This window comes from Umezawaea endophytica, assembly GCF_025061645.1.
In the GTDB taxonomy this organism is placed as follows: domain Bacteria; phylum Actinomycetota; class Actinomycetes; order Mycobacteriales; family Pseudonocardiaceae; genus Umezawaea; species Umezawaea endophytica.
The window spans coordinates 115,344-228,582 of record NZ_JANYMP010000002.1 but is presented as its reverse complement, the minus strand read 5'-3'; the positions used below and the strand labels follow the sequence as shown (position 1 = coordinate 228,582).

The 113,239-nt window shown below is 70.9% G+C and carries 113 protein-coding genes and 3 tRNA genes (2 of these 116 only partly in view); 64 read left to right on the top strand and 52 right to left on the bottom strand.

Annotated elements, in window-relative coordinates; genetic code table 11:
- Positions 1-418, top strand: the 3' end of a protein-coding gene (locus NZH93_RS04620; protein ID WP_259621642.1) for a helix-turn-helix transcriptional regulator. 845 nt of this gene lie to the left of the window's left edge; 418 of the gene's 1,263 nt are visible here — the last part of the coding sequence; the start codon falls outside the window, past its left edge; its stop codon occupies positions 416-418.
- Between the two features lie 235 nt (positions 419-653).
- On the opposite strand, the gene NZH93_RS04615 is transcribed toward NZH93_RS04620, so the two are convergent.
- Positions 654-1,865 carry a helix-turn-helix domain-containing protein gene (locus tag NZH93_RS04615; protein WP_259621641.1) on the bottom strand — a complete coding sequence of 404 codons (1,212 nt, stop codon included), beginning with the start codon at positions 1,863-1,865 and terminating at the stop codon, positions 654-656.
- Positions 1,866-1,937: 72 nt separating this feature from the next.
- Between NZH93_RS04615 and NZH93_RS04610 the strand changes: the two genes are divergently transcribed.
- The 4 genes from NZH93_RS04610 to NZH93_RS04595 all read left to right on the top strand — a co-directional run bounded on the left by NZH93_RS04610 (position 1,938) and on the right by NZH93_RS04595 (position 5,576).
- Positions 1,938-2,087 carry a hypothetical protein gene (locus tag NZH93_RS04610; RefSeq protein ID WP_259621640.1) on the top strand — a complete coding sequence of 50 codons (150 nt, stop codon included), beginning with the start codon at positions 1,938-1,940 and terminating at the stop codon, positions 2,085-2,087.
- Between the two features lie 56 nt (positions 2,088-2,143).
- The gene (locus NZH93_RS04605) at positions 2,144-2,641 is read left to right on the top strand and encodes a PH domain-containing protein (protein ID WP_259621639.1); all 498 of its coding nucleotides are present in this window, start codon (positions 2,144-2,146) and stop codon (positions 2,639-2,641) included.
- The gene (locus NZH93_RS04600) at positions 2,638-4,167 is read left to right on the top strand and encodes a PH domain-containing protein (protein ID WP_308214162.1); all 1,530 of its coding nucleotides are present in this window, start codon (positions 2,638-2,640) and stop codon (positions 4,165-4,167) included. Before NZH93_RS04605 ends, NZH93_RS04600 begins: the two co-directional genes overlap by 4 nt.
- Before the next feature lie 95 nt (positions 4,168-4,262).
- The gene (locus NZH93_RS04595; protein ID WP_259621638.1) at positions 4,263-5,576 is read left to right on the top strand and encodes an MFS transporter; all 1,314 of its coding nucleotides are present in this window, start codon (positions 4,263-4,265) and stop codon (positions 5,574-5,576) included.
- On the opposite strand, the gene NZH93_RS04590 is transcribed toward NZH93_RS04595, so the two are convergent.
- Complete coding sequence (locus NZH93_RS04590) at positions 5,508-7,031, bottom strand: helicase HerA-like domain-containing protein (protein WP_259621637.1); 1,524 nt, start codon at positions 7,029-7,031, stop codon at positions 5,508-5,510. The two genes, NZH93_RS04595 and NZH93_RS04590, sit on opposite strands and share 69 nt — an antisense overlap.
- A gap of 83 nt (positions 7,032-7,114) precedes the next feature.
- Here NZH93_RS04590 and orn point away from each other — a divergent pair, with 83 nt between their 5' ends.
- The 3 genes from orn (at position 7,115) to NZH93_RS04575 (ending at position 9,562) form a co-directional block, all read left to right on the top strand.
- Complete coding sequence (gene orn / locus NZH93_RS04585) at positions 7,115-7,726, top strand: oligoribonuclease (protein WP_259621636.1); 612 nt, start codon at positions 7,115-7,117, stop codon at positions 7,724-7,726.
- Positions 7,727-7,790: 64 nt separating this feature from the next.
- A tRNA-His gene (locus NZH93_RS04580) sits at positions 7,791-7,866 on the top strand.
- Between the two features lie 58 nt (positions 7,867-7,924).
- Positions 7,925-9,562, top strand: coding sequence for an ABC-F family ATP-binding cassette domain-containing protein (locus tag NZH93_RS04575; RefSeq protein WP_259621635.1), 1,638 nt, complete (start codon positions 7,925-7,927; stop codon positions 9,560-9,562).
- A gap of 238 nt (positions 9,563-9,800) precedes the next feature.
- Here the strand turns inward: NZH93_RS04575 and NZH93_RS04570 are convergent, their stop codons facing one another.
- Positions 9,801-10,985 carry a L,D-transpeptidase gene (locus NZH93_RS04570; protein ID WP_259621634.1) on the bottom strand — a complete coding sequence of 395 codons (1,185 nt, stop codon included), beginning with the start codon at positions 10,983-10,985 and terminating at the stop codon, positions 9,801-9,803.
- 275 nt (positions 10,986-11,260) lie between these two features.
- On the opposite strand from NZH93_RS04570, the gene NZH93_RS04565 reads away from it, so the two are divergent.
- Positions 11,261-11,334 (top strand) — tRNA-Lys (locus NZH93_RS04565).
- 409 nt (positions 11,335-11,743) lie between these two features.
- Complete coding sequence (locus NZH93_RS04560) at positions 11,744-12,835, top strand: hypothetical protein (RefSeq protein ID WP_259621633.1); 1,092 nt, start codon at positions 11,744-11,746, stop codon at positions 12,833-12,835.
- Here the strand turns inward: NZH93_RS04560 and NZH93_RS04555 are convergent.
- The 4 genes from NZH93_RS04555 to NZH93_RS04540 form a co-directional block, all read right to left on the bottom strand.
- Positions 12,783-13,280 carry a hypothetical protein gene (locus NZH93_RS04555; protein ID WP_259621632.1) on the bottom strand — a complete coding sequence of 166 codons (498 nt, stop codon included), beginning with the start codon at positions 13,278-13,280 and terminating at the stop codon, positions 12,783-12,785. The two genes, NZH93_RS04560 and NZH93_RS04555, sit on opposite strands and share 53 nt — an antisense overlap.
- Positions 13,277-14,143, bottom strand: coding sequence for a hypothetical protein (locus tag NZH93_RS04550; RefSeq protein ID WP_259621631.1), 867 nt, complete (start codon positions 14,141-14,143; stop codon positions 13,277-13,279). Before NZH93_RS04550 ends, NZH93_RS04555 begins: the two co-directional genes overlap by 4 nt.
- A 33-nt stretch (positions 14,144-14,176) precedes the next feature.
- Positions 14,177-16,321 carry a DEAD/DEAH box helicase gene (locus NZH93_RS04545; protein ID WP_259621630.1) on the bottom strand — a complete coding sequence of 715 codons (2,145 nt, stop codon included), beginning with the start codon at positions 16,319-16,321 and terminating at the stop codon, positions 14,177-14,179.
- A gap of 80 nt (positions 16,322-16,401) precedes the next feature.
- Positions 16,402-17,082 (bottom strand): hypothetical protein, encoded by a 681-nt coding sequence (locus tag NZH93_RS04540; RefSeq protein WP_259621629.1) that lies wholly within the window; start codon positions 17,080-17,082, stop codon positions 16,402-16,404.
- Positions 17,083-17,154: 72 nt separating this feature from the next.
- On the opposite strand from NZH93_RS04540, the gene NZH93_RS04535 reads away from it, so the two are divergent.
- Both NZH93_RS04535 and NZH93_RS04530 read left to right on the top strand, forming a co-directional pair.
- A complete protein-coding gene (locus NZH93_RS04535; protein ID WP_259621628.1) occupies positions 17,155-18,324 on the top strand; it encodes a DUF2786 domain-containing protein in 1,170 nt (389 codons plus the stop codon).
- Between the two features lie 4 nt (positions 18,325-18,328).
- Complete coding sequence (locus NZH93_RS04530; protein WP_259621627.1) at positions 18,329-20,206, top strand: ABC transporter ATP-binding protein; 1,878 nt, start codon at positions 18,329-18,331, stop codon at positions 20,204-20,206.
- Here NZH93_RS04530 and NZH93_RS04525 read toward each other — a convergent pair.
- Complete coding sequence (locus tag NZH93_RS04525) at positions 20,194-20,886, bottom strand: hypothetical protein (protein WP_259621626.1); 693 nt, start codon at positions 20,884-20,886, stop codon at positions 20,194-20,196. The two genes, NZH93_RS04530 and NZH93_RS04525, sit on opposite strands and share 13 nt — an antisense overlap.
- Positions 20,887-20,988: 102 nt before the next feature.
- Between NZH93_RS04525 and NZH93_RS04520 the strand changes: the two genes are divergently transcribed.
- The 8 genes from NZH93_RS04520 to NZH93_RS04485 all read left to right on the top strand — a co-directional run bounded on the left by NZH93_RS04520 (position 20,989) and on the right by NZH93_RS04485 (position 28,355).
- Complete coding sequence (locus tag NZH93_RS04520) at positions 20,989-21,654, top strand: Crp/Fnr family transcriptional regulator (protein WP_259621625.1); 666 nt, start codon at positions 20,989-20,991, stop codon at positions 21,652-21,654.
- 51 nt (positions 21,655-21,705) lie between these two features.
- On the top strand, positions 21,706-22,494 hold the full coding sequence (locus tag NZH93_RS04515; RefSeq protein WP_259621624.1) for a hypothetical protein: 789 nt from the start codon (positions 21,706-21,708) through the stop codon (positions 22,492-22,494).
- Positions 22,494-24,416, top strand: a complete 1,923-nt coding sequence (locus tag NZH93_RS04510) for a hypothetical protein (RefSeq protein ID WP_259621623.1) — start codon at positions 22,494-22,496, stop codon at positions 24,414-24,416. Before NZH93_RS04515 ends, NZH93_RS04510 begins: the two co-directional genes overlap by 1 nt.
- Positions 24,413-25,411, top strand: a complete 999-nt coding sequence (locus NZH93_RS04505; RefSeq protein ID WP_259621622.1) for a hypothetical protein — start codon at positions 24,413-24,415, stop codon at positions 25,409-25,411. Before NZH93_RS04510 ends, NZH93_RS04505 begins: the two co-directional genes overlap by 4 nt.
- Positions 25,412-25,447: 36 nt before the next feature.
- Entirely contained in the window at positions 25,448-26,182 is a 735-nt protein-coding gene (locus NZH93_RS04500; RefSeq protein ID WP_259621621.1) for a hypothetical protein, read from the top strand.
- Positions 26,183-26,189: 7 nt separating this feature from the next.
- The gene (locus NZH93_RS04495; protein WP_259621620.1) at positions 26,190-26,603 is read left to right on the top strand and encodes a very short patch repair endonuclease; all 414 of its coding nucleotides are present in this window, start codon (positions 26,190-26,192) and stop codon (positions 26,601-26,603) included.
- Positions 26,604-26,687: 84 nt separating this feature from the next.
- The gene (locus NZH93_RS04490) at positions 26,688-27,830 is read left to right on the top strand and encodes a DNA cytosine methyltransferase (protein WP_259621619.1); all 1,143 of its coding nucleotides are present in this window, start codon (positions 26,688-26,690) and stop codon (positions 27,828-27,830) included.
- 51 nt (positions 27,831-27,881) lie between these two features.
- Positions 27,882-28,355: a hypothetical protein gene (locus NZH93_RS04485; RefSeq protein ID WP_259621618.1), complete on the top strand. Its 474-nt coding sequence runs from the start codon at positions 27,882-27,884 to the stop codon at positions 28,353-28,355.
- 152 nt (positions 28,356-28,507) lie between these two features.
- Here the strand turns inward: NZH93_RS04485 and NZH93_RS04480 are convergent, their stop codons facing one another.
- The gene (locus NZH93_RS04480; RefSeq protein WP_259621617.1) at positions 28,508-31,597 is read right to left on the bottom strand and encodes a discoidin domain-containing protein; all 3,090 of its coding nucleotides are present in this window, start codon (positions 31,595-31,597) and stop codon (positions 28,508-28,510) included.
- Between the two features lie 990 nt (positions 31,598-32,587).
- Here NZH93_RS04480 and NZH93_RS04475 point away from each other — a divergent pair.
- Both NZH93_RS04475 and NZH93_RS04470 read left to right on the top strand, forming a co-directional pair.
- The gene (locus NZH93_RS04475; protein WP_259621616.1) at positions 32,588-35,431 is read left to right on the top strand and encodes a DEAD/DEAH box helicase; all 2,844 of its coding nucleotides are present in this window, start codon (positions 32,588-32,590) and stop codon (positions 35,429-35,431) included.
- On the top strand, positions 35,424-36,266 hold the full coding sequence (locus NZH93_RS04470) for an SWIM zinc finger family protein (RefSeq protein WP_259621615.1): 843 nt from the start codon (positions 35,424-35,426) through the stop codon (positions 36,264-36,266). Before NZH93_RS04475 ends, NZH93_RS04470 begins: the two co-directional genes overlap by 8 nt.
- A 699-nt stretch (positions 36,267-36,965) precedes the next feature.
- Here NZH93_RS04470 and NZH93_RS04465 read toward each other — a convergent pair.
- Positions 36,966-37,250: a MoaD/ThiS family protein gene (locus tag NZH93_RS04465; protein WP_259621614.1), complete on the bottom strand. Its 285-nt coding sequence runs from the start codon at positions 37,248-37,250 to the stop codon at positions 36,966-36,968.
- Positions 37,247-38,356, bottom strand: a complete 1,110-nt coding sequence (locus NZH93_RS04460) for a WD40/YVTN/BNR-like repeat-containing protein (RefSeq protein WP_259621613.1) — start codon at positions 38,354-38,356, stop codon at positions 37,247-37,249. The genes NZH93_RS04465 and NZH93_RS04460 overlap by 4 nt, the downstream gene beginning before the upstream one ends.
- Before the next feature lie 134 nt (positions 38,357-38,490).
- Here NZH93_RS04460 and NZH93_RS04455 point away from each other — a divergent pair, with 134 nt between their 5' ends.
- Positions 38,491-40,209 (top strand): acyl-CoA dehydrogenase family protein, encoded by a 1,719-nt coding sequence (locus NZH93_RS04455; RefSeq protein WP_259621612.1) that lies wholly within the window; start codon positions 38,491-38,493, stop codon positions 40,207-40,209.
- Here NZH93_RS04455 and NZH93_RS04450 read toward each other — a convergent pair.
- The 7 genes from NZH93_RS04450 to NZH93_RS04420 all read right to left on the bottom strand — a co-directional run bounded on the left by NZH93_RS04450 (position 40,206) and on the right by NZH93_RS04420 (position 45,145).
- On the bottom strand, positions 40,206-41,120 hold the full coding sequence (locus tag NZH93_RS04450) for an asparaginase (RefSeq protein ID WP_259621611.1): 915 nt from the start codon (positions 41,118-41,120) through the stop codon (positions 40,206-40,208). The two genes, NZH93_RS04455 and NZH93_RS04450, sit on opposite strands and share 4 nt — an antisense overlap.
- Positions 41,101-41,880 (bottom strand): amino acid ABC transporter permease, encoded by a 780-nt coding sequence (locus NZH93_RS04445; protein ID WP_259621610.1) that lies wholly within the window; start codon positions 41,878-41,880, stop codon positions 41,101-41,103. The genes NZH93_RS04450 and NZH93_RS04445 overlap by 20 nt, the downstream gene beginning before the upstream one ends.
- Positions 41,880-42,506 carry an amino acid ABC transporter permease gene (locus tag NZH93_RS04440; RefSeq protein ID WP_259621609.1) on the bottom strand — a complete coding sequence of 209 codons (627 nt, stop codon included), beginning with the start codon at positions 42,504-42,506 and terminating at the stop codon, positions 41,880-41,882. Before NZH93_RS04440 ends, NZH93_RS04445 begins: the two co-directional genes overlap by 1 nt.
- On the bottom strand, positions 42,503-43,402 hold the full coding sequence (locus tag NZH93_RS04435) for a glutamate ABC transporter substrate-binding protein (protein WP_259621608.1): 900 nt from the start codon (positions 43,400-43,402) through the stop codon (positions 42,503-42,505). The genes NZH93_RS04440 and NZH93_RS04435 overlap by 4 nt, the downstream gene beginning before the upstream one ends.
- 43 nt (positions 43,403-43,445) lie before the next feature.
- Positions 43,446-43,982 carry a class F sortase gene (locus NZH93_RS04430; protein ID WP_259621607.1) on the bottom strand — a complete coding sequence of 179 codons (537 nt, stop codon included), beginning with the start codon at positions 43,980-43,982 and terminating at the stop codon, positions 43,446-43,448.
- Positions 43,979-44,782 (bottom strand): DUF4397 domain-containing protein, encoded by an 804-nt coding sequence (locus NZH93_RS04425; RefSeq protein WP_259621606.1) that lies wholly within the window; start codon positions 44,780-44,782, stop codon positions 43,979-43,981. The genes NZH93_RS04430 and NZH93_RS04425 overlap by 4 nt, the downstream gene beginning before the upstream one ends.
- A gap of 153 nt (positions 44,783-44,935) precedes the next feature.
- Positions 44,936-45,145, bottom strand: coding sequence for a cold-shock protein (locus NZH93_RS04420; RefSeq protein ID WP_106192998.1), 210 nt, complete (start codon positions 45,143-45,145; stop codon positions 44,936-44,938).
- 287 nt (positions 45,146-45,432) lie between these two features.
- On the opposite strand from NZH93_RS04420, the gene NZH93_RS04415 reads away from it, so the two are divergent.
- Positions 45,433-45,774, top strand: coding sequence for a hypothetical protein (locus tag NZH93_RS04415; RefSeq protein WP_259621605.1), 342 nt, complete (start codon positions 45,433-45,435; stop codon positions 45,772-45,774).
- An 87-nt stretch (positions 45,775-45,861) separates the two neighbouring features.
- On the top strand, positions 45,862-46,632 hold the full coding sequence (locus NZH93_RS04410; RefSeq protein ID WP_259621604.1) for a hypothetical protein: 771 nt from the start codon (positions 45,862-45,864) through the stop codon (positions 46,630-46,632).
- Between the two features lie 42 nt (positions 46,633-46,674).
- On the opposite strand, the gene NZH93_RS04405 is transcribed toward NZH93_RS04410, so the two are convergent.
- Complete coding sequence (locus tag NZH93_RS04405; protein ID WP_276022779.1) at positions 46,675-47,778, bottom strand: sugar ABC transporter substrate-binding protein; 1,104 nt, start codon at positions 47,776-47,778, stop codon at positions 46,675-46,677.
- Between the two features lie 348 nt (positions 47,779-48,126).
- Between NZH93_RS04405 and NZH93_RS04400 the strand changes: the two genes are divergently transcribed.
- Together NZH93_RS04400 and NZH93_RS04395 are read left to right on the top strand one after the other, a co-directional pair.
- Entirely contained in the window at positions 48,127-49,878 is a 1,752-nt protein-coding gene (locus tag NZH93_RS04400; protein ID WP_259621602.1) for a S8 family serine peptidase, read from the top strand.
- 56 nt (positions 49,879-49,934) lie between these two features.
- Positions 49,935-50,534, top strand: a complete 600-nt coding sequence (locus NZH93_RS04395) for a hypothetical protein (protein ID WP_259621601.1) — start codon at positions 49,935-49,937, stop codon at positions 50,532-50,534.
- 46 nt (positions 50,535-50,580) lie between these two features.
- On the opposite strand, the gene NZH93_RS04390 is transcribed toward NZH93_RS04395, so the two are convergent.
- Complete coding sequence (locus tag NZH93_RS04390; protein ID WP_259622157.1) at positions 50,581-53,547, bottom strand: glycine--tRNA ligase; 2,967 nt, start codon at positions 53,545-53,547, stop codon at positions 50,581-50,583.
- Positions 53,548-53,767: 220 nt separating this feature from the next.
- Here NZH93_RS04390 and NZH93_RS04385 point away from each other — a divergent pair, with 220 nt between their 5' ends.
- From NZH93_RS04385 to NZH93_RS04365, 5 genes are all read left to right on the top strand, one after another.
- Positions 53,768-53,962, top strand: coding sequence for a hypothetical protein (locus tag NZH93_RS04385; RefSeq protein ID WP_259621600.1), 195 nt, complete (start codon positions 53,768-53,770; stop codon positions 53,960-53,962).
- Positions 53,944-55,569 (top strand): LCP family protein, encoded by a 1,626-nt coding sequence (locus NZH93_RS04380; protein WP_259621599.1) that lies wholly within the window; start codon positions 53,944-53,946, stop codon positions 55,567-55,569. Before NZH93_RS04385 ends, NZH93_RS04380 begins: the two co-directional genes overlap by 19 nt.
- 480 nt (positions 55,570-56,049) lie before the next feature.
- A complete protein-coding gene (locus NZH93_RS04375; RefSeq protein ID WP_259621598.1) occupies positions 56,050-56,532 on the top strand; it encodes a helix-turn-helix domain-containing protein in 483 nt (160 codons plus the stop codon).
- Between the two features lie 146 nt (positions 56,533-56,678).
- Positions 56,679-57,863, top strand: a complete 1,185-nt coding sequence (locus NZH93_RS04370) for a MurT ligase domain-containing protein (protein ID WP_259621597.1) — start codon at positions 56,679-56,681, stop codon at positions 57,861-57,863.
- Positions 57,856-58,578 carry a type 1 glutamine amidotransferase gene (locus NZH93_RS04365; RefSeq protein WP_259621596.1) on the top strand — a complete coding sequence of 241 codons (723 nt, stop codon included), beginning with the start codon at positions 57,856-57,858 and terminating at the stop codon, positions 58,576-58,578. Before NZH93_RS04370 ends, NZH93_RS04365 begins: the two co-directional genes overlap by 8 nt.
- Before the next feature lie 51 nt (positions 58,579-58,629).
- Here the strand turns inward: NZH93_RS04365 and NZH93_RS04360 are convergent, their stop codons facing one another.
- Positions 58,630-60,111 carry a flavin-containing monooxygenase gene (locus tag NZH93_RS04360; protein WP_259621595.1) on the bottom strand — a complete coding sequence of 494 codons (1,482 nt, stop codon included), beginning with the start codon at positions 60,109-60,111 and terminating at the stop codon, positions 58,630-58,632.
- A 115-nt stretch (positions 60,112-60,226) separates the two neighbouring features.
- On the opposite strand from NZH93_RS04360, the gene NZH93_RS04355 reads away from it, so the two are divergent.
- Complete coding sequence (locus NZH93_RS04355) at positions 60,227-60,805, top strand: TetR/AcrR family transcriptional regulator (RefSeq protein WP_259622156.1); 579 nt, start codon at positions 60,227-60,229, stop codon at positions 60,803-60,805.
- Here the strand turns inward: NZH93_RS04355 and NZH93_RS04350 are convergent.
- On the bottom strand, positions 60,795-61,829 hold the full coding sequence (locus NZH93_RS04350; RefSeq protein ID WP_259621594.1) for a zinc-binding dehydrogenase: 1,035 nt from the start codon (positions 61,827-61,829) through the stop codon (positions 60,795-60,797). The genes NZH93_RS04355 and NZH93_RS04350 overlap by 11 nt on opposite strands.
- Before the next feature lie 186 nt (positions 61,830-62,015).
- Here NZH93_RS04350 and NZH93_RS04345 point away from each other — a divergent pair, with 186 nt between their 5' ends.
- The 4 genes from NZH93_RS04345 (at position 62,016) to NZH93_RS04330 (ending at position 64,902) form a co-directional block, all read left to right on the top strand.
- On the top strand, positions 62,016-62,636 hold the full coding sequence (locus NZH93_RS04345) for a TetR/AcrR family transcriptional regulator (protein WP_259621593.1): 621 nt from the start codon (positions 62,016-62,018) through the stop codon (positions 62,634-62,636).
- Between the two features lie 64 nt (positions 62,637-62,700).
- Positions 62,701-63,429: a Crp/Fnr family transcriptional regulator gene (locus tag NZH93_RS04340; RefSeq protein ID WP_259621592.1), complete on the top strand. Its 729-nt coding sequence runs from the start codon at positions 62,701-62,703 to the stop codon at positions 63,427-63,429.
- Positions 63,430-63,559: 130 nt separating this feature from the next.
- The gene (locus NZH93_RS04335; protein WP_308214161.1) at positions 63,560-64,198 is read left to right on the top strand and encodes a Crp/Fnr family transcriptional regulator; all 639 of its coding nucleotides are present in this window, start codon (positions 63,560-63,562) and stop codon (positions 64,196-64,198) included.
- Between the two features lie 122 nt (positions 64,199-64,320).
- Positions 64,321-64,902: a hypothetical protein gene (locus tag NZH93_RS04330; RefSeq protein WP_259621591.1), complete on the top strand. Its 582-nt coding sequence runs from the start codon at positions 64,321-64,323 to the stop codon at positions 64,900-64,902.
- Positions 64,903-64,947: 45 nt separating this feature from the next.
- On the opposite strand, the gene NZH93_RS04325 is transcribed toward NZH93_RS04330, so the two are convergent.
- Entirely contained in the window at positions 64,948-65,169 is a 222-nt protein-coding gene (locus tag NZH93_RS04325) for a DUF3618 domain-containing protein (RefSeq protein WP_259621590.1), read from the bottom strand.
- Positions 65,170-65,251: 82 nt separating this feature from the next.
- Here NZH93_RS04325 and NZH93_RS04320 point away from each other — a divergent pair.
- The 3 genes from NZH93_RS04320 to NZH93_RS50515 all read left to right on the top strand — a co-directional run bounded on the left by NZH93_RS04320 (position 65,252) and on the right by NZH93_RS50515 (position 66,803).
- Positions 65,252-65,325: transfer RNA gene (locus tag NZH93_RS04320), tRNA-Leu, on the top strand.
- Between the two features lie 81 nt (positions 65,326-65,406).
- The gene (locus NZH93_RS04315) at positions 65,407-65,709 is read left to right on the top strand and encodes a hypothetical protein (RefSeq protein ID WP_259621589.1); all 303 of its coding nucleotides are present in this window, start codon (positions 65,407-65,409) and stop codon (positions 65,707-65,709) included.
- A gap of 113 nt (positions 65,710-65,822) precedes the next feature.
- Positions 65,823-66,803, top strand: a complete 981-nt coding sequence (locus NZH93_RS50515; RefSeq protein WP_259621588.1) for an endonuclease/exonuclease/phosphatase family protein — start codon at positions 65,823-65,825, stop codon at positions 66,801-66,803.
- Here the strand turns inward: NZH93_RS50515 and NZH93_RS04305 are convergent.
- Positions 66,800-67,555 (bottom strand): ABC transporter permease, encoded by a 756-nt coding sequence (locus NZH93_RS04305; RefSeq protein WP_259621587.1) that lies wholly within the window; start codon positions 67,553-67,555, stop codon positions 66,800-66,802. The genes NZH93_RS50515 and NZH93_RS04305 overlap by 4 nt on opposite strands.
- The gene (locus NZH93_RS04300) at positions 67,552-68,508 is read right to left on the bottom strand and encodes an ATP-binding cassette domain-containing protein (protein ID WP_259621586.1); all 957 of its coding nucleotides are present in this window, start codon (positions 68,506-68,508) and stop codon (positions 67,552-67,554) included. Before NZH93_RS04300 ends, NZH93_RS04305 begins: the two co-directional genes overlap by 4 nt.
- A 130-nt stretch (positions 68,509-68,638) precedes the next feature.
- Here NZH93_RS04300 and NZH93_RS04295 point away from each other — a divergent pair, with 130 nt between their 5' ends.
- From NZH93_RS04295 to NZH93_RS04285, 3 genes are all read left to right on the top strand, one after another.
- Entirely contained in the window at positions 68,639-69,067 is a 429-nt protein-coding gene (locus NZH93_RS04295; RefSeq protein WP_259621585.1) for a MarR family winged helix-turn-helix transcriptional regulator, read from the top strand.
- Between the two features lie 61 nt (positions 69,068-69,128).
- On the top strand, positions 69,129-69,962 hold the full coding sequence (locus NZH93_RS04290; protein WP_259621584.1) for an aldo/keto reductase: 834 nt from the start codon (positions 69,129-69,131) through the stop codon (positions 69,960-69,962).
- A 10-nt stretch (positions 69,963-69,972) separates the two neighbouring features.
- Complete coding sequence (locus tag NZH93_RS04285; protein WP_259621583.1) at positions 69,973-70,536, top strand: TetR/AcrR family transcriptional regulator; 564 nt, start codon at positions 69,973-69,975, stop codon at positions 70,534-70,536.
- Between the two features lie 2 nt (positions 70,537-70,538).
- On the opposite strand, the gene NZH93_RS04280 is transcribed toward NZH93_RS04285, so the two are convergent.
- A complete protein-coding gene (locus NZH93_RS04280; RefSeq protein ID WP_259621582.1) occupies positions 70,539-70,904 on the bottom strand; it encodes a winged helix-turn-helix transcriptional regulator in 366 nt (121 codons plus the stop codon).
- A gap of 47 nt (positions 70,905-70,951) precedes the next feature.
- Here NZH93_RS04280 and NZH93_RS04275 point away from each other — a divergent pair, with 47 nt between their 5' ends.
- A complete protein-coding gene (locus NZH93_RS04275; RefSeq protein WP_259621581.1) occupies positions 70,952-71,710 on the top strand; it encodes an SDR family NAD(P)-dependent oxidoreductase in 759 nt (252 codons plus the stop codon).
- Here NZH93_RS04275 and NZH93_RS04270 read toward each other — a convergent pair.
- Positions 71,679-72,239, bottom strand: coding sequence for a TetR/AcrR family transcriptional regulator (locus NZH93_RS04270; RefSeq protein WP_259621580.1), 561 nt, complete (start codon positions 72,237-72,239; stop codon positions 71,679-71,681). The genes NZH93_RS04275 and NZH93_RS04270 overlap by 32 nt on opposite strands.
- A gap of 23 nt (positions 72,240-72,262) precedes the next feature.
- Here NZH93_RS04270 and NZH93_RS04265 point away from each other — a divergent pair, with 23 nt between their 5' ends.
- Entirely contained in the window at positions 72,263-72,709 is a 447-nt protein-coding gene (locus tag NZH93_RS04265) for an SRPBCC family protein (protein ID WP_259621579.1), read from the top strand.
- A 71-nt stretch (positions 72,710-72,780) separates the two neighbouring features.
- Positions 72,781-73,416, top strand: a complete 636-nt coding sequence (locus tag NZH93_RS04260) for a DedA family protein (protein ID WP_259621578.1) — start codon at positions 72,781-72,783, stop codon at positions 73,414-73,416.
- On the opposite strand, the gene NZH93_RS04255 is transcribed toward NZH93_RS04260, so the two are convergent.
- The 3 genes from NZH93_RS04255 to NZH93_RS04245 all read right to left on the bottom strand — a co-directional run bounded on the left by NZH93_RS04255 (position 73,401) and on the right by NZH93_RS04245 (position 76,213).
- The gene (locus NZH93_RS04255) at positions 73,401-74,039 is read right to left on the bottom strand and encodes a response regulator (protein WP_259621577.1); all 639 of its coding nucleotides are present in this window, start codon (positions 74,037-74,039) and stop codon (positions 73,401-73,403) included. The genes NZH93_RS04260 and NZH93_RS04255 overlap by 16 nt on opposite strands.
- Positions 74,030-75,100 carry a sensor histidine kinase gene (locus tag NZH93_RS04250; protein ID WP_259621576.1) on the bottom strand — a complete coding sequence of 357 codons (1,071 nt, stop codon included), beginning with the start codon at positions 75,098-75,100 and terminating at the stop codon, positions 74,030-74,032. Before NZH93_RS04250 ends, NZH93_RS04255 begins: the two co-directional genes overlap by 10 nt.
- Positions 75,101-75,163: 63 nt before the next feature.
- Positions 75,164-76,213 (bottom strand): FAD-dependent oxidoreductase, encoded by a 1,050-nt coding sequence (locus NZH93_RS04245; RefSeq protein ID WP_259621575.1) that lies wholly within the window; start codon positions 76,211-76,213, stop codon positions 75,164-75,166.
- A gap of 67 nt (positions 76,214-76,280) precedes the next feature.
- On the opposite strand from NZH93_RS04245, the gene NZH93_RS04240 reads away from it, so the two are divergent.
- The 4 genes from NZH93_RS04240 (at position 76,281) to bcp (ending at position 79,591) form a co-directional block, all read left to right on the top strand.
- Positions 76,281-77,150 (top strand): hypothetical protein, encoded by an 870-nt coding sequence (locus tag NZH93_RS04240; RefSeq protein ID WP_259621574.1) that lies wholly within the window; start codon positions 76,281-76,283, stop codon positions 77,148-77,150.
- A gap of 60 nt (positions 77,151-77,210) precedes the next feature.
- Complete coding sequence (locus NZH93_RS04235) at positions 77,211-78,218, top strand: LLM class flavin-dependent oxidoreductase (RefSeq protein WP_259621573.1); 1,008 nt, start codon at positions 77,211-77,213, stop codon at positions 78,216-78,218.
- 335 nt (positions 78,219-78,553) lie between these two features.
- On the top strand, positions 78,554-79,102 hold the full coding sequence (locus tag NZH93_RS04230) for a hypothetical protein (protein ID WP_259621572.1): 549 nt from the start codon (positions 78,554-78,556) through the stop codon (positions 79,100-79,102).
- Between the two features lie 15 nt (positions 79,103-79,117).
- Positions 79,118-79,591: a thioredoxin-dependent thiol peroxidase gene (gene bcp, locus NZH93_RS04225; RefSeq protein WP_259621571.1), complete on the top strand. Its 474-nt coding sequence runs from the start codon at positions 79,118-79,120 to the stop codon at positions 79,589-79,591.
- A 49-nt stretch (positions 79,592-79,640) separates the two neighbouring features.
- On the opposite strand, the gene rdgB is transcribed toward bcp, so the two are convergent.
- Both rdgB and rph read right to left on the bottom strand, forming a co-directional pair.
- On the bottom strand, positions 79,641-80,243 hold the full coding sequence (gene rdgB / locus NZH93_RS04220) for an RdgB/HAM1 family non-canonical purine NTP pyrophosphatase (RefSeq protein WP_259621570.1): 603 nt from the start codon (positions 80,241-80,243) through the stop codon (positions 79,641-79,643).
- On the bottom strand, positions 80,240-81,010 hold the full coding sequence (rph, locus tag NZH93_RS04215) for a ribonuclease PH (protein WP_259621569.1): 771 nt from the start codon (positions 81,008-81,010) through the stop codon (positions 80,240-80,242). Before rph ends, rdgB begins: the two co-directional genes overlap by 4 nt.
- A gap of 62 nt (positions 81,011-81,072) precedes the next feature.
- Between rph and NZH93_RS04210 the strand changes: the two genes are divergently transcribed.
- From NZH93_RS04210 to NZH93_RS04200, 3 genes are read left to right on the top strand one after another with little or no spacing between them, the layout of a single operon-like run.
- Positions 81,073-81,591: a DUF2231 domain-containing protein gene (locus NZH93_RS04210; RefSeq protein WP_259621568.1), complete on the top strand. Its 519-nt coding sequence runs from the start codon at positions 81,073-81,075 to the stop codon at positions 81,589-81,591.
- A 46-nt stretch (positions 81,592-81,637) separates the two neighbouring features.
- The gene (locus NZH93_RS04205; RefSeq protein ID WP_259621567.1) at positions 81,638-82,651 is read left to right on the top strand and encodes a type IV toxin-antitoxin system AbiEi family antitoxin; all 1,014 of its coding nucleotides are present in this window, start codon (positions 81,638-81,640) and stop codon (positions 82,649-82,651) included.
- Entirely contained in the window at positions 82,617-83,441 is an 825-nt protein-coding gene (locus NZH93_RS04200; RefSeq protein WP_259621566.1) for a nucleotidyl transferase AbiEii/AbiGii toxin family protein, read from the top strand. The genes NZH93_RS04205 and NZH93_RS04200 overlap by 35 nt, the downstream gene beginning before the upstream one ends.
- 7 nt (positions 83,442-83,448) lie before the next feature.
- On the opposite strand, the gene NZH93_RS04195 is transcribed toward NZH93_RS04200, so the two are convergent.
- The 5 genes from NZH93_RS04195 to NZH93_RS04175 are packed head-to-tail and all read right to left on the bottom strand — an operon-like array spanning position 83,449 to position 86,607.
- Complete coding sequence (locus tag NZH93_RS04195) at positions 83,449-83,856, bottom strand: OsmC family protein (protein ID WP_259621565.1); 408 nt, start codon at positions 83,854-83,856, stop codon at positions 83,449-83,451.
- Between the two features lie 57 nt (positions 83,857-83,913).
- Positions 83,914-84,417 (bottom strand): hemerythrin domain-containing protein, encoded by a 504-nt coding sequence (locus NZH93_RS04190; protein WP_259621564.1) that lies wholly within the window; start codon positions 84,415-84,417, stop codon positions 83,914-83,916.
- A gap of 46 nt (positions 84,418-84,463) precedes the next feature.
- The gene (locus NZH93_RS04185) at positions 84,464-85,162 is read right to left on the bottom strand and encodes an MBL fold metallo-hydrolase (RefSeq protein ID WP_259621563.1); all 699 of its coding nucleotides are present in this window, start codon (positions 85,160-85,162) and stop codon (positions 84,464-84,466) included.
- A gap of 18 nt (positions 85,163-85,180) precedes the next feature.
- Positions 85,181-85,975 (bottom strand): glutamate racemase, encoded by a 795-nt coding sequence (gene murI / locus NZH93_RS04180; RefSeq protein WP_259621562.1) that lies wholly within the window; start codon positions 85,973-85,975, stop codon positions 85,181-85,183.
- Positions 85,972-86,607, bottom strand: a complete 636-nt coding sequence (locus NZH93_RS04175; RefSeq protein WP_259621561.1) for a rhomboid family intramembrane serine protease — start codon at positions 86,605-86,607, stop codon at positions 85,972-85,974. Before NZH93_RS04175 ends, murI begins: the two co-directional genes overlap by 4 nt.
- Before the next feature lie 55 nt (positions 86,608-86,662).
- Here NZH93_RS04175 and NZH93_RS04170 point away from each other — a divergent pair, with 55 nt between their 5' ends.
- The 3 genes from NZH93_RS04170 (at position 86,663) to NZH93_RS04160 (ending at position 89,415) form a co-directional block, all read left to right on the top strand.
- Positions 86,663-87,523, top strand: a complete 861-nt coding sequence (locus tag NZH93_RS04170; RefSeq protein WP_259621560.1) for an SMP-30/gluconolactonase/LRE family protein — start codon at positions 86,663-86,665, stop codon at positions 87,521-87,523.
- 102 nt (positions 87,524-87,625) lie between these two features.
- Positions 87,626-88,222, top strand: a complete 597-nt coding sequence (locus NZH93_RS04165) for a PadR family transcriptional regulator (RefSeq protein ID WP_259621559.1) — start codon at positions 87,626-87,628, stop codon at positions 88,220-88,222.
- Entirely contained in the window at positions 88,219-89,415 is a 1,197-nt protein-coding gene (locus NZH93_RS04160) for an FAD-dependent oxidoreductase (RefSeq protein WP_259621558.1), read from the top strand. The genes NZH93_RS04165 and NZH93_RS04160 overlap by 4 nt, the downstream gene beginning before the upstream one ends.
- Positions 89,416-89,418: 3 nt before the next feature.
- On the opposite strand, the gene NZH93_RS04155 is transcribed toward NZH93_RS04160, so the two are convergent.
- From NZH93_RS04155 to clpS, 7 genes are read right to left on the bottom strand one after another with little or no spacing between them, the layout of a single operon-like run.
- A complete protein-coding gene (locus NZH93_RS04155) occupies positions 89,419-90,183 on the bottom strand; it encodes an MBL fold metallo-hydrolase (RefSeq protein ID WP_259621557.1) in 765 nt (254 codons plus the stop codon).
- Between the two features lie 21 nt (positions 90,184-90,204).
- Positions 90,205-91,155 (bottom strand): PLP-dependent cysteine synthase family protein, encoded by a 951-nt coding sequence (locus tag NZH93_RS04150; RefSeq protein WP_259621556.1) that lies wholly within the window; start codon positions 91,153-91,155, stop codon positions 90,205-90,207.
- 5 nt (positions 91,156-91,160) lie between these two features.
- On the bottom strand, positions 91,161-91,433 hold the full coding sequence (locus NZH93_RS04145) for a MoaD/ThiS family protein (protein WP_259621555.1): 273 nt from the start codon (positions 91,431-91,433) through the stop codon (positions 91,161-91,163).
- 48 nt (positions 91,434-91,481) lie between these two features.
- A complete protein-coding gene (locus tag NZH93_RS04140; protein ID WP_259621554.1) occupies positions 91,482-91,937 on the bottom strand; it encodes a M67 family metallopeptidase in 456 nt (151 codons plus the stop codon).
- Positions 91,938-91,988: 51 nt separating this feature from the next.
- Entirely contained in the window at positions 91,989-92,603 is a 615-nt protein-coding gene (locus tag NZH93_RS04135) for a P1 family peptidase (RefSeq protein ID WP_259621553.1), read from the bottom strand.
- Entirely contained in the window at positions 92,600-93,157 is a 558-nt protein-coding gene (locus NZH93_RS04130; protein ID WP_259621552.1) for a DUF2017 domain-containing protein, read from the bottom strand. Before NZH93_RS04130 ends, NZH93_RS04135 begins: the two co-directional genes overlap by 4 nt.
- Complete coding sequence (gene clpS / locus NZH93_RS04125) at positions 93,154-93,453, bottom strand: ATP-dependent Clp protease adapter ClpS (protein ID WP_259621551.1); 300 nt, start codon at positions 93,451-93,453, stop codon at positions 93,154-93,156. The genes NZH93_RS04130 and clpS overlap by 4 nt, the downstream gene beginning before the upstream one ends.
- A 117-nt stretch (positions 93,454-93,570) precedes the next feature.
- Here clpS and NZH93_RS04120 point away from each other — a divergent pair, with 117 nt between their 5' ends.
- Both NZH93_RS04120 and NZH93_RS04115 read left to right on the top strand, forming a co-directional pair.
- Entirely contained in the window at positions 93,571-94,845 is a 1,275-nt protein-coding gene (locus NZH93_RS04120; RefSeq protein ID WP_259621550.1) for a nicotinate phosphoribosyltransferase, read from the top strand.
- Positions 94,846-94,857: 12 nt separating this feature from the next.
- Positions 94,858-95,427: an isochorismatase family protein gene (locus NZH93_RS04115; RefSeq protein WP_259621549.1), complete on the top strand. Its 570-nt coding sequence runs from the start codon at positions 94,858-94,860 to the stop codon at positions 95,425-95,427.
- A 1-nt stretch (position 95,428) separates the two neighbouring features.
- Here NZH93_RS04115 and NZH93_RS04110 read toward each other — a convergent pair whose 3' ends face one another.
- Together NZH93_RS04110 and wecB are read right to left on the bottom strand one after the other, a co-directional pair.
- Positions 95,429-96,088 carry a hypothetical protein gene (locus NZH93_RS04110; RefSeq protein WP_259621548.1) on the bottom strand — a complete coding sequence of 220 codons (660 nt, stop codon included), beginning with the start codon at positions 96,086-96,088 and terminating at the stop codon, positions 95,429-95,431.
- A gap of 259 nt (positions 96,089-96,347) precedes the next feature.
- Positions 96,348-97,520, bottom strand: coding sequence for a non-hydrolyzing UDP-N-acetylglucosamine 2-epimerase (gene wecB / locus NZH93_RS04105; RefSeq protein ID WP_259621547.1), 1,173 nt, complete (start codon positions 97,518-97,520; stop codon positions 96,348-96,350).
- 408 nt (positions 97,521-97,928) lie between these two features.
- Here wecB and NZH93_RS04100 point away from each other — a divergent pair, with 408 nt between their 5' ends.
- The gene (locus tag NZH93_RS04100; protein ID WP_259621546.1) at positions 97,929-101,048 is read left to right on the top strand and encodes an NACHT domain-containing protein; all 3,120 of its coding nucleotides are present in this window, start codon (positions 97,929-97,931) and stop codon (positions 101,046-101,048) included.
- Here the strand turns inward: NZH93_RS04100 and NZH93_RS04095 are convergent.
- Positions 101,045-102,910 carry an elongation factor G gene (locus NZH93_RS04095; RefSeq protein ID WP_259621545.1) on the bottom strand — a complete coding sequence of 622 codons (1,866 nt, stop codon included), beginning with the start codon at positions 102,908-102,910 and terminating at the stop codon, positions 101,045-101,047. The two genes, NZH93_RS04100 and NZH93_RS04095, sit on opposite strands and share 4 nt — an antisense overlap.
- Before the next feature lie 270 nt (positions 102,911-103,180).
- Here NZH93_RS04095 and NZH93_RS04090 point away from each other — a divergent pair, with 270 nt between their 5' ends.
- Both NZH93_RS04090 and NZH93_RS04085 read left to right on the top strand, forming a co-directional pair.
- Positions 103,181-103,756, top strand: a complete 576-nt coding sequence (locus tag NZH93_RS04090; protein WP_259621544.1) for a biotin transporter BioY — start codon at positions 103,181-103,183, stop codon at positions 103,754-103,756.
- A 94-nt stretch (positions 103,757-103,850) separates the two neighbouring features.
- A complete protein-coding gene (locus tag NZH93_RS04085; protein ID WP_372506538.1) occupies positions 103,851-105,881 on the top strand; it encodes an ATP-dependent DNA helicase in 2,031 nt (676 codons plus the stop codon).
- On the opposite strand, the gene NZH93_RS04080 is transcribed toward NZH93_RS04085, so the two are convergent.
- From NZH93_RS04080 to ctaD, 4 genes are all read right to left on the bottom strand, one after another.
- A complete protein-coding gene (locus NZH93_RS04080) occupies positions 105,878-107,284 on the bottom strand; it encodes a phospholipase D-like domain-containing protein (RefSeq protein ID WP_259621543.1) in 1,407 nt (468 codons plus the stop codon). The genes NZH93_RS04085 and NZH93_RS04080 overlap by 4 nt on opposite strands.
- Before the next feature lie 30 nt (positions 107,285-107,314).
- Positions 107,315-108,019, bottom strand: a complete 705-nt coding sequence (locus NZH93_RS04075) for a peptidyl-tRNA hydrolase (protein ID WP_372506536.1) — start codon at positions 108,017-108,019, stop codon at positions 107,315-107,317.
- Entirely contained in the window at positions 108,016-109,236 is a 1,221-nt protein-coding gene (gene serB, locus NZH93_RS04070; protein WP_259621542.1) for a phosphoserine phosphatase SerB, read from the bottom strand. Before serB ends, NZH93_RS04075 begins: the two co-directional genes overlap by 4 nt.
- Positions 109,237-109,317: 81 nt before the next feature.
- Positions 109,318-111,105 (bottom strand): aa3-type cytochrome oxidase subunit I, encoded by a 1,788-nt coding sequence (gene ctaD / locus NZH93_RS04065; protein WP_259621541.1) that lies wholly within the window; start codon positions 111,103-111,105, stop codon positions 109,318-109,320.
- Positions 111,106-111,297: 192 nt separating this feature from the next.
- On the opposite strand from ctaD, the gene NZH93_RS04060 reads away from it, so the two are divergent.
- Both NZH93_RS04060 and NZH93_RS04055 read left to right on the top strand, forming a co-directional pair.
- Positions 111,298-111,633, top strand: a complete 336-nt coding sequence (locus NZH93_RS04060) for a hypothetical protein (RefSeq protein ID WP_259621540.1) — start codon at positions 111,298-111,300, stop codon at positions 111,631-111,633.
- Between the two features lie 47 nt (positions 111,634-111,680).
- A complete protein-coding gene (locus NZH93_RS04055; protein ID WP_259621539.1) occupies positions 111,681-112,196 on the top strand; it encodes a DUF305 domain-containing protein in 516 nt (171 codons plus the stop codon).
- Between the two features lie 56 nt (positions 112,197-112,252).
- Here NZH93_RS04055 and NZH93_RS04050 read toward each other — a convergent pair whose 3' ends face one another.
- Complete coding sequence (locus tag NZH93_RS04050) at positions 112,253-112,972, bottom strand: alpha/beta fold hydrolase (RefSeq protein ID WP_259621538.1); 720 nt, start codon at positions 112,970-112,972, stop codon at positions 112,253-112,255.
- 128 nt (positions 112,973-113,100) lie between these two features.
- On the opposite strand from NZH93_RS04050, the gene NZH93_RS04045 reads away from it, so the two are divergent.
- Positions 113,101-113,239: the start of a MarR family winged helix-turn-helix transcriptional regulator gene (locus NZH93_RS04045; protein ID WP_259621537.1), read on the top strand. The gene runs 311 nt beyond the window's last position; only the first 139 of its 450 coding nucleotides appear in the window; it begins with the start codon at positions 113,101-113,103; the stop codon falls past the right edge of the window.

Genomic DNA, 113,239 nt, shown 5'->3' with positions numbered 1-113,239 from the left:
GCGGCACGCCCGCGCGCAACTGGAGCAGCACCGGCTGCGGGAGCAGCAGGACGGCCGGGAGCTGCTGCGGCTGCGGGACCACGACCTGACGGCCGGGCTGGCCGGGCTCAGCTTCGCGCCGAACGGCCCGAAACCGTTGCGCCCCACCACCGCGACGGCCGAGCGGACCAACAGCCGGATCGCGCGGGCGTTGCGCGCGGGGCTGACCCGGCGCGGCATCGAGGTGCTGCAACTGGTCGTGGCGGGGGCGAACACCAACACCATCGCGGGGCGGCTCGACCTGTCGCCGAAGACCATCCAGAACCACCTCCAGCGGATCTACCGCACGCTCGGCGTGCACGGCCGGGCGGGCGCCGTGGTGTGGTGGATAGACCTCGACCCGGACGCCGTCGACCCGCAGCCGGAGCCGGTGGGTTGACCGGCGGATGACAACGCCGGGTCATCGCGGCGGCCCCGTCGCCCGGACAGCGGCTTGTACCCGACGACCCGATTAACGGTGTTGGGTCATTTGCCTATCGAAGTGCGGCATAACTGGGTGATGAAAAGCATGACTCCCATGTGTCATGCTCCGGTCGGACGTGCGCGGGGCGCGTCCGGAAGAGCTGAGCGGCGGTGCGGCGATGCTGGAGCGCGGAACTGTGCGCGGAGCGGCGTCAGTGCTGCCGCAGCGCCACCCGTGCGACGTCCCGCCAGAGCACCGGGTCGACCGCCTCGGGCGCGACGTCGTCCAGCAGCCCGACCAGCAGTGCCCGAGCGTCCCGGCAGGCGTCGTCGGACTCGTCCGCGACCCGCACCAGCAGCAGCGCGCAGCGCAGCCGGTCCTCCTGGCCGAGGCCGCCGATGTCCAGCGCCTGCCTGGCGAACCGCTCGCAGCCGTCCAGTTCCCCGTGGCGCAGCAGGACCTCGGCCCGCAGCGCCTTCGCCTGCGCGGTCACCTCGCACGACCTGCCGAACGGCGTGGCCTCGACCTCGTCCAGCCCCGCCGCGATCCGGTCCAGGTCCGGGTCCTCCGCGCGCAGGCCGATGGCGGCCCACGCCAGCCGGACGCGGCAGCGGAAGTCGTGGTCCCCGGTGAACGTCCCGGCCAGCTCGTGGGCGCGGTCCATGCACCGGGCCGCGGCGGCGCGGTCGCCGAGCCGGTCGAACACCCGCGCGCGCACCCACCAGGACGAGATGAGCAGCCGGTCGCAGCCCAGGTCGCGGACCTCGTCACCGAGCCGGTCCGCCACGGCCTCCGCCTCGGAGGTCCGTCCCGCCGCGACCAGTTCCGAGCACAGCGCGATCAGCGCGCGAACCCGCACCCTGGCGACCTGGTCGCCACCGCCCCGTCCGGTGAGGTCGAGCGCGAGCCGCGCGGCGCGCACGGCGTCGTTCGGCCTGCCCAGCACGCGGAACGCGGCGGCGCGCTGGATCTCCACCAGCGCGTCCACGGCCGGGCCCGGCGACCAGCCCGTCCGGAGCAGGTCCGCGACGCGCAGCAGCGCCGCCCCGTCGTCCAGCCTCGACTGCACCATGACGCGGGTCCACTGCACGCACCAGCCGAACACCTCGCCGCCGGTGCGCGGGCCGAGCAGGGCCAACAGGTCGACGGCCCGGTCGACGTCGCCGTCGTGGTAGGCGATCAGGGCTTCGCACCAGGCGAGTGCCAGGTCCTGCGCGACCTCGGTCCGGTCGCCGACCAGTTCGCTCGGGTCGACCTCCAGCAGGGCGGCCAACTTCCGCACCACCTGGGACGACGGTGTGCGGTGGCCGGATTCCAGCCGGGACACGTAGCTCATCGACACACCGGGGCAGGCGAGGTCCTTCTGCGCCAAGCCGCGCCGCTGCCTCGTGGCGCGCAGCCGCGCCCCGAATCCCGTACCCACGTGCGTTCGCGGGCCCGCGCTCGCGCCTTCGCGTTCTTCCAAAAGCCGCTGCCAATCGAACGGAGCTCGATGATGGTTGTGAACTCTATCCGCCGGATCTTGGTCGCGGTGGTGCTCTGCCTGGGTATCACCGGTGGTTTCGGCGTCGGCCTCGCCCAGGCCGACGTGCACGTCACGACCGAACCCGGTGAGGTGTTCACCCCGCCGTACCAGGCGAACTGACGCACGACCTCAAGGCCGGGCCAGTGCGGGGTCCGGTCTTGAGGCAGAGTGGTGTCGTGACCACTGAGCAGGTGAGGCTGCGTGCGCCGCGGCACCAGGTAAGCCGGAAGTCGATCACGCTTTGGACCCTGCACGCCGTGATCGGCTGGACGGTCGTGCTGGTGCCGCAGCTCGTCGTGCTGCTGTTCGTGGACTCGCCGCCGCCGTGGCAGCTCACGGCCGCGGTCGTGACCGGCGTGCTGGCGGTCGCGCACACCGTCGTCATGCCCCGCTGGCGGTTCCGGGTGCACCGCTGGGAGGCCACGCCGGTCGCGGTGTACACGCTGACCGGCTGGCTGAGCCAGGAGTGGCGCATCGCACCGGTCTCGCGGATCCAGACCGTGGACACGAAACGCGGTCCGCTGCAACAACTCCTGGGGTTGTCGACGGTGACCGTGACGACCGCGTCGGCCGCCGGTCCGGTGCAGATCGAGGGGCTCGACCACGAGTCCGCGGTGCGGTTGGCCGACGAGCTGACCACCACCACGGACGCGACCCCCGGAGACGCCACGTGACCGCGCCGGAGTTCCCGAGCGCGCCCGAACTCGTGGAGGCCTCGCCCGCGCTGGAGTGGCACCGGCTCGACCTGCGGATGCTGGTGGTGCGGCCGCTCAACGAGCTGCTCGGCCTGGTCCCCGTGCTGGTCGGCCTGATCGTGCTCGGCGGCGGCGACAAGTGGCGGATCGGGATGAGCGTGGGCGTCATCGTCCTCGTGGTCCTGTTCGGCCTGCTGAGCTGGTTCACCACCCGCTACCGGATCACCGACGAGCAGGTGGAGCTGCACACGGGTCTGCTGGTGCGCAAGCGGTTGGCCGTGCCGAGGGAGCGCATCCGGACCGTCGACCTGACGGCGAAGCTGGGCCACCGGCTGTTCGGGCTGTCCGCGATCCGGGTCGGCACCGGCCAGCACGAGAAGGCGGGCGAGAACGGCGGCGTGACGCTCGACGCCGTGTCGTCGCAGGAAGCCGAGCGGCTGCGCCAACTCCTGCTCGACCGGGCGCGGGTCGTCGTCGTGTCGACGGACGCCGACGCGCCCCCGCACGAGGCGAGCAAACCGCTGGCGAAGCTGGACCCGAAGTGGCTGCGCTTCGCCCCGCTGACGCTGTCGGGCCTGGTCGCCGTCGGTGGCACGTTCGGCGTGCTGATGAACTACGCACAGGAGCTGGACCTGCGGCGGTCGGCGTTCTCGGGCCTGCACGACGTGGTCGAGTGGGTCACGAACGCGCCGCTCGCGCTGACCATCGCGGTGCTGCTCGGCGTGGTGCTGGTGCTGGCCGTGATCGCGTCGCTGCTGGTGTACGTCGTGCAGTTCTGGGGTTACCGGCTCACGCGCGAGGCCGACGGCACGCTGCGGGTGCGGCGCGGGCTGCTGACCACGCGCTCGGTGTCCGTGGACGAGGACCGGCTGCGCGGCGTCGAGGTGCAGGAGCCGTTGCTGCTGCGGCTGGGCCGCGGCGCGCGGACCACCGCCGTGGCGACGGGGCTCGGCACCAAGGGCGAGAGCAGCCTGCTGCTGCCCCCGGCCCCGGTCGCCGAGGCGCACCGGGTCGCGCACGAGGTGCTGCGCGAGTCGGAGTCCCCGACCGGTTCGACGTTGCGGCGGCACCCGCTGGTGGCGCTGCGGCGGCGGGTCGTGCGCGCCGTGCTGCCGGTGCTGCTGCTCGCCGGGGTGCTCGCGTACTTCGCGCCCGCGTGGGCCTGGCAGGCCGCGCTGGCGCTGCTGCCGTTCGCGGTGCTGATGGGCTGGGACCGGTACCGGGCGCTCGGCCACGCGCTGACCGACCGCTACCTCGTCACGCGCAGCGGGTCGGCGCTGCGGGAAACCGTTGCGCTGCAACGCGGCGGCATCATCGGCTGGCGGGTGTCGCGGTCGTTCTTCCAGCGCAGGGCCGGGTTGGCGACGGTGTCGGCGACGACGGCGGCGGGTGACGGCGTCTACCACGTGATCGACGTCGACGAGGAGACCGGGCTGCTGCTGGCCGACGCGGCCGTGCCGGACCTGCTGCGGCCGTTCCTGGAACGCGTGGACCGCCCTTCGTGACACCTCCGGGCGGCTCCGGGCCGGAGGACGTGATTCCGGCCATGCCCGCCGCCCAGCCACTGGCCACAGACGTCGGATGGGCGGATGCTCGCCCGGTGAAGCAGAGCGAGGCCCGCACGGGCCGCACCCTCCACTGGGCCTGGGTGGTGGCCGCGGTGGCGTTCATCGCGCTCATCGGCGCGGCCGGGTTCCGTTCGGCTCCCGGCGCGCTGATCGAGCCGTTGCAGCGGGAGTTCGGCTGGTCGCGGGCGACGATCTCGTTCGCGGTGTCGGTCAACCTGCTCCTCTTCGGCCTCACCGCCCCGTTCGCCGCCGCGCTGATGAACCGCTTCGGCGTGCGCCGGGTGGTCAGCCTCGCGCTGCTGCTGGTCTCGGTCGGCAGCGGTCTGACGGTGTTCATGACGGCGAGCTGGCAGTTGGTGCTGTTGTGGGGCGTGCTGGTCGGTTTGGGCACCGGGTCGATGGCGCTCGCGTTCGTCGCGACCATCACCGGCCGCTGGTTCGTCAAGCACCGCGGCCTGGTGACCGGCGTGCTCACCGCGGGCGGCGCCACCGGTCAACTGGTGTTCCTGCCGGTGATCGCCGGACTCGCCGAGTCCTCGGGCTGGCGCGCCTCGTCGCTGGTCATCGCCGGTGCGGCGCTGCTCGTCGTGCCGCTGGCGTACTTCCTGCTCCGGGAGCACCCGGCCGACCTGGGGCTGCCGCTGTACGGCGGCACCGAGGTCGTGACTCCCCCGGTCGCCACCGGCGGCGCGGCGCGCAACGCGGTCAACGCCCTGCGGACGGCCGCGCGCACGCGGTCGTTCTGGTACCTGGCGGTCGGGTTCGCCATCTGCGGGATGACCACGAACGGGCTCGTGGGCACGCACTTCATCCCGGCCGCGCACGACCACGGCATGCCGTCCACGACGGCCGCGGGCCTGCTGGCGCTGGTCGGGCTGTTCGACATCGTCGGCACGATCTTCTCCGGCTGGCTGACCGACAAGGTCGACTCGCGGGTCCTGCTGGCCGTCTACTACCTGCTGCGCGGCGTCTCGCTCCTGCTGCTGACGCAGCTCTTCGCCAGTTCCGTGCACCCGAGCATGCTGGTGTTCATCATCTTCTACGGCCTGGACTGGGTCGCGACCGTGCCGCCGACCGTCGCGCTGTGCCGGGAGATCTTCGGCGAGGCCGGTCCGGTCGTGTTCGGCTGGGTGTTCGCGTCGCACCAGATCGGCGCGGCCATCGCGGCCACGGCCGCCGGTCTGGCGCGCGACCACTTCGGGGACTACGCGCTGACGTTCTTCGTGGCGGGTGGGCTGAGCATCGGGGCGGCGCTGCTGTCGCTGCGGATCAAGCGGTCACCTGCGCTTCCGCGCGGTGCCGAAGAGGCCGCGGGTGATCTCGCGGCCGATGGCGCTGGCCGCTGACCGCAGGAACGACTTCACGGCGGAGTTCCCGAGCACCTTCTCCACCAGACCGGGGTCCTGGCGCTCCTTCTCCTCCGGTTCGGGCCGCCCCTCCTCGGCCCGCGGCACGACCTTCGCGGTCAGCTTCTCGTAGGCGGACTCGCGGTCGATCGTCTCGGCGTACTTGCCGTGCAGGTCGGACGAGGCCGCGGCCTGCCTGATCGCGTCCTGCCCGATGGTGTCCATGAGCGACCGGGGCGCGCGCAGCCTGGTCCACGCGACCGGCGTCGGCGTGCCCTTCTCGCTGAGCACGGTCACGATCGCCTCGCCGGTGCCCAGCGACGTCAGCGCCTTCTCCAGGTCGTAGTGCGTCGACGTCGGATAGGTCTTCACCGTGCGGGACAAGGCTTTCTGGTCGTCCGGGGTGAACGCGCGCAACGCGTGCTGCACGCGGGCGCCGAGCTGCGAGAGCACGTCGTTCGGGATGTCCGTCGGGAGCTGCGTGCAGAAGAAGACGCCGACGCCCTTGGACCGGATCAGCTTCACGGTCTGGGTGATCTGCTCCAGGAACGCCTTCGACGCGTCGGCGAACAGCAGGTGCGCCTCGTCGAAGAAGAAGACCAGCTTCGGCTGGTCCAGGTCGCCCTCCTCCGGCAGCTCCTGGAACAGCTCGGCCAGCAGCCACATCAGGAACGTGGAGAACAGGGCCGGTTTCGACTGGAGCTCGGCCAGCTCGAGGAGCGTGATCACGCCCTTGCCGTCGACCTGGCGCATGAGGTCGGCCGGGTCCAGCTCGGGCTCGCCGAAGAACGTGTCGCCGCCCTGGGCTTCGAGGTTGACCAGCGACCGCAGGATCACCCCCGCCGTCGCGGACGACACGCCGCCGATGCCCTTCAGGTCCGCCTTGCCCTCCTCGCTCGTGAGGTGGTTGATCACCGAGCGGAGGTCCTTGGTGTCCAGCAGCGCCAGACCGCGGGTGTCGGCCCAGTGGAAGATCAGCCCGAGCGTCGACTCCTGCGTGTCGTTGAGCCCCAACACCTTCGACAGCAGGATCGGGCCGAAGCTGGTGATCGTCGCGCGCACCGGGACACCCGCGCCGCCCGTGCCGAGCGACAGGAACCGCACCGGGTGCGCCCGCGGCTCCCAGTCGTCACCCGTCTCCGCGGCCCGGCTGGTGATCCGGTCGTTGCCGGAGCCCGCCTGCGACAGTCCGGAAAGGTCACCCTTCACGTCCGCCATCACGACGGGCACGCCGGCGGCGGACAACTGCTCCGCGATCAACTGGAGGGTCTTCGTCTTGCCGGTGCCGGTCGCGCCCGCGACGAGCCCGTGCCGGTTCATCATCGCGAGCGGCAGCCGCACGTGCGCGGTGGGCTCGACAGCGCCGTCCACCAGGACCGCACCGAGTTCGACCGCCGGACCGGCCGACGCGTACCCGGCCGCGATCTCGGCCGCCGCGGACTGCTGCTGAGTCATTCGCACCAGCGTAATGAGGTCGCGGGGACGCGCCACTCGAAGCGCGGACGTCCCCAAGGTCAAGAGAGACTAGGCTCTCGCGGGTGATGGATCGTCTGGTGTGGATCGACTGTGAGATGACCGGCCTCGAACTCGGGAAGGACGCCCTGATCGAGATCGCCGCGCTGGTCACCGACGCGGATCTCAACGTGCTCGGCGAAGGCGTGGACGTCGTGATCCACGCGGACGACGACGCGCTCGCCGGCATGCCCCAGGTCGTCGTGGAGATGCACGCGAAGTCCGGCCTGACCGAGGAGGTGCGGCGGTCGACCGTCAGCATCGCCGACGCCGAGGCCCAGGTCCTCGCGTACATCAAGGAGTGGGTGCCGGACCCGCGCACCGCCCCGCTCGCGGGCAACTCGATCGCGACGGACCGCGGCTTCATCGCCCGCGACATGCCCGCGCTCGACGCCCACCTGCACTACCGGATGATCGACGTGTCGTCGATCAAGGAGCTGTGCAGGCGCTGGTACCCGCGCATCTACTACGCGCAGCCGGAGAAGGGCCTCTCGCACCGCGCGCTGGCGGACATCAAGGAGTCCATCCGCGAACTCGCGTACTACCGGCGCACCGCGTTCGTGGCCCCGCCCGGCCCGAGTTCGGAGCAGGCCCAGGCCGTCGCGGCGGAGCTCCTGAAGGCCGACGGACTGGGCTGACCACCCGATTTCAGACCTGACCGGTGCACACGCTATGCTTCTTCTCGCCGGTCAACCGGTCTTGGTGGGTGTAGCTCAGCTGGCAGAGCACTGGGTTGTGATCCCAGGTGTCGCGGGTTCAAGTCCCGTCACTCACCCCAAGCGAACGCCCCCTGACCTAGCAGGTCAGGGGGCGTTTTCACGTCTGGAGACCCCTGCATGAGCGCCACCCTCGTCGCCAAGGACCTCGCGGCCGGACACGGCGACCGCGTCCTGTTCTCCGACCTCCAACTGGTGGTCGCACCCGGTGACGTCATCGGCTTGGTGGGCGTCAACGGCGCGGGCAAGTCGACCTTGCTGCGCACCCTCGCCGGCCTCATCCCGGCCGAACAGGGCACCGTCCGGCTGAGCCCGCCGTCCGCGACCGTCGGCCACCTCCCGCAGGAGCCGGACCGGCGGCCGGGCGAGACCGTGCGCGAGTTCCTGGCCCGCCGCACGGGCGTGGCCTTCGCGCAGCGCGTCCTGGATGCCGCGACCGAGGCGTTGAGCATGGGCACGTCGGGTTCGGACGACGAGTACGGCGACGCGCTGGAGAACTGGCTCGCGCTGGGCGGCGCGGACCTGGAGGAGCGCTCGGTCGAGGTCGTCGCCGACCTGGGTCTCGCGGTCAGCCTCGACCAGCCGATGACGTCGCTCTCCGGCGGTCAGGCCGCCCGCGCGGGCATGGCGTCCCTGCTGCTCAGCCGCTACGACATCTTCCTGCTCGACGAGCCGACCAACGACCTCGACCTGGACGGCCTCGACCGCCTCGAGAGGTTCGTCGGCGAACTCCGCGCGGGCACGGTCGTGGTCAGCCACGACCGCGAGTTCCTCGCCCGCACCGTCACCCGCGTCGTCGAACTCGACCTCGCCCAGCAGCAGGTGCGGACGTTCGGCGGCGGCTACGCGGCGTACCTGGAGGAGCGCGAGGTGGCCCGCAGGCACGCCCGCGAGGAGTTCGAGGAGTTCGCCGACACCAAGGCGGCGCTGGAAGCGCGCGGCCGGATGCAGCGCGCGTGGATGGAGAAGGGCGTGAAGAACGCCCGCCGCAAGCAGACCGACAACGACAAGAAGGGCCGCGCGTCCCGCACCGAGGCGACCGAGAAGCAGGCCTCGAAGGCCAGGCAGACGGAACGCATGATCGAACGCCTGGACGTCGTGGAGGAGCCCCGCAAGGAGTGGGAGCTGCGGATGGAGATCGCCCCGGCGCCCCGCGCGGGCGCCATCGTGGCGTCCCTGCGCAACGCCGTGGTGACCCGAGGCGACTTCACCCTTGGCCCGGTCAACCTCCAGATCGACTGGGCGGACCGCGTGGCCATCACCGGCACCAACGGCGCGGGCAAGTCGACGCTCCTGGGCGCCCTGCTGGGCCGCGTCCCACTGGACGAGGGCCACGCCACCCTCGGCAACGGCGTGGTCGTAGGCGAAATCGACCAGGCCCGCGGCCTCTTCCTGGGCGAACAACCATTGGTGGACGCGTTCGAACTGGAAGTACCGGACATGACCCCCGCCGACGTCCGCACCCTGCTGGCGAAGTTCGGCCTCAAAGCAGCCCACGTACTACGCACAGCGGCGTCCCTGTCCCCAGGCGAACGCACCCGCGCAGCCCTGGCACTGCTACAGGCCCGCGGCGTCAACCTCCTGGTCCTGGACGAACCCACCAACCACCTGGACCTACCAGCGATCGAACAACTCGAATCAGCCCTGGAGTCCTACACCGGCACCCTGCTGCTGGTAACCCACGACCGCCGCATGCTGGACGCCGTACACACAACCCGCAGGCTCTCAGTGGCAAACGGCACCGTCACCGACCTCTGACCCGCCCACCACCACAACCGGGACCCACCGGACCACCAACTAACGGGACCCACCCCACCACCGACTAACGGGACGCACCCACAAAGGAATGCGCCCACACTCCCCCCGCCGCCCCGATCCCCAGCGCCCTCAGCTTCGCCCCCGGTTTGTCAAGGCATCTTTCCCGCCTTGACAAACCGGGGGCGAAGCTCGAGACACTTGAGCGAACGGGGCGACTTCCCCCACACGCCCGCCCCCGTCACCGATTCCCGGCAACCCACTCCGGCCACGGAACCTGCCAGTCCCCGAACCCGTCCCACGACTCCAACGCGGGCCCACCCGAGTTAGCCACGATCACCACATCACCCGGCCTGGCGTTGTCGAAGAAGAACTTCGCGTTCTCCGGCGACATGTTCAAGCACCCGTGGCTGACGTTCCGGTTCCCCTGGTCCCCGATCGACCACGGCGCCGAGTGCACGAAGATCCCGCTGTTGGACATCCGCGTGGCCCAGTCGACCGGCGTCTTGTACCCGCCGTCCTCCAACGACAGCCCGTACGTCGTGGAGTCCATGACCATGTGGTCCCGCTTCTCCGTGATCACGTACGTCCCGACCGGGGTCGTGTTGGCCGCGTTGCCCATCGACGTGGGCACGGTCCGCACGACCTGCCCGTTGACCTTCGTGACCACCTGGTGCGACGCGCCGTCGGCCTCGTGGATCACCGAGTCACCGATGGTGGCGTTGATCACCCGGTCCTCCTGGCCGTAGATCCCGTCGCCCACGTGCTTGCCGTACACCTTGGCGTTGATGGTGATCTTCGTCCCGGCGGCCCAGAAGGCCTGCGGTCGCCAGTGCACTTCCTTTTCGTTGAACCAGTAGAAGGCGCCTTCTACCTTCGGCTCGGTCGTGATCTGCAACATGGACTCGGCCGCGAGCTTGTCCGCGATCGGCTCGTCGAAGTAGAACGCGATCGGCTGGCCCACCCCGACGACCGCCCCGTCCTGCGGGTTCGTCTCGACGTGGGTCAGCGTCCTGGGCTTGACGGTCGAGAACGCCGACGTCGCGGTGACGGGCTTCCCGTCCGCGCCCTGCCCGGTCACCGTCATCGTGTACGCCTTGTCGTACGCGAGCGCCGCGCTGTTCGCCCACTGGAGCCCGTCCGGGCTGATCTGGCCCGCCACGACGGCCCCGTCGGCGGCGGTCAACGTCACGTCCGTGAGCTTCCCGTCAGCCGCCGTCGCGATCACCGGCAGCCCCGGAGCGACCCCCGCCGCACCGTTGGGCGTGCCGAGCGTCAACGTCACCGGCGGCGGAGGCGGGGTGCTGCTGGTCGACGGCGCGTTCTTCCCCTGCACCGGGACCTCGGGCGACGAGGAGCACCCTGTGATCAACATCGCGACCACGCCCACCGCGACCAAACCGAACGCCCCGCGCTTACCCGTCATCCCCATCGCACCCATCCGTTCGCCCGGTCCCCCCGTACAACGAGACAGCCCTCCAGCAGGTGTTACCTCAGCCGTCCCACTCAAGAAGACGCCGTCCTGCCTACCCGCGTTGCTCCGGATACTCGATCGTTACCGGCGCGAAGTTCTCCCCCATCCAACCCCCCCCCAAACCCGGTCTGACCAGCCGATTGGGAACTGCGCGAACCGCTGTGCTAATGTTCTTCTCGTCGGAACGGAGCAACACGGTTCAGACAAGAGAACAAGATGAAGTGCCAGCGCCGCTAGCTCAGTTGGTTAGAGCAGCTGACTCTTAATCAGCGGGTCCGGGGTTCGAGTCCCTGGCGGCGCACCTGGTTCAAAGAAGTGGTCCAGCATTTACGCTGGACCACTTCTTTGTTTTCCGGGTAAGCGCCCCGCACCCCCTGTGACCTGCGGCCCCCTCCGCGCCCAGCTCCCGTAGCCATTCACGACGGCCGTTCGCGACAAGGCCCGATCGCACTCCCGATCGCCTTAGCGAGCCCGATCCCGCTTCCCTTGTCCGCCTTCTCCGGCGAAAGCACCCACAACGGCACGGATCGGATTCCCTCCCCATTCCCCAGTGCGCACGAACGACTACTCGGCGACCACTTCTCCACCCACTCCGAGCCGCCACATGTGAGGATCACTCACGTTCCAGGCTCGTCCTCTGCGTCCCGGAGCCCCCCGGTGTTAGATTCGTCCTGTCCGGACGGTCACCAGCAAGCCCGTGAGCAGGGTCTATGCCGAGCTTCCGTGGAATCTCCACCCCGCTGGAGAACGCGCTCCTCGTGCAGTGCGCGCCCGCGCAAGCCCTCCGTGCCGCCGAACTGGCCGACCGAGCGGGCGGCGGACTGGTGATCTCCGGATCGACAGCCGCGGCCCAAGCCTCGGCGCTGCGCCGCCAGGGCGCCGCGTTCCCGATCCTCTGCGACGCCCAGCGCTACACGGGCCGCAAGCGCGCGTTCGCGGACGCCGACTTCAGCCCCCAGTGGCTGGCCGTGCAGCGCGCGCTCGGCGGCCCGGTGCTCACCGACTCGGGTTACGTCGCCAAACGCGACATCACCGGCCTGCGCTCGATCCTCCGACGGACGCTCCCACTGGGCGACGCCGTGTTCGCCACCCTGCCCCTGCACGCCGACTGGCTCAAGGACCAGCAGGACCGCGAAGTCCTGCTCCACGAGGTGTCGTTCGCCCGCGTCCCCATCGCGCTGGCCCTGGAGCACGCGGCCGACCCGCTGGGCGTCCAGCAGGTCCTGCGCGGTCTGCTGGACCTGCTCGCCACCGACGTCCCGGTGCTCCTGCTGCGCTCGGACGTGTCCGCCATCGGTGCCCTCTGCCACGGCGCGCACGCCGCCGCGATCGGCACGACCACCGCGCTGCGCCACGTCTACCCGCTGCCGAAACCCGGCGCGGGAGGCGGCGGTCGACGCGCGGGCGTCGCCGTGTTCGTGCCCCACTGCCTGAGCTACCTGGGCGCCGACAAGGTCGCGGGCGCGGTCCAGCGCACCCCCGACATGAGCCACCTGTGGGCGTGCGACTGCACCGCGTGCGGCGGCCGACCCATGGACCACTTCGCCACCACCACCGACGAACCCACCCGCACCGACACCGCGTTCCGGCACTCGATCGACCGGCTCCACGAGCTGCGCGACGAACTCCTGGCCCCTCACCTCACCGACACCGACCGCAGGCTCGCCTGGCACGAGCGCTGCACAGCGGCGTCCACCCACCACGCCGAGATCGCCACCGAACTCTTCGGCTGGCGCCCACCCCCGTTCCTCACGGCGTGGCGGAAGGCCTGGCAACCGGTTCCAACACCCCGTCCACGATGAGCCGCTGGTACACCAGTTCCTCAACCCACCGGTCCAACGTCCGCCGCCGCGCCCCCACAGCCCGCCCACCCCGAGGCACCACCACCACAGTCCCCTCCACCACCAGTCCCACCCCCGCGTACGCACACTCCAACCGACACCGCTCCTCATCCACCCCCACGATCGCCACCGCACAAAACCCCGACAACCGCACCGCGTCCCTCAACGCCCCCCGCCAGTGCGTGCCGGTCGCCACCACCCCGACCAACCGCACCACCTCGGGCTCCCGCACCGCCTCAGGCCACTCCCATGTTGCCAACACGTCCCGATCAAGCACCGGCCCCGCACGCCGAGCCGCATGCGCGACAACATCAACCCGAACCACAACATCCACCACCACCCCGAGCACCTTCACCCGAGGCACAACCGTCCCCACCCAGCCGAGCGCACGAGCCTCGCCGCTCACGTCCTCCCCTCCACGGGCTCGTCCCCCAGCAGGTCCTCGTAGGCGTTCGGGATGTCCAGGCACACGTCCGGCTCGCACCTGCCGAGAAGGTCGTCGAGCCGTGCGGCCAGCTCCACGGGAGGCAGGTCGCACGCCTCGCACAGGTTCAGGTGGAGATCCGCGAAGCTCTGGGTGACGGGATCGGTGTCGAAGTCCTCGCGGCTGTCGAGCAGGTGCTCCAGGAACGTCGACCACACGACGACCGCTTCCTCGACCACGTCGAGCAGCTCGACGGTGGCGGGCCGCTCGGCGAGCACTTCCAGCTCGACCGCCATGTCCCGTCCGGCCGTGACCAGGTCGTGCAGTTGCCACCTAACGCTCCCGCCCGGAATCGCGGCGGTCGCCTCGACCATCCGCCTCGCCGTCTTGATGTCCTTCGCGCTCGGCGCGGAGAGCAGCCCCGCCGCCGCGAGCAGCGCCGCCGCGAACCGCCGGTCCTCCGCGGCGTGCTCGGCGACCAGCCGGTTCAGCTTCCGACGGCCGAGCGCGCCCGCGACGCGCAGGAACCGCTCCTGATCTGGATCGGAGCCCGAACGGGACGGGATCGAGGTGAACACGACACCGCGTTCCGGTGCGGCCAGCGCCACCGCGACGGCGTGAGCGCAGAGCCCCTCGACCGAGCAGTCGCACTCCCCGACCAGCTCACCCCCGACGACGGCGACCCACACGTCGGCCCGCCCGAAACCGGGGTCCACCACCACGGCGGTGACACCACCCCGTTCGCCTTGGACGTCACCGACCCGCGCCACCAGCTCCTGCCCCAGCAGCGCGGTCTCGGAACCCACGGCGCTCAGCAACGCGTCCACGTCAAGTCTCACGGCCACCCGAACAGTGAACCGCAGCCGATCGAGTCGGACCTATCCGAGCCCCAGCCGCTGCTGCTCCGCCAGCACCACGCGCTTCTCCACCGACACCGACGAGTCCAACGCCGACTCGTGGCTGTGCTTCGTGTCGCTCTCACGCGCGTAGTGGTCGAACAACAGCGTCTTGTGGTCGCGAATCTCCTGGACCCGCGCGTCCACGCTGTCCTTCACCAGCAGTCGGTGGACGTGGACCTTGCGGACCTGGCCCATGCGGTGGCAGCGGGCGATGGCCTGGTCCTCGGTGCTCGGTTTCCACTGCGGTTCGGCGATGATCACGACGGACGCCGCCTGGATGTTGAGGCCCACGCCGCCCGCCTCGATCTGCGCCGCGAGCACCGCGTGGCCCTCGTGGGCGGTGAAGTCGTCGACCAACTGCTGGCGGCCGGACGACGAGGTGCTGCCGGTGAGCGGGCCGTAGGCGCCGGTGTGCTCGGCGACCGTGGCGAGGACGTCGAGGAAGTAGGAGAAGACGACGACCTTCCAGCCGTTGTCGCGGGACTCCTCGATGATCTCCAGCATCCGCTCCAGCTTCGCCGAACCGTCGGGGACGGCCGGTTCGTACGCGGCGCGGCGCATGGCCATCAGGTTCCCGGCGCGCACGGCCTCGTAGTACGCCTCCTGGTCCGCGCCGTCGAACTCGACCCAGTCCTCGACCTCCAGCAGTTCGGGCAGTTCGCCGAGCACGTCCTCCTGGTTGCGCCGCAGGTACACCGGCGCGACCAGGCGGCGGAACGCCTTGGCGCCTACGACGGCGTCGGTGCCGGTGGTGCGCGCGGCGAGACCGGGCTGGAGGTAGGAGACCAGCGTGCGGAACTCCTCGACGCGGTTCTCCATCGGCGTCCCGGTCAGCAGGACCGCGCGGTCGGCGCGCTGCACCACGGCGTTGACGGCCTTGGAGCGCTGGGTGTCGCGGTTCTTCACGAAGTGCGCCTCGTCGACGACGACCAGCGCCGGGCGGAACCTCTTCGGCAGGGCCAGTTTCGGCAGTGTGCCGAACGTCGTCACGCCGACGCCGCCCTGCTTGAGCCACTCGCCCACCGCACCGTCCCGGCCGGCGCCGTGCAGGCGGTGCGGCACGAGGTCGCTGTGCCGGGCGATCTCGTTGACCCAGTTGACGACCACGCTCGCCGGGCAGATCACCACGAACCCCCGTCCGCCGCGAGCGGCGAGGCTCGCCATGACGGCGATGGCCTCGATCGTCTTGCCCAGCCCCATCTCGTCACCGATGATCACGCGGCCGCGGGCGAGCACGAACTTGGCGCCGAACTCCTGGTAGCCGCGCAGCGACACCTTCAGCCGACTCGTGTCGAGCGTGACCGAGTCGACCTCGCGCTCGATGTCCGACGGCACGAAACCCTTGGCGGCACTACGATCCGCCGCCGCTTCCGCGCCCGCCAGATCGGCCAGCGCGGTGTTGTACGCGGCGGCGTCCAGCTCGTAGTCCCGCCACAGGGCGCGGTGGTCCAGGTCGGGCACGTGCAGTTGAACGCCGACAGCTCGCAGCGCGGCGACGTCCCGGCTGCCCAGCAGCTCCTCCAGCCGGGCCAGCGAGGCGAGGGCGGCCTCCTTGTTCTTCTTGAACGAGAAGAACATCCGCACGCCGCTCGACGCCCGCGACGCGGCCCGCACGTCGGCGTCGACGCGCGCGAGCACGTCGGTGATCGGCTCGCGCAGCGGCGCGACGAGCTGCGTGGCCCGCCGGAGCTTCGACAGGAGCTGGAGCAGCTCGGTCTGCGCCCGTCCGGTCCTGTCGGGATCCAGCCGGACCGTCGTGTCCCGCCTGAGGGCGTCGACGATGGCCTTGGCCGCGTCGAGCACCTGCCGCGCCGACTGCGGCCCGACCCCCGGCACCCCGTCGAGCCGGGCGAACGACGCCCCGGCCACGTCGGCGACGGTCTGGAACCCCGCGGCCCGCAGCTTGCCGAGCCGCAGACCGGCAGCGGCGTCGCGCAGCTTCTCCACCGGCATCGCCCGGACCTGGTCCGCGACCTGCGAGTCCCGCACGTCCTCGTACCGCGCCAACGCCAACGCGCGCAGCCGGTCCGGTTCCGCGCGAACGCCTTCGGCCTGCGTGCGGAACGCGGCGGCGGCGGCGAGCAGTTCCCTGGCAGGCTTGCCGATCTTCGACGAGTCGTTCACGCACGCCCCTTAGCGGCTGGCGGACTGGCTCCGGTGATGTCGCCGCAGTGTGCCACCGGGGCGTCCCGCCCAAACAAGGCCTAGCCGAAGGCCAGCGCGATCCGCCGGTTCGCGAGCAGCCGGGTCCGGTGCACCTCGGGGTCGACGGTCAGCCCCGGCCGCCGGTCCAGCCTGCTGTAGGACTTGGCGAGCATCCAGTGCGCGGCCGCGGGGTTGATCTCCTCCAGCGCGCCCATCCGCTCCCTGGCGACGTCCACGTCCCTGGTCACGAAGGCGTTGCGGATCACCCCGCCCGCGACCTCGTCGATCAGGAACACCATCGCGTGCTCGTCGGAGCCGTGCGCGTAGGTGCACAGCAGCGCCAGGTAGCCCGCGTCCAGCGACCGGTCGCAGATCCACGAGCCGCGCACGGCGAGGGAGTCGACCACCGGCGGCGCGAACGCCACGGCCCACTCCCCCGACCTGCCGGTCAGCAGCACGGCCATCGCGCGCAGCAGCGCCAGGTTGCGGCGGCTGGGCAGCGCCACGGCGTGGTCGATCAGCTCGACCCAGAACTTCTCGTCGGCCACCCCCGGCGGCACGGCGGAGCTGAGGGTCAGCTCCACCTCCAGCGGATCGGTCATCTGCGGGAGGCCCCGGCACGCCTGGACGACAGCCTTCTGCACCGGTCCGAGGTCCGTCCCGTGTGGACCGCGCAGCGACCTCACCACCACGATCGGGCGGTGAAGTGGCTGCTTGCGGCCCTGTGTCCCACGACTCACCAGCGGAGGCTGGCACGGTTGTGGACGCACCGGCCGCAGCCACACCAGAGCGACGGGGGAGAATCACCCATCGTGGACACCGTAGGCAAGGCACTGTGGGAAGCCGCGGCGAACCCGCGCCTCCGGATCCCGAAGCTCGACGCGGTGTCGTCGGCTGACCTGGACCGGGCGCTGGCGGACGTGCTGCACCGCGAACTGGACAACCTGTGGAACGCGGGCTGGCTGCCGTACGACCTCGTGCAGGTCGTCGAGCGGCACGACGACGAGCGGGCGGTCTCGATGCTGGTCGACGCCATCGCGTCGGAGGTGGAGCGGTACCCGGAGGCGACGATCCACCCGCGCTGGCGCGACCAGCTCACCGAGATCGAGGCGACGGTCTGGTGGGACCGCGACCAGCCGCACGTGGACGAGTGGGCGCGCAAGCACATCGAACTGCGGCAGGACGCCGTCGAGGTCGCCGTGGCGCTGCTGTCCCGGCTGCTGCTCCTGCCCCGGTTGCAGAACATCCTGCCCCGGCCGGGCTCGGCGGCGATCGAGATCACCCATGTGGGGGTCAGCTCCAAGGTGCTGAACCGGGTGCGCGGGCTGCTCGCGAAGGCCGAGTCGACGCAGTTCCCGGACGAGGCCGAGGCGCTGTCCGCCAAGGCGCAGGAGCTGATGAACCGGCACGCGTTCGAGCGCGCGGCGATCGACGCGGACGCGCACGTGCCGCAGACTGCGACCTCTCGGCGGATGTGGCTCGACAAGAGCTACTTCGACGGCAAGGCGCAGCTCGTGCACGTGGTGGCGAAGGCGAACCGGTCGCGGGCCGTCGTGTACGGCAACATCGGGTTCGTCGCGCTGGTCGGCGACGAGATGGACCTGGAGATCGTCGAACTGCTGTCGACGTCGCTGCTGGTGCAGGCGACCAGGGCGATGGTGGCGGCGGGCTCCGGCGCGTCCAAGGGTGCCGAGGCGCGCAGCCGCGGCTACCGCAAGTCGTTCCTCTACTCCTACGCGCACCGCGTCGGCGAACGGCTGGAGGCCGCGACCGAGGTGCACGCGTCGGACGACCGGTTGCTGCCCGTGCTGTCGGAGCGCAAACAGGCCGTGGACGTGCTGTTCGAGACCCTGTTCACCAAGACGAAGTCGAAATCCGTGACGGTGCGCAGCGAAGCGGGCTGGGACGCCGGTCGCACTGCCGCCAACTCGGCGAACCTGACGGTGAACCGGACCGCGCTCGGTGGTGGCCCGGCAACCTGACCTGGTGGCCGAAACCCTGATAGGCGTAGAAGACCTCGAACCGCCGCGCTGGGCGTCCGTGGACGCGCAGGTGGCCGCCGCCGGAACGTGGCGGACGCTGGCCGCGGTGCCCTCCGCGACGGGGCTGGTGATCCGGCTCGCGTGGCGCACGTCACGGTGGCTGACGGCGTTGGCGGGCGTGGTCCAGGTGCTGTCCGGGTGCGTGACGGCGTTCGGGCTGCTCGCCACCGCGAGCGTGTTCACCCGGCTGCTGGAGGAAGGCCCCACACCGCAGCGGCTGGTGGCCGCGCTGCCGTCGATCGGGCTGCTCGTCGGGTCGTTCGCGCTGCGCGGGCTGCTGGACAGCGCGGCGGGCGCGGTGCAGGGCGCGTTGACGCCGCGCGTGCGGCACGCGGCGCAGGACGCCCTGAACGCGGCGGTGATCGGCGTCGACCTGGCGGCGTTCGACGACCCGGACTTCCGCGAACTCGTCCGGCAGGGCGGCCGGTACGCGATGAACTCGATCGAGGTCGCGAACCGGGTCGTCACGGACCTCGTGTCGGCGGTGATCTCGCTGCTGGCCGCGATGGTCACGGCGGGCGTGCTGAACCCGTGGCTGGCGCCCGTGCTGCTGCTCTCGGCCATCGCGGACGGCTGGTCGGCGATGCGGGTCGCGAAGCTCGGCTACCGGAACTTCCTGCGGATGGTGACCCGGCGCCTGCGCCTGTTCGTGGTGGAGAACCTCATGGTGGCCAGGGACGTGGCCGTCGAGCGGTTCGCGCTGACGCTGCAAGAGCCGCTGATGACCGAGCACCGGCGGATCGCGGACGACGTGACGTCGGAGGAGGTTCGGCTGGAGGCGCGCAAGACGCTGGTGCGGCTCGTGGGCCGGACGCTGGCGGGCGTCGGCACGGGGATCGCCTACCTGGTGCTGGGAGTCCTGCTCTACACCGGCGCGATGCCGCTCGCGCTGGCCGGGGCGGCGGTGGTCGCGATGCGCACCGCGTCGACCTCCTTGTCCACCACCATGTACGCGGTGAACCAGCTCTACGAGCACTCGTTCTACATCGACTTCTACCGGCGGCTGCTCACCACCGCGCACGCCCGCCACCACGTGTCGACCGGCGTCACCGCGCCGACCGACCCGACCGTGATCCGGTTGGAGAACGTGACGTTCACCTACCCGGACGCCGACCGGCCCGCGTTGGGCGGCATCGACCTGGAGATCAACCGCGGCGAGGTCGTCGCCCTCGTCGGCCAGAACGGTTCCGGCAAGACCACGCTGGGCAAGCTCATCACCGGTCTCTACACGCCGGACGAGGGGCGGGTGCTGTGGGACGACGTGGACATCGCCGCGGCGGACCGGGAGTCCGTGCACACCAGGATCTCGGTGATCTCGCAGGAACCGGCGCACTGGCCCATGACCGCGGGCCACAACATCCGGGTCGGCAGGCTCGACCGCCACGACCCGTCCGGCGCGGGGTGGGCGGAGGCCGTGGACCAGTCGGGCGCGCGTGCGGTGCTGGAGGCGTTCCCGCGCGGTGAGAGAACGGTGCTGTCCAAGGAGTTCAAGGACGGCCACGAGCCTTCGGGCGGCCAGTGGCAGCGGATCAGCGTGGCGCGCGGCATCTACCGCGACGCCGCCATCCTCGTCGCCGACGAACCCACGGCCGCGTTGGACGCCAAGGCCGAGGCGACCGTGTTCGCCGGACTCCAGCACGCGACCCGGTCGAGGACCACGATCCTGGTCACCCACCGCCTGGCCAACATCCGCAACGTGGACCGGATCGTCGTGCTGGACGACGGCCGCATCGTCGCCCGCGGGACGCACGACGAACTGATGGCCGCCGACGGCCTCTACCGCGAGCTGTACGACATCCAGGCCCGCGCCTACGAGCGCTGAGCCACCGCGATCCGCCGCGCCACCAACAACTTCACCACGTACACGTCCGGATCGATCCCCAACCCCGGCCCGCCGTCGACCTTCCCGTACGCCTCGGCCAACCGCCGGTGCGCCTCGTCGGCCGCGATCTCCTCGACGGTCCCGTGATCCCCGAGCATCGTCCGCGCGGTCTCGACGTCCTTGGTGATGAACGCGTTCTTCACCACCCCGCCCAGGTTCTCGTCCACCAGGTACAGCCCCGCGTGCACCTCGTCGCCGTACGAGTACGTGCACAGCAACGTCAGGTGCCCCTCCTCGGCCACCTGGTCGACGACCCAGCACTCCCCGACCCGCAACCCGTCCAACGCCCCCAGCCACCCCGGCTCGGCCTGACCGACGAGCTTGTCCGCCTCAACCCCGGCCCCCGACTCGGGCACCAGCACCGCCACCGCCCGCAACAACGCCAGGCTCCGCCTGCTCGGCACCGCCACGGCATTCGCGACCACCCCCGGCCACACGTCCTCGTCCACCGCGGGCGCCACAGCCGCGCTCAACGCCACCTCGACGTCCAGCGGGTCGGTGAACTGCGGCAACTGGCGGGCGGCGTCGACAACGGCCCGCTGGGCGGGCGTCAACGGGGGCAGGGCGCCGCGGTGGGACTTCACGGGGATCGGCTTGCGGATCGGCGTCTTGCGGCTCATCACCCCAACGCTGCCATCCCGCCCCGGAGGCAGCCACACCGGGTTTGCCCGGTTCGGCGCAACCGGGCCCGCTCGCCGGGGAAATCCGCTAGATATCTCCCCGTGACACGTGGATTCCGCGAACTGCTCGACGAACCGCTGTGGCAGGAGCTGCTGACCTTGGGCGTCGAGCACCGCTACCGCCCCAAGTCGGTGCTGGTGCGGCAGGGTGATCCGGGAGGTCACCTGCTGGCGCTGACCAGGGGCCGGGTCTCGGTGCTCGGCAACGAGGAAGACGGTTCCGGGGCGATGGTCGCGCTCCGCGGCCCCGGTGACCTCATCGGCGAGATGGCCACCCGTTCGGGGTCGACGCGCACCGCGACCGTGGTGGCGCTCGACGAGTGCCGGGCGTCGAAGCTCCCGGCGGAAGCGGTCCACCGCTTGCTCGACGCCCGTGACGCCCGCGGCGCGATGAACGACTACCTCGTCGCGAAGCTGTCGGAAACCGTGCCCTACCAGGTGCGAATGGTGCACTTCAACGCGGGCCAGCGGTGTGCCCGGCTGCTGCTGGAGGTCGTGGCGCTGGCCGGACCCGAGCACCGGGACCCGATGCGGGTGCCGTTCTCCCAGGAGGCGCTGGCGGCCGCGCTGGGGCTGTCGCGGAGCACGGTCACCAACCAGATCGCCGCGTGGCGCAAGGACGGGACGCTGGCCGCCGGACCGCGGCTGGTGGTGGCGAGCCTCCCGCTGCTCGCCCGGCACGCGGGCGTGACCAGCGTCACTTCCTGACTGTCCGGCGCCGGACAGTCCGCCCGCGGCGACCCGGCGACGCTCACGGCCATGACGAGCAAATCCAAGCCGCTCCCGCCCTATCGAGCGCTGCTCATCGTCGACGTCAAGGACTTCAGCGCGGTGCCGGGCGCGCACCACGCGGAGCTGACGGAGGCGATCCCGGAGATCCTGCGCCAGACGTTCCGCCGGGGCGGCCTCGAACGCCTCTGGAACGACGTCAAGTTCGAGGCGACCACCGGGGACGGCTACGTGCTCGGCTTCGCCGCGAAGAACCTGCCGTTCCTGCTGCATCCCTTCCTGCCCGCGCTCCAGGACGAGTTGGACTACCGCGCCGCGGTGGAGGCGGTGTCCGGGCAACCGCAGGCCTTGCGCATGCGGGTCAGCGTCAACGTCGGGCCGATGACGGACTCCGGCGCGAAGCGGTTGGGCGACGGCAGCGGGGACGCGCGGATCGAGAACCACCGCCTGCTGGACTCGCGGCCGGTACGTGAACTGCTGGAGCGCTCGGGCCCGAGCACACGGGTCGGCGCGATCGTGTCGAGCCGCGCGTTCGACGACGCGGTGGCCTCGGGGTTCACCGACGACGACCGGAACGAGTACGTCCCCGTCGACGTCGAGGTGAAGTCGTACCGGGGATCCGCCTACGTGCGGGTGCCCAAGCCGACCGGGGACCTGCTCAAGAACGGCTTCGCGCCCGCTCTCCCCGCTCCCCCGCGGCCCGAACCGCGAACCGGGGGCATCGAGAGGATCAGCGGGGGCGTCGGCAACGTCTTCAACCACCCCACCGGCCCCATCTCCGCCGACAACGTCGGCTCGCGCAAGCGCGGCGGGAAGTGATGGAAGGCAGCGGCATCGGCCGCATCTCGGGTGGGGTCGACAACGTCTTCAACGACACCCGAGGCCCTGTCAACATCAACTACTTCCAGGAAAGCTTCCGCCGCGCGCGCGACCCCCGTGTGCTCAACGCGAACCTGCTGGCCTGGTTGCACGAGCGGTTCGTGCCGCCGAACGGTTACGCGGCGGCCGAGGCGATGGTGCGCGAGTGCGGGCTGGTCGTGGTGCACGGGCCTCGCGGCGCGGGTCGTCGCACCGCGGCACTGATGTTGTTGCACGGGGCGGACTCCTCCTCATCGGACTACCGCGAGCTGTCGAACCACCCGGACGAGGAGGACGAGCCGCTGGACTCCACCGCGGTGGAGGAGGACGACCGGCTGCTGCTCGACCTCACCGAGACTCCGGAACAGGTGGTCGAAGGGCTCCGAGGCGACCTGGACTCGTTGTGCGCCAAGGTGCAGAACGCCCGCGCGATCCTGGTGGTCGCGATCTCCAGCGAGCAGTGCGACCTGCTGGCGCCGCTCTCCCCGTGGTTCGCGGCCATCGGGAAGCCCGACGGCCGCGAGGTGTTCCTGAGCCACCTCGCCGCGAAGGGCATCGAGCCGACCCGCGAGGACCTGTCCGCCGGGCACGTGGCGGAGCACCTCGCCGGGGAGACCACGTCGTCGGTCGCGAGCTTGGCCGCCGTGGTGCACGACGCGCGGAACGCCGACCCCGACGGGGCGTTCAACGCCTGGCTCGACGCCGCGTTCACCGCGCTCACCGAGCAGGGCGGGGCGGTGGCCGAGCAGGTCAAGGCCCATCGGGACGGCGGGTACCGGGCGCTGCTCGTGACGGCCGGGTTCTTGGAGCGTTCGTCCGCCGACGCGGTGTTCAGCGCGGACCGTGACCTCCAGCGCGTGCTGGACCTGCCCACGGAGGAGGTGCACGCGCTGGAACGCGCCGACTTCACCGAGCGGCTCACCGACATCGGCGCGTCGATCGACGACGACGGACTCGTCAGGTTCACGAAACTGGCCTACGACGCGGCCGTGCGCACCCACTTCTGGCGCAACTTCCCCGATCTGCGGCAGCGGTTCCGCCAGTGGACCGGGGACGTGGTCCGGCAGCGGAGCCAGTCCGAGGAGCAGGCAGGCAGGCTCGTCGACCACTTCGCGGACCAGTGCCTGTCCACCGGGGGACACCGGGACCTGTTGTGGTTGACCGACTTCTGGACCAGGGAACCCGCCAACCCGTCGGCCGCCCGGCAGGCGCTCGTCCGCGGACTGGCGGACCGCAAGGTCGACTGGGTCTTCCGGCAGGAGATCTACCGGTGGTCGCGCAACACCGCGCTGGGCGCGTGCCTCGCGCACGTGCTGATCTCGGTGTGCGCCGAGGAGATGATGTCGACGCGCCCGGAGCAGGCGCTGGTGCGGTTGAAGAACCTCGCGCGCAGCCGGGACGAGTCCGTCGCGCGGAGCGCCGGTGCGACCCTGAGCCGCCTGGCGCACAACGACGACCGGTTCTTCCGCTCGCTGTTGCGGCGGATCGCCGGCAACCCGAACGACCACGGTCTGTTCCTGCGGTTGACGTCCCCGTTCCGGCTCGTCGAGCCCACGCACGGCGGGGCGCGTCCGCTCATCGCCGACGGCGGTGTGCGGACGGCGCTGACCACCGGGTGGTCCTCCCTGCTGGCGACCGAACCCCGGCAGGTGTTCACCGAGCGCGTCGTCGCGTGGCTGCCCGACGAGCGCTTGGTGGACCTGCTGGTCACGGCCTGCGGCACGCGTGCGCGGGACTTCAACACGCTCTACCTGATCACGCGCGACTGGGTCCGCTCCGCGGCGGACGCCGACGACCGCGCTCACCGCCACCAGGTCGCCGCCCGGCTCCACCGCGCGACCGACACGGCGTTCGGACTGACCACCGAGGAGAACCTCCGATGAACCTGGATCGTCAGCTCTTCCCCGCGCTGCTCGCGTGCGCGGTGCTGTTGCCCGCGGGCATCGGCCTGGGTCTCGGCTGGCCACCGTGGCTGTGGATCCTGCTGTCGCTCGCGGTGCTCGGCGCCCTGCTGACGTACCGGCGAACCCAGCTCCGGCAGGAGGAGGAGCAGCAGCTCAGGCGTCACGTCGAGGTGCCGGCACCACGGGTCGAGGTCGTCACCTCCAGCTCACCGCTCGCCGTCACGCCGCTCAGCAGCGCGAAACCCGACTACGACTTCCTCTTCGCCTGCACGATGAAGTGGCGGCCCGCCGAGCACGGCGCCGGGCCGGACCAGGGGGACCCGAGGTCGGTCGTCGCCGACAACCTGCTGGGTCGGGCCGCCGCGACGGTGGCGCGCGAGTCCCCCGGCGACCTGGCGTCAGCCCGTCACCGGTTGTCGGCGGCGTTGGCGCAAGCCGGGTCGGACAGGTCGGGCCGGTACCTGGTGTGGGCGGAGGACGTGTCGCTGGTCGTGCCGGAAGCCGACGCGATCCGCCTCCGCCAGCTCGCCGACCTGCGCAAGCGCGAGGAGTTGTGGGAGCACGAACGCGACCACGAGCGGAACGTGCGCGCCTACCTCGGTGAGGACGTGCTGAAGGACACCGGCACCGCGGTGGTGTGGTGGCTCGCCAAGCACACCGAGCAGGTGACCGAGACCGTCGGCCTGATCGGCGCGTTGGCCAGGCTGTCCGCCGCGGCGAACAACACCGAGGTCGTGGACCCCTCGCAGGCTCCGCAACCGGTGGTCACGCACAACGGCAACGGGTCGTCACCGGACCACGTCCACCGCTACCTGCCCGAGTTCGAGGAGTCCCACGCGGTGTTCGGCCACCAGTTGTCGACCCTGCTGCGGGCGCACGAGGAGCAGGAACGGGCGCAGAACGTCGAGGACAGCTACAACCCCGGTGGCGAGGAGTCGGTGTCAGGTGATCTGGACGAGCCTGACCTGGACTGATCGGAACTGTCGGTGCTCGGTCGTACCCTCGCTGTCATGACCGAACGCATCACGACGGCGGCCGAGGTCCGGCGGTTGTTCAACGTCACCGAGGCGTCGAGGGACCGCTTCAACAACTGGCACAGCACTCGGCCGCGGGTGGCCGCGCACGCGTTGGGCCACGCTGCCGCGGTCGTCAACGCCGTCACCTCCGCAGACGCCGAAGCCGTGTTCCGGCGCGACTCGCTCGAAGCCGCGTTGAGCGCGCGGGGGCAGCCGGTGCTGGAGATCGACGACTGGAGGCCGGAGTTCGCGCTGGCGCACACGTTCCACCACGCCGTGGAGGAGCTGGGGCGATTACCGGGGTGGGCCGAGTTCCGGGCGTTCTGCCAGGCCGACGAGCAGGCCGTGGCGATGGTGTGGGGGCCCGCCGCCGACCTGGTCGACCGGATGGTCGGCCGCGGGGTCGAGGGGTCTGTCGCGCGGGCCGCGATGCGGCGGCGGATCGGTCGGGAGTACGCGGCGTTCGTGCGATCCGTGCACGTGGCCGCCGCGCTGCGGGAACGTGGCCTGCCCGCGTTGACGCACCCGTTGGCGGAGGCGGTGTTCGGGGTGGACGCGTGGGCCGGGCGTGTGGTGTTCGTGCTGCGCGACGGGCCGCACCGGGCCGAGGAGCTGCTGTTCCAGGCGATGCCGCCGTTCTTCTTCGAACGCGTGCCGGGCTTGGGGAAAGGGTTGCCGTCCGATCGCGGGCTCGACATCGTGGTGCGGCGGCTGACGCCTGCGCCATGATGTGCCGATGGAGCGGCTGGCCACCACGGAAGCGACACGCGCCCGGATGAGCGGGCAGAAGTCCCGCGACACGGGCATCGAGGTGGCGCTGCGCCGCGAGCTGCACCGGCTCGGGCTGCGCTACCGGGTGCACCGCAGGCCGTTGCGCGCCGTGCGCCGGGAGGCGGACGTGGTGTTCGGGCCGTCGAAGGTCGCCGTGTTCGTGGACGGCTGCTTCTGGCACGGGTGTCCGGACCACGCGACCTGGCCCAAGCGCAACGGCGAGTTCTGGCGGGCGAAGATCGAGGCGAACCGGACCCGAGACGCGAACACCGACGTGGTGCTGGCCGCCGCCGGGTGGCTGTCGGTGCGCGTGTGGGAGCACGAACGGCCGGAGATCGCGGCGGTGCGGGTGCGCGAAGCCGTCACCAGCCGTCGTTGAGGGTTCGAACGGCGGTGTGGCCAGGCAGGGCGCGATCCGGATCGCGGTGATCGGCGAACTCGCGCGAGCCCTTACGCTGGTCGGGTGACCGAGCAGCCCATACCGATGATCGACTTGTTCGCCGGCTGCGGCGGCATGACGTCGGGGTTCGTGGCGGCGGGCGGGTTCGAGCCGGTCATGGCGGTCGAGTGGGACCTGCACGCGGCGGCGACCTACGCGGCGAACTTCGGCGAGGCCCACATGAGGTGGGCCGACATCGCCACGATCCCGGACGCCGAGATCCCGAAGGCGTCGGTGATCATCGGCGGCCCGCCGTGCCAGGGCTTCTCCAGCCTCGGCGCCCAGGACGTGCACGATCCGCGCAACAAGCTGTGGCAGGAGTACATCCGGTTCGTGCGGCACGCCGAGCCGGAGGTGTTCGTGATCGAGAACGTCGACCGCTTCCTGGCATCCGGCGAGTTCGAGCTGCTGCGGTCCGAGGTCCGGCCCGGCGGGCTCTTGGAGGAGTACACGCTCACCGTCGCGCTGCTGCTCGCGGCGGACTTCGGCGTGCCGCAGCGGCGCAAGCGCGCGATCGTCATCGGCTCCCGCGTCGGCGAGATCCCGGTTCCCGCACCGACCCACGCGCGCACCGGAGACCTGCCTCGCTGGCACTCGGTGCGCGACGTGCTCACCGGCCTGCCGGAGCACCCCGCCCGCACGTCGCTGCCCGCGTCGAAGGTCGAGTTCTTCGGCGTCGAGGTGCCCGGCCGCTTCAAGGCCGAAGACCTGCACATCGGCCGCAACCCGACCCCGCTGTCGCTCCGGCGCTACCGGTCGATCCCGCCCGGCGGCGGCCGGTTCGACCTGCCGTACGAGCTGATGCCGCGCTGCTGGCAGGAGAAGAAGACCGGGACGACGGACGTGATGGGCCGGATGCGGTGGGACGAGCCGTCCCTGACGATCCGGACCGAGTTCTACAAGCCCGAGAAGGGTCGGTACCTGCACCCGCAGTGGGAGCCGGGCGAGGACGGCCACCGCGTCGACCGGCCGATCACGCACCTCGAAGCGGCCCGCCTCCAGACCTTCCATGACACTTTCGAGTGGTGCGGAACGAAGATCCAAGTGGCGAAGCAGATCGGCAACGCGGTGCCGCCGATGCTGGCGAAAGCCTTGGCACAGCACATAAAGCCGTACCTGACGGGCACCGATCCGACGCCGTCGCGGTGCGGTCTCTGCCCGCTGTAGCCGACCCGGCCCCGCCAAGAATTGTCGGACCCCGTCCCTAGCGTTGCGGGCATGACGACGACCAGCACGTACGACAGCCAGACGCAGCTCGGCCCGATCAACTACCGGGTGCGGGCGACCGCCCAGCAGGACGTCCTGCTCGAGGTGTTCGGCGCCGATCCGGAGGGCGCCGTCGTGGCCGAGGGCATGATCCGGCTCCCCGTGAGCGGTGGCGCGGCGGTCGGCAAGCTCCTCGGGCGCGTCCTCGACGGGCTGACCAGGATGGGCGCGCCTCCGCCGGGCAAACCGCAGCCCGCGAACGCGAAGCAGCCGTGGACCGCCGAGCTGGACGAGGAACTGCGCGAGGCCTGGCTGGACCGGGCTGACCAAGCGCCCGTGGCGGAGCTGATCAGGTCGCTGGCCGACCGGATGGGCCGCTCGCCGACGTCGATCCGCTCCCGCCTGCCCCGAGTGGGCTGCGACCCGGACGTCGTCGGCAGGCCGCTCTCGCAGGAAGCCGCCCAGGTCCTCGGTGTGACGCCGTGATCCGCAGGGTCGTGTCCGCGGTCCGCGGGCGGATCGCCGCGCTCCTGGGCATCCCCGTGGGCCGGCTAGCGCTCAACCCCGCGTGGAAACGTGCCTGCTCCCCGTGGCTGACCACGGGGAGCAGGCACGGCAGGGGCCGCAGGGTCGGTGGGCTACCAGTTCGTCAGTCCGGCTCCGAACGGGTAGAGGGGGTTGCCGTAGGTGCTGGGCACCGGTTGGCCCGCGTCGATCCTGGCGCGGATCTCGGTGCGCTGCGCCGCGGTCGCCCCGAGGTCGTAGGGCAGGTCCCACTGCTCGGTGGCGTCGGCGGGGATGTCGGTGCCGCCGGGCCGCAGGACGTCGTTGAGGCTGCGGGGCAGCTGCCACGGGAGCTTGCCCTTGGGGGTGTAGTCGCCGAAGAGCAGGCTCGCGAGCGCCGGGCCCATCTCCTCACCTCCTCGGTAGGTGACCACGATGGAGCTGGCCAGGTCGTTCCACTCGGTGATGACGTAGGGGCGCGGCAAAACGAGCACCACGACGACGGGGATGCCCTGGTTCTTGAAGTTCTGGATCAGCGCCAGTTGGTCGGCGGGCAGGTACGGCTGCTCCTTCACCCAGCTCGTGGCGTGGGTGTAGGAGGTCTCGCCCACCGCGACGACCGCGAGCTTCGGCGCGGGCCCGGTGTCCTGGTAGACGTTCACGCCCGCCTGGGTCGCTCTCGTCCTGATCGCCTCGAGCATGGTCTGGGAGCCGTACTCCTGGTGCAGGAAGCTGGTCCAGATGCAGCACGCGGCCGTGTCGTTCGCGCGCGGCCCGGCGACGACGATGTTGTCGCCCGCGTTCAGGCGGACCGGCAGGGTGCCGTTGTTCTTGAGGAGGGTCATGGCTTCCCGCGACGCCTGGTTGGCGAGCGCGGTGTAGGCCGGGGTGTGGAACCGGTAGGGCCCGTTGACCGGGTCGCCGTAGGGGTTCTCGAAGACGCCGAGCTGGAACTTCAGCCGGAGGACCCGGCGCACGGCGTCGTTGATCCGGGCGGCGGGGACGTTGGCGGTGAAGCCCGCGATGGTGAAGCCCACCGCTCCGGGGTCGGCGCCGCCCATGACGTCGGACCCGGCGTTGGCCGCGCCGATCCACGAGCCGGAGGGCAGCCAGTCGGTGGTGATCAGGCCGGTGAAGCCGAGGTTCTGCCGCAGGTAGGCCAGGATCTTGGCGCTGTCACCGGCTCCGGGGCCGCCGGGGTCGATCAGGGAACTGCCCGCGTAGCCGGGCATGATGTTGACCGCTCCCGCCTCCATCGCGGCCCGGAACGGGATCATGTGGTACTTCACGGTCACCTGGTCGTACACGATGAGCGCTTCACCACCGGCGCCCTCGCCCGGCCAGTGCTTGACCGTGGCCAGCACGGACGCCGGGTTCAGCTCCGGGCCGCCCTGCAAGCCCGCGACCAGGGCGCGCACCTGGGCGGCGGCGACCTCGGCGCTCTCCCCGTTGCCCTCCTGGATGCGCGGGTAGAGCACCTTGGTGCCGACCTCGGCCAGCGGGCCGAGCACGCCTCGGGTGCCGACCTCCAGTTGTTCACGGCGCTGCATGTCGCCGAGCTTGTAGTCGAGCGGGTAGTTCTTGGCCGCGGCCAACGCGCTCTGCGTCGGGTAGGTGGTCTTGTAGCCGTGGATGGTGTCGCCCGCCGACACGGTCGGGATCCCCAGCCTGGTCCCGGCCCCGGCGAGCAGCACGTTGTGCAGGTCCTGCGCCTCGGCGGGCCCGAAGTGCCAGCCGGACTGCGGGAACTGCTGGGCGTTGTAGAACATCTGGTAGGCCTTCTCCTCGATCGTCATGCGCCCGAGGAGGTCGTTCACCCGCGTCTCGACCGGCTGGCGCCAGTCCTCGTACGGCTCGATGGAGCCGTTCTTGTTGAGGTCGCGGCTGCCGTTGACGGTGCGGACGCCGTCGTTGACCGTGGTGAGGGTCGGCAGGTAGAGGCTGAAGGTGCGGATGTTCGAGGCGCTGGTGGCGTTCGCGCCGTCGACCGCGACGACGTACCACCTGTAGGTCCAGCGGTCGGAGATGTCCCAGGTCGGCGTGTAGGTGGTGCTCGTCGTCTCGGCGACCTTCGTGTAGAGGTCGATCAGGTTGCCGGAGGCGGCGAAGTCGTAGTCGGTGCGGCTGACGTTGAGCCACACCTGGTAGCGCGCGGTCCCACCCACGGCCGCCCAGGAGAACGCGGGGCGCCGGGTGTTGGTGATCATGGCGTTGTCGGCGGGCGCGGTCAGGGCGAAGCGGCCGGTGACGGCGGGCGCCTTGGTCGGGCCGGACAGCAGCGGCGCGGTGGTGGCCGACTCGTCGACCGTGCCGAAGACCTGGAACTCCCAGAGCGAGTAGCCGTAGCCGGTCGCTCGGGCCGTGCCGTAGAACCGCAGGTAGCGGCCGGTGCCGCTGACGGTCAGGTTCTCCGTGCCGCCCGCTCCGGTCGTGGTCGAGTAGATGGGCGTCCAGGCGTTGCCGTCGTTCGACACCTCGATCCGGTAGCCCGTGGCGTAGGCGGACTCCCAGGTGAGCGAGACCCGATTGACGGTGGCCGTGGCGCCGAAGTCGACGCGCAGCCACTGCGGGTCGCTGCCGTGCTGGCTCGACCAGCGCGTGCCGGACCGCCCGTCCAGTGCCGCAGCGGGCGCGTTGCCGCCTTCCCACGAAGACGCGGAGACCTGCTTGAACTGGGAGATCGGCGTGCCACCGACCGGGCCGCCGCCAGTGGTGCCGTACACCTGGAACTCCCAGAGCGAGTAGCCGTAGCCGGTCGCTCGGGTGGTGCCGGTCAGCCGCACGTAGCGGCCGCTACCGGCCACGGTCAGCGTCTGGGTGCCGCCTGTGCCCGTCGTGGTCGTGTAGATCGGTGTCCACGCGGTGCCGTTGGCCGAGGTCTCGATGCGGAAGGCCGTGCCGTAGGCGGATTCCCAGTTGAGCACGACCTGGTCGATGGCAGCGGTGGCTCCCAGGTCGACCTGCACCCACTGAGGGTCGGCGAACGCGCTGGACCAGCGCGTTCCGAGGTTCCCGTCGGTGGCGGCGGTCGCCGGTGTGCCCGCGTTCTCGACCGTGGAGGCGGTGGTGGGCTTGCCCTGTGACAGCAGGGCGCTCGCGGCCTCGGCGGGGCGGGCGGTCGAGAGGAGGTAGCTCGCGAGCAGGGCGGCGACCACGGTGAATACGAGCATCAGGCCTCTGCCCCGGCGTCGGGACAGCGGTTGGACGAGGGACGAGAAGGGCATGGCGACTCCTGGCAGGGCGAGAGCACGACTCGACGCCGCCGACGACGGTGCGGGATCGACGGCGGTACCGACATCTGGGAGAGCGCTCTCCCGATCAGCGTTGTTCACCCGACCCGAATCGTCAAGGCGTTCGACGACCGGTTCTTTTCGAGCCGACCGAGCACCCCCCAAGTCCACCCGACTAGGGTCCGACGGGTGTTCGTGCTGCACGGCCTGTGCATGGCCGATGGCCGGTTGGCGCTGTGGGCAGAAGACTCACAGCCCACCGAACGCGCCCCCACCACCCCCACCCAGGCCCCCACTGCCGCACACGACCAGGCCACGTCCGCCACACCGGGCGAGGCGACCTCCGACGCACCCGATCAGGCCATCCACAGCACACCCGACCAGGGCGTCTTGGACACACCCGACCTGATCGGCCTGGGCACATCCGCCCATGCCACCTCCGGCGCACCCACTCAGCCTGACCTGGGCACGCCCGACCAAGGTGTCCTGGGCACACCCGCCCAGGCCGCCTCCGGTACTCCCGATCAGCCCGACCTGGGCACGCCCGATCAGCCCGACTTGGGCACGTCCCGCCTCGGCGCCTCCGGCACACCCAGCCGCGACGCCGTCGGCACCACCGCCACACCCGACCACGACACCCCTCGCGGGCTCAGACAGGAGGCCTTCAACCCGCTCGGGCGGGAACCCTCGGACACAGCCGAGCGCTCTCCCTCCGCCCTGCTCAACCGAAGTGCCCGCGGCACCTCCACCCGCGTCGTCTTCGACACCTCCGACCGCGATCCCTCCACCTCACCCCGCCAGAAAGCCTCCGGCTCGACCGGCGAGGCTGCCTCCGGCACGGCCGGCCGGAATGTCGCAGGCACGCCAAGCCAGGCTGCCTCCGACACCGCTCACCGGACTGCCACCGACACGCTCGACTCTGCTGCCGCCGACACACTTGGCACCGCTGCCGCGGCTGCGCATCCGTTCGCGGTTGGTGGTGATGTGCTGGTGGAGTTGCTCGGCGGTGGCAAGGCGGACACGGTGGTGGTGCGGTTGCCGTCGTACTCGTCGGCGCCCGCCGCGTCGCCGGAGTTGGTGCGTGGCTCGCTGACCGTCGAACCCGCGCTCGAAGGGGCGTTGCGGTTGCGGGGGTGGGTTGTGCCGGTTGTCGTTGTGGACGTGCTGCCGGAGTCTGTCGTGGACTGTCGGACCGGTGCGTCGCTGCGGTACCTGGTGGACGTGGCGGAGTTCGCGCGTGATCTGGTGGCGCGCGGGCGGGTGTTGCCGTCGGTTGACTCGGAGGCTCCCGTTGCTCGGTGGGTGCCCGCGTTGTCCGGTGTGGACTCGGTGCGGTTCGCCTCGTTGCGCGAGGCGATGCCGCCCGTGTGCCGGGGTGCCGAAGGGGTGGGCAGTCCGGAGGCCGCGCTGCGTGGCGTGCTGCACGTGTTGTTGGACAACGAGGTTCGTGGTGCGCTTCGTGGTGTTGGCTCGCTGACTAGGGGGCGTACGCCGGTCGACCTGTGGTTGCGGGCACTGGTTGGTGAGCCCGTGTTCGAGGCTGATGCTGTGGATCTCGTCGAGTTGCGTGCGAAGCTCGGGGCGTGGCGGGCCAGTGCTGAGCGGGAAAACGCGGTTCGGGTGTGCTTCCGGCTCAGTTCGCCGGACCAGGGTGGGTTCGCCAACGAGGGGTGGCGGCTGGAGTTCCTGTTGCAGGCGGTGGACGAGCCCAGTGTGGTCGTGCTCGCGGAGCAGGTGTGGCGGGACGACGGTGTGCTGTGGCGCTGGGTCGACCATCCGCAGGAGGTGCTGCTGGCCGATCTCGGGCGGGCCAGCAGGCTGTACCCGGAGTTGGACGTGGCGCTGCGGGAACGGCATCCAACGCGGCTGGACCTGGACGCGGCCGGGGCGTACGAGTTCCTGACGCGGGCCGCGCTGCTCGCGCAAGCGGGGTTCGGGGTGCTGCTGCCGACGTGGTGGCGTGAGCCGCGCAGGCTCGGGCTCAGGCTGACGACCACGACGGCGAAGCGCGGTGATCCGGGCGTGGTGGAGTCGGAGAGCAAGCTCGGGTTGAAAGCGCTGGTGGGGTACCGCTGGGACCTGGCGCTGGGTGAGGAGCTGCTGACGGAGGAGGAGCTGGCCGAGCTGGCGGCGGCGAAGATGCCGCTGGTGAAGGTGCGCGGGCAGTGGGTGCACGTCGACCAGCAGCGGTTGACGGCCGGGCTCGCGTTCCTCAAGCGCGGTGGCACCGGGAGGATGCCCGCGGAGCAGGTGCTGTTGCAGTCCTGGTCGGAGGAGGCCGACGACGGGTTGCCGCTGCCCGTCACCGGCGTGCACGGCGACGGTTGGCTCGGTGATCTGCTGTCCGGGGAGGCCGAGCAGCGGCTGGAGCTGGTCGAACCACCCGCGGGTCTGCACGCGACGTTGCGGCCGTACCAGGTGCGCGGGTTGGCGTGGCTGGCGTTCCTCGACGAACTGGGGCTGGGCGCGTGCCTGGCCGACGACATGGGGCTCGGCAAGACGGTGCAGCTCCTGGCGTTGGAGGTGTGGAAGCGGCAGGACGGCAAGAGGGCGCCGACGCTGGTGGTGTGCCCGATGTCGGTGGTCGGCAACTGGCAGCGGGAAGCCTCGCGGTTCGCGCCGGGGTTGGACGTGCACGTCCACCACGGAGCCGATCGCCTGTCCGGCGCGGAGTTGCGCGCCACCGTCGCGGCGCACGACCTGGTGATCACGACGTACGCCATCGCGACGCGGGACGCGCTGCCGCTGGCCGAGGTCGAGTGGGACCGGGTGGTGCTGGACGAGGCGCAGAACATCAAGAACGCCTCGACCAGGCAGTCGCGGGCGGTTCGTGGGTTCCCGGCGCGGCACCGGGTCGTGCTGACCGGCACGCCCGTGGAGAACCGGCTGGCGGAGCTGTGGTCCCTGATGGACTTCGCCAACCCCGGCATCCTGGCGACGCTGAACGCGTTCCGGGCGCGCTTCGCCGTCCCGATCGAGCGCTACCGCGACGAGGACGCGGCCGTGCGGCTGCGCAAGATCACCAGGCCGTTCGTGCTGCGGCGCCTCAAAACCGATCCGCGGGTCATCACCGACCTGCCGGACAAGCTGGAGATGAAGCAGCTCTGCACGCTGACCACCGAGCAGGCGACGCTCTACCGCGCCGTGGTCAACGACATGCTGGAGCGGATCGAGGACGCGCAGGGCTTGCAGCGCAAGGGGATGGTGATCGCGGGCATGTCGAAGCTCAAGCAGGTCTGCAACCACCCCGCTCAGCTACTGGGTGACGGCTCGCGCGTCGCCGGGCGGTCCGGCAAGGTCGACCGGCTGGAGGAAGTGCTCGAAGAGATCATCGCCGACGGCGACAAGGTGCTGTGCTTCACCCAGTTCACCAGGTTCGGCGACATGATCGTCCCGCACCTGGCGGCGAGGTTCGACACGGAAGTCCTGTTCCTGCACGGCGGAACGCCCAAGGGTGCTCGGGACCGGATGGTCGAGCGGTTCCAGTCGGCGACCGGGCCGTCGATCTTCGTGCTGTCGCTGAAGGCGGGCGGCACCGGCCTCAACCTGACGGCCGCGAACCACGTCATCCACCTCGACCGCTGGTGGAACCCCGCCGTCGAGGACCAGGCGACCGACCGCGCGTTCCGGATCGGGCAGCGCAACCACGTGCAGGTGCGGAAGTTCGTCTGCATCGGCACGCTGGAGGAGAAGATCGACCTCATGATCGAGGAGAAGCGCTCGCTGGCGCAGCTCGTCGTCGGCGCGGGCGAGAACTGGCTGACCGAGCTGTCGACCGGACAGTTGCGCGAGCTGCTCACGCTGTCCCCGGAGGCCGTCGGTGGTTGAGTGGCACGGCGTTCCCAGACCGGCGGCGCACCCGGTTCGCATCGACGGCGGGCTCACGTTGCGCAGCAAGCGCGGCGAGGTCGCGCAGACGTGGTGGTCGCGGCGGTTCATCGAGGTGCTGGAGTCGTTCGGCATGGCGAGCCGCCTGGAACGGGGCCGCGCCTACGCGCGCACCGGCCAGGTCATCAGCATGTCCCTGTCGACCAGCCTCGTGGTCGCGCTGATCGCGGGCACCCGGCCTGAGCCGTACCGCGCGCGCATCGGCGTGAAGAAGTTCAACGACGAGGAGTGGCGCCGGATCGAGCGGGCGCTGGCGAGCCAGGCGATCTTCACCGCCAAGCTCCTCGCGGGTGAGATGCCGCCCGAGATCGAGGGCGTGTTCACCGAACTGGACCTCACCCTGTTCCCCGAAACCATGCGGGAACTGTCGATGGACTGCACCTGCCCCGACTGGCAGGCACCCTGCAAGCACCTGGCCGCGACCTGCTACCTGCTCGCGGAGTCGTTCGACACCGACCCGTTCGAGATCTTCGCGTGGCGCGGTCGAAGCCGCGAGGAACTGCTGGAGAACCTGCGCGGCCTGCGCGGATCGCTGAAGGCGCAGGAACAGCGGGCGGAGAAGCCGGTGGTGGCGCTGGAAGACTGCCTCGACCGCTACTGGGAACAACCACCCGCGCAGACCGTCCCGACACCGGACCTCGTGGTCACCCACCACCCCGACGCCCTGCTGGACCAGGTCGACCCGCTGCCGCTGGAAGTCCGCAAGCGCAAGGTGGTCGACCTCCTCCGCCCGGCGTACCGCGCGATGGTCAAGGGCGCCAACCGCTCCACGTAGACAACGTGCGCTGGAACGACACGACAGGGAAGCCGGACGCACGGACGCCGTAGCGCCGCATGGGCGCGGAAGCTGGGCCACACGACCAGGCGAGCGCGGGTTCGCCGCGCGATCACGGGAGCACGGGTTCGCCGCACGACCACGCTGGCGCGGATTCGCGGCACGACCATGCGGACGCGGATTCGCTGCACAAACGCACAGGCCCACAGACGCGGGAACTGGCCGTACGACTGCGTGAGCGCGGATTCGCCTGGCGACCGCGCGGACCTGGGTTCATGGCGCGACCGCGGACACAGGATTGGCCGTGCGACCTCGTGAACGCGGACTCGCTGTGTGACCGGGTGGGTGCGGGTTCGTGGTGCGGCCGAGCCGGTGTGGGTTCGTTGTGTGGCTGCGTGGGTGTGGATTTGGGAGTTGGGTTCGGGGGTGTGCTTGTGCTGGCGAAAGAAAGGGTGGCGGCGGAGTGGACCCGGTTGTTACCCAATACGGCGTGGAGGGTCGCGTCTGTCGTGCGGCGCGGCCCTCGTTGTGGCGGACAGAAGCCTTGACGACGCGTGAAAAGGCGGCGCCCATGCGGTCGGCCGATTACACGAGCAAGCCCGCAGGCTGCGCGCGTAAGCCGTGGACCGGCGCGGGGAGGCGGAGAACCCCGTGGACCGGCGCGGCCTCCGGGTGGCGGTGGGTGGGTGGGTGGGTGGGTTAGCCGCCCGCTACTGAGGGGAGGACCTGGAGTTCGCAGCCGTCGTGGAGGATGGTGTCGGTGCCGGAGAGGCGGCGGCATTCCTCGCCGTCGACGTAGAAGTTGACGTAGCGGCGCAGGGCTGACTGCTCGTCCCTCAGGCGGCGGTCCAGCAGTGGGTACTGGGCGGCCAGGGCGTCGAGGGTGGCGCCCAGGGTGGCGGCGTCGGCCACGTCCAACTCCAGCTTGGCGTTGCCGTTCACCGCAGATCTGAGGACGCCGGGGACCAGGACGACGACCCTCATGTCGGGATCACCGCCGCGCGCACCGTGAGGACGTCCGGGAGGTGTTCGAGCACGCGTTGCCAGTGGTCGCCCTCGTCCGCGCTGGCGAAGACCTCGCCGGTGCGGGAGCCGAAGTAGACGCCTGCGGGGACAGCGGTGTCGACGCAGAGGGCGTCGCGGAGCACCGAGCTGTAGAAGCCGGAGTCCGGCAGGCCGCTGGAGAGCGCCGTCCAGGACTTGCCCGCGTCGTCCGTGCGGTAGACGCGGCACTTCGCGCCAGGCGGGAAGCGGCGTTCGTCGGCCTCGATGGGGAAGCTGTAGACCACGTCCGGCTTGTGCGGGTGGACGACCATGGCGAAGCCGAAGTCCGTCGGCAGGCCGTCGGCGATGGACTCCCAGGTGTCGCCGCCGTTGTCGCTGCGGTACACGCCGTGGTGGTGCTGGAGGTACATCCGGTCCGGCTGCTCCGGGTTGGTGGCGACCTTGTGGACGCACTGGCCGAACTCCGGGTACTCCTCGGGCAGGAAGCTCACCCGGACGCCGGTGTTGCTGGGCCGCCAGGAGTCGCCGCCGTCGGCGGTCCGGTAGACGCCGCCGGTGGACATGGCGACGAGCACGCGCTGGTCGTCCGCCGGGTGCGGCAGGACGGTGTGGACGGCCTGCCCGCCGCCTCCGGGGAACCACTCCGGGCGGTGGGGGTGGTTCCACAGGCCTTCCACCAGCGAGTAGGTGAGGCCGCCGTCGGTCGAGCGGAACAGGGCCGACGGCTCGGTGCCCGCGTAGACCACCTCGGGGTGGGACGCGGGGCCGGGGGTGATCTGCCAGACGCGCGCCAGCGAGGCGTCCGCGCCCTCGGGGAAGGCGATCGGGGCGTGGTCCGGCTCCTGCCAGGTCAGGCCCAGGTCGTCGCTGGTCGAAATGCTGGGGCCGAAGTGCTCGCTGGTGACGCCCGCGAGGATGCGCGGGGTGGACCCCCTGGTGTCGATCGCCACGGCGTACACCTCCGTCATGGCGTGGTGCGGGCCGGTGACGGCCCACGTCCTGCGCCCGTCGTCGCTGGTGGCGAGCCAGAGGCCCTTGCGAGTGCCGATGGCGAGCAGAACGGTTTCGTTCTCGTGGTCGCCCATGAATCCCACCTCCCGAGTGTGACCTCCGGCACGCTACGCCCGGCCTCCGACAATTTCCCGCCCGCGACCGCCGACCACTTAAGTTACTGACTGGTAGCGTGCGGCGGAGCGGACATGACCCGAAGGGAGCCACGGTGGCGGACTCGCTGTTCGACCCCAACAGCTACGACCCCGATCACCTCGACGAGGAGAGCAGGCGGCTGCTGCGGGCGACGATCGACTGGTTCGAGGGCCGCGGGAAGCGGCAGCTCACCAAGGACGACCAGGAGCGGGTCTGGTACACCGAGTTCCTCGACTTCGTGAAGCGCGAGAAGCTGTTCGCGAAGTTCCAGACGCCCGCGGCGAACGCCGACGGCGACCCGGACAAGCGCTGGGACGCCGCGCGCAACGCCGCGCTGAGCGAGGTGCTCGGCTTCTACGGCCTCCAGTACTGGTACGCCTGGCAGGTCACGATCCTCGGCCTCGGCCCGATCTGGATGAGCGACAACGCCACGGCCCGCAAGCGCGCGGCCGACCTCCTCGACGACGGCGCGGTGTTCGCGTTCGGGCTGTCCGAGAAGGAGCACGGCGCCGACGTCTACTCCACCGACATGATCCTGACGCCGGACCCGGACGGCGGCTTCAAGGCCAACGGCGGCAAGTACTACATCGGCAACGGCAACGTCGCGGGCCTGGTGTCGGTCTTCGGACGGCGCGCCGACGTAGAGGGCCCCGACGGGTACGTGTTCTTCGTCGTGAACAGCCAGGACGAGCACTTCCACCTGGTGCAGAACGTGGTCGACTCGCAGATGTTCGTCAGCGAGTTCCGCCTGGAGGACTACCCGATCTCCGCGGACGACCTGCTGCACAGCGGCGCGGACGCGTTCAGCGCCGCCCTGAACACGGTCAACGTCGGCAAGTTCAACCTGTGCACGGCGTCGATCGGCATCAGCGAGCACGCGTTCTACGAGGCGATCACGCACGCCCACAACCGGATCCTCTACGGCAACCCGGTCACGGACTTCCCGCACGTGCGGCAGAGCTTCGTCGACGCCTACGCGCGGCTGGTCGCGATGAAGCTGTTCTCCGCCCGCTCGGTGGACTACTTCCGCTCGGCCTCCCCCGAGGACCGCCGCTACCTGCTGTTCAACCCCATCACCAAGATGAAGGTGACCAGCGAGGGCGAGCAGGTGATCGACCTGCTGTGGGACGTCATCGCGGCCAAGGGCTTCGAGAAGGACACCTACTTCGCCAGGGCGGCCCGCGACATCCGCGCCCTGCCGAAGCTGGAGGGCACGGTGCACGTGAACCTGGCGCTGGTGCTCAAGTTCATGCCGAACTACCTGTTCAACCCGACCGAGTACCCGGCGGTGCCGACCCGGCACGACGCGGCGGACGACGAGTTCTTCTTCCGCCAGGGCCCGGCCCGCGGCCTGGGCAAGATCCGGTTCACCGACTGGGAGGTCCCCTACCGCGCGTTCGCCGACGTGCCCAACGTCGGGCGCTTCCACGAGCAGGCCTCGGCCCTGAAGGCGCTGCTCACCACGGCCGCGCCGGACGCCGACCAGCAGAAGGACCTGGACTTCCTGCTGAACCTTGGCCACCTGTTCACGCTCGTGGTCTACGGCCAGTTGGTCCTGGAGCAGGCCGAACTGACCGGCGTCGACCGCGACGTCCTGGACCAGGTCTTCGACGTCCTCGTCCGCGACTTCTCCGGCTACGCGGTCGCCCTGCACGGCAAGGCCTCCTCGACCGACGCGCAGCAGGCGTGGGCGTTGGGCCAGGTCCGCAAGCCCGTCGTGGACGAGACCCGCTTCGGCCGGGTGTGGGAGCAGGTCAAGGCGCTGTCCGGCGCCTACGAGACCCGCCCCTAGACCGGCACGACCCGGCCGACCTCCCGGCCGCCGCCCAGCACCGGCACGCTCAGGTGCTCGGCGGCGGCCGAGACGTCGAAACCCAGGTCCCGCAACGCCGCCAGCGCGATGGCCGTCGTGGCACGGGGGCTGCCGTCGATCACCTTCACCGCCACCGCGTGCCCTTCCGAGGTCGCCAGCACCAGCACGCCTTCCGCGCCGCCCTTGGCCAGCACGCCGGGCAGCAGCCGCATGACCTCGGTGTTCACGTGCCCCGGCCCGCCGACATACTCCGGGTGCGCCCGCATCGCGTCGGCCACCGGCGTCTCGGACAGCCCCCGGATCGCCTGCGCCAAGCCGGTCAACGTCATCGCGAACAGCGGCGCGCCGCAGCCGTCGACCGCCGTGTGCGTCGACCCCTCCCCCGCCAGCGCCTCTACCCCGGCTCGCACCAGCCCCTGGAACGGGTGCGCGGGGTCGAGGTAGTCGTCGACCGACCAGCCCGACGCGACGCAGCCCGCGAGCATCCCGGCGTGCTTGCCGGAGCAGTTCATCCGGATGCGCGACGGCGAGCCGCCCGCCCGGATCAGCGCGTCCCGCGTCGGCTCGTCCTCCGGCCACGATTCGACGCACCGCAACGCGTCCGCCGTCAGGCCCGCGTCGGCGAGCATCCGCGAGACCACCTCCACGTGCCGGTCGAGACCGGTGTGGCTGCCCGCCGCGATGGCCAGCGCGGGCCCGACCAGCGGCGCACCGGCGGCCAGACAGGCCAGGGCCTGGAAGGGTTTCGCGCTCGACCGGGGCAGCACCGGGTCGTCGACCGGCCCGCGGCGGAGCGCCACGGCACCCGACGGGTCGAGCCCGACGACGCTGCCGAAGTGCCTGCTCTCCACGAAACCGGACCTCGTGACCTCAGCGAGCGGAACGTGCACCACGGGCCTCCAGGTGGCGGGCGAGCTTGGACAGCGACGCGTTGACGACCAGGTAGACCAGCCCCACCACCAGGAACGTCTGGATCAGCAGGTGGTTGAAGTTCGCCAGCACCCGGCCGCTCTGGAGCAGTTCCAGGTAGCTCACCACGTACCCCAGCGCGGTGTCCTTCAGCAGTCCCACGGTCTGGCTCACCAGCGACGGCAGCACGTGCCGGACCGCTTGCGGCAGCACGACCAGCCGCATGTTCTGCGCGTGCGTCAGCCCGAGCGACGCGCCCGCCTCGCCCTGGCCCCGGTCGACGGCCAGCACGCCCGCGCGGAAGACCTCGGCGAACTGCGCGGCGTGCGAGACGGCCAGGGGCAGCACGAGCTTCCAGAACAGCGGCAGGTCGAGCCCGTAGGCGGGCAGCACGAACAGCACCACGTAGATCAGCAGCAGCACGGGGATCGTGCGCACGACCTCGATGTAGGCCTTGAACGGCCAGGGGAACGACGACATGCGGCCGAAGGCCAGCGCCAGCCCGGCCACGGCCGCCAGCAGGAAGATCATCGCGGCGGCCAGCACGGTCGCCCACAGCCCGGTCAGCAGGTACCGCCACACCGGCCACGTCAGGAACGGCCGCCACTTCGCGACCTCCAGTTGACCCGCGGCGTCGAACCTCCGGACGGCGACCAGGACCAGCGCCAGCACCACGACCACGGCCACCGCGGAGGCGATCCGGCTCCGGCGACGTCCGCGCGGGCCCGGCGGGTCGAACATCACGTCGCCAGCCTCCGCTCCAGCACGCCCGCGAGCCCGCCGATCCCGGCCGCCAGCAGCGCGTAGCAGAGCCCGGCGCCCACGAAGATGGGGATGGGCAGCGCTTCCACGAGGTTGACCCGGTTCGCCGACGCGGTCAGCTCCACCACCCCCGCGACGGCGGCCAGCGACGTGTTCATCGTCAGCGCGATCCCGATGTTCCCCAGCGGCTGCACGACCCGGCGCGCGGCCTGCGGGACGACCACGTGCCGCAGCGTCTGCCCGAACGTCAGCCCGAGCGCCCGCGCGGCCTCGCCCTGCCCCTGCGCGACGGTGTTGACCCCGGACCGCAGCGCTTCGGCGACGTAGGCGGCCTCGTACAGGGAGATCACCACGACGGCCGTCGTGAACAGCGGGAACCGCACGCCGACCTCGGGCAGCCCGAACACGAACAGCACCAGCCACACCAGCAGCGGGATGTTCTGGAACGTCTCCACGTACCCGGTGCCGACGGCCCGCAGCACCCGCAGCGGCCCGACGCGCAGCACCACGACGACCACGCCGAGCGCGAACGCGCCCGCGGCGGACAGCGCGACCAGCGCGAGCGTCGTGAGGAAGCCGCCGACGAGGTCCGGGAGGTGGCTCACGAGCCCTGCGCGGAGCCGATCACCGGCGGGGTCGGCGGGTCGCCCTTGACCACCGTGCCGATGGAGTCGCGCCAGACGTCCTGCCACAGGCCGGACTTCTGGATCTCGCGCAGCCAGTCGTTGACGAACTGCTTGAACTGCTCGTCACCGTGCTTGAGGCCGATGCCGTACGGGTCGGTGGTGAACGGCTCGCCGACGACCTCCAGCTCACCGTCCTGGGCGGCGTCGGCGATCAGCAGCGCCTGGTCCTGCACGTACGCCTCGCCCCTGCCCTGCCGCAGCGCGGTGAGGCACTCCGGGTCGGACCCGAACTCGACGATCTCGGCGGTCGGCGCGGCCGCCTTGATCGCCGCGATGGCCGGGGTGTTCGCGCCCGCGATCACCTTGCGCCCGGCCAGGTCCGCCGGTTTCGCGATGCCCGTGGTGCCGCGCCGGACCGCGATGGCCTGGCCGGAGGAGTAGTACGGCCCGGCGAACGCCACGCGTTCGGCCCGCTGCGGCGTGATCGTGTACGTCTGGAGGATCACGTCGACGGTGCCGTTGGCCAGCAGCGGTTCCCTGGTCTCCGACGTGGAGGTGACCAGCTTCGTCTTCGGCTCGCCGATGATGTACTTCGCCAGCAGCTTGCCGAGGTCGGCGTCGAAGCCGGTCAGCTCGCCCGTGCCGGGGTTCTGCTGCGACAGCAGGGGCGCGTCGAGCGAGCCGCCGATCAGCAGCTCGCCGCGGTCCTTGATCCGGGCCATCGCCGAACCCGCCGGGATGGCCGTCGCGACCGGGGCCTTGGCCAGCAACCGGTCGATCGCCGACGGCGGGGCGCCGCCCGGCACCGCCGACTCGCCGCCGGAACAGCCGGCGACCGCGAGCAGGACCACAACCGACAACGTTGTCCAACGCATGAAACCCGAGGCTAACGGTCTGGATCAAGACAGGTCAACGGTTTCAGGCGCGCGCGAGCACGGCCTCGACGATCACGTTGTCCCGGTAGCTGCTCGCCGTCTGGTCGAACGTGCCGCCGCAGGTCACCAGCCTCAGCTCCGACGCGGGCGTCGGGCCGTAGACGAGGTCGGTGGGGAACGCCGCCTTGTCCACCGAGTACGTCCTGTCCACCAGGAACTTGACCGCGCTGCCGTCCGCCCGGTCCACGAACACCTCGTCGCCCGGCTTGAGGTCGGCCAGCCGGAAGAACACGCCGGGCCCGGTCTTGGAGTCCACGTGGCCCGCGATCACCGCGGGACCCGCGTCACCGGGCGCGACGCCGTCGGCGAACCAGCCCAGCACGTCCGCCCGGTCCGGCGGCACCAGCACGCCCGTCGCGGAGTCCACGGACGTCTGGGTGACCACGTTGTCGACCGCGATCGACGGGATGCGCACGGACACCGGACGCGGCGCGGCGACGGCCTCGTCGTCGCCGGACTTCACGGCGTACGCCGCGAGGACCAGCACGCCGATCGCCAGGACGGCCTTGCCCTTGCTCACGGCGCGACCCGGTCGCGGCGGGCCCAGAGGACGGCCGCGCACACCAGCACGGCGGCGAACGGCACCACGGGCCACTCGGTCGAGCCCTCGCCGTCGGCCATGCCGCCCCAGCCGGTCTCCTGGCCGCCGCCGGGCACCACCTCGGACGCCTTCGCGTCGGCCCGGATCGTGGCGGTGACCTTGCCGTCCAGCTCCAGCACGACCACGGTGTACACGCCGCCGGGCTCGATGGTCGCCGTGAGGCTGGCGGGCTCGGCCCCGCGGGGCACGACCTGGAGCGTGGCCGTCTCGGGAGCGATCGACGTGTAGAGCGTCGGCTCGGCGTACACGGCCTGCCGCAGGATCGCCGTGCCCTCGCGGACGAGGTCGGCCGACGCGGCGCGCGGGGCCGCGTTGACCATCCTGATCCTGGCCTGGCCGCTGCCGGGGAGGGTGATGTCGTCGTCCAGGACCTTCAGCGCCAGCCGGTCGGCGTTGCCGAGGCCCGCGACCGTGTACGCCTTGCCCTGGGCCGCGTTCACCGTCGTGCTGGCGGTCGCCTTGCCACCGGGGTCCGACCCCAGTGGCCGCCACTCGACCGTGTAAGGCCCCGGCTCGACCCGCCGGTAGTCCAGCAGGTCGCCGTAGTCGACGCCGGTCGTGCGCACGGCCGTGCCCGCCGCGGGGATGAGCGTGATGTCCTGGCTGCCCGTGCCCGGCGAGAGGTGCGCCAGCCGGATGTAGGTGCCGGTGGCGGCGTGCGCCGGGGGCGTCAGGACCAGGAGGAGGAGCAGAACGGCACAAGCACGAACAGCGCGCACCGCGCACCTCCCTCCGCAGGTCCGGATGACGTACTCGACGGTACCTTGCCCGGACACCACGTCGGGAACGGGAAAAGCGAGAGCCGCCAACCCCGTGCGGGATTGGCGGCTCTCGCGAGTCCTGGGGACTCGGTGTGAGTCAGGAGACTCGGATCAGCCGAGCGGACGAACAGACTGGGCCTGCGGGCCCTTCTGGCCCTGTCCGATCTCGAACTCCACGCGCTGGTTCTCCTCCAGGCTGCGGTAGCCGCTGGTCTGGATCTCCGAGTAGTGCACGAACACGTCGGCGCCACCGTTGTCCGGGGAGATGAAGCCGAAGCCCTTCTCCGAGTTGAACCACTTCACGGTGCCTTCTACAGCCATCTTGCTACTTCTCCTCTAACAGGTGCGCTGGGACCGAAGTCGCAGTTGCGGCAACTCCCGCCTGACCCGGAGGAAAGCTTCGCGCCCGCAACGTCGTTCCGCGAGCGTGGTCAAACACGAACACAGAAACTTTTTACGACCTCGGACAGTCAACCACGGGGGACCTCCGCGCGTCGAGCTGAGATTTTTTGGCCGCCCGCGACTGCTACCCTGGGCTATCCGCGGTCACTCTGCGACGTACGTGGACAGCCACGAGCCACAGCCGACCGAGCCCGAGGAGCGACGCCATGCCGGAACCCGTCCTGCTGTCCATCGCCGTAGCGGTTGCCACGAACGCCGTGAAGGGGCTCTACGAGCTGGTGAAGTCGAAGTTCTCCGGCGACCCGGTGGCCACCGGGGTCCTGGAGGCGGCCCAGGACGCGGCCCCCGACTCCCCCGAGGTCGCCCGGCTCGGCGAGGCGCTGGAGAAGGCCGAGGAGCAGGACCCGGAGTTCGGCGAGCGGTTGCGCGGCCAGTGGGAGAGCACCGTGACCGTGACCCAGACCGGCCACGTGACGAACCAGATGTCGGGCACCGTGAACGGCAACGTCCTCCAGGCGGGCGACGTCCACGGCGGCGTGAGCTTCTAGGCCCGCCACCGGACCGAACCGACCGGGCTCCGCACCCGTGGGCGTAATGTCCACTTCCCCAGTGCGAACCGGAAGGGATCACCGCCAGTGCCCGTGCCCCTGTCGCAGTCGACGGGCTCAGACCTGGTCAGCTCCGGCAGCGAGCGCCTGCTGTTCTTCTTCGTCGGGCTCGTCGTCACGTTCGTCCTCATCCGGATCAGCGTCCGGCTGATCCGGGCCAAGGTCCGCTGGTGGCCGGGCAACATCACGCCCGGCGGCACGCACATCCACCACGTCGTGTTCGGCACGGTCTTCATGCTCGTGGGCGGCGTGGCGGGCCTGGCGGCGCCGGACGACGTGCACTGGCTGCGCCTGGCCGCCGCCGCGCTGCTCGGCGTGGGGGCCGCGCTGGTGCTGGACGAGTTCGCGCTCATCCTGCACCTGAGGGACGTCTACTGGACCAAGAACGGCAGGCTGTCGGTCGACGCGGTGTTCCTCGCCATCGGCATGACGGGCCTGCTGCTGCTCGGCGCGCGCCCGCTCGGCTACGACGACTTCCTCACCCCCGGCCAGACGGGCGGCGACACCGTGCTGCTCCGGCTGCTCGCGATCCTGGTCAACATCGGCTTCGCGATCGTCTCGCTGCTGAAGGGGAAGATCTGGACGGGCCTGCTCGGCCTGCTGGTGCCGGTGCTGCCGGAGATCGGGGCGATCCGACTCGCGCGGCCCGGTTCACCGTGGGCGCGGTGGAGGTACGCGGACGATTCCCGCAAACTCCGGCGGGCCTACCGGCGGGAGGCCCGCGTCCGACAACCACTCATTCGGATGAAGATCAGGATCCAGGAGTTCATCTCCGGCCGTCATGATCTACCGGATTAAGTGGCGACCGCTCCGGCTTTCGCCGGAGCAATCGCCGCTCGATTAATTGATAACGATGTTGTTGGCCGCGCAGATGGCGACAAGATCGTTCACGCACAGCTCCGCGGATTTGACGACACCCTCGGCCACGAGGCGGCGCACGGTCGGCTTCGTGATCAGGTCGGCACCCAGGAGCACCGACTTCACGTCGCGCTTGGCGACCAGGTCCCTGAGGTTGCCGGTGGCCAGGTCGTCCGCGCCGTCGAGGTCACCCTTGGCCACGGCGATGGCGAGCCTCGCGGCGGCCTCCGCCTCGTCCCTGATGGGCTTGTAGACGGTCATGCACTGCTCACCGCGCAGGATGGCCTGCAACCCCGCCAGGGTGGCGTCCTGGCCGGTCACGGGCACCTTGATGCCCTTCTCCTTGAGCACCTCGATCACCGCGCCCGCGAGGCCGTCGTTCGCGGCGATGACGCCGTCGACCTTGTCGGCGTTGCCGGTGAGGATCTGCTCGAACTGCTGCCTCCCGATGACGGGGTCCCACTTGTCGATGGCCTGGCTCTTGACCAGCTTCAACGCCCCGGAGTCGTACTTGGCGCCCATCTTGCGCCGCTGGCCGTCGGCGAACAGCGTCGCATTGTTGTCCGTGGGGGCGCCCTGGATCTCGATGATCTGGCCGCCCGGCTTGTCCCCGAGGCAGGACAGCAGGCCCTCGGCCTGGAGTTCCCCCACGGCGACGTTGTCGAACGACACGTAGAACTCGGCGGTGCCGCCGAGCGTGACGCGGTCGTAGTTGATCACCGGGATCTTGGCGGCCTGCGCCTTCCGCTCGACCGCGGCGCCGCCCTCGGGGCTCAGCGGGGTGGTCATCAGGACCTTCACCCCGCGCCTGATCATGTCGTCCGCGATGCTCGCGAACTTCGCCTCGTCACCGTCGGCGTTCTCGATGATCGGCTCGATGCCCGCGAAGCCCAGCGCCTGGGAGAGCAGGGGCCGGTCCTGGTCCTCCCAGCGCGCGGAGGACGTCCGGTCGGGGAGGATCACACCGACCGTCGGCTTCGCCTTGGACTGCCCGGTCGAGTTGGTGGTGTCGTCGGTCGCCGTTCCACAGGACGCGACGAGCAGCACCAAAAGACCGCATGAGGCCGCACGTGCAAGTCTTCGCATTCGCCAGTCCCTTGCAACTGAAGTCGTCTGTGACCCCAAATATGAGAATGCGAAAGTTCATAACGCCGAGGGTGCGTTAGTCAAGCCTCACGCCTGCGCAAGTGGGAAAGAAGCGCATCTTGGCCACGGTTCTGAACCTTTTTCGCAGGGACTGCGTAGCACTTTCCACCAAACCTCCATCACGGAGCGCACGTGATCGACTACGGTTCGCTTCTTCGGGGTTTGGAGAAGACTCCTACCAACGGTGCTAACGCGAACCACACTTCTGTGTCAGGGTGTCGCCCTTGACAGGGTGTCGGGGGCCGTGTCGTGGTTCGACCATGGTTCGGGTGTGAGGAGACAACACAGGTGAGAACTAGGAAGATCGTTCCTTCAGCGCTGGTGGTGGCCACCACCGTGGCACTGCTCGCGGCGGGGGCGCCCGCGGCGGGCGGGGCTCCCGCCACCTCCGTCCAGCAGGGCACCACCGACTACACGGTGATCCTGGAGGAGGGCCGCAACCGCGACATGGCGATCGGGGCCATCCGCGCCGCGGGCGGCGAGGTCACCCGCGCGAACGACGCCGTCGGCGTGCTGACGGTGAAGGCCCCGGCGTCCGGGTTCATCGAGAAGGTGTCGGCGTCGGACGCCGTTCTCGGCGCGGCCCACGTGAAGCCGGTCGGCCACTCCCCCGCGCAGCCCAAGGTGACGCAGGAGCAGGTGAAGCGCGCGGAGGTCGAGTCCGAGAACAAGACCACCACGCCGAACGCCTCCCCGAAGGGCAGCAAGGCCAACACCGCCGGTCTCGACCCGCTCGACGGCGACCTGTGGGGCCTGAAGATGGTCCGCTCGGACATCGCGCGCGCCAAGCAGGCCGGTGACAAGCGCGTGTACGTCGGCATCCTGGACACCGGTGTCGACGGCACCCACCCGGACATCGCGCCGAACTTCAACAACGCGCTGTCGCGCAACTTCACCATCGACATCCCGTTCGACTCGGACGGCGGCGAGTTCGACGGCCCGTGCGAGTTCCGCGGCTGCGTCGACCCCGCCAACCACGACGACGGCGGCCACGGCACGCACGTCGCGGGCACCATCGGCGCGGCGGCCAACGGCTTCGGCGTGTCCGGTGTCGCCCCCAACGTGTCGCTGGTCAACATCCGCGGCGGCCAGGACGCGGGCTCGTTCTTCCTCCAGCCCGTCGTCGACGCGCTCACCTACGGCGCCGACGTCGGCCTCGACGTGATCAACATGTCGTTCTACGTCGACCCGTGGTACATGAACTGCAAGGCGAACCCGGCCGACAGCGCCGAGGAGCAGATCGAGCAGAAGGCGATCATCGCCGCCGTGCAGCGCGCGCTGAACTACGCGCACCGCAAGGGCGTCACGCTGATCGGCGCGGGCGGCAACAACCACGAGGACCTCGGCAAGCCGCGCACCGACGTGGTGAGCCCGAACTACCCGCCCGGCCACGCCCGTGACCGCGCGATCGACAACGCCACCTGCCTCAACCTGCCGACCGAGGGCGACCACGTCATCTCCGTGTCCGCGCTCGGCCCGTCGACCGCCAAGGCCGACTACTCCAACTACGGCCTGGAGCAGGCCTCCGTGTCCGCTCCCGGCGGGTACTTCCGCGACGGTCTGGGCACCGACTGGTACCGGACCAACGAGAACCTGATCCTGTCCACGTACCCGCGCAACGTGGCGCTGGCCGACGGCGCGATCGACGCCGCGGGCGAGATCACGCCCGCCGGTCTCGCCGCGGGTGTCAAGAAGGCCTGCAAGGACACCACCTGCGGCTACTACCAGTTCCTCCAGGGCACCTCGATGGCCGCCCCGCACGCCACCGGCGTCGCGGCGCTCATCGTCAGCCAGTACGGCAAGCGGGACGCGAAGCACCCCGGCACGCTGACCCTGGCGCCGGACAAGGTCGAGAAGGTCCTCACCAAGACCGCGACCGCCCGCGCCTGCCCGGTCCCCCGGACCGTGTCGTACGTGCCGGTCGGCCGCACGCCGGAGTTCGACGCCACCTGCGAGGGTGACACCAAGTTCAACGGCTTCTACGGCTACGGCATCGTGGACGCCTACGGCGCGGTCACCCGCGGCGGCAACTTCATCTAGTCCGCTCCACCCGAAGGGCCCCCGGTGCGCCGGGGGCCCTTTCGTAAACTCCGGCCGTGGCGAAATCGGCAGCTCAGAAGAGGCGGCGCAAGCAGCGGCGGCAGGTGCAGGCGCGGAACGCCCGCCCGTACGCACCTCGGCAGCCGCGGCAGACGTGGTCCGCGGGCAAGGTGACGCTCTGGACCACCCTGGGCGTCTTCGCGTTCATCGGGCTGGTGCCCGCGTTCTGGTACTGGATCGCCCCCGCGATCAGCGACCTCGTCGGCCCGGTGCCGGTCCTCGCGGTCATCGCGGGCTGGCTACCCGTGGGCGGGCTCGTGGCCGCCGTCGGGTTCTACCTGGTCCTCCGCGACGACCTGCTGCCCAAGACGCGGGTGAAGCTGGCGTGGGTGCTCGGGGTGTGGGGCGTGCTGGCGCTGGCCACGATGCCGATCGACGTCAACTCGCCGCCGTTGAGCGACGACTACTACTCGGGCCTGCGGATCGGCTTCCTCGGCGCGCTCGTGGGAGCGGTGCTGGTGCCGATCGGCGTGTACGCGCTGTGGAAGCCGTTCAACCGGCGCAAGGAGCCCACGACGGCGGTGTGGGGCTACGCGTTCGCCATCTTCGCCGTCTGCCTGCTGCTGTCCGCCGCGGCCCTGGCCTGGCTGCCGTAGGCCCCCTGGTGCGCGCCACGGCGTGACGCGCACCAGGGGCGGTGGATCAGGCCAGCGCGGTGCCCAGCGCCTGCCAGTCGAGCACCGGGGCCGCGTGGTCGCGGATCGACGCCAGCAGGCCGAGCCTGGCGGCCTTCACGGCCGGGTCCTCCGCCATGACCAGCACCTCGTCGAAGAAGGTGTTGATCGGGGCGGTCAGCACGACCGTGGCGGCGACGAACACGGCCAGGCCGTCCGGGCGCGCGCCGAGATCGGCGAACGCCTGGTGCAGCGCGACCTCGGCGGGCTCGGTCAACGCCGAGGCGTCGTAGCCCGCCGCGGTGTCGGCGGGCACGATCCGGCGCACGCGCTGGAGCGCCGCGACGAGCTCGCCGAACGCCGGGAGCGCCGCCAGCTCGGTGAGCTGGGCCAGCGTCTCGTCGGCGACCACGGGGGCGTCGGCGAGCGGCAGGACCGCGTTGACGAACCGGTGGTCGTGCCCGGCGTCGAGCACGGCCTGCTCGTAGCGGCGGAGGGTGAACTCGCGGGCCGCCGCGACGGTCTCCTCCGGCACGTCCAGGCCCAGCCGCGCACGGGCCGCGGACAGCGCCACGGGCAGCGTGATGGCCCGCAGCTCCGGGAACGCCCGCAGGATGCTCACGGCGCCCAGCGCGGCCCGGCGGAGGCCGAACGGGTCGGAGCTGCCGGTCGGGTTGGCCCCGATGCCGAACAGGCCCGCGAGCAGGTCGAACCGGTCCGCCAGCGCGAGCAGCGCGCCGGGCGTCGAGGCGGGCAGCGGGTCACCGGCGGACCGGGGCTGCTCCATCTCGAACAGCGCCTGGGCGACCTCGGGGGTCTCCCCGGCGTGCCGGGCGTACTCGCGGGCCATCGTGCCCGCGAGGCTGGACAGCTCGATGACCATCTGCGAACCGAGGTCGAACTTCGCCAGGTCGCCCGCCCGCTTGAGCGTCGCCTCGCCGTCGCCGAGGTCGATGTGACCGGCGAGCGTGGCCGCCAGCGACGCGATCCGCTCGGCGCGGTCGGCCATGGAGCCGAGCTTGTCGGCGAACGTCAGCTTCGCCAGGCCAGCCTTCATGTCCTCCAGCGGCGTCTTGAGGTCCGCGCGCCAGAAGAACGCGGCGTCCTCGTAGCGGGCGCGCAGCACGGCCTCGTTGCCGGACCGCACGCGGTCGGTGTCGACGGTGCCGTTCGCGACGGCGACGAAGTGCGGCAGCAGCTCGCCGTCGGCGCCCCGCACCGGCAGGTACCGCTGGTGCTTGCGCATGACCGTCGTGAGGATCTCGCCGGGCAGGTCGAGGTAGCGCTCCTCGAAGCCGCCGAGGATCGGCGTCGGCCACTCGACCAGGTTCGTCACCTCGGCCAGCACACCGGCTTCCGCGGCGAAGTCCACCGTGCCGCCGACGGACGCCGCCAGCTCGGTCGCGGCGGCCACGATCTTGGCCTGCCTTGCCGATGCGTCGGCGTCGATCCCGTGCCCCGCCAGGAAGTCCAGGTAACCGTCCGCTGTGGACACCTGCACGACGGGCTCGACGGCGGTGCGGTGCACGCGGGTCGTGGTGCCCGCCTGGACCGTCGACACGGCGATCGGCACGGGCGTCTCGCCGAGCAGCGCGAGCAGCCAGCGGATCGGGCGGGTGAACGACAGCTTCGGGTCGTTCCACTTCATGTTCTTCTCGGACCGCAGCTCGCCGACGACCTCCGCCAGCAGTCCACTGAGGACCTCGACCGCGCCGCGACCCGTCTCGGTCTTCACCAGCGCGACGTGCTCGACGCCGTTCTCGGTCACCCGGCCCAGCTCGGACAGCTCGACCTTCTGGCCGCGCGCGAAGCCCTGCACGGCCTTGGTGGGCTCGCCGTTCGCGTCGAACGCGGCGGCGACCTTCGGTCCGCGCACGGTGCGCTCGGCGTCCGGCTCGCGCGGCGTCACGTCGGCGACCAGCACGACCACGCGGCGCGGGGTGCCGTGCACCTCGACGGCGCCGTGGGTCAGGCGGGTGGCGGCCAGCTTGTCCGTGACGGCCGCGCGGACCGCGGCGACCGTGCGGGTCACCTCGGCGGGCGGCAGCTCCTCCGTGCCGATCTCGAACAGCAGCGTCGCGGGCTCGGTGACGGTCGCGAACGCCGTCGGCGCCACGGCGGGCGCGGGCGTCTCGGCGATGCCCAGCGGGTGCCCCAACTCCGCGCGGCGCTCGGCCCACAGGCCGGAGACCTCGCGGGCCAGGCCGCGCATCCTGGCGAACGCGCGGGCCCGCTCGGTGGTGCTGATCGCGCCGCGCGAGTCGAGCACGTTGAAGGTGTGTGAACACTTCAGCACGTAGGTGTGCGCGGGCACCGGCAGGCGCAGGTCGAGCAGGCGCTTGGCCTCGGTGGCGTACTCCTCGAAGAGGCGCTTGTTGGCCTCGACGTCGGCGTCGTCCAGGTAGTACCGGCTCATCTCGTACTCGGCCTGGCCGAACGCCTCGCCGTAGGAGATGCCGGGCGCGTAGGCGATCTTCTTGAAGTGGTCGACGCCCTGGAGCGCCATCATGATCCGCTCGATGCCGTACGTGACCTCGACGGACACCGGTTCCAGGGTCTGGCCGCCCGCCTGCTGGAAGTAGGTGAACTGGGTGATCTCCAACCCGTCCAGCCACACCTCCCAGCCGAGGCCCCACGCGCCCAGCGCGGGCGAGGCCCAGTTGTCCTCGACGAAGCGGACGTCGTGCGCCCGGATGTCGATGCCGAGCGCCTCCAGGCTGCCCAGGTACAGCTCCTGGGGGTTGCCGGGGTCGGGCTTGAGGATGACCTGGAACTGGGTGTGCGTCTGGAGGCGGTTCGGGTTCTCGCCGTACCGCGCGTCGTCGGGTCGCACGCTGGGCTCGACGTAGGCCACCCGCCACGGCTCCGGGCCGAGCACCCGCAGCACCGTCGCCGGGTTGAGCGTGCCCGCGCCGACCTCGGTGTTGAAGGGCTGCACGACGATGCAGCCGCGGTCGGTCCAGTACTTGGTCAGCGCCAGGAGCGCGTCCTGCATGGTCAGCACGGTGACAACCTTGGATGGGGGGTGTGGGGCCGGTCGCAGTCTACGAAAGCCGGTGCGCGGGGGACGCCGCTGGTCAGCTACCCGACCGACCCGTATCACCACGGCCGAAACACGCCTGTGTCACCCTTTGCGCAACCTCGCGGACCGTACGGGCGTCCTACTGTGACGTACCCGCGCGACCGTCGGAGCAGCGCTCACGAGTAGGAGATGGGTGTGGACAAGCGGCCGCCACGGCCAGGTGACGCGGGGGACCCCCGCGACCGACCCGTGCCTCCACGTCGTCCCGCCGCAGGTCAGCCGGGTCGCCCGCAGGGCAGAGCAGGCCGACCGGATCCCGCGCGCCGCCAGCCGCCGCCTGCCCGCCGCGAGCCGTCCCTCCCGCCGCCGGTGCGCCACGAACCGGTGAAGCGGGCCGAGCCGCGCCGCAAGCCGATCTCGGCCACGGCCCCGACGGAACGCGTCGAGCCCGCCCGTCCGCCCCGCCAGCCCGAACGCCCGCGGGTCCGCCGCACGCCCCCTCCTCCGCCCCCGCGCAGAGCGGTGGGCGGCGCGTCGGCCACCGGCAAGGCCATCCTGTCGATGCTGTCGGTCGCGGTCCTGCTGGGCACCGGCTACGCGTGGCAGAACCTGAAGTCGTTCGAGGACAACCTGACGACCACGGACGTCATCGCCGAGGGCGCGGGCGGCGAGAAGCCGGCCGACGGCGCGATCGACATCCTGATGGTCGGCATGGACAGCCGGACCGACGCCAAGGGCAACCCGCTGCCGCAGCAGATCCTGGACGAGTTGCAGGCCGGTGGCAGCGACGACGGCGGCCTCAACACGGACACCCTGATCCTGATGCACATCCCGAACGACGGGAAGAAGGCCGTCGCGATGTCGTTCCCGCGCGACTCCTACGTCAAGATCGCGAACGGCTACGGCAGGCACAAGATCAACTCGGCGTTCTCCTACGGCATGAACGACGCGGCGGAGGAGCTGACGGCGAAGGGCGGCCTCGACGCGGCCCAGATCACGGTCCAGTCGAAGAAGGAGGGCGCGAAGAACCTGATCGCGACCATCCAGGACCTCACCGGCGTCACCATCGACCACTACGCCGAGATCAACCTCGTCGGGTTCTACGAGATCACCAAGGCCGTCGGCGGCGTCGACGTGTGCCTCGCCGAGGCCACCCAGGACGACTTCTCCGGCGCCGACTTCGCCGCAGGTCCGCAGACCATCGAGGGCAAGGCCGCGCTGGCGTTCGTCAGGCAGCGCCACGGCCTCCTGCGCGGCGACCTGGACCGGGTCGTCCGCCAGCAGGTGTTCATGGCGGGCCTGGCGAAGAAGATGCTCTCGGCTGGCGTCCTCTCCGACCAGACGAAGACGAAGAACCTGATCAACGCCGTCACCAAGTCCATCGTGCTGGACCAGGACTGGGACATCCTGAACTTCGCCAACCAGATGAAGAGCCTGTCCGGCGGCGCCATGGAGTTCCAGACCATCCCGACCGGCAACCCGGAACTGGAAACCCCGGAGGACGGCCAGGCGATCGAGATCAACGAGGCCGAGGTCAAGCGCTTCGTCAAGAGCCTCACCGAGGAACCCAACCCCTCCGGCACCTCCTCCACCCCGGCCAAGCCGTTCGACAACAGCACCGTGACCGTCGAGGTCCGGAACGCCTCCGGCGTACCGGGCCTGGCGGGCCAGGTCCTCCAGTCCTTGACGGCGAAGGGCTTCACGTCCGGCGACGCGGCCAACGCGGACCAGAACACGAAGACCTCCGTGGTCAAGTTCGGCAAGGGCGGCGACGAAGGCGGCGCGGCGGTCGCGAAAGCACTGGGCGGCAGCATCGAGACCGAGCAGGACAACAACCTGCAAGCGGGCTACGTACGGGTCTTCGTGGGCTCCGACTACTCGGGACCGGGCGCCCAGAACTTCGCGGGCGGCACACAGATCGGCCTGGACGGCGCCCACCAACAGCCCTCAGGCGAGGCCCCCATCACGGCCGACGGCGTCCGCTGCGTGAACTGACCACCAGCCACCGCCCCAACCCGCCCTAAAGCCGCCCACCGGCCCAACCGAGCGCTCCCCCCTGCCCTAAACCCAACCACCGCCTCACCGAGCCTCCGGCCCTTCCGAGCACTCCTCCCCCGCCGCCCCGATCCGAAGCGCCCTCATAGTCGATCTTGGTTTGTCAAGGCATCTTTCCCGCCTTGACAAACCAAGATCGACTATCGAGACAATCACGCGAGCGGGGTGAGGAACAGAGGCCCCACCCACCACCCCAATTCCACCCCAACCGGACAACAGCAGCCCCCCAAAACCCACCCCAAACCCACCCTCCCGCCCAACCCACCCCAAACCCCAGAAGCCCAAAAGGACTACTGACAGTACTACTCGGTTAGCCCGATCGGGCGATAAACCGGGCAAGTCACGTAATCAACCCACTTTTTGCACCTTTCCTCTGCGTTGGGGCCGAACACCCCACGTGAACAGGTGGAGGAAGTGACGGTGCAGATCGACACAGCGGCGTACCAGCGCGTGCTCGGTGATGAGCTGCGCAGCCTTCGCAAGCAGCGCGGATGGACCCGCAAGGAGTTGAACAGCCGGCTCCAGAGCGAGATCTCGCTCCAGACGCTGGCGACGTACGAGCTCGGCACGCGCCAGGTGTCCGTCGTGCGCCTGGTCGAGATCTGCGCGGCGCTGGCCGTGCCGGCGCACGAGGTGCTGGCGCGCGTGCACGAACGTGTGTTCGGGGACACACCCACGGGACACCTCTCGCTGAACCTCGTCGCGATCGTCGCGGACGAGCGCCCCGAGCTCCAGCCGTTGCGGCGCTGGGCGCAGGGGCGGCTGCACACGCTGCCGCTCGGCCAGACCCCGCAGGTGCACCTCGATCTGCCCGCGCTGGAGTACATGGCCCAGTTGTGCCAGCTCAGCACGGTCGAGCTCATCCGGGCGCTGCGCGATCTGGGCGGGACCGCGCGGAGGTAGCGGGGCACCAAGCTAGACTCGCCGCCGTGACCAGGGGCGCGCCCGTTCCAAATGCAGGAAGTCGCTTGCCTAACAACGCTAATGACGATCCAGCCTCCCCAGCCCGTCTGCCTTTGCGGACCGCGGCTGCCGTGCGCTTGGGCAACATGAGTTCGAAGCTGTCCCAGAAGATGGGTCTCGGCGCAGGCGGCATGATCGGTGGCCGGGTGGCGTTGAAGCTGGATCCGCAGGCGCTCCGGCGCCTGACGTCCGGCAGGCGGGTCGCACTGGTGACCGGCACCAACGGCAAGACCACCAGCACCATGATGCTCAGCCGCGCCGTGACCGCTCTCGGCGAGGTGGCCACCAACCACAGCGGCGCCAACATGCCCGACGGGCACGTGACGGCGTTGAGCAAGCAGCCCGACGCGCCGTACGCGGTGCTGGAGGTCGACGAGGGGTACTTCCCCGCCGTCGCCGCGGCCGCCCAGCCGGACGTCGTGGTGCTGCTGAACCTCAGCCGCGACCAGTTGGACCGCGTCGGCGAGGTGCGCACGATCGAGCGCTCCCTGCGCGACGTGATCTCCAGGCTGCGCGGCTGCACGGTGATCGCGAACTGCGACGACATCATGGTGACGTCGGCGGCCAAGGACGCCCACCGCGTCGTGTGGGTCGCCACCGGCACCGGCTGGCACCACGACTCGGCGTCGTGCCCGAGGTGCGGCGAGCCGATCCGCTGGCAGGGCGAGCACTGGACGTGCAGCACCTGCGACCTGGCCCGGCCCAAGCCGGACTGGGTGACGACGGACGGCTTCCTGATCGCGCCGAACGCCAGCAAGGTCGCGCTCCAGCTCCGCCTGCCCGGCAAGTTCAACCAGGCGAACGCGGTGATGGCCACGGCCGCCGCCGCGACGATGGGCGTGCAGATCGAGGAGGCCGTCCGCCGCCTGCGGGGCGTCTCCAACGTCGCGGGCCGGTACCGGACGATCCAGCGCAGCGGGCACACCGCCAGGCTGCTGCTGTCGAAGAACCCGGCCGGGTGGAGCGAGACCCTGACCGTGGTCAAGGAGTCCGACCACCCCGCGGTACTGGTGATCAACGCCAACGAGGCCGACGGCCGCGACCTGTCGTGGCTGTGGGACGTGCCGTTCGAGCGGCTGCGCGGTCGGACCGTCATCGCCTCCGGCGAGCGGGCCACCGACCTGGCCGTGCGCCTGACCTACGCCGAGGTGGAGCACCAGATCGTGCCCGACCCGCTGCTGGCCATCGACGCGCTCCCCAAGGGGGCGGTCGAGGTGATCGCGAACTACACGGCGTTCCGCGACCTGAACGCGAGGTCCACCGGTGAATGACTCCGCTGTTCGGATCGCGTTGGTGCTGCCCGACCTGCTGGGCACGTACGGGGACTTCGGCAACGCGGTGGTGCTGGACAAGCGCCTCGCCTGGCGCGGGATCTCCTCGGAGATCGTGACGGTCAACTTCGGCGACTCCGTCCCGGACTCCTGCGACATCTACGTCGTCGGCGGTGGCGAGGACACGGCGCAGACGCTGGCCGTGCGCCACCTGCGTGACAACCCCGGTCTCCAGCGCGCCGCGGCTCGCGGTGCCGTGGTGCTCGGGGTGTGCGCCGGTATCCAGATCTTCGGCGAGAAGTTCACCCGCGCGGACGACGTGACCCACCCCGGTCTCGGGTTGATCGACTCCGTCTCGTACGCGGGTGGCTCGCGGGCCATCGGCGAGGTGCTCGCCAAGCCCGCCAACGGGTTGTTCGAGGGGTTCCTCACGGGCTTCGAGAACCACCAGGGCCGCACGGAACTCGGTCCGGCGGCCCAGCCGCTGGCCCACGTGACGGTGGGGACCGGCAACGACGGGAAGGTCGAGGGCGCGGTGCAGGGCAAGATCCTGTGCACGTACCTCCACGGGCCCGTCCTGCCGCGCAACCCGCAGATCGCCGACCTGCTGATCGAGTGGGCGACGGGCACCAAGCCCGCCCCGCTTGACCTGCCCGCCGTCACGCTCCTGCGGGCGGAGCGCTCCAAGGCGGCCGGGCAGCGCGCCGACGCCTGATCTTCCGCGCGGAGGGGGCGTGTCCACACCGGACACGCCCCCTCCGCCGTCTCACACGGGCACGCGGGCCTTCGACGAGAGCACGAAGTCGTCCGCCCGGACCTTCCTGGTGCGCATCCAGTACCGCCAGGTGAAGCCCGGCCAGATCGTCCGGTTCACCCCCTGCGCGTCCAGGTACCAGCTCCGGCAGCCGCCCTCGGTCCACACCCCGCGGCTCAGCTTCCGCTGGATCTCCTCGTTGAACCGGCGCTGGACCTCCGGCCGGACCTCCAGCTCGTCGGCGTCCGCCAGCAGGCCAAGGCACTGCGAGACGTACTTGATCTGCGACTCGGCCATGAACACCACGGAGTTGTGCCCCAGCCCGGTGTTGGGCCCCAGCAGGAAGAAGAAGTTGGGGAAGCCCGCGACGGTGATCCCGAAGTGGCTCTGGATCCCCTCCTGCTTCCACTCGCCCGCCAGGTCCCGACCGTCCTTGCCGGTGATCGACAGGTACCCGAACGCGTCGATCACGTGGAAGCCCGTGCCGTAGATGATCGCGTCCACCTCGTGCTCCACGCCCGCGGAGTCCACGACGGAGTTCTCGCGCACCTCGGCGATCCCGTCGGTGACCAGGTCCACGTTGGGGCGCGCCAGGGCGGGGTAGTAGTCGTTCGAGATCAGCACCCGCTTGCACCCCATCGTGTAGTCCGGGGTCAGCTTCTCCCGCAGGGCGCGGTCCGGGACCTGCCGGGCCATGTGCCGCTTGGCGATGGTCTGGGCCAGCTTCATGATCCTCGGGTTCACCGCGAACCCCAGCGCGGTGGACTCCCTCGTCCAGTAGACGAGGTCGCGGTACAGCCGCTGCGCGAAGGGCACCCGCGCGAACACCCGGTGCTCGCGCTCGCTGATGGGCCGGTCGCCCTTCGGCATGATCCACGGCGGCGTCCGCTGGAAGATCGCCAGCGACTCCACCTGGTCGGCGATCTTGGGCACGAACTGGATGGCGCTGGCGCCGGTCCCGACCACGGCCACCTTCTTGCCCGCCAGGTCGTACGAGTGGTCCCACCGCGCCGAGTGGAAGACCTCGCCGCGGAACCGCTCCACGCCGGGCAGCTCCGGCACGTTGGGGATGTGCAGCGCGCCGACGCCCATCACCAGCGCCTTGGCCGTGTACGTGTCGCCCGTGCCGGTCGAGACGTGCCAGACCTTGGCGGCCTCGTCCCACCGCGCCCCGGTGAACTCGGTGTTGAACCGGATGTGCCGCCGCAGGTCGTACTTGTCCGCCACGCCTTGGAGGTAGGCCCAGATCTCCGGCTGCTCGGCGAAGGCGCGCGACCAGTTCGGGTTCAGCTCGAAGGAGTACGAGTACATGTGGGACTGCACGTCGCACGCGCAGCCGGGGTACCGGTTGTCGCGCCAGGTGCCGCCGAGGTCGGACGCCTTCTCCAGGACGACGAAGTCGTGCCTGCCCGTGCGCTTGAGTTCGATCGCCATGCCCAGCCCCGAGAATCCGGTGCCCACGACCACTACTTCGGTGTCCCGGTGCGTGCCCATCAGTGCGCAACCTCCGCCGTCCGGCTAAGTACTCGCCAGTAGGTTACTCGAAGTAAGTTACTCGCGGTAGTACCCTTCGACCGTGACCAGCACCCAGCCGGTGCCCCGCCGTCGCATGCCCAAGGCGGAGCGCAAGGCCCAGATGCTCGACGTGGCCGAGGTGGTCTTCGCCGAGCAGGGCTACCTGGCGACGTCCATGGACGAGATCGCCGAGCGCGTCGGCGTCTCCAAGCCGATGCTCTACGAGTACTTCGGCTCCAAGGAGGGCCTGCTCATCGGGTGCATCCAGCGGGCGCGGACCGAGCTGCGGACGAAGACCGAGACGGCGATCGTCGGCGCGGAGGGTCCGGAAGACCTGCTGCGCAGGGGTTTGCTGGCGTTCTTCGAGTTCATCGTCGACCACAGCCGGTCGTGGGCGCTGCTGCGGCAGGAGGCGGCGATCAGCGTGCCGTCCGCCGAGGAGGAGATCGAGGGCATCCGGACCCAGCAGACGGCGCTGATCAGCGCGGTGATCGCCGGGTTCTCCCCCAGCCTCGAACCGCTGGAGGCGGAGGCGTTCGCGGAGATCGTCGTCGGGTCGTGCGAACGGCTCGCGCTGTGGTGCGAGCGCAGGCCCGAGGTGGGGCCCACGCTCGCGACCGACTACGTGATGACCGTGGTGTGGCAGGGCGTGGCGTCCCGCCTCACGGCTTGACGACCACCTTCAGCGCCTTGCGGTCCTCCATCGCCCGGTAGGCGTCGGCGACGTCCTCCAGCGGCATCGTGCGGTCGAACACCGGGGAGGGGTCCAGGCGGCCCGCCAGGACGTCCGCCAGCAGCTCCGGCAGGTACTGGCGCACCGGAGCGACGCCACCGCCCACGCCGACGTTGCGGTTGAACAGGTCCTTGAGCGACAGGCCGTCCGGACCGTGCGGGACGCCCACGTAGCCGATCCGGCCGCCGTCGCGCACGATGCCGAGCGCGGTCTCCCACGACGGCGCGGTGCCCACGCACTCCAGCACCGCCGACGCGCCGAGCCCGCCGGTCAGCTCGCGGACCCGCTGGACCGCCGCCTCACCGCGTTCGGACACCTGGTCGGTGGCGCCGAACAGCCTGGCGACGGCGGCGCGGTCCTCGTGGCGCCCCATCGCGATGACGCGCTCGGCACCGAGCCTGGAGGCGGCCAGGACGCCGCAGAGGCCCACCGCGCCGTCGCCGACCACGGCGACCACCGAGCCCGGTACGACACCGGCGGAGAGCGCGGCGTGGTGGCCCGTGCCCATCACGTCCGAGAGCGACAGGAACGCGGGCAGCAGCTTCGCGTCGGCGTCCCTGGGCACGGCGACCAGCGTGCCGTCCGCCTGCGGGACCCGAACGGCCTCGCCCTGGCCGCCGTCGTGCCCGGTCTGGCCCCAGATGCCACCCCGGCGGCACGAGGTCTGGACGCCGGCCGCGCAGTACTCGCAGGTGCCGTCGCTCCACGTGAACGGCGCGATGACCCGGTCGCCGACGCGCACGGACGTGACCTCGGAGCCGACGTCGACCACCTCGCCGACGAACTCGTGCCCGATCCGCTGGCCGGGCTTGCGCTTGGAGACGCCCCGGTAGGCCCAGAGGTCGCTGCCGCAGACGCAGGCCAGTTCGACCCGGACCACGGCGTCGGTCGGTTCCGCCAGAACGGCGTCGGGCACGTCTTCGACGCGGATGTCACCGGGTCCGTGGATGGTGGTCGCGCGCACCGTTCCCCCTCGTGTCGACTGACTTCGTCCGCTCATCCTGACCCTTCCGAACGGTTCACGCGCAGGTGGCCCGCTTTTACGAATCGCATTCGTGTTCGGGTCGTGTTCGGGAACGAGGGAGGCACACGCGGAACGGAAGAACACGCCTAGGATGTTTCAACCGTGCCCGTGCAGGAGAAAGGTGGCGTGGTTTTGGCCACACCCGCGTTCAGCGAAGAATCCCGCTCACCCCAACGTGGACGGCCGCGTGACGCGAGCCGGGACGACGCGCTGCGCCAAGCCGCGCTGGAGGTGATGGCGGAGGTCGGCTACCGCGCGCTGACCATGGACGCCGTCGCCGCCCGTGCCCGTGCGGGCAAGGCGACCATCTACCGGCGCTGGGAGTCCAAGCTGGACCTGGTGATCGACACCTGCGCCCAGCTCGCGAGCCAGAACCTGGCCGCGCCGGACACCGGCTCGCTCGCCGAGGACCTCCGCGAATTCCTCAGCTCGTTCGCCGCATTCCTGTCCGGCCCCATCGGGAAAGCGGCGCAGGCGCTCGTCGGTGAACTCCCGCACGAGCCGGAACTCGCGGCGGCATTCCGCGAAACTTTCCTCATTTCCCAGCGGGACGTGCTGCGTGGAATTCTGGAACGCGCTCTCGAACGCGGCGAGATTCGCCCCCACGCCCCGCTCGGCCTGACCGTCGAACTCGCGGGAGCGGCGCTCATCTACCGGCTCATGCTCACCGGCGACCCGCTGGACCAGCCGTTCGTGAACAAGGTCGTGGACCAGGTCCTGCTCCCGCTGGTGGGCAAGCAAAACTGATCAGGGCAGCACTATTGCGGACACGCCGAGCGGTATTCGACAGTATTGTCGGCAAGATCGGCGAATGGTGTCGCGCACATGGGAGGCTGCCATAGTCCAGCCACCGCAGCGACGAACGCCCGGTTGGCCGAAGGCGACGTTGCTGGGCCAGTTGCGCCCGCTCACCCGCGACCGGCTGCTGGCACTCGGCACGACGGTGGTGTACCGGGACAACGACGTGATCCTCACCCACGGCGAGCCCGGCGACAACGTGGTGCTGCTGCTCAGCAGCGCGGTCAAGGTCGTGGTGCACAGCGAGCACGGGCCGACGGCGCTGCTGGCGATCCGAATCCGCGGCGACCTCGTCGGCGAGCAGTCCGTCATCGACCGCAAGACGCGCTCGGCGAGCGTCATCGCCTGCGGCGACGTGCGGGCCCAGTCCATCGGCCGCAGCGAGTTCGAGGCGTTCCTCAAGCGCACGCCGGACGCCGACCAGCAGTTGCGCAGCATGATGAGCGAACGCCTGCGGTGGGCCGACCAGCGCCGGGTCGACTTCCTGGCGCTCAAGGCGTACGCCAGGGTCGCCCGCGTGCTGGTGGAGGTCGCCAAGACGTGCGGCTGGGAGGACGAGGAGACCTGGGACATCACCATCCCGCTCACGCAGGAGGAGCTGGGGTCCCTGGCGAGCATCGCCAGGCGCACGGTCGAGCAGCAGGTGCGGAAGCTGATCGAGGCGGGCCTGGTGCGGACCGCCTACCGCAGGACGTCGCTGCTGAACATGGCTGAACTGCAGCGCGTGGCCGATTCCCGCTGAGCATTATTGCGGACACGAACAACCTCATTCCACAGTACCCTCGAAAACGCTTGCGAATAACGCAGCGAAAGGGGGGACGGCCATAGCCCAGCAGCCACACGGCCGTACCCCCGATTGGCCGAAGACGACATTGCTGGGCAGGTTGAGCAACGAAACCCGAGCGCAGTTGCTGAAATTGGGCACCGCTCGCACTTACGGGCACGACAAACCGATCTTGGAGCAGGGCGCCTCCAACGACCACGTGGTCGTCGTGCTGCGGGGCACGGTGAAGGTCGTCGCCTACAGCGAGTACGGCCCGGCGCTGCTGGCGATCCGGGTCCGCGGCGACCTCGTCGGCGAGCAGGCGGGCATCGACAAGAACCCGCGGTCCGCGAGCGTCATCGCCTGCGGCGAGGTCCTGGTCCGCACCATCCCGCTCAACGAGCTGAAGCGCCTGCCCGACGTCGACCACCAGGTGCAGCGCATGGTCAGCGAGCGCTGGCGGTCGTCCGACCAGCTCAGGGTCGACTTCTTCGGCCGGAACGCCCGCGCGCGGCTGGCCAGGGTGCTGATCGAGATCGCCACGATGGGCGGGTGGCAGGCGGAGCCGCGGTGGGAGCTGAAGATCCCGCTGACGCGCGCCGAACTGGGCTCGTTGGCCTCGATGAAGGCGGGCACCGCCGAGAAGCAGATGCGGCTGCTGATCGTCGAGGGGCTGGTGGCCGCCGACCAGCAGCGGATCACCCTGCTCGACACCGACGCGTTGCGGCTTATAGCAGAATCGACGTGATCCCGTCCCGCCAAAATGCGGGCTGAAGGCCTTTCGCGTCAGCGACAGTGAACCGCGTCAGCTCAAGCAGCGCGGCGCGTTCGCACGCACCGAGCCCGTGCCGAAGGGATTCGCGTCTCTCCATGGACGAAAACCCGACACACCACTCGTTCGTCATCGCCGACATCGAAGGATACGGGCGGCGCTCCGACGAGGACCAGAGGTGGTTGCGCAACGAGCTCTACTGGGTCTTCCAGACCTCGTTGATGAAGGCGGACGTCCCGTTCGCGCCGAAGCTCACCCAGGACAGGGGTGACAGCGTCATCCTGCTGGTGCCGGGCAGCGAGCCGAAGCGCAACATCGGCGACGCGCTGGTCCAGCAGTTGGACCGGGAGCTGACCAGGCACGCCCGCCGCAGCAGCGAGCCCGCGCGGATGCGGCTGCGGCTCGCCCTGCACGCGGGCGAGGTCGCGCGGGACGGGCGCGGCTGGATCGGCCGGGACCTGAACACCGCGTGCAGGCTCGCCGACCTGCCCGCCGCGCGCGAGGCGCTGGCCGCGGAACCCGACGCGAACCTGGTGGTCGTCGTGTCCGACGAGTGGTACCGCAGCGTCGTCCGCCCGGACCCCGTCCTGGTGGAGCACTTCGCGTTCCGCCGGGTGCCGTTCGTGGTGAAGGAGGTCGACGACCACGCCTGGATCCACGTGCCGCGGAAGCGGCCGTGACGCGCACGCGGTCCAGCGAGCCCTCCGGCTCGCTGGACCGGCGCGTCAGCGGAACAGCTTGCGCACGACCAGCAGCCCGACCACGACGCCCACCGCGATGAGCGCGTAGCGGACCTTCGGGTCGTCGAACTTGGCGCGCACGGTGGCCTTGCCCTCGTCGACGAAGCGCTGGGGGTTGGCCCTCGTGCCCAGCTCGTCCAGGGTCGTGGCCAGCGCGTCGCGGGCCTGCTCGATCTCACGCTGGATGGTGTCGGGGTCGCGAGCCACATGTCCTCCTGTCAGCGGTGCCCTAGGGCTTGCCCCACCGTAGTTGGTCAGAGGCCGAGGCGTGTCGATAGGCTTGCCGAAGGGGGCCGTAGCCCAATTGGCAGAGGCACACGGTTTAGGTCCGTGCCAGTGAGAGTTCGAGTCTCTCCGGCCCCATCCCGGCACCCCGCCCACCGGACTCCCGGCGGGCGGGGCGGCCGCTCGGCGCGAGCCGCGCGCTTCGAGGAGGATCAGGACGTGAGCACCTCGCTGCACGACACGCTCGCCGGCCCGGCGGCCGACGCGCGCTCGCGGTTCGCCAGGGACGACAACGGCTACCTCCAGGGCTCGACCGTCGTGCACGCCGTCCGCCTTCAGGACTGGCTGGGCGTCTCCGTCCCCGGCCCCGGCTGCCACGTCGGCACCGGCGGCTGGGACTTCACCCGCTTCAAACCGACCCGCTCACCGGTCGACTGCGGCCGGTGCGCGAAGTCCGGCATGCGCGGCACCACCGACGACACCGACAAACCAGGCCAGCTAGCCCTCGACCTGCACACCTGACCTCCACCCGAAGGTGTGACAGCTCGCCCTCCGGCGTGGTGATCGGCGTGCGCTCCGTCCTGTCGGGACCGACCGGGAACAGGTCCACGTCGCCTGCGGATACCCTCCTCCGGGTGTCGATCCAAGACCCTCCGCGACCGCCCGGCCACGACCTCACCACCCCTCCCCGACCACGCACGCGCTCGGTGCTGCTCGGGGTGTGTGCGGTGGTGCTGGTGGGGATCGGGGCGTTGGCCGTCGTGCGTGCCACCGGGCTCGACGCGGGCACGGTGTTCGCGGTTGTGGTGGTGGGGGTGCCGTACGCCGCTGTGGTCACGGTCGTGGTGGGTGTGGTGCTCGCCGTGCTGAAGGCGCGGTGGTTGTTCGGGGTCGCAGTGGTGTTGTTGGTGCTCCAGGTGGTGTGGTTGGCGCCGCGGTTCGTGGCCGACGGGGGTGAGGTGCCTGCCGCGGCGGCGCGGTTGCGGGTAGCGACGATCAACGCGCACGTCGGTGGGGTGGACGCTCAGGCGGTGGTCGACTTCGTGCGGGAGCGGCGGGTGGACGTGTTGGCGGTGGAGGAGTTGACGTCCGACGCGATCCCGGCGCTGGACGACGCCGGGTTGCGCGAGTTGCTGCCGTACCGGGAGCTTCGGCCGCAGGACGACTCGTCGCTCTACTCGCGACTGCCGTTCACCGCGAGCGGCCCGCTGGCCGCGCCCACGACGTGGCCCCAGACGACCGGCACGATCGACGTCGACGGTCGCGCGGTCGTGGTCGTCGCCGTGCACACCTACTACCCGGCGGGTGACGCCGGGCTCTGGGCGAACGACATGACGGCGTTGAGGGCCACCGCGGGCGAGAACTCGGTGGTGCTGGGCGACTTCAACGCCACGCTGGACCACGCGCCGATGCGGGAGCTGCTGGCGGCGGGCCTGGTCGACTCCCACGCCGAACTCGGGAACGGGTGGGCGCCTACCTGGCCCGCCGACAGCGTGCCGGTCGTGCAGTTGGACCACGTGCTGCACGGGCGCGGGCTGGTGGCCGTCGCGACCGGCGAGCACACCCTGCCCGGCTCGGACCACCGGTTGGTCTTCGCCGAGCTGGCGCTGGTCTAGTCGCCGGTGAGCCGCATCGCGCGGGCCCCGACCAGGACCCCCGCCACCGCGAAGCCGACCGCGCTGAGCACGCCGTAGAGCACGGACGTCCCGGTGAGCTGCCCCGCGAACAGGGCCCGCTCGGCTTCGACGACGTAGGTCAGCGGGTTCACCCGCGACAGCGCGCGCATCCACGACGGCGCGTTGTCCAACGGCAGCAGGACGCCGGAGAGCATGAGCAGCGGGAACATCAGGGTCTGCTGGACGACGTAGAACGCCGACTCCTGCTTGCGGGCGACGACCGCCAACGCGCAGGAGAACGCGCCGAGGCCGACGCCGATGACGGCCAGCAGCAGCATCGCGACCAGCGCGCCGACGACGTGCAGCTCGAAGCCGAACGGCAGCACCACGAGGATGATCAGCACGGACTGCGCGACCAGCATCACGACCTCCTTCGCCGTGCGGCCGACCAGCATCGCCGACCGGCTGACCGGCGTGACGAGCATCCGGTCGAGCGAGCCGCCGGTCATCTCCGTCATGAGCATGTAGCCCGCGGAGACCGTGCCGCCCAGCCCGAGCATGATCAGCATCCCCGGCACGAACCACTGCCAGGCGGCGCCGTCACCACCCCAGGGGACGCCGGACAGCAGCGAGCCGAACAGGACCAGGAACACCACCGGCTGGGCCATGCCGAACAGGATCGCGACGGGGTTGCGGAGGTTCGGCCGCACCTCCCTGGCGAACACGATCCCGGTCTCGGTCGCGAACCTCACGCGGGCACCCCTTCCGCTTCGCGCAGGCTGCGCCCGGTGAGGGCGAGGAAGACGTCGTCGAGCGTCGGCCGCTGGACCTCCGCACTCCGCACGTCCACCGTGGCGGCGTCCAGCGCCCGCAGCAGCACGGGCAGCACGGCCGCGCCGTCTGGCACGGCCATCCGCACCGCGTCGCCGTCGACGGTCACGCCGCGCGTCGACGGGATCCGGTCGGCGATCCGCGCGGTCCGCGCCGGGTTGTCGGTCCGGACGGTGACGTGGTCGCCCGCGAGGTCGGCCTTGAGGCGCTCGGCCGTGTCGTCGGCGATGATCCGGCCGTGGTCGATCACGACGACCCGTTCCGCCTTGGTGTCCGCCTCCTCGAGGTAGTGCGTGGTGAGGAAGACGGTCGTGCCGAGCAGGTCGCGCAGCCGCAGGATGTGCTCCCACAGGTTCGCCCGGTTCTGCGGGTCGAGGCCGGACGACGGCTCGTCCAGGAACAGCAGGTCCGGCTGGTGCACCAGGCCGAGCGCGATGTCGAGCCGCCGCCGCTGGCCGCCGGACAGCGAGCCCGCGTCCCGGTTCGCCAGGTCCTCCAGTTCCATCGTGCCGAGCAGGTCGTCCGCGCGCCGCCGGGACACCTCGGCGCTGAACCCGTAGCAGCGGCCCTGGGTCACCAGTTCGTCGCGGACCCGGAAGTACGGTCCGGCGCCGTTGCCCTGCCCGACGTACCCGATGCGCCTGCGCACGGCGGCCGCGTCGGAGAGGACGTCGTGGCCCGCGATCCGGGCTTCACCGGACGTCGGCCGGAGGAGGGTGGTCAACATTCGGAGGGACGTCGACTTGCCCGCGCCGTTCGGGCCGAGAAAGGCGACCAGTTCTCCTTTCTCGACGTCGAGGTCGAGCCCCCTCACCGCCTCCACGATCTGACGTTTTACCTTGAAATTCCTGGTCAACCCCCGTGTGCGGATCAACGAAACCTCCTGATTCCGGACATGCGCCAGCCACGCTGGAGAGCCGGTTCGACGATGGATTGGCGGTGAGAGCCCGAGAAGAATAGGGCAACATTTCACGTTTCCGTCAGGGTGCCTGACAATCGACGCCATGCGGCCCCCCGTTCCGTACCTGCTCGCCTACGCCCACACGATCGCGTCCCGCCTGGCCGACGCCGAACTCCGCCGGTACGGGCTGACCGTCCGGCAGTTCGGGCTGCTCGCGCAGCTCCGCGTCGAGCCGGAGCTGACGATCACGGAGTTGTCCCGGCAGCTCGGGATCACCCGGCAGTCGCTGCACGGGATGGTGGACGACCTGGAGCGCGGCGGGCACCTCGTGCGCGAGGCGGGCGCGTCCGGGCGCACCCGCAGGCTCTCGCTGACCCCCGGCACCGAACGGCTGCTGGCCGACGCGCACGGTCCGCTGGCCCGCGCCGAGGCCGAGTTCCTGCGCGGGGTGTCGGCGCGGGACCGGGAGGCGCTGCGCGTGCTGCTCCAGCGGGTGCTGGCGCGCGCGACCGACGACGAGGCGTGGCTGTAGCGCACGGCCGCGGGTCGGCGTAAGGTGAACTGTACGTTCAGTTTACTTTTGGGAGATCACGATGACCAGCACGTTCTCCATCGGCGGCGACCTCGAAGTGTCCCGCCTCGGCTACGGCGCGATGCAGCTCCCCGGCCCCGGCGTGTGGGGCGAGTCCCTCGACCCGGAAGGCGCGGTCGCCGTGCTGCGGCGCGCGGTCGAGCTGGGCGTGACGCTGATCGACACCGCTGACGCGTACGGCCCGAACGTCGCCGACCTGCTCATCAAGCAGGCGCTGCACCCCTACGCCGACGACCTGGTCATCGCCACCAAGGTCGGCTTCACCCGCCAGGGCCCCGGCCGGTGGACCGCCGTCGGCCGCCCCGAGTACCTGCGCCAGCAGGTCGAGCTGAGCCTGCGCCACCTCGGCCTGGAGCGGATCGACCTGCTGCAGCTCCACCGCGTCGACCCCGAGGTCCCGCTGGCCGACCAGATCGGCGAACTCGCGCTGCTCCAGCAGGAGGGCAAGATCCGACACATCGGGCTGAGCGAGGTGACCGTCGACGAGGTCGAGGCCGCGGGCGAGTTCGCGACCATCGCGTCGGTGCAGAACCGCTACAACCTGACCCTGCGGACGTCCGAACCGGTCCTCGACCACTGCACGGCCAACGGCATCGCCTTCATCCCGTACAGCCCGCTCGCCAAGGGCAAGCTCCTCGAGGACGGCGGCCCGTTCGACGTCCTCGCCGCGCGGCATGGAGCCGGCCGGTCGCAGCTCGCGCTCGCGTGGCTGCTCAAGCGCTCCCCCGTGGTGCTGCCCATCCCCGGCACGGCCTCGATCGCGCACCTGGAGGACAACCTGGGCGCGCGGTCCGTCGAACTGGCGGACGACGAGTTCGCCTCGCTGTCGTCGTGAGCGCCGGGTGATGCGACCGCAGAGCGTCCGGGCGCGGGAGTCCGTCCTCACGGCCACCTGCGCGCTGCTCGCCGAAGGAGGGCTGCCCGCGGCGACCGTGGACGCGATCAGCGCCCGGTCCGGCGTCAGCAAGGCGACGATCTACAAGCACTGGCCCAGCAGGACGGCGGTCGCGGCGGAGGCCTTCGGGATCAGGATGGCGGGCGCGGTTCCGCTGCCGGACACCGGTAGTGCCGTCGGCGACTTCACCGAACAGGTGCGGCTGGTGAGCGAGTTCTACGCCAGCCCGGCCGGGGGCACGTTCGCCCAACTGCTGGCCGCCTGCGTGACGGATCCCGCCGGGGCGCCCTACTTCCGCGAGTTCTTCCTGACCGGGCGGCGGGAGGCGGTGGCGGTGCTGTGGCGGCGGGCGGTGGAACGCGGGGAGGTCCGCGAGGAGGTCGACGTGGACACGGCCACCGACCTCCTGTTCGGCCCCCTGGTGTTCCGGTTGGTCAGCGGGCACGCGCCGTTGGGGCTCGGGGAGGCCGAGTCGATCGCCGAGGCGGCCCTCAGGGGGTTGCTGGTCCGTTAGCGCTACGGCTTCGCGGCGAGTTCCCCGTGGTGCTCCACCGCCCACCGCGCCAGTGCGGACAGCGGCACCAGGAGGGACTCGCCCAGCGCCGTCAGCGCGTACTCGACGCCGGGCGGGTTCGTCGGGAAGACCTCGCGGCTCACCAGGCCCTCGTGTTCCAGGCCGCGCAGGGTGCGGGTGAGCATGCGCTGGCTGATGCCCTCGATCGAGCGGTGCAACTCGTTGAAGCGGAAGGGTTTCCCACCGAGCAGCACGATGACGACGACGCTCCAGCGGTCGCCGACGCGGTTCAGCACGTCGGTGACGGGGCACGCGCGGTGTTCCGCCAGCGGCACCGGCGTGGACAGGGTCATGGCTGGTGGGCACATTGATGTGCCTCCTTCCGCCGCACGGGAGGCTGTTCGACAGTGAGCCTATGGGAAAAACGATCGTGGTCGCCGGTGGCACCGACGGCATGGGGCGCGGCATCGCCGAAGCGCGGGCGGCGGCCGGGGACAGCGTGATCGCCGTCGGCAGCAGCACCCGGAAGGGGCTGTCGGAGGACATCGAGTTCATCAGGGCCGACCTGAGCCTGATCGCGGAGGTGGACCGGGTGGTGGCCGCGCTGCCCGACCGGGTGGACGTGCTGGTGCTCACCGCCGCCCGGTTCAACCCGAGGCGGATCGTCACCGCCGACGGGCTGGAGGCGACGTTCGCGCTGTACTACCTGAGCCGGTACCTGTTGGCGCACGGCGTGGACGCGGGGCTGGTGGTGGCGTTCTCCGCGCCGGGCACGACCGTCGGTCGGGTGCGCTGGGAGGACCCGCAGCTCGAACGCGGGTACTCGGCCGTGAAGGCGCAGATGCAGGCCGGGCGGATGAACGACCTGCTCGGCGTCTCGGTCGGGGCGGAGAAGGCGTACGTGCTGTTCCACCCCGGATTCACCGAGACCAACGCGATCTCGCAGTACCGGCAACCGATGCGCGCGGTGATCAGGACGGTGGAGAAGCTCTTCGCGCAGCCGGTCGCCAAGGCGATCGGGCCGTTGCTGCCCCTGATCGAGGAGCCGCCTCCCGTCGGGTTCCACCCGAACGACCGGGGCAGGCCGGTCGACCTGTCGCTGAGGACGTTCGACCCCGGCGACGCCGCGCGGTTGGACGAGCTCACGCGCGAGATCGTTCGTGGAAGGCGATGAACTGCTCCATGGCCGCGTTCACGCCGTCCAGGTCGTTGGTGGCCACCAGGTCCAGCAGGAGGCCCCGCGACACGGCCAAGCCGAGGCGGGCACGGGCGCGGGCCTCCGGGAGCGGGACACCGGTGCTGTGCTCGTAGGCGGCCAGTGGGTCGATCCAGGAGTCGACGATGCCGTCTAGCAGCGCGCTCGTGCCGGGGCGGCCCTGGACGGCCTGGCCGTACAGCTCGAAGAAGAGGCGTTCGTGGGCCCGCAGGGCGGGGTCGGTCAGGCGTTCCCAGAACCGGCGGGCCAGGTCGGCGGGGCTGCTGTCGCGGTCGGCGGTGAGGTCGGCCAGCGCTCGGCGCTGGTTCTCCTCGACGGCGCGGACCACGGCGACCAGCAGGCCCTCCTTGTTGCCGAAGTGGTAGCTGAGCATGCGGTGGCTGGTGCCGACGGCGGTCGCGAGCGAGCGGAGGCTCTGGTCGGCCAGGCCGTGCTCGGCGATGTGCTCGATCACGGCGGCCAGCAGGCGATCCCCTTGTCCTGACATGTACCAGATGGTACATGTACCACATGGTACAGAGAGTGGACGCCACCGCGCGGACGACGGCCGCCCCTGAACGGGTGTACGCGCTGGTGAGGGACGGGGCCTCCTGGCCGGGCTGGTCGCCGCTGGACTCGTTCGCACTGGAGCGGGAGGGCGCCACCGAGCGCGAAGGGATCGGCGCGGTCCGGGTGTTCCGCACGAACCGGTTCCCGAAGCCCGTCGTGAGCCGCGAGGAGATCGTGGAACTGGTGCCGAACCGCAGGCTGGGGTACGTGCTGCTGTCCGGGCTGGCGGTGCGGGACTACCGGGCGTCCGTCGACCTCGAACCGGACGGGGAGGGCACGCGGATCCGCTGGCACTCGTCGTTCCGACCGGTCGTCCCCGGCACCGGGTGGCTCTACCGGCGGGCGTTGCAGCGGATCATGGAACGGTGCGTGCGCGGTTTGGCCGACCGCGCCGCGGGTACCACCTGAGGAGAACCCCACCCCGACCGTGCGGTCGCCTCCAGTGCGGGCCTCAGGGTCCTTTCCCTAGCTTGGAGGCCATGAGCAACCCCGTAACAGCGGTCATCGAGTGGGTCACCGGGCTGATGACGACGCTCGGCGCGCCGGGCGCGGGCATCGCCATCGCCCTGGAGAACCTGTTCCCGCCGCTGCCCAGCGAACTGTTCCTGCCACTGGCAGGTTTCACCGCCAGCCGCGGCGGGATGAGCCTGGTCGCCGCCATCGCGTGGACCACGGCCGGGTCCGTGGTGGGCGCGCTGGCCCTGTACTGGCTGGGCGCGCTGCTGGGGCGGGAGCGGATCCGGGCCATCGTGAGGAAGCTGCCGCTGGTCGACGTGTCCGACGTGGACCGGTCCGAGGCGTGGTTCGGCAAGCACGGCTCCAAAGCCGTGTTCTTCGGGCGGATGATCCCGGTGTTCCGCAGCCTGATCTCGATCCCGGCGGGCATCGAGCGGATGCCGCTGCCCAAGTTCATCGGGTTGACGGCGGCGGGCAGCCTCATCTGGAACACCGCGCTGATCATGGCGGGCTTCCTGCTCGGCGAGAAGTGGCACCTGGTCGAGCAGTACGCCGGCTTCGTGTCCACCGGCGTGCTCGTGGCGGTCGGCGTCGCGCTCGTCTGGTTCGTCGTCTCCAGGGTGAACAGGCGCAAGCAGGACAGTCACGACCCCAGGTAGCGCAGCACCGCGAGGACCCTCCGGCTGTAACCGTCCACACCCGACAGCCCGAGCTTGTCGAAGACGCTCGCGACGTGCTTCTCCACGGCGCTCAGCGACACGTGCAGCCGCGCGGCGATGGTCGCGTTCGTGCAGCCCTCCGCCATCGCGGACAGCACCTCCCGTTCGCGCGGTGTCAGCGCCCCGATCTCGCGGGTCGTGCGGGACAGCAGTTGCCGCACGACCTCGGGGTCGAACGCGGCGCCGCCCGACCCGACGCGGTGCAGGGCGTCGAGGAACTCGTCCACCCGCACGACCCGGTCCTTGAGCAGGTAGCCGACGCCGTCGGAGGGCCCGGTGAGCAGGTCGACGGCGTACCGCTTCTCCACGTACTGCGACAGCACCAGCACCCCGACGGCAGGCCAGCAGCGGCGGATCTCCAACGCCGCGCGCAAGCCCTCGTCGGTGTTCGTCGGGGGCATCCGGACGTCCGCCACCACCACGTCCGGCCGGTGGGCGGCGACCGCGCTCACCAGCGCGCCGCCGTCGCCCACCGCCGCGACGACCTCGTGCCCCTCCTCGGCCAGCAGGCGCGCCAGTCCTTCGCGCAGCAGGGTCGAGTCCTCGGCCAGGATCACCCGCACGGCAACTCCGCGGTGATCTCGGTCGGTCCGCCGACCGGGCTGGTCACGGCGAACCGCCCGTCCAGCGCGGACACCCGCCGCGCCAGGCCTGCGAGCCCTCCGCCGTCCGGGTCCGCGCCCCCGCGCCCGTCGTCCTCCACCCGCACGCGCACGACCTCCTCGTCCCGTCCCACCTCCACGGTGATCACGCCCGCGCCGGAGTGCTTCGCCGCGTTCGTCACCGCCTCGCACACCACGAAGTACGCCGCCGTCTCCACGGGCGCGGCCACGTCCCCGGCCAGCTCGACGTCGATCCGCACCGGGATCGCCGACCGGTCCGCCACGGCGGCCAGCGCCTCGCGCAGCCCCAGCGAGTCCAGCGCCGTCGGGTACACCCGCCACGCGACCTCGCGCAGGTCCTCCAGCACCCGCGAGGACTCCTCGTGCGCTTGGCGCAGCAGGTCTTCCGCCTTCGCCGGGTTCCGCCGGGCCCGACCGAGGAGCATCCCCAGCGTCACCAGTCGCTGTTGGACACCGTCGTGCAGGTCCCGCTCGATGCGCCGCCGCTCGGCGTCCACCGCCTCCACGATGCCCGCGCGGCTCAGCGCCAACTGGTCGATCCGCCGCCGCAGCAGTTCCCGCTCGCCGGGCCCGAGGAACCGGTGCGCCACCCCGCGCTCCAGCGCGACGACCCCCAGGATCCCCTGCGCCTCCACGAACAGCAGGACCACGCCGACCAGCGCCGTCCACCCGACCTCGACGAAGGTCGACGGGCCGAGCACACCGGTGGCCACCCGCCAGCCGATGACCACCGCGAAGTACAGGCCGTAGAACAGCCACACCAGCACGAACCCGCCGAGCAGCCCGACCGGTGCCCGCACCGCCACGAACCGCCGCGCCTGCCGGTCCAGCGGTTCCGCGCTGTCGATCCCGAGGAACACCAGCAGCCGTCGGCGTTCCAGGTCCGCGAGCCGCGCCACGACCCGGTCCGACGACCAGGCGACGGCGAGCAGCGGGAGTTCGACGACGGCGCCGAAGAAGCCCAGCATCAGACCGACGACCACCCGAAGTGCTTTCCCCACCGGCCGTTCCCCCGCCCGTCACCGTCCCCCGCGCAGCCGGGGACAAGCGTGACACGGGCGGGATCAGCCGACCGGCACGGGGGCCAGCAGGTCCTTCAGCTCGCGCACGGCGGCACGGCCCGCGCGCGACGCGCCGACGGTGCTCGCGGAGGGCCCGTAGCCGACCAGGTGGATCCGGGGATCGGCGACCACGCGGGTGCCGTCGAGCTTGATGCCGCCGCCGGGGCCGCGCAGCCTCAACGGCGCCAGGTGGTCGATCGCGGCCCGGAACCCGGTGGCCCACAGGATCGCGTCGGCGCGCACCTCCCGACCGTCGTCCCAGGCGACATCGGTCGGGGTGATCCGGTCGAACATCGGCAGCCGGTCCATCAGGCCCGCCTCCTGCGCGGCGCGCACCTGGGGCGTGCGGAACAGGCCGGTGACGCTGACGACGCTGGCGGGCGGACGGCCCGCCCGCACGGCCTCGTCGACGCGGGCGACCACGGCCCGGCCGATGTCGTGGGTGAACGGCTCGTCGGTGAACAGCGGCTCGCGCCGGGTCACCCACGTGGTCGTGGCGACCTGCTGGATCTCCAACTGGAGCTGGATCGCCGACGAGCCACCGCCGACGACGATGACGTGCTGCCCGGCGAACTCCTCGGGTCCCCCGTAGTTCGCGGTGTGCAACTGGCGGCCCCGGAACAGCTCCTGGCCGGGGTAGTGCGGCCAGAACGGGTGGGTCCACGTGCCGGTGGCGTTGATCACCGCGCGGGCGGACCACGTCTCGTCGGCGCTCTCGACCAGCAGCCTGCCGTCGTCGCCGTTCCGGACGGCGGTCACGGACACGGGTCGTTCGACGTGGATGTCGTTGCGGCGCTCGAAGTCCGCGAAGTACGCGGGCAGCACCTCGTTGGCGGGCGCGAGGTCGTCCACGACCTCGAAGGGCATCGCGGGCAGGTCGTGGATGCCGTGGACGGTCGCCATCCGCAGCGTCGGCCAGCGGTGCTGCCACGCGCCGCCGGGGCCGCGGTCGGCGTCCAGGACGACGTGGTCGATCCCGGCCCGCCGCAGGAAGTACCCGGCGGACAGCCCCGCCTGCCCCGCCCCGATCACCACGACGTCCACGCTGATCACAACCGGTAGAACGCGCGGGACCCGAAGTCGCTTCCGTCGCCTGCGTCACAGGGCTAGGTTCGGCCGCGTGCACAAGATCCTTTCAACCGTCCTAGCGCTCGCGCTCGTGACGGCCGCGGCGGTTCCCGCCCAGGCCGACCCGGCCACCGACGCCCGTGCCGCGGCACCGCCGGACGTGACGGTGGCGTTCGCCGTGTACGACCGGGATTCCGCCCGCACGACCCTCCGCTTCAACGAGCACCAGCAGATCCGGTCCGCGTCGATCGTGAAGATCCTGATCGCGCTGGACTACTTCGAGACCTACGGCGCCACCACGCCGATCCCGGAGGCGGACCTCGCGCTGCTGGTGCCGATGCTGCGCTCCAGCGACGACGACGCGGCCAGCGAGCTGTGGGTCCGGCTGGGCTGGGAGAAGATCGTCGAACGCGCGGTCGTGCGGCTCAACCTGCGCGACTCCGCGCCGCCGGTGAACGTCGGCTTCTGGGGGTACACGGCCCTCAGCGCGGCGGACGTCGTGACGATCTACCGGCACGTCCTGGAAGACGCCCCCGCGCCCGTGCGCGACTTCGTGATGGGCAACCTGTCCGAGGCGACCAAGTGCGCCACCGACGGGTTCGACCAGTCGTTCGGCATCCCGTCCGCGGTGCCCGGCCGGGTGGCGTTCAAGCAGGGCTGGTCGCGGTTCGGCGACGTGCCGCCGCGCCCGTGCGTCGAACCGAAGCCGCGCCGGGACCTCGGCGCGTCGAAGGACGGCCCCGAGCGCGCCGCGACCCCGGACCTCACCCGGCCCGCGATGCACACGACCGGCACGTACGGCCACAAGATCATGGCCGTGCTGACGCTGGAGCCCGAGGGCACGACGTGGGACGAGTCCGCACGTCGGATCACGGCCCTGACCGGCGCCGTCTACCTCGCGGACCGCATCATCGGCGGCTGAGCGCTGTGACCGGCGGCACGGGCGGGAATGTTCCCGCCCGTGCGCGCGGTTGCCCTTGGCATGAGCCGACTCCGCGACGTCCCGCTGTCCGTTCTCGACCTGGCCACGATCGGCAGCGGCTCGAACGCGACAGAGGCGCTGCGGGGCACCACCGAGCTCGCCCAGCACGTCGAACGCCTTGGCTACCAGCGGTTCTGGCTCGCCGAGCACCACAGCATGCCGGGCATCGCCAGTTCGGCCCCGGCGATCCTCATCGGCCACGTCGCGGCCGCCACCACCACGCTGCGCGTCGGCTCCGGCGGCGTGATGCTGCCCAACCACGCCCCGCTCGTCGTCGCCGAGCAGTTCGGCACGCTCACCGCGCTGCACCCGGACCGCATCGACCTCGGCATCGGCCGGGCGCCCGGCACGGACCAGAAGACGGCCCGCGCGCTGCGCCGGTCGGCGGGTTCCCTGTCGGCGGAGGACTTCCCGCAGCAGTTGAGCGAGCTGATGGGCTACTTCGACGGGACCGAGGACATCACCGCGGTGCCCAGCACGGGCAACAAGCCGCCGGTGTGGCTGCTGGGTTCCAGCGGCTACAGCGCCCAAGTCGCGGGCCTGCTCGGCCTGCCCTTCGCGTTCGCCCACCACTTCAGCGCGGAGAACACGCTGCCCGCGCTCGCGCTGTACCGGCAGAACTTCCGGCCTTCCGCCGTGCTCCAGGAGCCGTACGCGATGGTCTGCGCCGCCGTGATCGCGGCCGACACCGCCGAGCACGCCCGGTGGATCGCGGGCCCGTCCGGTCTGGCGTTCCTGCGGCTGCGCGGCGGCAACCCCGGCCTGTTCCCGTCGCCGGAGGAAGCCGCGGAGTACCCGTACAGCGACATCGAACGGATGTTCATCGAGAGCCGCGCGTCGTCCATGGTCATCGGCGACCCCGCGACCGTCGAGGCCGGGCTGGAGGAACTGCTCGACGAGACGCTGGCGGACGAGCTGATGATCACGACGATGGTGCACTCCAACGCCGACCGGATCCGGTCGTACGAGCTGGTCAAGGAGCTGGCGGGCCGGTCGGTCGCCGTGTGATCAACTAGCCCGAACGGGTGAATCGGTGGACGGGCTGTAGCACCTTTGGCACACCGTGCGATGTGGTAGTTGAGCGCGCACGCCCCCCGACGCGCTCAACTACTGCCGGGCTTTCGGGCCCGGAGTGCAGCACGAGATATCGGCCGCCGCCGCGATCGGCGTGGGTGGTGCCCCTGTGGTGCCGCCCACGCCGTCGGCCGCTGGTCATCACGGCTTGGCCACATCCCGGCACCAGGTGCGAATCAAGCACCCGAATCGGCCCCGCGCGTCCCAAAACACCGTCATGGTGGTGGCAGTCGCAGTCGCGCCCACCGCCGGGGCGGAAAGGGGAGTTCGTGAAGTTCGCCAAACTGGCCGTCGGCATCTGCCTGACCTTGGCCGTGGCGGGATGTGCGGGCGCCCCCGATCTCGTCAGCGCACCCGTGGCCCAAGCGGGCGAAACCCCGTCCGTGCGCCAGGGCGGCGTCGCCGGGGCCCCCTCGGACGGCCCCTCCACCGCCTTCGGCGCGCAGCACGTGTGGACCACCGGCCTGTCGATCACGATCGCCCAGCCGAAGTCGCTGCAACCCAGCGACACGGCGTTCCCGCAGGCGCCCCGCATGGCCGTGTTCACCGTGACGATCACCAACGGCAGCAAGGCCGAGTACCGCCCGACCCAGCTCTCGATCCGCGCGCTCACCAACGGCAAGGCCTCCCAGGAGGTCATCGACTCCGTGCAGGGCCTCAACGGCATCGCCACCGCGGTCCGCGAACTCCCACCGGGCCGCGACACCACGTTCACCCTCGCGTTCGTGGCCCCGAAGGAGCCCGCCACCATGCGGCTCGTCGTGGAACCGAACGGGGCGGGCCAGGAACCCAGCGCCACCTTCGAAGGCCAGGCCTGAGTACCGTCTGCTGGCATGAGCGAGCAGAAGCGCCTCTCCCCCGGCGACCAGGCGCCGGCGTTCACCCTCCCCGACAGCGAGGGCAAGCCGGTCTCCCTGTCGGACTACCTGGGCAGGTCCGTCGTCGTCTACTTCTACCCGGCGGCGAGCACGCCCGGCTGCACCAAGCAGGCGTGCGACTTCCGCGACAGCGTCGGCGCGCTCGGCGAGTCCGGCTACGACGTCGTCGGCATCTCCCCCGACAAGCCGGAGAAGCTCGCGAAGTTCGCGACCGCAGAGGGCCTCAACTTCCCGCTGCTGTCCGATGTGGACCGTTCGGTCCTGGCGGCGTGGGGCGCGTACGGCGAGAAGCAGAACTACGGCAGGACGGTGGTCGGCGTGATCCGCTCGACGTTCCTCGTGGACGCCGAGGGCAAGATCGCGAAGGCGATGTACAACGTCCGCGCCACCGGCCACGTCGCCAAGCTGCTGCGCGAACTGCCCGCCTGATCACCCGTGCGGCGGTGACTCCTCCGGTCCGGGGAGTCACCGCACCGGGCTAGGCCAACGCCCTCAGGTTCGGCAGCAGCAGCCGCAGCGCCCGCCCGCGGTGGGAGAGCAGGTCCTTCTCCTCCGGGCTGAGTTCCGCCGACGTGACCTCGTGGCCCTCGGGCACGAAGATCGGGTCGTAGCCGAAGCCGTTGGTGCCCCTCATGGCGCGGATGATGGTGCCGCGCCACTCGCCGCGGACCACCGTCGACTCGCCGCCGGGCACCACGAAGGCCGCGGCGCAGACGAAGCCGCCGCCGCGGCGGTCGTCCGGGACGTCGCCGAGCTGGGCCAGGACTAGGTCCACGTTGGCCTGGTCGTCGCCGTGCGCGCCGGACCAGCGGGCCGACAGGACGCCGGGCATGCCGTTCAGGGCGTCGATCGCGATGCCGGAGTCGTCCGCCACGGACGGCAGGCCGGTCGCGGCGGCGGCGTCGCGGGCCTTCGCCAGTGCGTTGCCCTCGAAGGTGGGATCGGTCTCCGGGGCTTCCGGGAACTCCGGCACGTCGTCCAGGCCGATGACCTCGATGCCGTCCAAGCCCTCCGCGGCCAGGATGCGGCGAAGTTCTGCCAACTTCTTGGCGTTGCGGGACGCCAGCAGGAGCTTCGTCATGAGCGCGACTTCTTCGGCTTCGGCTCCGGCAGGACGCCGGGGTACGGGAGGGCCAGGGCTTCGGCCTGGAGGCGGTTCAGCTCGGCGCAGCCCTCCAGGGCGAAGTCGAGCATCTTGTCCAGGGTGGACCTGGCGAAGGTGGCGCCCTCGCCGGTGCCCTGGACCTCGATCAGCGTTCCGGCGTCGGTGGCGACGACGTTCATGTCGACCTCCGCGCGCGAGTCCTCCTCGTACGGGAGGTCCAGGCGGACGCGACCGTCCACGACGCCGACCGAGACGGCGGACACGGCGCACGCCAACGGCTTCGGGTCGGCCAGCCTGCCCGCCGCGCCGAGCCACGTGATGGCGTCGGCGAGTGCGACGTAACCGCCGGTCACGGCCGCGGTGCGCGTCCCGCCGTCGGCCTGGATGACGTCGCAGTCGATGACGATGGTGTTCTCGCCCAGCGCGGCCAGGTCGATGCACGCGCGCAGGGAACGGCCGATCAGCCTGCTGATCTCGTGGGTCCGACCACCGATCCGGCCCTTCACCGCCTCGCGGTCGCCGCGGGTGTGGGTCGCGGACGGGAGCATCGCGTACTCGGCGGTCACCCACCCCAGGCCGGAGCCCGCGCGCCACCGGGGCACGCCCTCGGTCACGCTCGCGGCGCACAGCACCCTGGTGTTGCCGAACTCCACCAGCACCGATCCCGCGGGCCACTGCTGGTAGCCGCGGGTGATCCGGATGTCGCGCAGCACGTCGTCGTTCCTGCCATCGGTCCTCAGCACGCTTCTACCCTAAGGTGCACGCCAGGTGAACCAAGGGACGGCCCACCGGCGTAGGGAGAGGCATGGCACTCGCAGACGACCTGTGGACGATCGCAGGGATCCCGGCCCACCCGCTCCTGGTGCACGCGGTGGTGGTCCTCCTGCCGCTGGCGGCGGCGGGCGCCATCGCGGTCGCGGTCCGGCCGGGGTGGCGGCAGAAGTACGCGTGGCCGGTGCTGGGCCTGACGCTGGTGGGCGTCGGCTCGGTCCCGCTGGCGCAGAAGGCGGGCGAACAACTGGAAGCCAGGATGGCGAACCTGGAGAACCCGCTGATCCAGCGGCACGCCGACCTGGGCAACGACCTGATGCCGTTCGCGCTGGGCTTCGGCGTCGCGGTCGTGCTGCTGGTGGTCGCGGGCCGGTTGGCCGACCGCGAGCGGACGGCGGCGGCCGAGACGCCGGAGATCCCGAAGACGTGGCGGCGCGTCGCCATCGTCATCGCGGTCCTCGTCGTGTGCACCGGCGTCGCCAGCACGGTGCAGACCGTGCGGATCGGGCACAGCGGCGCGACGGCCGTGTGGGACGGCGTGGGAACGAGCTGAACCACGGGAACTTGCGCCGACCGGACTTCGCGTTCAGAATTCCGCCATGTTCAGAAAAAATGAACATGGCGGAATTCTGAACGAACTGGGCGACCGGCTGCGTGAGGTCGGCCTCCAGGTCGCCGTGGAGGAGCACGCCACCGACCTGGTGGTCCGGATCAGCCGCGCGTCGGGCGCGGCTCGGCGGTACGCCGTCGTGGTCCAGCGGTCCGTGCCCGCCGAACTCGCGACAGCGCTCCACCCGCACCCCTCGCTGCCCACCCTGGTCGTGGCCGGTTCGATCACCGAGGAGGCCGCACGCCTGTTGCGCGAGCGGGGCGTCGACTACGTCGACGAGGCGGGCAACGCGCACATCGCTTGGGACAACGTGCTCATCGACGTCCGGGGTCGCCGCAGGGCCAGCGGGAACACGACCAGGTCCTCGGCGCGCGGGATCAAGGCGTTCAGCCGCGCGGGGTTGCAGGTCGGGTTCGTCCTGCTCACCTGGCCGTCCACGGCCGCAGCACCGCTGCGCGGGCTCGCGAGGGCCAGTGGGGTCTCGCTCGGCACGGCCCAGGCCGTCGTCGACGACCTGACCAAGGCGGGCTACCTGCACGACGTGGCCGGAGAACGCAGGCTGGGCAGGGCCGGAGAACTGCTCGACCGGTGGTCGGAGGCCTACTCGACCAGGCTCTCGCCCGCGTTGCCCCTCGGCGACTTCCAGGTCCCCGACCTCTCGTGGTGGCGGGACTCGGAGGACGAGTTGACGCGGTCGAACGCCCAGGTGGGCGGCGAAGCCGGTGCGAGCCTGCTGGACCGGCACCTCGTCTCGTCCACCCTCACCCTCTACGTCGACGAGCAGCCGCGCTCGCTCATCGGCAGGCACCGGATGGTGCGCGCGGAACAGGTCGGCAACGTCCACGTGCGACGGCGGTTCTGGACGATGGAGGGCCAGTCGTGGATCGTGCCGTCCACGTTGATCTACGCTGACCTGCTCGCGTCCGGCGACCCCCGTCAGCGCGAGCACGCGGACAGGATCAGGACCAATGACGATCGACTTGCGGGCCTCGACCGACTTTGAGGTCCTCCGGGCCGCTAGGGTGCTGGCCCGGATCGATGACACGGCAAGGGAAGCAGGCGTCACCTACCTGGTCGTGGGTGCGACCGCGCGGTCCCTGATCTCGACCGGTCTGCGGGGCGCGAGCCCGGAACGCCGGACCAGGGACGTCGACATCGCGACCGAGGTCGAGTCCTGGGACGCCTTCGCCGACCTGGTGCGGAACCTGGAGCGGCACGGCCGCCACGAGCACAGGTTCATCGTCGAGGGGACCGAGGTCGACGTGCTGCCCTACGGCGGCGTCGAGCAGGCGGACCGGACGATCAGGTGGCCGGACGACCACGTCATGAACGCCCTCGGCCTTCGCGAGGCGGTCGACTCGGCGCTCACGGTGATCCTGCCGGGCGACCTCTCCGTCAAGGTCCCGTCGATACCGGCGCTCGTGCTGTTGAAGGTCTTCGCCTGGCAGGACCGCCACCACGACGACGTCCGCGACGCGCTCGACCTGAGGACGATGATCGAGTGGTACTCGTCCGAGAATCACCTCGACCAGCTCTACGACGAGCACTTCGCCACGCTCGAGCGGTTCGACTACGAGCCGACGCAGGCAGGGGCGTGGCTCCTGGGATCGCGCGTACCGGGTCTGCTCGACGACGAAGGCGTCGCCACGCTGCTCCGCGTCCTGGACGACCAGGAGCTGATGGGGCTACTGGCGAGGGACATGGGCGGCCATCGCCCCGAACTCCTGGTGCGGGCCGTGGGCCAGGGTGTCCGCGACGCCGCGGCGGAGATCAAGCGGTCGCGCCCCACGTGATCCGGACCTAATCGGTCGCCGCGCCCGGCAACGTCAGCGGCGTCGTGGCGGACCTCTTCAAGGTCCGGGTGACGGTGCACAACTGCTCCACGGCCCGGCGCACGACCACCTCCAGCGCTTCGCGCTGGGCGTCGTCCAAACCGGACAGGTCGTAGTCGAGCGAGACCGGCACCGTCGCCACCTCGTGGGCGCCCTCGACGCTCACGTGCTCCGCGTGCGCGGTGAACTCCCCGACCCGGCGCGTGAGCAGGGTTTCCGCCGTGACGGCGACGCACCCGGCCGCGGCGGCGAGCAGGAGTTCTACCGGGCTGAACGAGCCGTCCTGGTCCTTGCGCCCGATCCGGACCTCGGCGCCCCTGCCGTTCGACGCGACGAAGACGTGCTGACCCGCCTGGCGGACCTCGATGTTCGACACCCCGCGAAGCTAGCCGATCCCCGCCGCGCCCGTACCGGCGCGGCGGGGACCCGGTGGCTAGTCGATGCGGTCGGCGGTGGCCTTCGCGAGCCGTCGGACGTACTCGATGTCGCCGCAGCCGTCGGAGATCCGCTCCTGCCGCGCCTCCAGGAACTCATTGCCCAGTTCGTCGCGGCGCTCGTCGGCGACCTCGGAGCGGGCGTCGTTGAGGATGGTCCGCTCCTCCTCGTCGACGTGGTGGTTGAGGGCTTCGACCAGCTCCTCGAGCTTCTCCTCCCACTCCTCCGACTCGGTGTCGGAGACCTCCATCAGCGCGAGCAGGGCCTGGTGGCCCTCCGCGTGCTCCTCGGCGCCGTGGTCGACCTCGTCGTCGTCGACCTCCTTGTACCGCTTGAGCGCCGGGTAGACCTTCGTCTCCTCGGCCTCGGCGTGGGCGACGAGCAGCTCGGCGAGGTCGCCGAGGAGCGCGGTGCGGTCCGAGGTGCGGTCGCGCAGGTCGCGGAACAGCTCCTCGAACCGGCGGTGGTCGGCCAGGATCAGCTCGACGACGTCGGTGGGCATCTTCATCCTCCAAGTGGTGGGTAGCTGCGGATACCCACCACCGCCGCTAGCCAATCCGATAGCTGGTGCCCTGCCGCGCGAGTTCGACCGGTCCGGTGAACGCGGCCCGCGCCGCGTCGAGCAGCGGGGCCGGGTCGTCCCACGGCGCGATGTGCGTGAGGATCAGCATCCCGACGCCCGCGGTGGTCGCCACGGCCCCCGCTACGAGGTCGGCTTCGGCCAGCAGGACGTCCGCGCCCGACGCCAGCTCCGGCGCGGACCCGTAGACCAGCGACGCCTCGGAGGTGGCGATCCGCAGGCCGAAGGCCTCGCCGATCCGCACGGCGCTGATCTCGAACGGCCCCCGCCGGATCGTGCCCTCCACGAGCGGCTGGAAGTCGTACACGTCGGACAGGTCGGTGATCGCGAGTTCCTCGTCGTTCTCGGCGTACGCCCTGGCGAACCGGTCCGGCGCCCCGCGCGGCGCGTGCACCTCCAGCTTCCGCGCGGTCGTGTCGTACGGCGGGTTCGAGTGGTACCGGCGCAGCACGGTCAGCGCGGTGACGTCGCTGCAATGGTCCGGCCACAGCCTCGTCAGGACGAGCGCGTCGATGGCGAAGGGGTCGCACCGCGTTTGCAGCGCGGCGAGGACGCCGCTGCCGAAATCGAGCACGAGGCGGAAGCCGTCGGCCTCCACGAGGTAGCCGGAGGCCGCGGCGTCGGGCCCCGGTAAGCGGCCTGAGCAGCCGAGGATCGTCAGTTGCACGCGTGCGAGCCTCGCACGTCACCCCAGGGCGTGAAACGCGGAAACACCCAGTTGGGGTAGGAACCGGCGGGCCAACCTGGCGAACGTCGGCAGGTCGCCGGTGGAGCTGAACCGCTGATCGGGTTCACCCTCGCGGAACTGGTCGCGTTCGTTCAGGACGCGCATGACGTCCTTCACCGTCTCCTCGGCGCTGGACACCAGCGTCACGCCCTCCCCCATCACGATCTGGAGGACGCCGGTCAGCAGCGGGTAGTGCGTGCAGCCGAGGACGACGGTGTCCACGTCCGCCTGCTGCAACGGCTCCAGGTACGCCTGCGCGAGGCCGAGCACCTGGCGGCCGGACGTGGTGCCGCGTTCCACGAAGTCGACGAACCTCGGGCACGCCACCGCGGTCACCTCGACGCCGCGGGCGGCGGCGAACGAGTCCTGGTACGCCTCGGAGGTGATCGTGCTGACGGTGCCGATCACGCCGACGCGGCCGCTGCGGGTGGTGGCGACCGCGCGCCGCACGGCCGGGACGATCACCTCGACCACCGGCACGTCGTAGCGCTCACGGGCGTCGCGCAGGCAGGCGGCGGACGCGGTGTTGCAGGCCATCACGATCATCTTGGCGCCGTCCGCCACGAGCCGGTCCGCGAGCGCCAGCGCGTGCTTGCGGACCTCGGCGATCGGCAGCGGTCCGTACGGGCCGTTCGCGGTGTCGCCGATGTACCGGATCCGCTCGCCGGGCAACTGGTCCATGATCGCCCGCGCGACGGTGAGACCGCCCGCTCCGGAGTCGAAGATGCCGATCGGGGCGTCCGCGGAAGTCACATCGGCAGACTAGCCGGGGTGGGCGTCGGCACCCGGCGGGCGTCCCTGGCCACTCCCCACGCCGCGAGCACGCCGCCGACCGCGCCGAACAGGTGGCCTTCCCAGGACACGCCGGGCTGGCCGGGGAGCACGCCCCAGAGCGCCCAGCCGTACGCGACGAACACCAGGACGGCCACCACGATCTGCCACGGGGCGCGCGCGAAGATGCCGCGCACCAGCAGGAACGCGAGGTAGCCGAAGATCAGCCCGGACGCGCCGATGTGGCTGGCGGTCGAGCCGACGAGCCAGATCCCGAGCCCGCTCGCCAGCCAGATGACGGCGGTGACCTGCGCGAACTGCTTGAGACCGCCGGAGGTGGCGAGGAAGCCGAGCACCAGCAGCGGCACCGCGTTGCCGGTCAGGTGGCTCCAGCCCGCGTGCAGCAGCGGGTACCAGATCAGGTTGTCCCACTGGCTGAAGTCGCGCGGGATCACGCCGTCGTCGTCCAGCGAGTGGCCGAGCGCGGTGTCGACGCCCTCGATCACGAAGAGGAGCGCGACGAACCCCACGACGACGGCCGCGGACAACAGCGGCTTCGGCGGGACGATCCGCTTGGAGAGCTGCTTCGGCGCCTGCACCTGGGTCGGGTCCACCCGTCCAGGTTACGTGCGGGAACGCGAAAACGGGGTGGCCGCCTAAGGTGGTCCCGTGTCGATCGAAGTAGCGGTGCGCATCCAGGCCGAACTGGGCGAAGGACCGACCTGGGACCGGGCGAGCTCCACCCTCGTGTGGGTGGACGTCCTCGCCAGCGAGGTGCACCGGTACGCGCCCGCCAGGGACGACGACGCGGTGCTGTCGGTGCCCCAGCACGTGGGCGCGGCGAAACCGCGGTCGATGGGCGGGCTGGTGTTGAACCTGCGCGACGGGATCGCGCTGGTCGACCGCGACGGCGGCAAGACGTGGCTCGTCTACTGGGCCCGCGACGGGGTCCGCGGCAACGACGCGGCGGTCGACCCGGCGGGCAGGCTGTGGGCGGGCACCATGCGCTACGACACGGCGCCCGGCGGCGGCTGGCTGGCGCGCGTGGAGCCGTCCGGCGCGGCGAAGGTGGTGCTGGACAAGGTGACCATCAGCAACGGCATCGGCTGGAGCCCGGACCACTCGCGGATGTACTACATCGACACACCGGAGCAGCGGATCGACGTGCTGGACTACGACTCCGACACCGGTGAGGCCACCGGGCGGCGGCCGCTGTGCTCGGTCGAGGGCACGTCGGGGAGCCCGGACGGGTTGACCGTGGACGCCGACGGCTGCGTGTGGGTGGCGCTGTGGGGCGGGGCGGCCGTGCGCCGCTACACCCCCGAGGGCGTGCTGGACCGGGAGATCGCGCTGCCGGTGGACCAGCCGACCGCGTGCTGCTTCGGCGGTGACGACCTGACCGACCTGTACGTCACGACCGCCCGGACCGGCCTGGACGAGTCGGCGCTGGCGGCGCGTCCGCTGTCCGGCTCGGTGCTGGTGCTGCCCGGTGTGGGTGTCGGCCTGCCGTCGTTCGCGTTCGCGGGCTGACCCCTCCCCCTGGTCTTCCGGTGGTCGAGCGCGGCCACCTAAATAGTTGACATCGACTATTCGAGCATGGATAGTCGATCCTGACTACGAGATGAGGATGTCGTGGCGAAGCGGCGGAAGGTGTCGAACCCACTGGCCTTGGCGGTGCTCGCCCAGCTCTTGATGGGGCCGACGCACCCGTACGAGATCGGCAGGCGGCTGACGGCCCAGGACAAGGGCCGGAACGTCAAGTACACCCGCGGCTCGCTGTACATGGTCGTGGAGCAGCTCCTCAAGGCCGGTTTCATCGCCGAGGACGGGACGGTGCGGGACACCCAGCGGCCGGAACGGACGATCTACGCGCTCACCGAGGACGGCAGGGCCGAGCTGTACGACTGGCTGCGGGACCTGGTCGCGAAACCGGAGCACGAGTTCCCGAAGTTCGGGGTCGCGCTGTCGCTGCTGGTCGTGCTGGCCCCGGCCGACGCGGTCGACCTGCTCGGCAGGCGCCTGGTGGCGCTGACCGAGGAGGCCGAGCAGATCCGCGCGGACGTCCGGCAGGCCGTCGACGGCGGCCTGGAGTGGGTGTTCGTGGTGGAGGAGGAGTACCGCCTCGCCGTGCTCGACGCCGAAGCCCGCTTCGTCACGACCCTCGTCACGCGTCTCGGGGAGCCGGAGTACGTCCGGAAGTGGCAGGAGATGTTCGAGGGGAAGACATGAGCCGAGCGAGAACGGCACTGGTCATTGGCGGCGGACTGGCGGGACCGGTCACGGCGCTGGCGCTGCGCAGGGTGGGCGTCGAGGCGACGGTGTACGAGGCGTACGGGACGACCGCCGACGGCATCGGCGGCCAGCTCACGGTGGCGCCGAACGGGTTGGACGCGCTGGAGGCCGTCGGCGCGCGGGAGGTCGTGGAGGCGGTCGGGCTGCCGATGCGGCGGACCGTCATGGCCAACGGCCGGGGCAAGGTGCTCGTCGAGTTCGACGCGCTGCCGGACCTGGCGCCGAGCCGGACGATGTGGCGGTCCGAGCTGTACCGGGCGCTGCACGACCACGCGGACGCCGAGGGCGTGCGCACCGAACTCGGCAAGCGGCTGGTGGGCGTGGACGAGAGCCCCGACGGCGTGACCGCCCGGTTCGCCGACGGCACCACCGCGTCCGCCGACGTCCTGGTCGGCGCGGACGGCGTGAACTCGACCGTGCGGACGCTGATCGACCCGACCGCGCCCGGCCCGTCGCACGTGCCGCTGCTGAACTTCGGCGCGGCGGCGGACCTCGCGGTGGACGTGGAGCCGGACGCCACGCACTTCGTGTTCGGCAGGCGGGCGTTCCTCGGCTACTGGATCCAGCCCGACGGGCGCACGTCGTGGTTCGGGAACCTGCCGCACCAGGCCCGGATGACGTCCGCGCAGGCCCGCGAAGTGCCTGCTGCGGAGTGGCTCCGGCGGTTGCGCGAGGTGTACGCCGACGACGTGCCGGGCCGGGACCTGCTGGCGCACACCGATCCGGCGATGCTGTCCGCGTTCGGGTCCATGGAGGTCCTGCCGAAGGTCCCGACGTGGCACCGCGGCCGGATGGTGCTCGTCGGTGACTCCGCGCACGCGCCGTCGTCCAGTTCCGGCCAGGGCGCGTCGCTGGCCGCGGAGAGCGCGGTGCAGCTCGCCCGGTGCCTGCGGGACCTGCCGGACGTGCCGAGCGCCTTCGCCGCGTACGAGCGGTTGCGCAGGCCGCGGGTGGAGAAGGTCGCCGCACGGGCCGCGAAGACCAACGGCACCAAGGGCTTCGGGCCCGTCGCGAGTGCGCTCATGGGGGTGGTGATGCCGCTGGCGCTGAAGACGTTCCTGACGCCGGAGAAGATGCTCGGGCTGGAGCAGCGCCACCGCATCGACTGGGACCGGCCCGTCGCGGTGTGACGGCTACACGTCGTAGACGGCGTCCTGCTCGACCAGCGACGACCGGCCGGGGAACACGTGGACCGCGTCGGCCAGCACGGCGTCGCGGTTCGACCACGGCAGCACGTGCGTGAGCAGCAGGCGTCCGACACCGGCCTCGGCCGCGATCTCCGCCGCCTCCCGGCCGCTCATGTGCAGGTTGTCCGGCCGCGACCCGCGGTCCTGCCACGCGGTGTCGGCCATCAGCACGTCCGCGCCGCGGGCCAGTTCCACCAGCTCGCGGCAGGCGGCCGTGTCGCCGGAGAACACCAGTGACCGGCCGCCCGCCTCGAAGCGGAACCCGTACGCCTCGCAGATGTGCCGCATCTGCGCGACCGTGACGGTGACGGGGCCGAGCCGGAAGGTGCCGGGGCGCAGCGTGGAGAACTCGAAGACGTCTTCCAGCGACTCGGGTTCGGAACGGGTCGCCGCGTGCGCGTTGGCCAACCTCGCCGACGCGCCGGAGGGGGCGTGCACGGGCAGCTTGCGCACGCGGGGGTCGTACGGCGGGCGGGGGTGGTGTCTTCGGAACGTGGTGAGCGCGGCGAAGTCCGCGCAGTGGTCCAGGTGCAGGTGCGACAGCACCACGGCGTCCACCTCGAACGGCGAGCAGCGGGTCTGGAGCTTCCCGAACGTGCCCGCGCCGAGGTCGGCCACGATGCGGAAGCCGTCGACCTCGACGAGGTAACCCGACGTCGGGAGACCGGGACCGGGCACGCTGCCCGAGCAGCCGAGCACGGTGATCTTCATCGGAGGAGGATAACCCGCAGGTCAGGCCCAGAGGTGACCGTCGAGCCGTTCCGACGCCTCGTCCAGGGTGCCCGCGTAGGCGCCCGTGGACAGGTACTTCCAGCCCGCGTCGGCGACGACGAACACCACGTCCGCCGACTCACCCGTGCCCGCCGCCTTCTCGGCGACGGCGAGCGCCGCGTGCAGGATGGCGCCGGTCGAGATGCCCGCGAAGATGCCTTCGGTTTCCAGAAGCTGCCGGGTGCGGCGCAGCGCGTCGTACGAGCCGACCGAGTACCGGCCGGTGAGCACGGACGCGTCGTACAGCTCCGGCACGAAGCCCTCTTCGAGGTTGCGCAGGCCGTAGACGAGTTCGCCGTAGCGGGGCTCGGCGGCGACGATCTGCACGTCCGGCTTGTGCTCCCGCAGGTACCGGCCGACGCCGACGAGCGTGCCCGTCGTGCCGAGACCGGCCACGAAGTGCGTGATGGTCGGCAGGTCGCGCAGGATCTCGGGGCCGGTGCCGGTGTAGTGCGCGAGCGCGTTCGCCGGGTTGCCGTACTGGTAGAGCATCACCCAGTCCGGGTTCTGCTTCGCCAGCTCCTTCGCGGTCGCCACGGCCTGGTTGGAGCCGCCCGCGGCGGGCGAGTAGACGATCCTGGCGCCGTACGCGGCGAGGAGCTGCTTGCGCTCCGACGACGTGTTCTCCGGCATCACGCAGACCAGGCCGTAGCCCTTGAGCTTGGCGGCCATGGCCAGCGAGATGCCGGTGTTGCCCGAGGTCGGCTCCAGGATCGTGCAGCCCGGTGTCAACGTCCCGTCGCGCTCCGCCGCCTCGATCATGGCCAGCGCGGGGCGGTCCTTGATCGAGCCGGTCGGGTTGCGGTCCTCCAGCTTCGCCCAGATCCGGACGTCCTCCGACGGCGAGAGCCGGGGCAGGCCGACCAGCGGGGTGTCGCCGAGCGCGTCGAGCAGCGAGTCGTACCGGGCCACGGGGGTCAGCCCCCCGCGACGGCCGGGAGGATCGTCACGTTGTCGCCGTCCTTGACGGCCGCGTCGAGCCCACCGGAGAAGCGGACGTCCTCGTCGTTGACGTAGACGTTCACGAACCGGTGCAGCGTGCCCTCCTTGACCAGGCGCGACTTCAGGCCGCCGTGGTTGGCCTCCAGGTCGTCGATGACCTGGGCGAGCGTCGTGCCCGCGGCCTCGACGGACTTCTGCCCACCGGTGTGGGTGCGCAGGATGGTGGGGATGGAGACGGTGATGGCCATGCGGGAACCTCCGGGAAGGAACGGGAAAACGGACGAGCGGAGAAGCGCTCAGGAACCGTCGGGGGTGTCGTCCACCCCGGTGTGGGCGAACATGTACGACTCGACGACCTGCACCGGCTCCTCGGTCACGACGCCGTCCACGATCCGGTAGGAGCGCAGCTCGTGCTCCTCCGGGTCCGAGGTGCCGATCAGCACGTAGTGCGCGTCCGGCTCCTGGGCGTAGGAGATGTCGGTGCGCGACGGGTACGGCTCGGTGGCCGTGTGCGAGTGGTACACGACCACCGGCACCTCGTCGTTGCGCTCCATCTCCCGGTGCACCTTGAGCTGCTCGGTCGCGTCGAAGCGGTAGAAGGTCGGCGAGCGCTCGGCGTTCAGCATGGGGACGAACCGCTCGGGGCGGTCCGACCCCTCGGGCCCCGCGATCTGCCCGCATGCCTCATCCGGGTGGTCGCGACGGGCGTGCGCCACCATCGCTTCCACCAGGTCACGGCGAATCACCAACACGCCCCCATCCTACGTGGTGGGGGAAGGTGTCCCGCCTTGTGAGAAGCCGCACTACACCGGGTCGAGCAGGTCCGCGGCCGCCGAGCAGAGCCGGTCGAGGTCGACCGGCGATGTGGTCCCCCGGTGCCCGGTGGCCAGGGCGAACACCGTGGCCGGACCCCGGTGGCCCGCGCGGACCAGGCCGTCGTGGGCGGAGAGGGCGATCCGGCGGCACTCGGCCTTGGTCAGCGGGGCGTCCGTGACGACGATCCCGACGCCGGGCAGCGCCAGCCCGCCGATGGTGTGCTCGCCGACCTGGGTGGACGTTCCCAGGTCGACCGGGGTCGAGCACGCGGCGTACCCGTCGTCCGGGGTCGACGGGTCCCCGTCGAACACGACGGCGGCGGGCACGAGCGGCACGACCTGGTGCGGTTCGGCGCCGACCGGGAAGCCGTGGTGCCGCTCGGCCAGCCAACGGACGACGCCGTCCACGGCGGCCAGGCCCCGCGTGCCGCCGCTCGGCACGCACACGGCGTGGACCCGCTGGACGAGGTTCGGCGGGTCGAGCAGGTCGAGTTCGCGCGTGCCGAGCGGAGCGCCGCGGGTGTCCGCACCGGCCACCGCGCCCTCGGGCACAAGCACGACCACCACACCGCCGGAGCGGCCCACGGCCACCCCGGCGATCACGACATGACGGCTTCGACGAGCGTCTCCTGCACCCACGTCAGCCAGTGGTAGACGCCGAGGTGCGGTGAACGCGGGTCGTCCGGGGGCAGTTCCTCCGGCATCTCGTCGTTCACGTCCAGCGCCGTGCCCAGCGCGAGCCGCACGTCGTTGAGCGACGCCAGCCACGCCTCGGCCTCGTCCGGCCGCAGCCGGACCTCACCGCCGTCCGGCGGGCAGGTGTCCAGCACGACGCCCGCGACACCGGTCTTGATGTCCAGCAGCTCCGGCTCGTGCAGCGATCGCAGCGCGGCGGCCGAGTCGAGGTCGCCGGGGTCGGGCGCGTCGTCGTCCAGGCGGTGGAAGTCCGGCAGCAGCCTGCCCAGGATCGGGTCGTCCGGTGCTGTCGACGGGCCCGTTCGGATGCCCGTCAGCTCGGACAGCTCGTCCTGCGGCGCTTCCTCGGCACGTGCCAGCAGCATGTCCTGGATCTGGCTGACCAGACCGCGCACCACGGCCGCCTCCTGGCGGTCGAAACGGCCGACAACGATGTCGCCGTCGCGGCTCCACTTCTTCACGACGCGCGCTGCATGGTCGCCCAGAGGCCGGCGGCGTGCAGCTTCTTCACGTCCACCTCGACCTTGTCCTTGGTGCCCGAGGACACGATCGCGCGGCCCTTGTGGTGCACGTCCAACATCAACTTGGTCGCCTGGTCCCTGCTGTAGCCGAACAGCTTCTGGAACACGTACGTCACGTAGGACATCAGGTTCACCGGGTCGTTCCAGACCACGGCCTGCCATGGTCTGTCCTCGGCGCGGACCTCCACGCCTTCCGGCTCAACCTGCGTCCGTTCATGCTCGACGGGCGTGGTCATACCGCCAATGGTGTCATGGCCCACGCTCCGGTGGCGCCCCGAGGGGCGACTAACCGTGGCGCACTCCATAGAGCCATCCGCTGCGCCGCGGAGCACGACCCGCTTAGGCTCCTGACCATGTCGACCGCGCTGCTCACCGACCACTACGAGCTGACGATGCTGGCCGCCGCGCTGCGCGACGGGACGGCGGACCGGCCCTGCGTCTTCGAGGTGTTCGCCAGGAGGCTCCCCGAGGGCAGGCGCTACGGCGTGGTCGCCGGGACGGGCCGCCTGCTGGACGCGATCCGCGACTTCCGCTTCGACGAGGCGGAGCTGGCGCAGCTCGCCGAGGCGAACGTGGTGGACGAGCGGACGCTGGCGTGGCTGGCGGACTACCGGTTCACCGGCGAGGTCGACGGCTACCCCGAGGGCGAGCTGTACTTCCCCGGCTCGCCGCTGCTGTCCGTGCGGGCGTCGTTCGGCGAGGGCGTCGTGCTGGAGACGCTGGCGCTGTCGATCCTGAACCACGACAGCGCCATCGCGTCGGCCGCGGCGCGGATGGTCGGCGCCGCGAACGGCCGCCGGATGATCGAGATGGGCTCCCGGCGCACGCACGAGGAAGCCGCCGTGGCGTCCGCGCGGGCCGCGTACCTGGCCGGGTTCACCGCCACGTCGAACCTGGAGGCCGGGCGCCGCCACGGCATCCCGACCGCGGGCACGTGCGCGCACGCGTTCACGCTGCTGCACGACACGGAGGAAGAGGCGTTCCGCAGCCAGGTCGAGGCGCTCGGCGCGGACACCACGCTGCTGGTCGACACCTACGACATCACCAACGGCATCGCACTCGCGGTGAAGGCGGCGGGCCCCGAGCTGGGGGCGGTGCGGATCGACTCCGGCGACCTCGGCGTGCTCGCCCGCCAGGCCCGTGAGCAACTGGACTCGCTGGGGGCCAAGAACACCCGGATCGTCGTGTCCGGCGACCTCGACGAGTACTCGATCGCCGCGCTGCGGGCCGAGCCGGTCGACTCGTACGGCGTCGGCACGTCGCTGGTGACCGGGTCCGGGGCGCCGACGGCGGGCATGGTCTACAAGCTGGTCGAGGTCGACGGCCGCCCGGTCGCGAAGCGCAGCTCGCACAAGGAGTCGCGCGGCGGCCGGAAGGGCGTGCTGCGCAGGCACAAGGAGACCGGCACTGCGCTCGAGGAGGTCGTGTTCCCGTTCGGCGAGCAGCCGGAGACGGGCGAGCACGACCGGCTGCTGCAAATCCCCCTGTTGCGCGCTGGACAGCCGACCGACGAGGTGCCCACGCTGGCCCAGAGCCGTGAACGGCTGCGGGCGGCGCTCGTGACCGTGCCGTGGGAGGGCTTGAAGCTGTCCCGCGGCGAACCCGCCATCCCGACGACGTTTCTGTAGAGGAGTGCTCCGGTGACCAAGGCGCTGATCGTCGTGGACGTGCAGAACGACTTCTGCGAGGGCGGGTCGCTGGCGGTGGCCGGTGGCGCGGCCGTCGCGGCGGCGGTGTCCGCGCACATCGCGGCGGGCGGCTACGACCACGTCGTGGCGACCAGGGACTACCACGTCGACCCCGGCGGGCACTTCAGCGAGACGCCGGACTTCGTCGACTCGTGGCCGGTGCACTGCGTCGCGGGCACGGCGGGCGCGTCGTTCCACCCGGAACTGGACGTCACGGCCGTGCAGGCGGTGTTCTCCAAGGGCGCGTACGAGGCCGCGTACTCCGGTTTCGAGGGCAGCAGCGGCGGCGGCGAGCAGCTCACGGACTGGCTGCGGGAGCGGGGCGTCGAGCAGGTCGACGTCGTCGGCATCGCGACGGACCACTGCGTGCGGGCGACCGCCGTCGACGCCGTCCAGGCCGGGTTCGCGACGACCGTCCTGCTGGACCTGACCGCGGGCGTCTCCGCGGCCACCGTGGACGGTGCGCTGGAGAAGCTGCGCGACGCGGGGGTCGTCCTGCGCGGCGACCCCCGCGTCGGCTGACCTACGGCGTCGGCGAGCAGGCCGCCGAGCCGAGGACGACCTCGCCGCTCACGCTCGACTCGGGCGTGAAGCGGATGTGCAGCGCGGTGATCGAGAGGCTGCCGTCGTTCGGCTCGGGCAGGACAACCTCGCTGAACGTCGCGGTCGCGAGCACGACGCCCGTGGACGACTTGACCTGGTGCACGTAGTTGGACGGGATCTGGGCGGGCAGGTCGGGGAAGCCGACCAGTCCGCCTGCCTGCCAGCCCGCGTCCGTGCCCTTCTCGGTGCCGACGCACACGGCCTTCCAGGTCCCGACCCTCAGCGTCGGGCCGCCGTCGGAGGCCAGCGCGGACAGCTCGAACTTCTGCCCGGACGCCTCCGAGGTCGACTCGGTGTTGCCGCCGTCCACGGCCTTGGTCGTGCAGGACGACGTGCCGCCGCCGAACTTGAGGCCCGGCTGGTCGTTCACGGCAGGCGCGGAGTTGGACGTCGCGCCGTCCACGGCGCACGGCGCCTGCACCGGCACCGAGGTCTTCTTCCCCGCCTTGGTGAACTCGACGAAGCCCAGCGAGGCGGCCCCGGCCGGGTTGGCAGCCAGCGCGGGCGCGGCCGACGCGACGAGTCCGGCGACGATCCCGAGCGCCACCACTCCCGCACGGCGTGCGGTGGTGCTGTTCATCAGGTGCTCCCCTTCCACAGTTTCCCCCGAAAGCCGGTCAGGTTCTCGAAATGCCGAACACCGGCGGATCCACCCCTCGTTGAATGATCGATCGGGATGGGGTCCGCCGGTAACAGCTCGGCACCCCATGTCACTCGTTGGGGCAAGTGCAGTACCCGACCGAGTTCATAGCGAGCTGGTTGTCACGGATTGCTGTCGAGGCAAAACGTGAATGATCACCTCTCTTTCCGGGCACGGGGAACGGGACCTGACGGAGTCCTCACCCGCTGACGACCAACTGGTCCCGCCAGCGGATCGGCCTGGTGGCCGGGGCGAGCCCCAGCAGCCGCTCCAGCGCCGCCCGCACGCGCCCGGCCGCGAGGCCGTCGCCGAACGGGTTGCGGCCCAGCGGGAGCCGCAGCCGCGAGCCGAGCACCCAGCCCGCCTCGGCCAGGATGCGGGTCGGGTCGGTGCCGACCACCCACGCGCTGCCCGCGTCGACGGCGGCGGCGCGCTCGGTCGAGTCGCGCAGCACCAGGACGGGCACGCCGAACGACGGGGCCTCCTCCTGGATGCCGCCGGAGTCGGTCAGCACGAGCGAGGCGCGCGCCAGTGCGCGGACCAGGTCGGAGTAGTCCAGCGGCTCGGTGATCACGATCCGGTGGTGGCCGCCGAGCACCTCGCGGACCTGGGCGCGCACCACGGGGTTCGGGTGCGCGGGCAGCAGGACGACCACGTCGGGGTGCCGGTCGGCGATGGAGCGCACGGCCGTCAGCACGCGGTGCAGCGGCGCGCCCCAGGACTCCCGGCGGTGCGCGGTGACCAGCACGAGCCTGCCACCGGTCGCGTCCAGGTCCTCCTCCAGCGCCGCCAGGTCGGGGTCCCTGGCGGGCAGCCCGGCCGCGGCGACCCTCAGCACGGCGTCGACGACGGTGTTGCCGGTGACCACGATGTCGTTGCCCGGCGGGCGTTCCGCGCTCAGCGCGCTGGCCGCCTCGTCCGTCGGCGCGAGGTGCAGGGACGCGATCCGGGAGATCATCTGCCGGGTCCCCTCCTCGGGGAACGGGCCTGCCAGGTCGCCGGTCCGCAGGCCGGCTTCCAGGTGCGCCACGGGAATCCCGCGCCAGAACGCGGCGAGCGCGCCCGCCAGCGTGGTCGACGTGTCGCCCTGCACCACGACGGCGGCGGGCGCCCGTTCGGCCAGCACCCGGTCGAACCTCGGCAGCAGGCCCGCGATCAGCTCCGCCTGGCCGCCGTGCGACCGCGGCACGTCCAGCACCACGTCCGGCGCGAGCCCGAAGGCCTCCAGCGCCTGGACGACCATGTCGGCGTGCTGTCCGCTGTGGACGATCGTCGGCCTGAGCACCGCGTGGTCCGCCAGCGCGAGCGCGACGGGGGCGATCTTCACGGCTTCCGGCCTCGTACCGGCCAGCAGCAGGATTTCCTTGGTCACCGTTCTCCTTACCGAAGAGGTCGCGGACGGTCCGGCGGGGGCGGGCCGGACCGTCCGCGGGCTACTGGGCGGGGAGCCGGGGCGGGACAGCCCTCCCCATAACTCGCCTGGCCACAACTCACCATCGGTGGACACCCCGTGGGATTAAGAGTTGCTGACCGTAAGGAGTGATGGCCTCCACCCAATTCGCCCAATCGAGCCCACCCAAAGTCGAGGAACTGCCAGGAAAAGCGGTATTTCGTCACCCGATCCGGGGATCTTGACCTTTACCAACCTGGCCGATGGCGCTCTGGATAGCTCTTTTGGTCATTCTCCAACGGCTGATGAAAACTGCTCGGCGGCGCCGGTGCTGCCCGTGTGGCAGGCCGGCGGGCTAACGACTCGGAGCTGATCTTCGACAAGCCGGGCATGAGCACGTTCAGCTACCGCGACGCCGTCAAGATCATGGGCGCGTCGGAGCACAGGGCCGTCGCCGTGCTGGACAAGGCGCTCGGCGGTGGACTGCTCGCCGGGACGGCGATGGGCGCGCTGGACCTGCTGGGGTGGTTCGACGCCAAGGCGGACTTCGTCCGGCTCTCGCACGAGTACGCCGTCCGCTGGTCGGAGAGGCGCAGCGGGATCTCCCGCCACGACCGCACCCAACGCCTGCACGCGGCGCACACGATGATCGTGCTGGCGTCGTTCTTCGAGGCGCTGGACGAGTCCGGTGTCCCCACCAGCACCGAGGACCTCGGCCTGAAACCCGACGGGATCCTGCCGAAGGTACCCGCGGAACTGCTCGGCCTCGCCTCCGCGCCGGTCCCGCTGGTGACGCCGGACAGACCGTACGAGGCCAACCTGACCGCGCTGTCGGAGTACTACGCGGGCCTGGCCACGGGATTGCGCTCGTTCCTGACCGGACTCGCCGTATGGGACGACATGGACGACCGGCAGCGCGGCCTGCTCGACACCCTCCACGACCTGGCGTGCCGCCGGTACGAGGAGAACATCCGCAGGCTCGCGACCGACTGCCCGGAGTTCGCGTTCTGGTCGTCGTCACAGGACCACCAGGCCACGCGGGTCGTCGTGCGAACGGCGTTGGCGGAGGTGGAACGGCTCTTCGCGACGGTCACCGTCGGCAGCCCGTCGGCGGTGCGCCGCACGGAACTGACCGCTCGCTACCGGTCGGTGCTCGACCAGGGAATCATCAAGCCCGACCAGGTGCCGGACGGCCTGACCATCCCGCTCGTCCGCGACTGCTACGTCGACCCGCGCTTCCAGGTCGGCAGACCGGAACACCCGGCGCGGACCGGCTCGTGGGAGGACGTCCCCGTCCGGGACGACGTCCACGACTTCCTCATCGGCCACCTCACCTCGCCCCTCGCGACCCGGTCCCCGCTGCTGGTACTGGGCGACCCCGGCTCCGGCAAGTCCGTGTTGACCAAGGTCCTGGCGGCCCGCCTGCCCTCGACGGACTTCCTGCCGCTGCGGGTCGAACTCCGCACGGCGCCGACCGAGGCGGAACTGCTCCAGCAGATCGAGCACGGCCTCTGGCTGGCCCTGCACGAGACCGTGAGCTGGGCCGCGTTCGCCAGGTCGGCGGACGGGGCGCTGCCGGTGGTGATCCTGGACGGGTTCGACGAACTGCTCCAGGCCACTGGCGTCAGCCAGACCGGGTACCTGAAGAAGGTCGAGCGGTTCCAGCGGGAGAACGCCGAGTTGGGCCGACCGGTCGCCGTCGTGGTCACCAGCCGCATCAGCGTGGCCGACCGCGCGGACCTCCCCGACGACGCCGTGGTCATGCGCCTGGCGCCGTTCGACCCCGACCAGACCGGCCAGTGGGTGCGGGCGTGGAACGACACCAACCACCGGTACTTCTCGACCGCGCTGAAGCCGCTCCCCCTCAGCGCCGTTCTCGCCTACCCGGACCTGGCGGAACAGCCGCTGCTCCTGCTGATGCTCGCGCTGTACGACGCAGACCGGAACGCGCTGCAGAACAGCACGGACTCGATCAGCGAGGCCGACCTGTACGAACGGCTCCTCAGGAGGTTCGCCGCCCGCGAGGTCGAGAAGGACGGGGAGGACCGGTCGGAGGGGCAACTGGCCGAGGAGGTCGAGGGGGAACTCGAACGGCTGTCGCTCGTGGCGTTCGCGATGTTCAACCGAGGGGCCCAGTGGATCAAGGAACACGAGCTGGACCGCGACATGGCCGCGCTGCTCGGCGGCGTGCCGCAGAAGGACGGCGTCCGGGAGCCGCTGGGAGCGGGTGAGGCCGTGCTCGGCAGGTTCTTCTTCATCCAGCGCGCCGAGGCCACCCGCGACGCGAAAACCCTGCGCACCTACGAGTTCCTGCACGCCACCTTCAGCGAGTACCTGGTGGCCAGGCTGACCTGGCACACCCTCAGGGGGCTGCTCGCCGTCGAGAGGTCGGCCCCTCGCCTGTCCCGCGGTCGCGCGCTGGACGACAGCACGCTGCACAGCCTCCTGTCGTTCGCGCCGCTGACGACCCGGCAACCGGTCGTCCGCTTCCTGACCGAGATGGCCGACACCGACCCCGATCGCCCCCACCTGGCGAAGATGCTCATCCGCGTGTTCCAGGACTCCGACCGCCACCGCGAGAAGTCGGACTACGAACCGGTCGCGCTGCCCGTGACGTCCCGGTACGCGATGTACAGCGTCAACGTCATGGTCATGGCGGTCATCACCAGCGGTGAACTGGACGTGGGTGAACTCCTCCGGCCCATCGCCATCGGCTGGAGGCGCCACGCCCTCTTCTGGAAGTCGAAGATCGTCGACACCGCCTGGGGACAGTTGATCGACACCATCCAGTTGAGCAAGGTCGTTCGGGACGGGAAGAAGGAACTCCTGCTCCACATGAAGGATTCCAGCTCCGACACACCCCTGCCGGACCTGGACTGGCACTTCCGGCACCGCGTGGACGAAAGCGCGTTCGGCTTGGCACGCATCAGGGACTCGCGGTTCCTGTTCGACACCGAGGCGGACCTGGACAGGAACTCCCTGGCGCCCATGAACGAGGGTGACGTCACCTGGCTGGTCCAGGTGGGTGGTGCCACCTTCACCACCACGCACGCCGTGCTCCGCTTGCTGCTGGGCGACCACGAAGATCCTGAACGCGAGCTGCTCTGGAACGCGCTCGCGCGTGGTCGTTTTCCACAGAGCGCGAACATCCCGAGGCTGCTGGCCAGAATCCTGCGACCCGATCCCGAGATCGACCGGGTGCTCCCCGTGCTGTTCGACCGCCTCCCCTACGACGACGCCATCGACCTGCTCTTCGACCGCTTGGGCAAGAGCGACGGGATCACGCCTCCAATCCTGGAATTTCCCGCGGACTTCGAGGCGCAGGTACCCGCGTTCGACGCTGTTCTGCGGATGTGCGAACGGGGCGAGGAGTTGCACGAGCTCACCGTTCGCCAATCAGTGCACATCGTCGACCTGCCCCGGCTCGCCGCAGCCCGCCCCGACCTCGTCAAACGCGCCCGCTACGCCGCTCAGGAGCAGGGGTGGTCCGACGAGGTCGACTGGCCCTAGACCCTTCTGACCACGTGCAGCAGGTATTCCTTGCTGTCCAACGGGTTGCCGTCGGTTCGTGGTCGCCGCGGCGCGACGCCCGCCACGGGCCGGTGGTTGTCGAAGCGGCTGACCAGGACGCCCGAGCCGTGGCTCAGGCCCGGTAGGACGGTGGTGAAGGCCTGGATGGTGCGCAGGGGGATGGTGCCGTCCACGAGGCACGTCGGGTGGTGGGTGGTGACGGTTTCGGGGATGGCGCCGTGAGCCGCCAGTGCGGCCAGGGTGGGGCCCGCGGTGTCGGCCGGGACCTCCAGGTCGAAGTGGGCGACCGGTTCCAGGACGGTGGTTCCCGCGCGGCGCAGGGCTTCCAGCAGCACCAGCGGGGTGAGGTTGCGGAAGTCGGCCGCGACCGACACGGGGCTGGAGTAGGCGGCGTGGGTGAGGGTGACTCGGACGTCGTGGACGGCCCAGCCGTGCAATCCCTGGTCGAGGGTGGCGAGGACGGTGTCCTCGACGGCCTTGTGGAACGCGAGGGGCAGGCAGCCCAACTCGACCTCCAGGCCGTACGCGCGGCCCGGACCGGGTTCCACGCGGAGGCCGATGGTGGCCACGAACGGGTTCGACGGGCCCATCTCGTGCAGCGATTCGCCTGTGCCGGAAGGGTTTTCCACGCACACGACGGTGGTGGGGGCGAAGTCCACGGCGATGCCGTACTCGTCGAGGAGGGTCGCGGCGATGACCTCCTTCTGGACCTCGCCGTACAGCGACACGACGATGTCCGCTCCCTTGCGGACGTTGATGAACGGGTCCTGTTCGGACAGTCGTTCCAGCGCCTCGTACAGGCCCGGTGAGGGCGAGGTGACCACGGTTTCCAACGTGGGCGGGGCGAAGAGGCCGTGGTCGGTGAAGGCGTGCGGGCCGCCGAGCTGGTCGCCGATGCGGATGCCGCGCAGTCCCCGGACCTTGGCGATGTCACCCGTCGAAGCCGGGCCCGGACGGGCGCGGGCGCCGTGGTCGAACACCGCGACGTCGACGACGCGGCCGGTGGAGCGGACCTCGCCCCGGTAGTGGTCGACCTGGGTGCGGGCCGCCAGCGTGCCGGAGTGCAGGCGCACGTAGGCGGTGCCGTCGCGGTCGATCTTGAACACGGTGGCGCGCAGGCCGTCCGACGCGGTGTTCAGCGGGAAGTAGCGGGTGATGCCGTCCACCAGTTCCGGGATGCCCGCGCCGGTCACGGCCGAGCCGAAGAACACCGGGTGCAGGCGGCCGGTGGTGGACTGCCTGGCCAGCTCGGCCCGGCAGTCGTCGTAGGTGAGGGTGGTGTCGAGGTACCTGGCCAGGAACGTGTCGTCGTGCTCGGCCAGGTCGGCGGCGAAACCGCGCGGCACCGGCGAGGCGTCGGCGCACCCGATGTCGGACACGGTGCCGAGCGGGACGATCCCCGGCGCGAGCAGCCGGAGGTCGTTCACCAGGTACCGGGCGCCGCGGCGGTCGATCTTGTTGACGAACACCACCACGGGCATGCCTAGCCTGGCCAGGGTGCGCATGAGGAGCCTGGTGTGGGCCTGGACGCCCTCGACCGCGGAGACGACGAGGACCACCCCGTCGAGCACGGCGAGGGCCCGTTCCACCTCGGAGATGAAGTCCGGGTGGCCGGGTGTGTCGATCAGGTTGACCTTGACGTCGTCGACGGTGAAGCTCACGACCGCCGAGCGGATCGTGATGCCCCGCCGCCGCTCCAGGTCATCCGTGTCGGTCTGGGTGTCGCCGCGGTCGACGCTGCCCACGTGGTCGATGACCCCCGTGGCGTGCAGCAGCCGTTCGGTCAGGCTGGTCTTCCCGGCGTCAACATGGGCGAGGATCCCGATGTTCACGGTCTTCATGACGTGCTCGTCCCCTGTGTTCGGTCTTCACGTGCGGAACCGGCGCAACACAGGTCTTCCGGGACATGCCGTCTCTCCTCGAATCGGCGACCAGGGTTCGAACGTAGCAACGGGGGCAACCGATTAACCCGACGGCGGACCGGCCCCGTCCGGCGACCGGGTGACGTTGACGAGCGTGAGGTTCGCAACTTGTCGATACGGACGACGCCGCTGGGCACCACCCCCGGTTAGCCTGCTGTGGAGTTGCCGCGACCACACCGGGAGGTCTCCGTGTCCGTGCTAGCCATTCCCCGCCGTGCGGTGCTGGCCGACTTCGTGCCCGGCTCGATCGCGCGCGACGTCGCGCTGGTCATCGGCGGTGCCGTGCTGACGGGCGTGGCCGCCCAGGTCGCGTTCCCGGTGCCGGGCAGCCCGGTCCCGATCACGGGCCAGACGTTCGCCGCGCTCCTGGTGGGCGCGTCGCTTGGCTGGCAGCGCGGGGCGACGTCGATGCTCCTCTACCTGATCGCGGGCGTGGCGGGCGTGCCCTGGTTCCAGGGCGGCGCGTCCGGCGCCCCCGCGTCGCTCGGCTACGTCGTCGGCTTCGTCTTCGCGGGCGCGCTGGTGGGCACCCTCGCCAGCCGGGGCGGTGACCGCACCCCGTTGCGCACGGTCGGCACGATGGTCGTCGGCAGCCTGGTCATCTACGCGTTCGGCGTGCCGTGGCTGATGACCGCCGCGGGCCTCGGCTTCGGCCAGGCGCTGGCCGTGGGCGTCGTGCCGTTCCTCCTGGGTGACGCGCTGAAGGTCGCGCTGGCAGCGGGCCTGCTGCCTGCGGGATGGGCGCTGGTCCGCCGCTCCAGGTGACCGCCGGGCGAGTGGGCACCGGCGCACACCGGTGCCACCGCCCGCCTGCCACTGGCGTGCGAAACCGTCGGACCCTCCGGGTACCTTCTCGGGTGTGCCCGCCAAGACCGCGATTCCCGACACCCGCGCCCTGCTAGCCACCGCCGTGGAGTCGGTGGGCGGAGCCGAGCGGTCGGGCCAGGTGGAGATGGCCGAGGCGGTCGACCACTCGATCCGCACGGGTGAGCACCTGGCGGTCCAGGCGGGTACCGGTACCGGCAAGTCCTTGGCGTACCTGGTGCCCTCCCTGCGCCACGCGGTGGCCGAGGAGGCCACCGTCGTGATCTCCACGGCGACCATCGCCCTCCAGCGGCAACTGGTCGACCGCGACCTCCCCCGCCTGTCCAAGGCCCTCAAGAAGGAACTGGGCCGCGAACCCGACTTCGCGATCCTCAAGGGCAGGCGCAACTACCTGTGCATGCACCGGCTGCACTCCGGTGCCCCGGACGAGCCGGACAACGGCGCCCTCTTCGACCCCTTCGCCGTGTCCCGGCTGGGCCGCGAGGTGAAGCGCCTCCACGAGTGGTCGTCGGAGACCGAGACCGGCGACCGCGACGAGCTGGTGCCCGGCGTCACGGAGCAGGCCTGGAAGCAGGTGTCCGTCACCGCCCGCGAGTGCCTGGGCGTCGCCAAGTGCCCCATCGGCGTCGACTGCTTCGCCGAACGCGCCCGAGCCGAGGCGGGCAAGGCCGACGTGGTGGTGACGAACCACGCGATGCTCGCCATCGACGCGCTCGAGGGCTTCCAGGTGCTCCCGGAGCACGACGTCGTCGTGATCGACGAGGCGCACGACTTGGTCGACCGGGTGACGTCCGTGGCGACCGAGGAGCTGAGCGCGGCGGCCATCGCCGCCGCCGCACGGCGCTGCGGCAGGCTGATCGACCAGGACGTCGCGGACCGCATGGCCGAGGCCAGCGACGGCCTGGCGATGCTCCTGGAAGACCTGCCCGTCGGCCGGATGGACGAACTCCCCCGCGCGCTGGCGGGCACCCTCGCCGCCATCCGGGACGCCTCCCACGCCTGCATCAGCTCGCTGGGCCCGGAGCGCAAGGAGGACGTCGAGGGCACGACCAACCGCAAGCTGGCGCTGTCCCTCCTCGAGGAGGTCCACGACGGCGCCGTGCGGATCCTCGACGCCTTCGACGAGGAGCGCGACGTCGTCTGGGTGTCCGGCGACTTCGCCGACCGCGGCCGGGCCCCGACCCTCCGGGTCGCCCCGCTCGGCGTGGGCGGCCTGCTGCGCGAGAAGCTGTTCGGCAAGCGCACCACCGTGCTGACGTCGGCGACGCTGACGTTGGGCGGCACGTTCGACACGCTCGCCCGCCAGTGGGGCCTCCCGGCGTCCTCGCAGAACCGCAAGGCCGAGGGCACCGCCACGGAGAAGGAACCGCCGTCGGACGCGGCGCCCATCCGCTGGACCGGCCTCGACGTCGGCTCCCCGTTCCAGCACGGCAGCAGCGGCATCCTGTACGTGGCGAGGCACCTGCCGCCTCCCGGCCGCGACGGGCTGCCGCCGTCCTACGTGGACGAGATCGAGGGCCTGGTCAACGCGGCGGGCGGGCGCACCCTGGGCCTGTTCTCCTCCATGCGCGCGGCCAAGTCCGCCGCGGAGGCGTTGCGGGACAAGCTGGACTACACCGTCTTCTGCCAGGGTGACGACGCCACCGGCCAACTGGTGAAGAAGTTCTCCGAGGACCCGAGGAGCTGCCTGTTCGGCACCCTGTCCCTCTGGCAGGGCGTCGACGTCCCCGGCCCGTCGCTGCAACTCGTGATCATGGACCGGATCCCGTTCCCCCGCCCCGACGACCCGCTCGCGTCCGCGCGGCAGAAGGCCGTGTCCGAACGCGGCGGCAACGGGTTCCTGACGGTCGCCGCGACGCACGCCGCCCTGCTGCTGGCCCAGGGAGCGGGCCGCCTGCTGCGCTCGATGAACGACAAGGGCGTCGTGGCGATCCTCGACCCCCGGCTGGCGACGGCCAGGTACGGCGGCTTCCTCCGCGCCTCGCTGCCGCCGTACTGGACCACGTACGACCCCGAGGTGGTGCGGGCCGCGTTGAAGCGCCTGGACGCGGCGGTGGACGCCTAACCGTCGACGAGCAGGCCGCGCAGCGGACCCTGCAACCTCGCGGCCCGGCGGGAGACGCTGGGCAGCTCGGTCAGCCTGCCCTCGCCCTCCATCGCGGGCCGCCAGATCCGGTCGACGACCTCGGCCGGGTTCCCGTCGATCTCGCGCACCGGGCGTTGCAGGTGCTCCGACCAGAGCCGGAGCCGGGTGTCCCGAGCGATGGCCGGGTCGTCGGTGACGATGTTGACCTCGGTGTCGTTGAACAGCGAGTGCTCGTTGAGGTTGGCCGAGCCGACAGTGAGCCAGCGGTCGTCGACGATCCCCAGCTTGGCGTGCACGTACACCTGGGTGGTGCGCTCGCCGTCGTGGGTGTGGATGGTGGACGCGACGAGGCGGCGGCCACCGTCGTCGGCGTCGAGCAGCCGCCCCAGTTGCCCCCTGGTCGTGTCGGACCCGTTGCTGGGCTTGCGGGGCAGGACCAGCACGACGCGGAAGTCGTCGTTCGGCGGGTCCTTCAGCTTGTCGATCAGGATCTCGGTGACCTCGGGCGACCAGAGGAACTGGTTCTCCAGGTACACCAGGTGTTCCGCCGACCGGAGCGCGCGCAGGTACGAGTCGAGGATGCTGAACTCGCCGCGCGGGGCGAAGTCGTAGTTCCGCTCCGGGATCGTGCGGGTGACCTGGACGGACGAGGTCCCCACCTGTGCCGGGACCGCGGGCTTCGGCAGTTCCTGCCCGGCCACCTCGGTCCACCGGCTGCGGAAGTGCTCGGCCACGTCCGCCACCGCGGGCCCCTCGATCCGCGAGCTGAGGTCGTGCCAGCCGATGGGGCGTTCGGCCGGGTGCTCGTGGCTGTCGTGCCGATCGCCGTCGAGAGCGGTGAAGTCGATGCCGCCGACGAAGGCGACCTCGTCGTCAATCACCACGATCTTCTCGTGGTGGCAGTGCATCGAGCGTTCGCGGGAGTCCAACACGCACTGGACCGCGCTGTTCTCGGTGAACCTCTTCTTGTTGCGCAGCACGCGTTTGCGGGTCGGCTCGAACATCGGCACCGGCGGACCGGCCCACAGCAGCAGCCGGACCGGCACCCGGTCCGCCACGGTGGTGAGGAGTTCGCTGAAGGTGGGCTCGCCGGGCTCGCGGCTCAACCGGAAGTCCGGATCCGCGCACCACGAAGCGATGTGGACGTGCGACCGGGCCCCCTCGATCGCCGCGGCGATCATCGGCAGGGCTTCCGACCCGTCGACGAGCACCCGCACCCGGTTGCCGTGCCGGACCGGCGAACGGGGTGAGAACCACCCCGTGGCGCCGTCCCCCAGCACCTCTCCCCAGCCGAGCTTCGTCAGACGTCGATCGTGGTGGGCGCAGAGCACGCCCTCCAGGCGGTCACCGAGGCGGTCGTCGAGCGTGTCGAATAGGCCCACACCTCGTCATTACCCCAATTCGGGCCCGCCTCAAACCCCCGGCCACTCGGCGATGACCGTCGTGGTGCCCGGTTCCACCTCCGTGAAACCCGCGTCCCGCACGGCCACCGCGCCGCCGTCCAGCAACGCCTGCCACTCCTCGACCGACGGCGTGCGGACGGCGGTGCGGAACTCGTTGGCGGCCCAGGACTTCAGCCGTTCCTCCGACAACGTCGGCGCGAGCAGCATCGTGCCGTGGCCGACCTGCGCCGCCGCCTTGCCCGCCGTCATCGGCACCTTCGGGTTCAGCCACAGCACCGGCACGTCCGCGGGCACCGGACCCGGCTCGTCCTCCGGCAGTTCGCTGCCGGAGATCTGCAACCGGGTCAGCTCCTTCGGCGCCGCCACGACCAGGCCGGGCACCAGTGCCCGCGCCTCCGCTCCGCCCACCGAGATCGTCACACCGGGCAGCGCCTGCACGGCCTCCCAGTGCGCGCCACGGGCCCGCCGGGTCACCTTGCGGATCCGGCCGTGGATCCACGTGACCACCTCGTCGTGCCACTCCCCCTCCGGCTCGGCCCTGGGGTCGAGGCAGACGGCGATGGCCGCCGCCGCGGCGGCCTCCAGGATCGCGGTCCGGTTCGGCGGCTCGGCTCGTTCGATGTGCAGCACCACGGGCATCGCGCGCACCAGCGCGGGGTCCTCCGCGTCGGTCGAGTAGCTGCGGCCGACCAGCAGTTCCAGCACCTCGTTCACGGCCGGACCAGCTCCAACCCGTCAGCGGCGTCCGCGGCCTCGACCTCGCCCCTGGTCACGCCGAGCACGAACAGCACGGCGTCCAGGAACGGGTGGGACAGGGCGGTATCGGCGACCTCGCGCAGCGCGGGCTTGGCGTTGAACGCCACCCCGAGACCAGCGGCGCCGAGCATGTCGATGTCGTTGGCGCCGTCGCCGACCGCCACGCACTGCGCGAGCGGCACGTCCGCCTCCTCGGCGAACCGGCGCAGCGCCACGGCCTTGCCCGCCCGGTCGACCACGTCGCCGACGACCCGGCCGGTCAGCTTCCCGTCGACGACCTCCAGCTCGTTCGCCGCGCAGAAGTCCAGGTCCAGATCCTCGACCAGGCCCTTGATCACCCTGGTGAACCCGCCGGACACGACCCCGCAGCGGAAGCCGAGGCGCTTGAGCGTGCGAACCGTGGTGCGCGCGCCGGGCGTCAGCTCCAGGTTCGCGCCGACCTCGTCCAGCACCTCCTCCGGCAGGCCCTCCAGCAGGGCGACGCGGCGGCGCAGCGACTCGGTGAAGTCCAGCTCGCCGCGCATGGCGGCCTCGGTGATGTCGCGGACCTTGTCCTCGCACCCGACGTGCGCGGCCAGCATCTCGATCACCTCGCCCTGGATGAGCGTGGAGTCGACGTCGAACACCACCAGCCGCTTCGCCCGCCGGGCCAGGCCGGCCCGTTCCACGGCCACGTCCAGTCCGACCCGCACGGACACGTCCGCCAGCGCGGACCGCAGCTCGGCGTCGCTCTCCTCGGTGTCGTCGGCGACCGAAACCCGCAGCTCCAGCCCCGTCACCGGGTAGTCGGCCACCCCTCGGATGGCGTCGATGTTCACGCCGAGCGACGCGAGCCTGCGCGCCACCTCGGTGAACGCCCGCGCCGTCACCGGACGGCCGAGCACGATCAGCACGTGGCTGGACTCCAGCCGCGCGGTCCGCCTCGAGTCCGCGCCCAGCTCGATCTCCACGTGCATGGACACCGTCGCCATGGCCTGCTCGACGGCTTCCTGGAGGCCCTCGGGGTCGTGGTCGGCCTCGACCAGCACCCCCAGGACCAGCCTGCCGCGGATGACGACCTGCTCCACGTCGAGCACGTCGACGCCGTGGCGGGTCAACACCGCGAACAACACCGAGGAGACCCCCGGCTTGTCCGGTCCGGTCACCGTGATCAGCACTGGCGTGGCCTTGGCCATGGTCACTGAACTCCTCCGGAATGCGAAGAACCCCGACAGCCGGGGCGGCTGTCGGGGCTCGACGTTGAACCTGCGCTCAGGCTACTTGTGGTCGGGCTCGGCGGCGCCGGCCGCCGTGCCGGACTCCACCACGTTCGTGGCCATCTCGGAGAGGGCCGGGGTGGCCTCGTCGTGCGGGATGGTCTTGCCGGTGAACGTCACGTGCGCCTCGTTGTGGATGCGCTCGATCATGTGCGGGTAGTGCAGCTCGAACGCCGGGCGCTCGGAGCGGATCCGGGGCAGCTCGGTGAAGTTGTGCCGCGGCGGCGGGCACGACGTGGCCCACTCCAGCGAGTTGCCGAAGCCCCACGGGTCGTCCACCGTCACGACCTCGCCGTACCGGTAGCTCTTGAAGACGTTCCAGATGAACGGGAGCGTCGAAGCGCCGAGGACGTACGCGCCGATCGTCGAGATCGTGTTCAGCGTGGTGAAGCCGTCGCTGGCCAGGTAGTCGGCGTACCGGCGCGGCATGCCCTCGTTGCCCAGCCAGTGCTGGACGAGGAACGTCGCGTGGAAGCCGAGGAACGTGGTCCAGAAGTGCAGCTTGCCCAGCGGCTCGTCGAGCATCCGGCCGGTGATCTTCGGGAACCAGAAGTAGATGCCAGCGAACGTGGCGAACACGATCGTGCCGTAGAGCACGTAGTGGAAGTGCGCCACCACGAAGTACGTGTCCGAGACGTGGAAGTCGATCGCCGGGGCGGCCAGCAGCACGCCGGACAGACCACCGAAGAGGAACGTCACGATGAAGCCGATGCTGAACAGCATCGGGGTCTCGAAGGTCAACTGCCCCTTCCACATCGTGCCGATCCAGTTGAAGAACTTCACGCCGGTCGGGACCGCGATCAGGAAGGTCATGAAGGCGAAGAACGGCAGCAGCACGGCGCCGGTGGCGTACATGTGGTGCGCCCACACGGCCACGGACAGGGCCGCGATGCCCAGCGTCGCGTAGACCAGGCCGTTGTAGCCGAACACCGGTTTCCGGCTGAACACCGGGAAGATCTCCGACACGATGCCGAAGAACGGCAAAGCGACGATGTAGACCTCCGGGTGGCCGAAGAACCAGAAGAGGTGCTGCCAGAGGATCACACCGCCGTTGGCCGGGTCGAACACGTGCGCGCCGAGGTGTCGATCGGCCAGCAGGCCCAGCAGGGCCGCGGTCAGGATCGGGAACGCCAGCAGCACGAGGATGCTCGTCACCAGGATGTTCCAGGTGAAGATCGGCATGCGGAACATCGTCATGCCGGGCGCGCGCAGGCAGACCACCGTGGTGATCATGTTCACGGCGCCGAGGATCGTGCCGAGACCACCGATGACCAGGCCCGTGATCCACAGGTCGGCGCCGACGCCGGGCGAGTGGATGGCGTTGCTCAGCGGCGTGTAGGCGAACCAGCCGAAGTCGGCGGCGCCGCCGGGCGTCACGAAGCCCGACATCACGATCAGGCCACCGAAGAGGTACAGCCAGTACGAGAAGGCGTTGAGCCGCGGGAACGCCACGTCGGGCGACCCGATCTGCAACGGCAGGATGAAGTTCGCGAAGCCGAACACGATCGGGGTCGCGTACAACAGCAGCATCACGGTGCCGTGCATCGTGAAGAGCTGGTTGTACTGCTCGCTGGACAGGAACTGCATCCCGGGCTGAGCCAGCTCGGTGCGGATCAACATGGCCATCGCGCCGCCCACCATGAAGAAGGCGAACGAGGTGACCAGGTAAAGAATGCCGATCTGCTTGTGGTCCGTGGTGCGGAACATCCGCAGCAGGAACGAACCCTTGACCGCTTCGCGCGCCGGGAAAGGACGCGTAGCGATCGGCTGCGGGGCTACGGCCGTCACGGTGCCTCCTGCACTGTTCACCTACATGGTGGCCTTGGTGGGACCAACGTCGTTCGGGCGCCATCGAACGGCGAGGACCGCCCAGTGGCTCACCGGATCGTAGACCGCGCTATCAGCGGCGGCGTGTCGGGGGATGACCACCCCGCACGCGCGTAGCCCAGGTCACACCCGCTCGGCGGGTAAGGTCGCCCCGTGCTCACACGGGGCTTGGTGGTGCTCGCGCTGCTGTTCGGCGTGCTCTCCATGCACCAGGTGGCGGCGCCGGTCCACGCGGCTTCCACTGTGGAGATGTCCGTTGTGGATCCGCACCACGCGCCCGCGGACCACGAGGAGCGCGACGGCGGCCTGCACCTGTGCCTCGGACTGGTCATCACGGCCTTCGGCCTGCTCGCGCTGCGCCTGACCAGGGGCGGGGTCCTGCCCGTGACGACGGCGGCCGAGCGCGCGCCGGTCGTCTGCCGCCCCCGTGAGCGGTCACCCGCGTGGCGCGCCCCCGACCTGTCCCGGTTGTGCGTGCTGCGGCTGTAGGAGCGATCCGCTCCCGCCCCGGCACCTACTCCGAACAGGACTTTCCCATGCGCACCGCGTTCCTCGGCGCGGCCATCTCGGCCGCGCTCATCACCCTGACCGCCTGCGGCTCCGCCAACGACGCCGACGTGGCGTTCGCCCAGCGGATGATCCCGCACCACGCCCAGGCCGTGGAGATGGCCGACCTCGTCGACGGCCGCACCACGAACCCCGAGGTCGTCGAGTTGGCCACGGCCGTCAAGAAGGCCCAGCAGCCGGAGATCGACACCCTGACCGGCTGGCTGGAGGCGTGGGGCGAGCCCGTCGAGGCCGGTCACTCCGGTCACTCCGGTGACGACATGGCGGGCATGGTCGACACGTCCGCGCTGACCGGTCTGACCGGCGCGGACTTCGACCGCGCCTGGCTGACCGCGATGGTCGAGCACCACGAGGGCGCCCTCGACATGGCGAACCAGCAGTTGTCCGCGGGCTCCGACGACAAGGTCAAGCAGTTCGCGGCGGGTGTCTTCGCCGCTCAGCGGGCCGAGATCGACGAGATGAAGGCCCTGCTCGAACGGGGCTGAGCACGCGGGAGGGGGCCCGCCGGTGTCGGCGGGCCCCCTCTGTCCAGGGCAGCGGGTTACGCGACAGCGCTCACGGCGGCGACGATCAGGGCCACGACCTCGTCCGGGCGGGACACGGCGATGGCGTGCGACCCGCCGTCCACCTCGACGGTGGTGGCGCCGAGGCGCTTGGCGGCGGCGCGCTGCGAGTCCGGGTGGATGGCGTTGTCGGCGGTCGCCACGGCGAACCACGACGGCAGGGTCTTCCAGGCGGGCTCGACGCCCAGCGGCTCACCGAGCGCGCCCTGCGCCACCGGGCGCTGGCTGACGGCGGCCGTGGCGGTGAACTCGGCGGGCAGGTCGGCGGCGAACACGCTGGCGAACGCGTCCTGGCGGATGGTGAACTCGGTGTCGGTGCCCTCGGCGGTCGGGAACTGCCGCGGTACGAGCGACGTGCCCAGTTCGACCTCGGGGAACTCGGCGACGGAGCCGAGCGCGCTCTCGCCCTTGTCGATGCCGAACGAGGCCACGTAGACCAGGCCCTTCACGTTCTCGGCCTTCGATCCCGCGTGGGTGATGACCGGGCCGCCGTAGGAGTGGCCCACCAGCAGGACCGGGCCGTCGATCTGGTTGACGACGCTCGCCACGTAGTCACCGTCGTAGGTGAGGCCGCGCAGCGGGTTGCTGACCGCGAGCGAGTCGATCCCCCGCGCCCGGAGGCGTTCGACGACCGGGGCCCAGCTCGAACCGTCCGCGAACGCGCCGTGGACCAGGACGACGGTGGGGTTGGTGCTCATCTCGTTCTCCTTCAGGTCGAAGCCGATGCCACGAAGCTAGCGCACGTTTAACTTGTGCGCAAGTTACTTTTAGGCGGACTACTGGGGTACGTGGCATCATGGGAGCAGCGACCTGGAAAGGGTGACCGATGACCACGACTCCGGAAGACCGCACGTCAGCCGTCGACGACCTGCTGTGCTTCGCGCTCTACGCGGCGTCCAGGGCGCTGACCGCCGCCTACCGCCCGCTGCTCCAGGACCTGGGCCTGACCTACCCCCAGTACCTGG

What these genes read in the sequence shown, in the direction of transcription:
- NZH93_RS04610 (WP_259621640.1), top strand. Translation starts at nt 1,938, where the DNA reads ATGGTTGTGAACTCTATCCGCCGGATCTTGGTCGCGGTGGTGCTCTGC.
- NZH93_RS04590 (WP_259621637.1), bottom strand. Translation starts at nt 7,031, where the DNA reads ATGACTCAGCAGCAGTCCGCGGCGGCCGAGATCGCGGCCGGGTACGCG.
- NZH93_RS04575 (WP_259621635.1), top strand. Translation starts at nt 7,925, where the DNA reads ATGAGCGCCACCCTCGTCGCCAAGGACCTCGCGGCCGGACACGGCGAC.
- NZH93_RS04570 (WP_259621634.1), bottom strand. Translation starts at nt 10,985, where the DNA reads ATGACGGGTAAGCGCGGGGCGTTCGGTTTGGTCGCGGTGGGCGTGGTC.
- NZH93_RS04560 (WP_259621633.1), top strand. Translation starts at nt 11,744, where the DNA reads ATGCCGAGCTTCCGTGGAATCTCCACCCCGCTGGAGAACGCGCTCCTC.
- NZH93_RS04525 (WP_259621626.1), bottom strand. Translation starts at nt 20,886, where the DNA reads ATGAGCCGCAAGACGCCGATCCGCAAGCCGATCCCCGTGAAGTCCCAC.
- NZH93_RS04515 (WP_259621624.1), top strand. Translation starts at nt 21,706, where the DNA reads ATGACGAGCAAATCCAAGCCGCTCCCGCCCTATCGAGCGCTGCTCATC.
- NZH93_RS04510 (WP_259621623.1), top strand. Translation starts at nt 22,494, where the DNA reads ATGGAAGGCAGCGGCATCGGCCGCATCTCGGGTGGGGTCGACAACGTC.
- NZH93_RS04505 (WP_259621622.1), top strand. Translation starts at nt 24,413, where the DNA reads ATGAACCTGGATCGTCAGCTCTTCCCCGCGCTGCTCGCGTGCGCGGTG.
- NZH93_RS04500 (WP_259621621.1), top strand. Translation starts at nt 25,448, where the DNA reads ATGACCGAACGCATCACGACGGCGGCCGAGGTCCGGCGGTTGTTCAAC.
- NZH93_RS04495 (WP_259621620.1), top strand. Translation starts at nt 26,190, where the DNA reads ATGGAGCGGCTGGCCACCACGGAAGCGACACGCGCCCGGATGAGCGGG.
- NZH93_RS04485 (WP_259621618.1), top strand. Translation starts at nt 27,882, where the DNA reads ATGACGACGACCAGCACGTACGACAGCCAGACGCAGCTCGGCCCGATC.
- NZH93_RS04480 (WP_259621617.1), bottom strand. Translation starts at nt 31,597, where the DNA reads ATGCCCTTCTCGTCCCTCGTCCAACCGCTGTCCCGACGCCGGGGCAGA.
- NZH93_RS04465 (WP_259621614.1), bottom strand. Translation starts at nt 37,250, where the DNA reads ATGAGGGTCGTCGTCCTGGTCCCCGGCGTCCTCAGATCTGCGGTGAAC.
- NZH93_RS04460 (WP_259621613.1), bottom strand. Translation starts at nt 38,356, where the DNA reads ATGGGCGACCACGAGAACGAAACCGTTCTGCTCGCCATCGGCACTCGC.
- NZH93_RS04445 (WP_259621610.1), bottom strand. Translation starts at nt 41,880, where the DNA reads ATGTTCGACCCGCCGGGCCCGCGCGGACGTCGCCGGAGCCGGATCGCC.
- NZH93_RS04435 (WP_259621608.1), bottom strand. Translation starts at nt 43,402, where the DNA reads ATGCGTTGGACAACGTTGTCGGTTGTGGTCCTGCTCGCGGTCGCCGGC.
- NZH93_RS04420 (WP_106192998.1), bottom strand. Translation starts at nt 45,145, where the DNA reads ATGGCTGTAGAAGGCACCGTGAAGTGGTTCAACTCGGAGAAGGGCTTC.
- NZH93_RS04415 (WP_259621605.1), top strand. Translation starts at nt 45,433, where the DNA reads ATGCCGGAACCCGTCCTGCTGTCCATCGCCGTAGCGGTTGCCACGAAC.
- NZH93_RS04405 (WP_276022779.1), bottom strand. Translation starts at nt 47,778, where the DNA reads ATGCGAAGACTTGCACGTGCGGCCTCATGCGGTCTTTTGGTGCTGCTC.
- NZH93_RS04390 (WP_259622157.1), bottom strand. Translation starts at nt 53,547, where the DNA reads ATGCAGGACGCGCTCCTGGCGCTGACCAAGTACTGGACCGACCGCGGC.
- NZH93_RS04370 (WP_259621597.1), top strand. Translation starts at nt 56,679, where the DNA reads ATGAGTTCGAAGCTGTCCCAGAAGATGGGTCTCGGCGCAGGCGGCATG.
- NZH93_RS04360 (WP_259621595.1), bottom strand. Translation starts at nt 60,111, where the DNA reads ATGGGCACGCACCGGGACACCGAAGTAGTGGTCGTGGGCACCGGATTC.
- NZH93_RS04355 (WP_259622156.1), top strand. Translation starts at nt 60,227, where the DNA reads ATGCCCAAGGCGGAGCGCAAGGCCCAGATGCTCGACGTGGCCGAGGTG.
- NZH93_RS04340 (WP_259621592.1), top strand. Translation starts at nt 62,701, where the DNA reads ATGGTGTCGCGCACATGGGAGGCTGCCATAGTCCAGCCACCGCAGCGA.
- NZH93_RS04330 (WP_259621591.1), top strand. Translation starts at nt 64,321, where the DNA reads ATGGACGAAAACCCGACACACCACTCGTTCGTCATCGCCGACATCGAA.
- NZH93_RS04295 (WP_259621585.1), top strand. Translation starts at nt 68,639, where the DNA reads ATGCGGCCCCCCGTTCCGTACCTGCTCGCCTACGCCCACACGATCGCG.
- NZH93_RS04290 (WP_259621584.1), top strand. Translation starts at nt 69,129, where the DNA reads ATGACCAGCACGTTCTCCATCGGCGGCGACCTCGAAGTGTCCCGCCTC.
- NZH93_RS04285 (WP_259621583.1), top strand. Translation starts at nt 69,973, where the DNA reads ATGCGACCGCAGAGCGTCCGGGCGCGGGAGTCCGTCCTCACGGCCACC.
- NZH93_RS04280 (WP_259621582.1), bottom strand. Translation starts at nt 70,904, where the DNA reads ATGTGCCCACCAGCCATGACCCTGTCCACGCCGGTGCCGCTGGCGGAA.
- NZH93_RS04275 (WP_259621581.1), top strand. Translation starts at nt 70,952, where the DNA reads ATGGGAAAAACGATCGTGGTCGCCGGTGGCACCGACGGCATGGGGCGC.
- NZH93_RS04270 (WP_259621580.1), bottom strand. Translation starts at nt 72,239, where the DNA reads ATGTCAGGACAAGGGGATCGCCTGCTGGCCGCCGTGATCGAGCACATC.
- NZH93_RS04265 (WP_259621579.1), top strand. Translation starts at nt 72,263, where the DNA reads ATGGTACAGAGAGTGGACGCCACCGCGCGGACGACGGCCGCCCCTGAA.
- NZH93_RS04260 (WP_259621578.1), top strand. Translation starts at nt 72,781, where the DNA reads ATGAGCAACCCCGTAACAGCGGTCATCGAGTGGGTCACCGGGCTGATG.
- NZH93_RS04235 (WP_259621573.1), top strand. Translation starts at nt 77,211, where the DNA reads ATGAGCCGACTCCGCGACGTCCCGCTGTCCGTTCTCGACCTGGCCACG.
- bcp (WP_259621571.1), top strand. Translation starts at nt 79,118, where the DNA reads ATGAGCGAGCAGAAGCGCCTCTCCCCCGGCGACCAGGCGCCGGCGTTC.
- rdgB (WP_259621570.1), bottom strand. Translation starts at nt 80,243, where the DNA reads ATGACGAAGCTCCTGCTGGCGTCCCGCAACGCCAAGAAGTTGGCAGAA.
- NZH93_RS04210 (WP_259621568.1), top strand. Translation starts at nt 81,073, where the DNA reads ATGGCACTCGCAGACGACCTGTGGACGATCGCAGGGATCCCGGCCCAC.
- NZH93_RS04205 (WP_259621567.1), top strand. Translation starts at nt 81,638, where the DNA reads ATGTTCAGAAAAAATGAACATGGCGGAATTCTGAACGAACTGGGCGAC.
- NZH93_RS04200 (WP_259621566.1), top strand. Translation starts at nt 82,617, where the DNA reads ATGACGATCGACTTGCGGGCCTCGACCGACTTTGAGGTCCTCCGGGCC.
- NZH93_RS04190 (WP_259621564.1), bottom strand. Translation starts at nt 84,417, where the DNA reads ATGCCCACCGACGTCGTCGAGCTGATCCTGGCCGACCACCGCCGGTTC.
- NZH93_RS04160 (WP_259621558.1), top strand. Translation starts at nt 88,219, where the DNA reads ATGAGCCGAGCGAGAACGGCACTGGTCATTGGCGGCGGACTGGCGGGA.
- NZH93_RS04155 (WP_259621557.1), bottom strand. Translation starts at nt 90,183, where the DNA reads ATGAAGATCACCGTGCTCGGCTGCTCGGGCAGCGTGCCCGGTCCCGGT.
- NZH93_RS04145 (WP_259621555.1), bottom strand. Translation starts at nt 91,433, where the DNA reads ATGGCCATCACCGTCTCCATCCCCACCATCCTGCGCACCCACACCGGT.
- clpS (WP_259621551.1), bottom strand. Translation starts at nt 93,453, where the DNA reads ATGACCACGCCCGTCGAGCATGAACGGACGCAGGTTGAGCCGGAAGGC.
- NZH93_RS04120 (WP_259621550.1), top strand. Translation starts at nt 93,571, where the DNA reads ATGTCGACCGCGCTGCTCACCGACCACTACGAGCTGACGATGCTGGCC.
- NZH93_RS04110 (WP_259621548.1), bottom strand. Translation starts at nt 96,088, where the DNA reads ATGAACAGCACCACCGCACGCCGTGCGGGAGTGGTGGCGCTCGGGATC.
- NZH93_RS04100 (WP_259621546.1), top strand. Translation starts at nt 97,929, where the DNA reads ATGAGCACGTTCAGCTACCGCGACGCCGTCAAGATCATGGGCGCGTCG.
- NZH93_RS04095 (WP_259621545.1), bottom strand. Translation starts at nt 102,910, where the DNA reads ATGAAGACCGTGAACATCGGGATCCTCGCCCATGTTGACGCCGGGAAG.
- serB (WP_259621542.1), bottom strand. Translation starts at nt 109,236, where the DNA reads ATGGCCAAGGCCACGCCAGTGCTGATCACGGTGACCGGACCGGACAAG.
- NZH93_RS04055 (WP_259621539.1), top strand. Translation starts at nt 111,681, where the DNA reads ATGCGCACCGCGTTCCTCGGCGCGGCCATCTCGGCCGCGCTCATCACC.
- NZH93_RS04050 (WP_259621538.1), bottom strand. Translation starts at nt 112,972, where the DNA reads ATGAGCACCAACCCCACCGTCGTCCTGGTCCACGGCGCGTTCGCGGAC.